Annotated in this window: 88 protein-coding genes, 1 tRNA gene, 26 pseudogenes, 1 riboswitch and 1 other annotated feature (1 of these 117 running past the window's edge); of the genes and pseudogenes, 19 read left to right on the forward strand and 96 right to left on the reverse strand. The window is 47.2% G+C overall.

From position 1 onward, the window contains the following. Window positions 1-130: 130 nt before the first annotated feature. From D368_RS14110 to sdhC, 12 genes and pseudogenes are all read right to left on the reverse strand, one after another. Window positions 131-204, reverse strand: a tRNA-Arg gene (locus D368_RS14110). Window positions 205-316: 112 nt separating this feature from the next. Further along, window positions 317-826 carry a YfcE family phosphodiesterase gene (locus D368_RS14115; RefSeq protein ID WP_071391537.1) on the reverse strand — a complete coding sequence of 170 codons (510 nt, stop codon included), beginning with the start codon at window positions 824-826 and terminating at the stop codon, window positions 317-319. A gap of 15 nt (window positions 827-841) precedes the next feature. After that, the gene (locus tag D368_RS14120; protein ID WP_101562325.1) at window positions 842-1,438 is read right to left on the reverse strand and encodes an XTP/dITP diphosphatase; all 597 of its coding nucleotides are present in this window, start codon (window positions 1,436-1,438) and stop codon (window positions 842-844) included. Between the two features lie 11 nt (window positions 1,439-1,449). Continuing rightward, entirely contained in the window at window positions 1,450-2,187 is a 738-nt protein-coding gene (gene rph / locus D368_RS14125; RefSeq protein ID WP_003152583.1) for a ribonuclease PH, read from the reverse strand. Window positions 2,188-2,295: 108 nt separating this feature from the next. Beyond that, window positions 2,296-3,380: pseudogene (locus D368_RS14130) on the reverse strand (GerMN domain-containing protein). A gap of 106 nt (window positions 3,381-3,486) precedes the next feature. Next, window positions 3,487-4,305, reverse strand: a complete 819-nt coding sequence (racE, locus tag D368_RS14135) for a glutamate racemase (protein WP_012118125.1) — start codon at window positions 4,303-4,305, stop codon at window positions 3,487-3,489. A gap of 7 nt (window positions 4,306-4,312) precedes the next feature. Beyond that, on the reverse strand, window positions 4,313-4,753 hold the full coding sequence (locus D368_RS14140; RefSeq protein ID WP_003152580.1) for a MarR family winged helix-turn-helix transcriptional regulator: 441 nt from the start codon (window positions 4,751-4,753) through the stop codon (window positions 4,313-4,315). Window positions 4,754-4,938: 185 nt separating this feature from the next. Next, window positions 4,939-5,163: a spore germination transcription factor GerE gene (gerE, locus tag D368_RS14145; protein ID WP_003152579.1), complete on the reverse strand. Its 225-nt coding sequence runs from the start codon at window positions 5,161-5,163 to the stop codon at window positions 4,939-4,941. A 120-nt stretch (window positions 5,164-5,283) separates the two neighbouring features. Then, window positions 5,284-5,721 (reverse strand): acyl-CoA thioesterase, encoded by a 438-nt coding sequence (locus D368_RS14150; protein WP_003152577.1) that lies wholly within the window; start codon window positions 5,719-5,721, stop codon window positions 5,284-5,286. A 58-nt stretch (window positions 5,722-5,779) separates the two neighbouring features. Further along, complete coding sequence (sdhB, locus tag D368_RS14155) at window positions 5,780-6,538, reverse strand: succinate dehydrogenase iron-sulfur subunit (RefSeq protein WP_003152575.1); 759 nt, start codon at window positions 6,536-6,538, stop codon at window positions 5,780-5,782. Between the two features lie 2 nt (window positions 6,539-6,540). Further along, entirely contained in the window at window positions 6,541-8,301 is a 1,761-nt protein-coding gene (gene sdhA / locus D368_RS14160) for a succinate dehydrogenase flavoprotein subunit (RefSeq protein WP_003152573.1), read from the reverse strand. Between the two features lie 33 nt (window positions 8,302-8,334). Next, a complete protein-coding gene (sdhC, locus tag D368_RS14165) occupies window positions 8,335-8,943 on the reverse strand; it encodes a succinate dehydrogenase cytochrome B558 (RefSeq protein WP_003152571.1) in 609 nt (202 codons plus the stop codon). A 296-nt stretch (window positions 8,944-9,239) separates the two neighbouring features. On the opposite strand from sdhC, the gene D368_RS14170 reads away from it, so the two are divergent. Then, complete coding sequence (locus D368_RS14170; RefSeq protein ID WP_128574916.1) at window positions 9,240-9,686, forward strand: YslB family protein; 447 nt, start codon at window positions 9,240-9,242, stop codon at window positions 9,684-9,686. 45 nt (window positions 9,687-9,731) lie between these two features. Here D368_RS14170 and D368_RS14175 read toward each other — a convergent pair whose 3' ends face one another. From D368_RS14175 to D368_RS14220, 9 genes and pseudogenes are all read right to left on the reverse strand, one after another. Further along, window positions 9,732-10,961, reverse strand: a complete 1,230-nt coding sequence (locus D368_RS14175; protein ID WP_017418306.1) for an aspartate kinase — start codon at window positions 10,959-10,961, stop codon at window positions 9,732-9,734. A gap of 125 nt (window positions 10,962-11,086) precedes the next feature. Beyond that, a riboswitch (Lysine riboswitch) is annotated at window positions 11,087-11,266 on the reverse strand. Window positions 11,267-11,327: 61 nt separating this feature from the next. Beyond that, window positions 11,328-13,100: an excinuclease ABC subunit UvrC gene (gene uvrC, locus D368_RS14185; RefSeq protein WP_071391533.1), complete on the reverse strand. Its 1,773-nt coding sequence runs from the start codon at window positions 13,098-13,100 to the stop codon at window positions 11,328-11,330. Between the two features lie 143 nt (window positions 13,101-13,243). Then, the gene (gene trxA / locus D368_RS14190; protein ID WP_003152560.1) at window positions 13,244-13,558 is read right to left on the reverse strand and encodes a thioredoxin; all 315 of its coding nucleotides are present in this window, start codon (window positions 13,556-13,558) and stop codon (window positions 13,244-13,246) included. 152 nt (window positions 13,559-13,710) lie between these two features. After that, entirely contained in the window at window positions 13,711-15,201 is a 1,491-nt protein-coding gene (locus tag D368_RS14195) for an alpha-N-arabinofuranosidase (protein WP_128574917.1), read from the reverse strand. Between the two features lie 208 nt (window positions 15,202-15,409). After that, window positions 15,410-16,387, reverse strand: coding sequence for an electron transfer flavoprotein subunit alpha/FixB family protein (locus D368_RS14200; RefSeq protein WP_017418309.1), 978 nt, complete (start codon window positions 16,385-16,387; stop codon window positions 15,410-15,412). 31 nt (window positions 16,388-16,418) lie between these two features. Further along, a pseudogene (locus tag D368_RS14205) lies at window positions 16,419-17,191 on the reverse strand (electron transfer flavoprotein subunit beta/FixA family protein). A gap of 13 nt (window positions 17,192-17,204) precedes the next feature. Then, window positions 17,205-17,984 carry an enoyl-CoA hydratase gene (locus D368_RS14210; RefSeq protein ID WP_102421648.1) on the reverse strand — a complete coding sequence of 260 codons (780 nt, stop codon included), beginning with the start codon at window positions 17,982-17,984 and terminating at the stop codon, window positions 17,205-17,207. A gap of 13 nt (window positions 17,985-17,997) precedes the next feature. After that, complete coding sequence (gene fadR, locus D368_RS14215) at window positions 17,998-18,582, reverse strand: fatty acid metabolism transcriptional regulator FadR (RefSeq protein ID WP_014470798.1); 585 nt, start codon at window positions 18,580-18,582, stop codon at window positions 17,998-18,000. 88 nt (window positions 18,583-18,670) lie between these two features. Next, window positions 18,671-20,360, reverse strand: a pseudogene (locus tag D368_RS14220) (AMP-binding protein). Window positions 20,361-20,465: 105 nt separating this feature from the next. Here D368_RS14220 and D368_RS14225 point away from each other — a divergent pair. Continuing rightward, window positions 20,466-21,143: a DUF2711 family protein gene (locus D368_RS14225; protein WP_101562328.1), complete on the forward strand. Its 678-nt coding sequence runs from the start codon at window positions 20,466-20,468 to the stop codon at window positions 21,141-21,143. Window positions 21,144-21,282: 139 nt separating this feature from the next. Here the strand turns inward: D368_RS14225 and D368_RS14230 are convergent, their stop codons facing one another. The 5 genes and pseudogenes from D368_RS14230 to zapA form a co-directional block, all read right to left on the reverse strand. Further along, window positions 21,283-21,687, reverse strand: a complete 405-nt coding sequence (locus tag D368_RS14230; RefSeq protein WP_003152541.1) for a DUF350 domain-containing protein — start codon at window positions 21,685-21,687, stop codon at window positions 21,283-21,285. A 16-nt stretch (window positions 21,688-21,703) separates the two neighbouring features. Further along, window positions 21,704-24,056 (reverse strand): annotated as a pseudogene (locus D368_RS14235) (endonuclease MutS2). A 20-nt stretch (window positions 24,057-24,076) separates the two neighbouring features. After that, the gene (gene polX, locus D368_RS14240) at window positions 24,077-25,789 is read right to left on the reverse strand and encodes a DNA polymerase/3'-5' exonuclease PolX (protein WP_128574918.1); all 1,713 of its coding nucleotides are present in this window, start codon (window positions 25,787-25,789) and stop codon (window positions 24,077-24,079) included. A 105-nt stretch (window positions 25,790-25,894) separates the two neighbouring features. Beyond that, complete coding sequence (locus tag D368_RS14245) at window positions 25,895-26,428, reverse strand: CvpA family protein (RefSeq protein ID WP_003152534.1); 534 nt, start codon at window positions 26,426-26,428, stop codon at window positions 25,895-25,897. Window positions 26,429-26,435: 7 nt separating this feature from the next. Then, window positions 26,436-26,657, reverse strand: a complete 222-nt coding sequence (gene zapA / locus D368_RS14250; protein ID WP_486129268.1) for a cell division protein ZapA — start codon at window positions 26,655-26,657, stop codon at window positions 26,436-26,438. A gap of 168 nt (window positions 26,658-26,825) precedes the next feature. On the opposite strand from zapA, the gene rnhC reads away from it, so the two are divergent. After that, window positions 26,826-27,767: a ribonuclease HIII gene (gene rnhC, locus D368_RS14255; protein ID WP_029973351.1), complete on the forward strand. Its 942-nt coding sequence runs from the start codon at window positions 26,826-26,828 to the stop codon at window positions 27,765-27,767. A 37-nt stretch (window positions 27,768-27,804) separates the two neighbouring features. Here the strand turns inward: rnhC and pheT are convergent. The 3 genes and pseudogenes from pheT to D368_RS14270 form a co-directional block, all read right to left on the reverse strand. Continuing rightward, window positions 27,805-30,218, reverse strand: a pseudogene (pheT, locus tag D368_RS14260) (phenylalanine--tRNA ligase subunit beta). A 13-nt stretch (window positions 30,219-30,231) separates the two neighbouring features. Then, window positions 30,232-31,266: a phenylalanine--tRNA ligase subunit alpha gene (pheS, locus tag D368_RS14265; RefSeq protein WP_003152530.1), complete on the reverse strand. Its 1,035-nt coding sequence runs from the start codon at window positions 31,264-31,266 to the stop codon at window positions 30,232-30,234. A 361-nt stretch (window positions 31,267-31,627) separates the two neighbouring features. Beyond that, window positions 31,628-32,374, reverse strand: a complete 747-nt coding sequence (locus D368_RS14270; protein ID WP_128574919.1) for a TrmH family RNA methyltransferase — start codon at window positions 32,372-32,374, stop codon at window positions 31,628-31,630. Window positions 32,375-32,494: 120 nt separating this feature from the next. Between D368_RS14270 and sspI the strand changes: the two are divergent. The 4 pseudogenes from sspI (at window position 32,495) to D368_RS14290 (ending at window position 36,689) form a co-directional block, all read left to right on the forward strand. Beyond that, window positions 32,495-32,709: pseudogene (gene sspI, locus D368_RS14275) on the forward strand (small acid-soluble spore protein SspI). Window positions 32,710-32,769: 60 nt separating this feature from the next. Continuing rightward, a pseudogene (locus D368_RS14280) lies at window positions 32,770-33,854 on the forward strand (CdaR family transcriptional regulator). A 99-nt stretch (window positions 33,855-33,953) separates the two neighbouring features. Further along, a pseudogene (gene glcD / locus D368_RS14285) lies at window positions 33,954-35,365 on the forward strand (glycolate oxidase subunit GlcD). Then, window positions 35,362-36,689: pseudogene (locus D368_RS14290) on the forward strand ((Fe-S)-binding protein). The pseudogenes glcD and D368_RS14290 overlap by 4 nt, the downstream one beginning before the upstream one ends. A gap of 69 nt (window positions 36,690-36,758) precedes the next feature. On the opposite strand, the pseudogene cstA reads toward D368_RS14290, so the two are convergent. From cstA to D368_RS14350, 12 genes and pseudogenes are all read right to left on the reverse strand, one after another. Further along, window positions 36,759-38,556: pseudogene (cstA, locus tag D368_RS14295) on the reverse strand (carbon starvation protein CstA). Between the two features lie 110 nt (window positions 38,557-38,666). Further along, window positions 38,667-40,166, reverse strand: a complete 1,500-nt coding sequence (arfA, locus tag D368_RS14300; protein ID WP_071391524.1) for an arabinosylfuranosidase ArfA — start codon at window positions 40,164-40,166, stop codon at window positions 38,667-38,669. A gap of 18 nt (window positions 40,167-40,184) precedes the next feature. Beyond that, entirely contained in the window at window positions 40,185-41,012 is an 828-nt protein-coding gene (araQ, locus tag D368_RS14305) for an arabinooligosaccharides ABC transporter permease AraQ (RefSeq protein ID WP_007612991.1), read from the reverse strand. 18 nt (window positions 41,013-41,030) lie between these two features. Further along, window positions 41,031-41,972 carry an arabinooligosaccharides ABC transporter permease AraP gene (araP, locus tag D368_RS14310; protein WP_031379155.1) on the reverse strand — a complete coding sequence of 314 codons (942 nt, stop codon included), beginning with the start codon at window positions 41,970-41,972 and terminating at the stop codon, window positions 41,031-41,033. A gap of 41 nt (window positions 41,973-42,013) precedes the next feature. Further along, window positions 42,014-43,276, reverse strand: a complete 1,263-nt coding sequence (gene araN, locus D368_RS14315) for an arabinooligosaccharides ABC transporter substrate-binding protein AraN (RefSeq protein WP_128574936.1) — start codon at window positions 43,274-43,276, stop codon at window positions 42,014-42,016. Window positions 43,277-43,339: 63 nt separating this feature from the next. Next, window positions 43,340-44,524: a sn-glycerol-1-phosphate dehydrogenase gene (locus tag D368_RS14320; RefSeq protein WP_128574920.1), complete on the reverse strand. Its 1,185-nt coding sequence runs from the start codon at window positions 44,522-44,524 to the stop codon at window positions 43,340-43,342. Further along, window positions 44,521-45,327: a sugar-phosphatase AraL gene (gene araL / locus D368_RS14325; protein ID WP_486129269.1), complete on the reverse strand. Its 807-nt coding sequence runs from the start codon at window positions 45,325-45,327 to the stop codon at window positions 44,521-44,523. The genes D368_RS14320 and araL overlap by 4 nt, the downstream gene beginning before the upstream one ends. Further along, a complete protein-coding gene (araD, locus tag D368_RS14330) occupies window positions 45,305-45,994 on the reverse strand; it encodes an L-ribulose-5-phosphate 4-epimerase (protein WP_003152509.1) in 690 nt (229 codons plus the stop codon). Before araD ends, araL begins: the two co-directional genes overlap by 23 nt. Continuing rightward, window positions 45,987-47,672, reverse strand: a complete 1,686-nt coding sequence (gene araB, locus D368_RS14335) for a ribulokinase (protein ID WP_128574922.1) — start codon at window positions 47,670-47,672, stop codon at window positions 45,987-45,989. The genes araD and araB overlap by 8 nt, the downstream gene beginning before the upstream one ends. Window position 47,673: 1 nt before the next feature. Next, window positions 47,674-49,167, reverse strand: coding sequence for an L-arabinose isomerase (araA, locus tag D368_RS14340; RefSeq protein WP_128574923.1), 1,494 nt, complete (start codon window positions 49,165-49,167; stop codon window positions 47,674-47,676). Window positions 49,168-49,351: 184 nt separating this feature from the next. Then, on the reverse strand, window positions 49,352-50,317 hold the full coding sequence (abnA, locus tag D368_RS14345; protein WP_128574924.1) for an arabinan endo-1,5-alpha-L-arabinosidase AbnA: 966 nt from the start codon (window positions 50,315-50,317) through the stop codon (window positions 49,352-49,354). Between the two features lie 138 nt (window positions 50,318-50,455). Next, window positions 50,456-51,541 carry a M42 family metallopeptidase gene (locus D368_RS14350; protein WP_007408096.1) on the reverse strand — a complete coding sequence of 362 codons (1,086 nt, stop codon included), beginning with the start codon at window positions 51,539-51,541 and terminating at the stop codon, window positions 50,456-50,458. 182 nt (window positions 51,542-51,723) lie between these two features. On the opposite strand from D368_RS14350, the gene D368_RS14355 reads away from it, so the two are divergent. Further along, window positions 51,724-52,116: a hypothetical protein gene (locus D368_RS14355; RefSeq protein WP_003152498.1), complete on the forward strand. Its 393-nt coding sequence runs from the start codon at window positions 51,724-51,726 to the stop codon at window positions 52,114-52,116. Between the two features lie 30 nt (window positions 52,117-52,146). On the opposite strand, the pseudogene D368_RS14360 reads toward D368_RS14355, so the two are convergent. The 8 genes and pseudogenes from D368_RS14360 to D368_RS14395 form a co-directional block, all read right to left on the reverse strand. Beyond that, window positions 52,147-52,395 (reverse strand): annotated as a pseudogene (locus D368_RS14360) (DUF1294 domain-containing protein); the annotation flags it as partial. Between the two features lie 57 nt (window positions 52,396-52,452). Next, entirely contained in the window at window positions 52,453-52,812 is a 360-nt protein-coding gene (rplT, locus tag D368_RS14365) for a 50S ribosomal protein L20 (protein ID WP_003152495.1), read from the reverse strand. A 31-nt stretch (window positions 52,813-52,843) separates the two neighbouring features. Continuing rightward, entirely contained in the window at window positions 52,844-53,044 is a 201-nt protein-coding gene (gene rpmI / locus D368_RS14370) for a 50S ribosomal protein L35 (protein WP_003152493.1), read from the reverse strand. 12 nt (window positions 53,045-53,056) lie between these two features. Continuing rightward, window positions 53,057-53,578, reverse strand: a complete 522-nt coding sequence (gene infC / locus D368_RS14375) for a translation initiation factor IF-3 (protein WP_071543361.1) — start codon at window positions 53,576-53,578, stop codon at window positions 53,057-53,059. 58 nt (window positions 53,579-53,636) lie between these two features. After that, window positions 53,637-53,767, reverse strand: a sequence feature (ribosomal protein L20 leader region). Between the two features lie 181 nt (window positions 53,768-53,948). Further along, window positions 53,949-54,631: pseudogene (gene lrgB / locus D368_RS14380) on the reverse strand (antiholin-like protein LrgB). Window positions 54,632-54,643: 12 nt separating this feature from the next. Beyond that, window positions 54,644-55,082 (reverse strand): annotated as a pseudogene (lrgA, locus tag D368_RS14385) (antiholin-like murein hydrolase modulator LrgA). A gap of 129 nt (window positions 55,083-55,211) precedes the next feature. After that, the gene (locus tag D368_RS14390) at window positions 55,212-55,946 is read right to left on the reverse strand and encodes a LytR/AlgR family response regulator transcription factor (RefSeq protein WP_058906272.1); all 735 of its coding nucleotides are present in this window, start codon (window positions 55,944-55,946) and stop codon (window positions 55,212-55,214) included. Further along, window positions 55,924-57,704: pseudogene (locus tag D368_RS14395) on the reverse strand (LytS/YhcK type 5TM receptor domain-containing protein). The gene D368_RS14390 and the pseudogene D368_RS14395 overlap by 23 nt, the downstream one beginning before the upstream one ends. A gap of 184 nt (window positions 57,705-57,888) precedes the next feature. On the opposite strand from D368_RS14395, the gene D368_RS14400 reads away from it, so the two are divergent. Next, window positions 57,889-58,683, forward strand: a complete 795-nt coding sequence (locus D368_RS14400; protein ID WP_128574925.1) for an HAD family hydrolase — start codon at window positions 57,889-57,891, stop codon at window positions 58,681-58,683. Window positions 58,684-58,736: 53 nt separating this feature from the next. Here the strand turns inward: D368_RS14400 and thrS are convergent, their stop codons facing one another. The 9 genes and pseudogenes from thrS to D368_RS14450 all read right to left on the reverse strand — a co-directional run bounded on the left by thrS (window position 58,737) and on the right by D368_RS14450 (window position 68,063). Beyond that, window positions 58,737-60,668: a threonine--tRNA ligase gene (gene thrS, locus D368_RS14405; RefSeq protein ID WP_101563115.1), complete on the reverse strand. Its 1,932-nt coding sequence runs from the start codon at window positions 60,666-60,668 to the stop codon at window positions 58,737-58,739. Window positions 60,669-61,077: 409 nt separating this feature from the next. Continuing rightward, window positions 61,078-61,905 (reverse strand): annotated as a pseudogene (ytxC, locus tag D368_RS14415) (putative sporulation protein YtxC). A gap of 65 nt (window positions 61,906-61,970) precedes the next feature. Next, the gene (locus D368_RS14420; protein WP_070082726.1) at window positions 61,971-62,612 is read right to left on the reverse strand and encodes a TVP38/TMEM64 family protein; all 642 of its coding nucleotides are present in this window, start codon (window positions 62,610-62,612) and stop codon (window positions 61,971-61,973) included. A 31-nt stretch (window positions 62,613-62,643) separates the two neighbouring features. Continuing rightward, complete coding sequence (gene dnaI / locus D368_RS14425; RefSeq protein WP_101562333.1) at window positions 62,644-63,579, reverse strand: primosomal protein DnaI; 936 nt, start codon at window positions 63,577-63,579, stop codon at window positions 62,644-62,646. A 24-nt stretch (window positions 63,580-63,603) separates the two neighbouring features. Next, window positions 63,604-65,012, reverse strand: a pseudogene (gene dnaB, locus D368_RS14430) (replicative helicase loading/DNA remodeling protein DnaB). A gap of 111 nt (window positions 65,013-65,123) precedes the next feature. Further along, the gene (gene nrdR / locus D368_RS14435; protein WP_003152473.1) at window positions 65,124-65,582 is read right to left on the reverse strand and encodes a transcriptional regulator NrdR; all 459 of its coding nucleotides are present in this window, start codon (window positions 65,580-65,582) and stop codon (window positions 65,124-65,126) included. 247 nt (window positions 65,583-65,829) lie between these two features. Continuing rightward, complete coding sequence (speD, locus tag D368_RS14440; protein ID WP_003152471.1) at window positions 65,830-66,210, reverse strand: adenosylmethionine decarboxylase; 381 nt, start codon at window positions 66,208-66,210, stop codon at window positions 65,830-65,832. 237 nt (window positions 66,211-66,447) lie between these two features. Continuing rightward, complete coding sequence (locus D368_RS14445) at window positions 66,448-67,470, reverse strand: glyceraldehyde-3-phosphate dehydrogenase (protein ID WP_063174674.1); 1,023 nt, start codon at window positions 67,468-67,470, stop codon at window positions 66,448-66,450. A 206-nt stretch (window positions 67,471-67,676) separates the two neighbouring features. Continuing rightward, window positions 67,677-68,063, reverse strand: coding sequence for a winged helix-turn-helix transcriptional regulator (locus D368_RS14450; protein ID WP_003152469.1), 387 nt, complete (start codon window positions 68,061-68,063; stop codon window positions 67,677-67,679). 183 nt (window positions 68,064-68,246) lie between these two features. On the opposite strand from D368_RS14450, the gene D368_RS14455 reads away from it, so the two are divergent. Next, window positions 68,247-69,446, forward strand: a complete 1,200-nt coding sequence (locus D368_RS14455; protein ID WP_128574926.1) for an MFS transporter — start codon at window positions 68,247-68,249, stop codon at window positions 69,444-69,446. Window positions 69,447-69,504: 58 nt separating this feature from the next. Continuing rightward, window positions 69,505-70,347: an aldo/keto reductase gene (locus D368_RS14460; protein ID WP_003152464.1), complete on the forward strand. Its 843-nt coding sequence runs from the start codon at window positions 69,505-69,507 to the stop codon at window positions 70,345-70,347. A gap of 38 nt (window positions 70,348-70,385) precedes the next feature. Here the strand turns inward: D368_RS14460 and coaE are convergent. The 11 genes and pseudogenes from coaE to D368_RS14510 all read right to left on the reverse strand — a co-directional run bounded on the left by coaE (window position 70,386) and on the right by D368_RS14510 (window position 83,405). Continuing rightward, window positions 70,386-70,978: pseudogene (gene coaE / locus D368_RS14465) on the reverse strand (dephospho-CoA kinase). Window positions 70,979-70,993: 15 nt separating this feature from the next. Then, a complete protein-coding gene (gene ytaF, locus D368_RS14470; protein WP_071391517.1) occupies window positions 70,994-71,626 on the reverse strand; it encodes a sporulation membrane protein YtaF in 633 nt (210 codons plus the stop codon). 136 nt (window positions 71,627-71,762) lie between these two features. Beyond that, window positions 71,763-72,592, reverse strand: a pseudogene (mutM, locus tag D368_RS14475) (DNA-formamidopyrimidine glycosylase). Between the two features lie 23 nt (window positions 72,593-72,615). Beyond that, window positions 72,616-75,254, reverse strand: a pseudogene (polA, locus tag D368_RS14480) (DNA polymerase I). 246 nt (window positions 75,255-75,500) lie between these two features. Beyond that, window positions 75,501-77,240 (reverse strand): two-component system histidine kinase PnpS, encoded by a 1,740-nt coding sequence (gene pnpS, locus D368_RS14485; protein ID WP_101562335.1) that lies wholly within the window; start codon window positions 77,238-77,240, stop codon window positions 75,501-75,503. Continuing rightward, window positions 77,233-77,988: a response regulator transcription factor gene (locus D368_RS14490; protein ID WP_128574927.1), complete on the reverse strand. Its 756-nt coding sequence runs from the start codon at window positions 77,986-77,988 to the stop codon at window positions 77,233-77,235. Before D368_RS14490 ends, pnpS begins: the two co-directional genes overlap by 8 nt. 177 nt (window positions 77,989-78,165) lie before the next feature. Further along, window positions 78,166-79,104 (reverse strand): malate dehydrogenase, encoded by a 939-nt coding sequence (gene mdh, locus D368_RS14495; protein ID WP_003152455.1) that lies wholly within the window; start codon window positions 79,102-79,104, stop codon window positions 78,166-78,168. Between the two features lie 45 nt (window positions 79,105-79,149). Continuing rightward, a pseudogene (gene icd / locus D368_RS14500) lies at window positions 79,150-80,420 on the reverse strand (NADP-dependent isocitrate dehydrogenase). A 160-nt stretch (window positions 80,421-80,580) separates the two neighbouring features. Beyond that, window positions 80,581-81,697: pseudogene (gene citZ / locus D368_RS14505) on the reverse strand (citrate synthase). Between the two features lie 446 nt (window positions 81,698-82,143). Continuing rightward, window positions 82,144-82,299 (reverse strand): PhrK family phosphatase-inhibitory pheromone, encoded by a 156-nt coding sequence (locus D368_RS20240; RefSeq protein ID WP_486129270.1) that lies wholly within the window; start codon window positions 82,297-82,299, stop codon window positions 82,144-82,146. Beyond that, entirely contained in the window at window positions 82,293-83,405 is a 1,113-nt protein-coding gene (locus D368_RS14510; protein WP_071391512.1) for a response regulator aspartate phosphatase, read from the reverse strand. The genes D368_RS20240 and D368_RS14510 overlap by 7 nt, the downstream gene beginning before the upstream one ends. Window positions 83,406-83,693: 288 nt before the next feature. Between D368_RS14510 and D368_RS14515 the strand changes: the two genes are divergently transcribed. Both D368_RS14515 and D368_RS20245 read left to right on the forward strand, forming a co-directional pair. After that, the gene (locus tag D368_RS14515; protein WP_071391511.1) at window positions 83,694-84,218 is read left to right on the forward strand and encodes a hypothetical protein; all 525 of its coding nucleotides are present in this window, start codon (window positions 83,694-83,696) and stop codon (window positions 84,216-84,218) included. Between the two features lie 13 nt (window positions 84,219-84,231). Then, entirely contained in the window at window positions 84,232-84,819 is a 588-nt protein-coding gene (locus D368_RS20245) for a hypothetical protein (RefSeq protein WP_486129266.1), read from the forward strand. Between the two features lie 639 nt (window positions 84,820-85,458). Here the strand turns inward: D368_RS20245 and D368_RS14525 are convergent. From D368_RS14525 to D368_RS14540, 4 genes and pseudogenes are all read right to left on the reverse strand, one after another. Continuing rightward, the gene (locus D368_RS14525) at window positions 85,459-85,878 is read right to left on the reverse strand and encodes a hypothetical protein (protein ID WP_071391509.1); all 420 of its coding nucleotides are present in this window, start codon (window positions 85,876-85,878) and stop codon (window positions 85,459-85,461) included. A gap of 344 nt (window positions 85,879-86,222) precedes the next feature. After that, window positions 86,223-86,633, reverse strand: a complete 411-nt coding sequence (locus tag D368_RS14530; RefSeq protein WP_071391508.1) for a YjdF family protein — start codon at window positions 86,631-86,633, stop codon at window positions 86,223-86,225. A gap of 162 nt (window positions 86,634-86,795) precedes the next feature. Continuing rightward, window positions 86,796-86,932 (reverse strand): annotated as a pseudogene (locus D368_RS14535) (peptidoglycan-binding domain-containing protein); the annotation flags it as partial. Window positions 86,933-87,055: 123 nt separating this feature from the next. Further along, window positions 87,056-87,520 (reverse strand): DUF441 domain-containing protein, encoded by a 465-nt coding sequence (locus tag D368_RS14540; protein WP_003152447.1) that lies wholly within the window; start codon window positions 87,518-87,520, stop codon window positions 87,056-87,058. A 95-nt stretch (window positions 87,521-87,615) separates the two neighbouring features. Between D368_RS14540 and ytvI the strand changes: the two genes are divergently transcribed. Then, window positions 87,616-88,731, forward strand: coding sequence for a sporulation integral membrane protein YtvI (gene ytvI, locus D368_RS14545; protein ID WP_003152446.1), 1,116 nt, complete (start codon window positions 87,616-87,618; stop codon window positions 88,729-88,731). A 31-nt stretch (window positions 88,732-88,762) separates the two neighbouring features. On the opposite strand, the gene D368_RS14550 is transcribed toward ytvI, so the two are convergent. The 7 genes and pseudogenes from D368_RS14550 to dnaE form a co-directional block, all read right to left on the reverse strand. Continuing rightward, window positions 88,763-89,146 (reverse strand): FxsA family protein, encoded by a 384-nt coding sequence (locus D368_RS14550; protein WP_012118168.1) that lies wholly within the window; start codon window positions 89,144-89,146, stop codon window positions 88,763-88,765. A gap of 110 nt (window positions 89,147-89,256) precedes the next feature. After that, window positions 89,257-91,035: a pyruvate kinase gene (gene pyk / locus D368_RS14555; RefSeq protein WP_128574928.1), complete on the reverse strand. Its 1,779-nt coding sequence runs from the start codon at window positions 91,033-91,035 to the stop codon at window positions 89,257-89,259. Between the two features lie 17 nt (window positions 91,036-91,052). Beyond that, on the reverse strand, window positions 91,053-92,012 hold the full coding sequence (gene pfkA, locus D368_RS14560) for a 6-phosphofructokinase (protein ID WP_003152443.1): 960 nt from the start codon (window positions 92,010-92,012) through the stop codon (window positions 91,053-91,055). 190 nt (window positions 92,013-92,202) lie between these two features. Further along, window positions 92,203-93,179: pseudogene (gene accA / locus D368_RS14565) on the reverse strand (acetyl-CoA carboxylase carboxyl transferase subunit alpha). Further along, window positions 93,164-94,036: an acetyl-CoA carboxylase, carboxyltransferase subunit beta gene (accD, locus tag D368_RS14570; RefSeq protein WP_128574929.1), complete on the reverse strand. Its 873-nt coding sequence runs from the start codon at window positions 94,034-94,036 to the stop codon at window positions 93,164-93,166. Before accD ends, accA begins: the two are co-directional and overlap by 16 nt. A gap of 326 nt (window positions 94,037-94,362) precedes the next feature. Beyond that, window positions 94,363-95,595 (reverse strand): NADP-dependent malic enzyme, encoded by a 1,233-nt coding sequence (ystJ, locus tag D368_RS14575; protein WP_007613079.1) that lies wholly within the window; start codon window positions 95,593-95,595, stop codon window positions 94,363-94,365. Window positions 95,596-95,734: 139 nt separating this feature from the next. Beyond that, entirely contained in the window at window positions 95,735-99,073 is a 3,339-nt protein-coding gene (dnaE, locus tag D368_RS14580) for a DNA polymerase III subunit alpha (protein ID WP_101562337.1), read from the reverse strand. A gap of 142 nt (window positions 99,074-99,215) precedes the next feature. On the opposite strand from dnaE, the gene ytrH reads away from it, so the two are divergent. The 3 genes and pseudogenes from ytrH (at window position 99,216) to D368_RS14595 (ending at window position 100,353) form a co-directional block, all read left to right on the forward strand. Further along, a complete protein-coding gene (gene ytrH / locus D368_RS14585) occupies window positions 99,216-99,557 on the forward strand; it encodes a sporulation membrane protein YtrH (protein ID WP_003152438.1) in 342 nt (113 codons plus the stop codon). Beyond that, window positions 99,554-100,056 (forward strand): annotated as a pseudogene (ytrI, locus tag D368_RS14590) (sporulation membrane protein YtrI). Before ytrH ends, ytrI begins: the two are co-directional and overlap by 4 nt. A 105-nt stretch (window positions 100,057-100,161) precedes the next feature. Further along, on the forward strand, window positions 100,162-100,353 hold the full coding sequence (locus D368_RS14595) for a YtzJ family protein (protein ID WP_003152436.1): 192 nt from the start codon (window positions 100,162-100,164) through the stop codon (window positions 100,351-100,353). 17 nt (window positions 100,354-100,370) lie between these two features. Here the strand turns inward: D368_RS14595 and D368_RS14600 are convergent, their stop codons facing one another. Beyond that, the gene (locus D368_RS14600; RefSeq protein WP_003152435.1) at window positions 100,371-101,312 is read right to left on the reverse strand and encodes a DHH family phosphoesterase; all 942 of its coding nucleotides are present in this window, start codon (window positions 101,310-101,312) and stop codon (window positions 100,371-100,373) included. A gap of 116 nt (window positions 101,313-101,428) precedes the next feature. On the opposite strand from D368_RS14600, the gene D368_RS14605 reads away from it, so the two are divergent. Next, on the forward strand, window positions 101,429-101,731 hold the full coding sequence (locus D368_RS14605) for a YtpI family protein (protein WP_003152434.1): 303 nt from the start codon (window positions 101,429-101,431) through the stop codon (window positions 101,729-101,731). A gap of 28 nt (window positions 101,732-101,759) precedes the next feature. On the opposite strand, the gene D368_RS14610 is transcribed toward D368_RS14605, so the two are convergent. From D368_RS14610 to sppA, 14 genes and pseudogenes are all read right to left on the reverse strand, one after another. Then, window positions 101,760-103,076: a CBS domain-containing protein gene (locus D368_RS14610; RefSeq protein ID WP_003152433.1), complete on the reverse strand. Its 1,317-nt coding sequence runs from the start codon at window positions 103,074-103,076 to the stop codon at window positions 101,760-101,762. A gap of 139 nt (window positions 103,077-103,215) precedes the next feature. Beyond that, window positions 103,216-103,902, reverse strand: a complete 687-nt coding sequence (locus tag D368_RS14615) for a metal-dependent hydrolase (protein ID WP_003152432.1) — start codon at window positions 103,900-103,902, stop codon at window positions 103,216-103,218. 60 nt (window positions 103,903-103,962) lie between these two features. Next, window positions 103,963-104,730, reverse strand: a complete 768-nt coding sequence (locus D368_RS14620) for an SDR family oxidoreductase (RefSeq protein WP_017418355.1) — start codon at window positions 104,728-104,730, stop codon at window positions 103,963-103,965. 136 nt (window positions 104,731-104,866) lie between these two features. After that, entirely contained in the window at window positions 104,867-104,995 is a 129-nt protein-coding gene (locus D368_RS20250; RefSeq protein WP_003152430.1) for a hypothetical protein, read from the reverse strand. A gap of 74 nt (window positions 104,996-105,069) precedes the next feature. After that, window positions 105,070-106,445: pseudogene (gene argH / locus D368_RS14625) on the reverse strand (argininosuccinate lyase). Next, window positions 106,442-107,653, reverse strand: coding sequence for an argininosuccinate synthase (locus tag D368_RS14630; protein ID WP_003152428.1), 1,212 nt, complete (start codon window positions 107,651-107,653; stop codon window positions 106,442-106,444). The pseudogene argH and the gene D368_RS14630 overlap by 4 nt, the downstream one beginning before the upstream one ends. 150 nt (window positions 107,654-107,803) lie before the next feature. After that, a complete protein-coding gene (locus D368_RS14635) occupies window positions 107,804-108,316 on the reverse strand; it encodes a MogA/MoaB family molybdenum cofactor biosynthesis protein (RefSeq protein WP_101562338.1) in 513 nt (170 codons plus the stop codon). Between the two features lie 99 nt (window positions 108,317-108,415). Further along, complete coding sequence (locus D368_RS14640; RefSeq protein ID WP_101562339.1) at window positions 108,416-109,603, reverse strand: acetate kinase; 1,188 nt, start codon at window positions 109,601-109,603, stop codon at window positions 108,416-108,418. 292 nt (window positions 109,604-109,895) lie between these two features. After that, window positions 109,896-110,900, reverse strand: coding sequence for a class I SAM-dependent methyltransferase (locus D368_RS14645; RefSeq protein WP_128574930.1), 1,005 nt, complete (start codon window positions 110,898-110,900; stop codon window positions 109,896-109,898). Window positions 110,901-110,961: 61 nt separating this feature from the next. Beyond that, window positions 110,962-111,465 (reverse strand): thiol peroxidase, encoded by a 504-nt coding sequence (gene tpx / locus D368_RS14650; protein WP_007613091.1) that lies wholly within the window; start codon window positions 111,463-111,465, stop codon window positions 110,962-110,964. A gap of 115 nt (window positions 111,466-111,580) precedes the next feature. Next, window positions 111,581-112,021 (reverse strand): GerW family sporulation protein, encoded by a 441-nt coding sequence (ytfJ, locus tag D368_RS14655; RefSeq protein ID WP_003152423.1) that lies wholly within the window; start codon window positions 112,019-112,021, stop codon window positions 111,581-111,583. A gap of 12 nt (window positions 112,022-112,033) precedes the next feature. Further along, window positions 112,034-112,723 carry a DUF2953 domain-containing protein gene (locus tag D368_RS14660; RefSeq protein ID WP_015417997.1) on the reverse strand — a complete coding sequence of 230 codons (690 nt, stop codon included), beginning with the start codon at window positions 112,721-112,723 and terminating at the stop codon, window positions 112,034-112,036. A 76-nt stretch (window positions 112,724-112,799) separates the two neighbouring features. Continuing rightward, window positions 112,800-113,291 carry an RDD family protein gene (locus tag D368_RS14665; RefSeq protein ID WP_007408048.1) on the reverse strand — a complete coding sequence of 164 codons (492 nt, stop codon included), beginning with the start codon at window positions 113,289-113,291 and terminating at the stop codon, window positions 112,800-112,802. A gap of 13 nt (window positions 113,292-113,304) precedes the next feature. Then, window positions 113,305-114,311: pseudogene (gene sppA / locus D368_RS14670) on the reverse strand (signal peptide peptidase SppA). 180 nt (window positions 114,312-114,491) lie between these two features. Between sppA and D368_RS14675 the strand changes: the two are divergent. Continuing rightward, entirely contained in the window at window positions 114,492-115,298 is an 807-nt protein-coding gene (locus tag D368_RS14675; RefSeq protein WP_015240378.1) for an NAD kinase, read from the forward strand. 15 nt (window positions 115,299-115,313) lie between these two features. On the opposite strand, the gene D368_RS14680 is transcribed toward D368_RS14675, so the two are convergent. Next, a protein-coding gene (locus D368_RS14680; protein ID WP_064115658.1) for an amidohydrolase crosses the window boundary here: on the reverse strand, window positions 115,314-115,343 show its final stretch. It continues 1,566 nt past the right edge of the window; only the last 30 of its 1,596 coding nucleotides appear in the window; its start codon lies beyond the right edge, outside the window; its stop codon occupies window positions 115,314-115,316.

Here is a 115,343-nt window from a genome sequence, read left to right on the forward strand (position 1 = left end):
AGCTACTGGGACATGAAACAAATATCTGCTGATTATTTTACCATGATATCAGCGAATTGACAATATAGTCATCCGATAAAAGGCCAGCGGCATCAGTTTTCACTCTGATGTCACCAGCTCTTTTTTTGTACGTCCCAGGAGAGATTCGAACTCCCGACCGACGGCTTAGAAGGCCGTTGCTCTATCCAGCTGAGCTACTGGGACAGCTTTTGCTTTATGTATCAGCGACAAGATTTATTATATACAGGTTCAAATCATAAGTCAATATTTTTTAAAAACTTTTGATGGGGAAGAATGAAATCTCCCCCATCACTTGTTAAAAACTGATTGTATTCCCCAAGTCCTTCAATTCCCGACCCGTTTCATCGTAAAATGTCACGGCGCCTTCTCTTTCTGTAAGAGTAAGAATGGCATAGCTTTTCACATTGCGGACTCTCGGAAGACGGATGCTGCCCGGATTAATCAAAAGCTTGCCCCGAAGCACTTCACTCCCGGCAATATGTGAATGGCCGAAGCAGACGATATCCGCCCCAAGCTCTTCCGCCCGGTAAAAAACAGTTAAAAGTGACTGTTTAATGCCGTGAAGATGCCCGTGAACAGCCAGAATTTTCTTTGAGCCGGAGTCCAGAAGGAGTTCATCCTGAAACCCGCCGCCAAAGTCGCAATTGCCTTTTACCGTGTGATACGGCGTGAGCGCCGGATGTGCGGCGTCAAGCTCTGAATCACCGCAATGAATCATCAGATCCGCTTCGTCTTCGTGCCGCTTTGCAATCGTCTCCAGCTCGTTTTCAAGGCCGTGACTGTCACTTATTATCAGCACTTTCATTGCATACGCTCCCCCTTATGAATCAAGCAGCTTTGACAGTTTCTTGAGCGCCTCAGCCCTGTGGCTGATTTTGTTTTTCTCAGCGCTTGTCAGCTGGGCCATGGTTTTATCTTTATCTTTCACAATAAAAATGGGATCATAGCCGAACCCGTTATCTCCCTCAGGTCCTTCTGCAATATACCCTTCAACATGACCTTCGACCGTTTTTGTTTCCTGCCCCGGAATGCTGACGGCAAGGGCGCAGCGGAAACGGGCCGTGCGCTGCTCTTTTTCGATGCCTTTTAATTCTGACAGCACCTTGTCCATATTCGCCTTATCATCTTTTGCTTCTCCGGCATAACGGGCTGAATAAACGCCCGGTCTGCCTCCAAGGTTGTCCACTGATAAACCGGAGTCGTCTGCAATGACCATTTTGTTGACGGCTTTTGCCACGGCTTCCGCTTTTAAGATGGCGTTTTCTTCAAAGGTATGTCCGGTTTCCTCAATTTCTTCCGTAAATCCGATTTCCGCCAAAGAAGAGACGCTGTAGCCTTTCGGTTCGAGTATTTCCTTGAATTCTTTCACTTTTCCCTGATTGTGTGTCGCAATAATGGCTTCTTTCACGCTGATCAGGCCTCTCTTTCTTATTTCAGTTCAGGCAATGTTTCTCCGAGCACTTCTTTTTGCTTTTGAATAAGCGTCTGGATTCCTTTTTCGGCAAGGCTTAACAGTCCGTTTAAATCTTCACGGGAGAATGTGGCTTCTTCGCCCGTCCCTTGAAGCTCTACAAAACGTCCGCTTCCCGTCATGATGATATTCATGTCGACTTCAGCAGCCGAATCCTCTTCATAATTCAGATCCAAAAGAAGGCCTTCTTCTTTATCCATCCCGACAGAAATGGCCGCGAGATAATCTGTCACAGGAGAGGTTTTGATAACGCCGCTTTTTACGAGTTTGCCGGTCGCAATGGCCATTGCCAAGAATGCGCCCGTAATGGAAGCCGTTCTTGTTCCGCCGTCAGCTTGAATGACGTCACAGTCGATCCAGATCGTCCGTTCGCCGAGCTTCTCCAAATCAACGACGGCCCGGAGCGCGCGCCCGATCAGCCGCTGAATTTCCATCGTTCTGCCGGAGACCTTTCCTTTTGAAGATTCTCTTATCGTTCTTTGATTCGTCGCGCGGGGAAGCATGCTGTATTCCGCTGTGATCCAGCCTTTTCCTCCGCCGCGTAAAAATGGCGGCACCCGGTCTTCCACAGATGCATTACAGATGACCTTTGTATTTCCCGCTGTAATTAAAACAGAGCCTTCCGGGTGAGTGATAAAATCCAAATCAAATGTGATAGGGCGCAGCTCATCGTGCTGTCTTCCGTCGTGTCTCATATTTTACCTCCGATTATATGTACATAAACCTTTTGTTCCGGATTGTGAATAAAGAAAGAGGCAGCCGGAACGCTAACCTCTTTTTACTAGTATATCAAAAATCGCAAATTAAAAACTACCCGTATTCACTTGTGCCGGCCTCGAAACAGGTTTTGAAAGGGATTCTCCTTTTTCATTCACCAGTTCTGATTTTCCGTTTACTTTTATAGAAACACTTTTAATCGACGGCTGTTCGGTTAACGTGAGAACGATGCTGTCCAGTACGCCCGATGACACCATTTTTGTTTTTCGTCGGCGCTTCCGTAAATAGAGCTGTTAAAGTCCAGTGTAACCTGGCCGTCTTTCACTTTCGGCTTGCTGAGAAGCTTAACATCGTTATTAAAGTCCGTCAAAAGCCCGCTTGCTTTGCCCGGTCCGTCGGTGAGCTGTTCAACGGCAGCGGTGATGTCATTTGTTTCCGAATTGTCAATCCGCTTTGTAACAGGCACGTAGTATTCGCTTGTCTCTGTTTCCGCCAGATAATATACAGTCAGCGGATGGGTGTCTGTCAGATCATTCACTCCGGCCGTTTCAATATTAATCCCGTCTTTTCTGCTTAAGTCGCCCGTAATCGGCGTGCCGCCCACAGGCATTTCTTTCAATTCGTGCCCGTTGATTCTGATTTTGACTTTATCTATTGAGCTGAATTGGGTAAGCGTCCATGTAATCGATTGCAGGATTTTTTGTTCGTCTTCTTTTTTATAGTTTTTAAATTCCTTCGAAAAATCAGCGACGGCAGTTCCATCTTTTTTAATATCGACATTTACCGTCGTATCCGCAGGGAGCACCGCTCTGAAGCCGTTCGGCAGGATTTCTGATACAGGCCCTCCCTGAACCAAGTACTCAAGGGCCTGCTTTGCGGTTCCCTCACTGTTCGGAAGAGGCAGTGTCTGTGCTGCGACATAGCCGTTTTTATCAATCAGATACAGCTCTCGCATGACTGTATTGGCCGGCTGGTCGGCTTTAGAAGTGCCGTTTTTCTCTGACTGCTTTGGTTTTGCCTGAATTCCCGCTTCATCCTTTACATATGAAATGTCTTGAGGCGGGTCAATTTCCCCGGCTGTTTTATCGGATTGAAACAAACCGCATCCAGATAACACAAAAGCCGAAGTAAGACATGTTGCAGCAATGACTGCAGGTCCTTTTTTCAGCATACTTTTCCCTCCTAAGGCTGTTTGTACTATGATGTATACGAGCCCTGTCCGGGAAATAGACCGGGAAGCGCAAAAAAAACCCGCTGTAAACAGCGGGTTTTTTGATTTATTTTCTGACCGGCTCTTGAAGGGAGATGCACTCGACATGGCCGATTTCGTGGCCGAACCAGTCTTCGGCAATTTTTGCGAAGCCGTTCCGCTCTCCCGTTGTAAGAAATTGATGCTCCGGTGCATGTTTCGATTGGTTTAACAAACCTTTATAAGACAAGATGGTGCTCACTTCTCTCGCCGTCTCGTCTCCGGAGGAAATGATTTTCACATGCTCTCCCATATAATTCTGAATCGGGTCTTTTAAAATCGGATAATGCGTACATCCTAAAATCAAGGTGTCAATTGATGTACCTTTTAAAGGCTCAAGCGATGCTTCAACCGCTTCCTCCGCTGATTCCTGAAGAAACCGTCCGCTTTCCACAAACGGCACGAGCAGCGGACAAGCCGTGTTCTCAACTTGAAGTTCTGCGTTTAACCCGAGCAGCGCCTGCTCATATGCTCTGCTTTTAATGGTATTGACCGTGCCGATGACGCCGATATGCTGGTTTTTCGTGACCTTTATCGCCGTTCTCGCACCCGGCTGAATGACGCCGACAACCGGAATATCCGTTTTGCGCTGAATATCCTCCAAGGCAATGGCCGTGGCCGTATTACAGGCGATCACGAGCATTTTGATATGGTGATTTTCCAGCAGGTAATCGGTCATTTCCCACGTGTATTGAAGAACTTCTTCTTCAGGACGCGGGCCGTACGGGCAGCGTTTTGTATCTCCCACATAGATGATATTTTCCTTCGGTAGCTGTCTCATGATTTCCTTAGCAACGGTTAACCCGCCAACCCCGGAATCAATGACTCCTATCGGCTGTTCCAACAAAATCGCCTCATTTTCTTTTCATTTCATGCTGCAGTTTCAATAATGATTTTTCGAAAGCGGCTGTTTCTTCTTCGGAAAATGTCGCAAACATATCCCGCAAATAAGCCTGTCTTTTCAAAATCACTTCTTGGATAATGCGCTCTCCTTCAGCGAGAAGATGAATTCTGACGACCCGTCTGTCAGCCGGGTCTTTGACCCGCTCGACAAGCTTATTTTTTTCCATGCGGTCTATCAGATCCGTCGTCGTGCTGCAAGCCAAATACATTTTGCCTGATAATTCGCCTATTGTCATATCCCCCAATTCATAAAGCCATTGAAGGCCCACGAATTGCGGCGGTGTAATTGCATATTGGTTAAGGATTTCTCTTCCTTTTTGTTTAATGATCGCAGCGATATGGCGGAGTGATTTTTCGATATCCGCAACATGCTCTACAGATTTTGATGTCATTTGTCCATCCCTCACTCAAGGATCTTTCTGGGCTATGCGCTCCGTGTCTATTTTCCTTCTTTTTTTAAGAAAATGCAAGACTGACGGAGAAAAGGAAAAACCGGGATTTTCACCGCATGCCCATCAGCCCGGGCGCCAACGCAAATAACCGGCTCCTTCTCGTAAAGAAGGAAAACCGGCAAGAATCAGAGCTCTAGCTCACCCATTCTAAGAAGCTCGACAACAGCTTGCGAACGCCCTTTCACACCTAACTTCTGCATGGCATTTGAAATGTGATTCCGTACAGTTTTTTCACTGATAAATAGCTCGCTTGCAATTTCCTTTGTTGTCTTGTCTTGAACGAGCAATTCGAATACTTCTCTTTCTCTTTTGGTCAGCAGCGGCTTTGATTGAAAATCTTTCTCCTTCAAGTATTGTAACCCTCCTTGCTAAGGTGAGAGCGAATCTGAAACGAATGGGTTTATATAGTCAAGATATCATATGTAAAGGGCGCTTCGGAGGTGACGTCTCTTAGAGAAATAGTTATCCGTTCAGGCGAGCAGAATGCCTTTCTCCCGCTCCGTCCAGCTGACCGCTTTGCCGCTTTTCTTCGACACTTGAACCATAACGACGGAACCTGTAAAGCACGGCAGGCCCGACTCATTTTCTCCAAGGTAATGAAGGGTGACGGACGCATTTCCGGCAGCGCTTGCTTTCACATAAATCCGCAGATTTTCATACGGCATCACCTGACGCATATAGTCGCACTGCTGGCTTGCGACGACCGTCATCGTTTCCGAGTTTTGCGCCGTCATGCCCCGCTGTTTAAAATAAGCGATCCGTGCTTCTTCAAAATAGATGAAAGGGGTTACATTATTCATATGGCCGAACATATCCGTTTCTGAAAAACGAACCGATACTTCAGTAAAGAAAGAAAACGACTGTCTCCATTCTTCAAACGGGATATCAATATATTGCGGTTGTTTCATCACCTTCAGCTCCTTATAAAAAACCTCTCCCGTGCGGAAGAGGCTCTTTTTCTCTTTCTTATACTCTGTCGCTTCCGAAGAAATTACGGAATGCTTGTAAATTGGTATCTCTGTTCAAAGCAGCGATTGAAGTCGTAAGCGGAATGCCTTTCGGGCAGGATTGAACACAGTTTTGTGAATTCCCGCAATCTCCGAGGCCGCCGTCTGTCATTAAAGCTTCTAAACGTTCTGCTTTGTTCATCGCGCCCGTCGGATGGGCGTTAAACAGACGCACTTGCGACATCGGGGCAGGCCCCATGAATTTCGACTTGCTGTTGACGTTCGGGCAGGCTTCGAGGCAGACGCCGCATGTCATGCATTTAGACAATTCATATGCCCACTGGCGGCGTTTTTCCGGCATTCTCGGCCCCGGCCCCAAATCGTAAGTTCCGTCAATCGGCACCCATGCTTTCACTTTTTTCAGTGAATCAAACATTCTGCTGCGGTCAACCTGAAGGTCACGGACAACCGGGAATGTTTTCATCGGCTTCAGACGGATCGGCTGTTCCAGCTTATCAATCAGCGCAGTACATGACTGGCGCGGTCTTCCGTTGATGACCATGGAGCAGGCGCCGCATACTTCTTCAAGACAGTTCATGTCCCATGCGACCGGAGTGGTTTTCTCTCCTTTTGCATTCACGGGATTTCTGCGGATTTCCATCAGGGCGGAAATCACGTTCAGATTCGGGCGGTAATTGATTTCGAATTCTTCATCGTATGGCGCGCTTTCGGGCGTATCCTGGCGTGTAATGATAAACCGTATCTTTTTCTCACTCATGATTATTTCGCCACCTTCTTCTTCGAGTAGTCGCGTTTACGGGGCGCAATCAGTGATACATCGACATCCTGATATTCAAATTCCGGAGCTTCAAACGGACCGGCATGTTTAGCCATCGTCGTTTTGAGCCACTCATCGTCATTTCTTTCAGGGAAATCCGGTTTATAGTGCGCTCCCCGGCTTTCATTTCGGTTATATGCGCCGAGCGTGATGACTCTGGCAAGCTGAAGCATATTGGAGAACTGGCGGGTGAACATCGCTCCTTGGTTGCTCCATTTTGTCGTATCGTTGATATTGATTTTCTTAAAGCGTTCCATCAGCTCTTGGATTTTGTCATCCGTTTTCAAAAGCTTGTCGTTGTGGCGGACCACCGTGACGTTGGCCGTCATCCATTCTCCGAGCTCACGGTGAAGCACGTAGGCATTTTCGTCGCCGTCCATCTTCATGATATCGGCCCATTTTTCTTCTTCTTTTTTCACATAGGAATCAAATAATGAAGAAGACAGGTCTTCCGCTGATGTTTCAAGTCCGGAAACATATTTCACCGCATTCGGTCCGGCCACCATTCCTCCGTAGATGGCGGAAAGCAGAGAGTTCGCCCCTAAACGGTTTCCTCCGTGCATTGAATAATCACATTCACCCGCTGCGAACAGTCCGCGGATGCTTGTCATCTGATCATAATCAACCCACAGTCCGCCCATTGAATAGTGAACGGCAGGGAAAATTTTCATCGGAAGCTTGCGCGGATCATCGCCCATGAATTTTTCATAGATTTCGATAATGCCGCCCAGCTTAACGTCAAGCTCTTTCGGATCTTTGTGCGACAGATCGAGATACACCATGTTTTCTCCGTTGATGCCGAGTTTCTGATTCACGCACACGTCAAAGATTTCACGTGTCGCAATATCCCGCGGCACGAGGTTTCCGTAAGCCGGATATTTTTCCTCGAGGAAGTACCAAGGTTTTCCGTCTTTGTACGTCCAGACTCTTCCGCCCTCGCCGCGCGCCGATTCACTCATCAGACGCAGTTTATCGTCCCCCGGGATTGCTGTCGGGTGAATTTGGATAAATTCGCCGTTTGCATAATAAGCGCCCTGCTGATAGACGATTGATGCGGCAGATCCCGTGTTGATCATGCTGTTTGTTGATTTTCCGAATACGATTCCGGGTCCTCCCGTCGCCATAATAACGGCGTCAGAACGGAATGACTCGATTTGCATATTGGTCAGATTTTGGGCTACGATACCGCGGCACGTGCGCTCATCGTCAAGAACGGCGCCGAGGAATTCCCAGCCTTCGTATTTTGTGACGAGACCCGCCACTTCATATCTGCGCACCTGCTCGTCCAGTGCGTAAAGAAGCTGCTGACCCGTCGTCGCTCCCGCGTATGCGGTTCTGTGATGCTGTGTACCCCCGAAACGGCGGAAGTCCAAGAGCCCTTCCGGCGTTCTGTTAAACATAACCCCCATGCGGTCCAATAAGTGGATAATGGACGGCGCCGCTTCACACATCGCTTTTACAGGAGGCTGGTTTGCCAAAAAGTCGCCTCCGTATACCGTGTCATCAAAATGCTCAAACGGAGAGTCTCCTTCCCCTTTTGTGTTGACAGCTCCGTTTATCCCGCCCTGCGCGCAGACCGAGTGAGAGCGTTTGACAGGAACGATGGAAAACAATTTCACGGCCGTGCCTGATTCAGCTGCTTTAATTGTCGCCATGAGGCCGGCTAGACCCCCGCCGACTACGATAATGCTTGATTGACTCATGATAGCCCCTCTCCCTCTAGTAATCTAGTTCTCTTACACAAACGCAAAAATCGCTTTTAAACCTACGTATGAAAGCGCTAAAAATATAATCAGCGTCACGTAAGTCGAAATTCTTTGAGAACGCGGCGTAACCGTGATCCCCCATGTGACCGCAAAAGACCATAAGCCGTTTGAAAAGTGGAAAATGACCGATAAAACGCCTACAATGTAAAAACCGAGCATAAACGGCGAGCTCAGAATATTCGCCATCATATCGAAGTTGACTTCAGCGCCCATCTGCGCGGCAATCCGCGTCTGCCACACATGCCAGCTGACGAAAATAAGGGTGAGAATACCAGTGACACGCTGAAGCACAAACATCCAGTTTCTGAAATAACTGTAGTGGCCAGCGTTGTTTTTCGCAGTAAATGCTATGTACACACCGTAAACCGCATGATAAATTAAAGGTAAGAAAATAATAAAAATTTCTAACGCATACCTGAACGGCAGACTGTCCATAAAGCCGGCCGCCTTGTTAAACGCATCCGCTCCCCTTGCGGCAAATTGGTTGACGACTAAATGCTGGATCAAAAAGATGCCGACCGGAATAACACCGAGCAAGGAATGCAATCTTCGAAAATAAAACTCTCTGTTCCCAGACATTACTTTACCCCCTGTTTGATTTAAGTGCGAAATGTACTAAAATCTCTGCCCCCACTTCGTTTCAATTGTAAGCACTTTATTAAAATTTATTGACAATTTCATTTTACTCCTCCCTCAAAAGGGCGTCAAGAAAACGTGTACATAAATTATAATTTTCGGAATTGATTATCTGGAGGGAAAATTTTATTTTCCTGCGATATCTTTCTCACTTTTTTTCACGGGTTTTATAGGATCATCCTGTAATCCTCCCCCCTGTTTAAGCTATAATAAACGAAGGAGAGAGGGGAATACATAATATGAAGAATAATTATGAAGCAACTTTAGAACCTTTAACTGAACTCGACGTCAGCGCATACGGCTACGAATTAATCCGGGAAATCGTGCTTCCGGATATCCTCGGCCCGGATCATTCATCGATGATGTATTGGGCGGGAAAACGCCTCGCCCGCAAATTTCCTCTTCAATCGTGGGAAGAAATCCCCGCCTTTTTTGAAAAAGCCGGCTGGGGAACTTTGACAAACGCAGGATCAAAAAAACAAGAATTGGAATTTGAACTGGAAGGACCGCTCGTGTCCAACAGGCTCAAACATCAGAAAGAGCCTTGTTTCCAGCTTGAAGCCGGTTTTATAGCCGAACAGATTCAATTGATGAACGATCAGATTGCAGAATCTTATGAACAGGTAAAAAAGAGAGCGGATAAAGTCGTCCTGACCGTAAAATGGGATATGAAGGACCCTGTATAATTGAAAAAGGCGGTGACTCCAAGTCCCGCCTTTTTGCCTGCCCGTTTATACGGCAGACGGCTGTTTAGAAAGCTCAAACGCGTCATGAAGCGCTTCGACCGCTTTCACCATATCATTTTCGCTGACAACCGCTGATACTTTTATTTCGGATGTGCTTACCATTTTGACTTGTACATTTTTTTCCGCCAGTACGGCAAACATGTCCGCGGCGACGCCGGGATTTGAAACCATGCCCGACCCGACAATGGAGACTTTCGCCAGTTTTCTTTCGGTTTCAATTTTTTCATAGTCAAGCGCGTTTTTATATTCTTCAAGCACGGCGACCGTTTGCGCGGCATCTTCCGTTTTCACTGAGAAAGAAATATCCGCTTCCCCATCGTCCGACTGTGTCTGAATAATGATGTCAACGTTGATGTTTCGTTTTGCCAGCGCGGTGAAGATTGTTGAAAGTGTTGTCAGTCCGCTTGCAAGGCCCGTAACGGACACCCTTGTGATCTGGTCTTCAAATGCAATTCCTCTGACGATTAAATTCTGCTCCATTGATGATTCCTCCTCAATTAATGTTCCGGCTTCATGTTCCGTGCTTGACCGCACTTCTAAAGGCACTTGGTAGTTTTTCGCGAACTCAACCGCCCGCGGGTGAAGAACACCCGCTCCTAGATTTGCAAGCTCCAGCATTTCATCATAAGAAATCCCCGCCAGTTTTCTCGCTGACCGGACATACCGCGGATCTGTCGTAAATACGCCCGGAACATCTGTATAAATGTCGCATTTATCCGCATCCAGCGCTGCTGCAAGAGCGACCGCCGTCGTATCGGAACCGCCCCGTCCGAGCGTCGTGATGCCGCCGTCTTCCGTTACGCCCTGAAAACCGGCAACGACTGTAATTTTGCCTTCTGCAAGCTGCGAACGAATCGCCGTGATATCAATATCCGTAATTCTCGCATTGCCGTGAACGGCTTCCGTGCGGACACCCGCCTGCCAGCCCGTATAAGAGACGGCGTCATATCCTTTTTCCTGAAGCGCCATGGCCAAAAGCGAAATCGTGACCTGCTCCCCCGTAGACAAAAGCATATCCATCTCGCGTCTGCTTGGTTCAGATGTGATTTCAGCCGCGAGGTTAACGAGCGCGTCGGTTGATTTTCCCATTGCCGAAACGACGACTACGACATCATGGCCTTTTTGCTTTTCAGCAATGGCGCGATTTGCGGCATTTTGAATTTTTTCGGCAGAGCCGACGGAAGTGCCTCCGAATTTTTGTACGATAAGACCCATACTAGACCACCCTTTACATTTTGGTTCGTGCGGGTGAGGAGAAAAGAGCGTTTTGTCCACAATAAAAAAAGCAATGAGAGGAATAGCTCTCATTGCTTTTTCATATCAGTACGATTGATTATGAACAACGAGATAGCCCTCCAAGAAAATGAATTCTTGACAGCCTTACATTTATTTAATGCAAGGCCAGCAAATCACACCGATGGGATGTGATACACTTCGGCGACGCTCCCCTTTCAGCCTTTTTCGCAGAATCCATCATTCTCCAAAGGCTTACTATTGAAGTTCGCACCTCTATCTTCACCATATAACACGATCTTATGAAATTAGTTCACATTCTAGCAGATTTTTCAGGAAAGCACAATACTATTTTTTTAATTTTTCAAACAGCAGCTGGGCCGCCGCGGCCGGGACACCGGCTTTTTTGATATCGTCAAGGCTTGCTTCCTTCATCTTTTTGACAGATCCGAAATGTTTTAAGAGCATTTTTTTGCGTTTTTCGCCGATTCCGGGGATATCATCCAGAACGGATTGAAAGACGCTTTTTCCCCGGATCTGTCTGTGAAAGCTGATCGCAAAACGGTGAACTTCGTCCTGAATGCGCTGAAGCAGGTAAAACTCTTGGCTGTTCCGCTCAAGAAACACCGGTTCAAGCGGGTCGCCGATCAACAGGTTCGATGTCCGGTGTTTATCATCTTTCGCCAATCCCGCTACCGGGACATCAAGGCCGAGCTCATTCTCGAGCACGTCGCGCGCCGCGTTAATCTGCCCTTTTCCGCCGTCAATGATGATTAAATCCGGCAGCGGAAGGTTTTCGCGGAGCACCCTCGTGTATCTTCTTCTGACGACTTCCCTCATTGAGCCGTAATCATCAGGCCCTGTTACGGTTTTAATTTTATATTTGCGGTATTCCTTTTTATTCGGTTTTCCGTCTATAAAGACAATCATGGCCGATACGGGGTTTGTGCCTTGAATATTGGAGTTGTCAAACGCTTCAATCCGATGCGGCGTGTAAATATTCAGTGCGTCGCCAAGCCGTTCGGCTGCACCGATTGACCGTTCCTCATCCCGCTCGATTAACGAGAATTTTTCCCGCAGGGCGATTTTCGCATTTTTGTGCGCAAGCAAAAGCAGCTCTTTTTTCGGTCCTTTTTTCGGCTGATGCACGGCGGTTTCCAACAGCTCGCTGATCATGTCCCTGTCAACGCTGTCAGGCACCAGAATTTCCTTAGGCAGAAAGTGATTGTTTTTGGAATAGAACTGGCCGATGAAGGTCAGAAACTCTTCATCCGCTTCCTGATACATCGGAAACATGCTGACATCGCGTTCGATCAGTTTTCCTTGGCGTATAAAAAAGACTTGGACGCACATCCAGCCTTTATCGTAGGCATATGCAAACACATCGCGGTCCAGAAGGTCATTCATGGTCATTTTCTGCTTCTCCATCGTCGATTCAATGTGAGCAAGCTGGTCGCGGAATTCTTTAGCCCGTTCAAATTCAAGCTTTTCGGCGGCTTCTGCCATTTTCGCTTCAAGCTCTTTTTTGATTTCGTTATGCCCTCCCTTTAAAAAACGGGTGATGTCTTCAACAATCTCCCGGTTTGTCTCCTCAGATATATCCTTTACACATGGGGCGAGGCATTGTCCGAGATGATAATAAAGACAGACGCGGTCCGGAAGCTTTGAGCATTTCCTGAGCGGGTAAAGGCGGTCCAGCAGTTTTTTCGTTTCCCGCGCCGCCTGCACATTCGGATACGGGCCGAAATAGCGTCCTTTGTCTTTTTTGACATTCCGGGTGACAATCAGCCGAGGATGGCGTTCATGGGTGATTTTAATAAAAGGATAGGTTTTATCATCTTTCAGCATGACATTGTATTTCGGATCGTATTTTTTAATCAGATTCATTTCCAAAATAAGCGCTTCAAGATTGGAGGAAGTCACGATATATTCAAAGTCCTCAATCTCCGTCACAAGCCGTTGGGTTTTTGCGTCGTGAGAACCGGTGAAATAAGACCGCACCCTGTTTTTCAAGACTTTCGCTTTCCCCACGTAGATGACTGTTTTTTGACGGTCTTTCATTAAATAACAGCCCGGCTGATCGGGAAGGAGGGCCAGCTTTTCTTTCAGTTGTTTATTCATACGTTACCCTTCCTTACATTCATTTCTCGTGTCCATTCAGTGTATCACGAACATTTGTTTTTCTCCATTCTCAGCTTTTGGAAGATCAAAAAAAGGCGATTCCCTTTCAAAGGAATCGCCCTGCCGTAACGGAAGCTTTCGGCTTACAGATGTTTGTTTACAAGCTCTTCAAGAGCTTCTTTCGGTTTGAAGCCGACAGATGTTTCAACGACTTCTCCGTCTTTTAGCACGAGAAGTGTCGGGATGCTCATGACGCCGTATTTACCGGCAGTTTCTTGGTTTTCATCCACGTCGATTTTGACGATTTTCAATTTGTCTCCCATTTCTTGATCAAGCTCTTCAAGAACGGGCGCGATCATTTTACAAGGTCCGCACCAAGGAGCCCAGAAATCAGCCAATACGACACCTTCACTTGTTTCAGCTGAGAACGATTGATCAGTTGCTTTTACGATAGCCATTTGTTATTCCTCCAATTGTCAAATGATGATTTTTAGTATAGCATCTCCCATTCGTTCATGCTAATTTAATGCTTATATTATTTTCTCCCGAACCCGCCGGAAATAATCTTATTTATACAGTGTATTATAACCGGGCGGCGGGCGTTCAAAACTTAAGATGGACCTGCAGGCAGCGTGATTAATACAATCGCCATCGGAGGAAGCTCCGCCTCAAGTTTTCCTCCCTTTTGAGCAAACCCGGAAAACGGCTTCGGTTTGACGTTTTCCGGACTGCTGAATGTATTGCGGGCATTCATTTTTTCCGCGTGCAGAATCGTTCCCGAAGGCGTCCCTGTCTTTTTCATGCCCCGCAGTTCAATCTTCACGTCAGCTTTGTGCAGATGATCGATATTGCAAATGCTGATATGTATGTCTCCGTTTTGCTGTTTGGACGCTGAAATGCTGACTTGCGGGAGCCGGCCGTCATTCCATTCGTACCCGGCTGCATTTGTTTCTGCCGCCAAAAGAGATGCGTCCTGGTGCACCTTAAACATATCGAACACATGATACGTCGGCGTCAACAGCATTTCTTTCCCTTCTGTCAGGATCATTGCCTGAAGCACGTTGACGGTTTGCGCGATATTGGCCATCTGTACGCGGTCTGCGTGCTGATGAAAAATGTGAAAATGCGAGGCGGCGACAAGGGCGTCGCGGATCGTATTCTGCTGATACAGAAAGCCCGGATTCGTGCCCGGCTCAGGATCAAGCCACGTGCCCCATTCATCAATGATCAGCCCGACTCTTTTTTCGGGATCGTACTGATCCATGATGGCGCTGTGCCTTGTGATCAATTCATCCATATGCGCCGCTTTTTTCATCGTGATGAACCATTCATCTTCCGTAAACTCCGTCGCTGATCCTTTCCCCTTCCAGAAGTCGCCCGGTATTGTGTAATAATGCAGGCTCAGCCCGTCCATGAGATCCGCGGCTTTTTTCATTAAAATTTCAGTCCAGCGGTAATCGTCGACATTCGCGCCGCCGGCAATTTTATAGATTTCATTACCGCTGTAATTGCGGACATAGGTTTGAAAGTTTCGGTAAAGGTCGGCATAATACTCAGGATGCATGTTTCCGCCGCAGCCCCAGTTCTCATTTCCTATTCCGAAATATTTCAGCTTCCACGGTTTTTCCCGCCCGTTTTCTTTTCTCCAGTCGGACATCGGGGTGCCTGCTTCAAACGTCATGTATTCAATCCAATCAGCCATTTCTTTAACCGTTCCGCTGCCGACGTTTCCGGCGATGTACGGTTCGCATCCGAGCAGTTCACAAAGCATCATAAACTCGTGCGTGCCGAATTCATTGGAATCAATCGTCCCGCCCCAATGGGTATTCAGCATGGTTTTGCGTTTCCCTACGCCGTTCGCCCAATGGTATTCATCAGCAAAACAGCCGCCCGGCCATCTGAGGACGGGAATCTGAAGCTGCTTGAGGGCGGCGGCGACATCCGTCCTGACCCCTCCGGTATTCGGAATATCGGAATCTTTTCCGACCCAGATGCCCTCATATATGCCTCTTCCCAGGTGTTCCGCGAAATGTCCGTATATGTTTTTATTAATGGTTCCCCGTGTGATATCAGTTTGAATGACTGCCGTATTGTGAGACAAACTTGATCATTCCTTCCCCTTAATAAGAATGAAAGCACTACAGCCGATCTATCTGGGATGTATGCTGACTGGATAAGTTTGTAAGCGCTTTACAAAAGCTTATTACATTGGTTCGTACATGTCAATCTATTGTTTTATCAATATGTAATTTGTACGAATCAATTAACGCAAACCAAAACCCTCTGACAAATAAGCCAGAGGGTTTTGATTATGAATGAATATTGGCATTTTTAAATTCCTGGGTCAGAAGCGGAACCACTTCGAACAAATCGCCGACAATTCCGTAGTCCGCTATTTTAAATATTTCCGCTTCCGGGTCTTTGTTAATGGCAACGATGACCTTACTGTTTGACATGCCCGCCAAATGCTGAATCGCTCCGGAAATGCCGCAGGCGATATACAAATCCGGCGTGACGACTTTTCCCGTCTGGCCGATTTGAAGAGAATAGTCGCAGTAGTCCGCGTCACACGCGCCGCGCGAAGCGCCCACGGCTGCTCCGAGCACCTCGGCAAGTTCTTTTAACGGTTCAAATCCATCTTTGCTTTTTACACCGCGGCCGCCTGCTACGATAATTTTCGCTTCTGATAAATCCACGCCGTCCGCCGTTTTTTTGACTACTTCTTCAATGACCGTCCGCAAATCTGCCGGAGGCGCCGCAAGCTCTTCAATATCACCCGTCCGGTTTGCGTCTTTTTCTAATGCCTGAATATTATTCGGACGAATTGTCGCCAGAATGAAAGGATCAGTTGAAATCACCTGTTCAAAGGCTTTCCCGGAATAGATCGGTCTTGTAAAAACGATGTTGTCTCCGGTAACGCTTACATCCGTGCTGTCTGAAATCAGCCCCGTTTCAAACCGGGCCGCAAGCTTAGGTGACAAATCTTTTCCCATAGAAGTGTGGCCGAAAATGACCGCATCAGGCTTTTCATTTTCGATCAAATCCCCGAGAACCGCGGCATATCCGTCCGCCGTATACTGAGAAAGCCCCGGCGAATCGGCCGTAAATACTTTGTCGGCGCCGTACTGAATGAGTTCTGATGCTGCATCAGCCGCGCCCTTTCCCATCAGCACGCCGATGACATCTCCTCCGCCGGAAATGGTTTTGCCTGCGGCTATGGCTTCAAAGGTGACGTTCCGTAAGGCGCCGTCACGAATTTCTCCGAGTACGATCACTTTTTTTCCCATTCTGACATCCCCCAGTTTCTTTAATATCAGTTTATACGACTTTGGCTTCTTTTCTCAGCAGTGATACAAGCTCCTTCGCCTGCTCAGCGGCTTCTCCTTCGATCAGTCTGCCCGCTTCTTTTTGCGGCGGCAGAAAACGTTCGATCGTTTTGAGCTTCGGTGCGGCATCATCTTCATCAATGCCGAGATCATCGAGCTCAAGTTCTTCCAGCGGTTTTTCTTCGCCTTCATAATGCCCGGAAGCGACGGATAGCGCGGCTCGTTTAAGCCTTGCTGTGCCGTGATGACTAAAGGAAGTGAGGTTTTAATGATTTCGGTATCCCCTTCGTTGTCTTTCTCTGCCACAGCTTCATCGCCGCTGATTGTCAGTTTTGTAATCGTTGTGACGCAAGGAATGTTCAGCAGTTCGGCAAGCCTTGGAGCCACTTGGCCGGAACCGCCGTCAATCGCGACATTTCCGCCGAGAATCAGATCATATTCCCGGTCCTTGAAATAATGATATAAGATAGTTGAAATGGAGTATTGGTCAGGATCGCTCAGATCATCTTCAATATTGATTAACACCGCCTGGTCACAGCCCATCGCAAGGGCGGTTCTCAGTTCTTTCTCCGCATCTTCTCCGCCGACGGTTACGGCGGTCACGGTTCCGCCGTGCTCTTCCTTCAGCTGAATGGCTTCTTCAATGGCGTATTCATCATACGGATTAATGATAAATTCGGCCCCGTCCTCCTGAATCTTTCCTGCTTCAATGACGATTTTCTCTTCTGTGTCAAACGTCCGTTTCATCAGTACAAATAGATTCATATTCTTATCCCCTTTATCTTCGCCCACCGAATTGAGGCTTTCTTTTTTCGAGAAATGCCTGAATGCCTTCTTTTGCGTCATCTGATGCAAATGCTTCCCCAAAGCGCTTTGCTTCAAGCTTTAAGCCGCCGTCATAAGAATAGACCTTGTTTGAATAAAGGAGCTCAAGCAGAGAAGCCATCGACTGCGGGCTTTTTTCCGCAAACTTGCCCGCGAGCATTTTCGCTTTTTGCAGCAGCTCTTCTTCATGTTCGGCGCCTATCGTGACAAGACCGAGGCTGAGCGCTTCTTCTCCGGTTACAGGTTCTGAAGTGCCGATCATTTCAAGCGCTTTCGCCGTACCGACGTACCGGGGAAGCCGCTGCGTCCCGGCAAAGCCCGGAATAATGCCGAGATTCAGCTCGGGCAGGCCGAGCTTTGCATCTAATGTAGCGATTCTGATATGGCAGGCCATGGCAAGCTCAAGGCCGCCGCCGAGCGCAGCGCCGTGAATCGCCGCGATAACGGGCTTCGGAAACCCTTCAATTCTTTCCATCAGCTGCTGGCCTTTATCCGCCATGGCAGAAGATTGCTCAAGATTTTCAAGCGACGTAAATTCCTTTATATCGGCGCCCGCCGAGAAAAATTTCCCCTCTCCGCGAATGATGATGCTTCTGACGCTGTCATCTGTTTCACAGCGGTCGAACAGACCGGACAACTCATCTAAAACCGCACCGGACAGCGCGTTGGCCGGCTGATGATTAATGGTGATCACCGCAACAGATTGTTCTACCGCCATCGAAAGGCTGTTCATCCGTCAACCCCCTTTAGTTTTGATGAATCCCTGACACCAACAGCTCCAATACCTTGTCTGACAAATCCGGAAGATCATATTTCTGATCGTTCATCACCCATGTTGTCACTGTTTCATCTATCGTCCCGAATATCATCTGCCGGGCGAGGCGGACGTCGAGATTATCTTTCCATTCGCCCGACTCGATTCCTTCGGTCAAAATGGTGTCCAGCATGTTTAAATAACCTTTTAAAATATCATTGATTTTCAGGCGCAGCTTGATATTCGACTGTCTGAGCTCAAGCTGGGTCACAATCGCGAGGTGGCGGTCATTGCCGAGCAGTGTGAAATGCTGCTTAATAACGAGAGCGAGTTTTTCTTTTGCCGTCGTTTTTTCTTTCACTTCTTCTTCCATGCGTTCAATGAACTGGCCCATCTTTTCTTTAAAAAGAGAAATGAGTATATCCTCTTTGTTTTTGAAATATAAATAGATGGTGCCGTCCGCAACGCCGGCCTGCTTGGCGATTTTGGACACCTGTGATTGGTGATAGCCGTTTTCCGCTATGACTTCTACTGCTGCATCAATAATCTGCATATACTTTGGCCGTTTTTGGTTCAATGTCATCGTTCCTTCCTTCAATAAATGAATGACTATTCATTCATAACTTCATAATAAAAAGGAATCCGGATTTTGTCAAGTTTTTCTTTTAAGGCACCTTGTTTTCATGGGAAGCATCTTCCTCTTCGACTAAACGCCTTCTTAATATTTTTCCGACGGCCGTTTTCGGAAGCTCTTTTCTGAATTCGTACAGCTTCGGGACTTTGTACGGCGCAAGCCGCTCTCTTGCAAACGCATCAAGCTCATCGGGATCTGCCTCAGCGCCTTTTTTTCAAAACGATAAATGCTTTCACCGTTTCCCCCCTGTAGGAATCAGGAATGCCCGCTACGACGATTTCCTGAACAGCTTCATGCTCATAAAGCGCCTCTTCCACCTCCCGGGGGTAGATGTTGTATCCGCCGGCAATGATGATGTCTTTTTTCCTGTCGGCGATGTAGAAAAATCCTTCCTCATCCATATATCCCATATCTCCGGTAAACAGCCAGCCGTCTCTGATGACACGCGCCGTCTCCTCCTGCTTATTCCAGTATCCTTTCATGACCTGAGGGCCTTTTACGATCAGCTCGCCGTGTTCATACGGCTCCGCAAGCCCGCTTTTTTCTTCTGAATATATTCCGGCGTCGGTATTGGGCCAGGGACAGCCGATGCTGCCGGGTTTATTTTTTCCCCAGATGAAGTTTGAATGGGTAACCGGTGATGCCTCGGATAATCCGTAGCCTTCCACAAGCTTTCCTCCGGTCACTTTTTCAAATTTCTGTTTGACCTCAACGGGCAGCGCCGCTGAACCGCTCGGACAGCTTACAATGGAGGACAAATCATACTTATCCAGCTCCGGGTGATGCAGCAGCCCGATGTAAATCGTCGGCGCCCCGGGGAAAACCGTCGGCTTCAGCCTGTCGATTGTTTTCAGGGTATCAAGAGGATTGAATTTGGGAAGAAGGATCATTTCACATCCCTGCATAATGGAAAAATTGAGCACGGCGGTCAATCCGTACACATGAAAAAAAGGCACGATGCCGAGCACCTTTTCGGCTCCCTTTTTCATTTTATACATCCAGGCGGCGCACATTTCTGTATTGGCCTGAATGTTTCGGTGTGTGAGCATGACGCCTTTCGGATAGCCGGTTGTTCCGCCCGTGTATTGAAGCACGGCGATGTCATGCGCAGAGTCAATATCAAATGGCTCTGCTTCCTCCGCTTTTTCGTCTTTTAAAATATCCGCTAATTTGTGAATTTGTTCGCAGCCATCGTAATCAATATGCACCTGTTGTTTTTGCGTGAGCGTATAAAGCATTTTTTTCGGAAACGGCAAAAAGTCTTTTATACTTGTTGTAATAATGCGTCCGACCAGTGATAACGTTTTCATTTTTATCACTTTCGGAAACAGCATATCGAGGGTGATGATCACGCGCGGCGCACTGTCTTTCAGCTGATACTCAAGCTCGTGTTCCGTGTAGAGAGGATTGGTCTGAACGACAATGCCGCCGGCAAACAATACGCCGTAAAAAGCGATGACCGACTGCGGACAATTGGGCAGCATAATGGCGGCTCTGTCACCTTTTTTCAGACCTGTTTTGCGTAAAAAAGCGGCTAGCTTTAATGAATCTGTGAGAACGTCTTGGAATGTGAGTTTTTTTCCGAGAAAATAAATCGCGGTATGGTTTGGGAATTGAGCTGCGGAGTTTGTCAGATTGGATGGCAGGGTTTGATCGGTAAATTCAAGCTCATGCGGAATCTCTTCGGGATATTGAGAAAGCCATGGCTTTTCAGACTGCATAATACCTCTCCCTTCTGTTTTCCTATACGCTATTATTATAGCAGAAGGGTGATTGGAATGGGAAAGCGTTTCATGTGAAATTTCGAGTTTCAGGAGGTGTTGAGTTTGCTGGAAACGCTGCATTTTGAAGAGGGAGTTCCTATCCTGCGCCAGCTGCCGAAGCCGTTTACGTCGGCCGCCTTTTTGCTCCATCCCTTTGTCCGGATGCCGGATGGGCGGGAAGAGCAAAAGCGCAAACGGCCTTATGAACATATGTATCCGAGTGATGAGGAGATCATCGCGATGGGCAGGCCCGTTTCCTGGCAAACCGTCATGACCGTTTGCGGCCTGCGTTCTGAAAAAGAAACGGCGCTTGCGCTTATGACTGCTGTCACGGCATTGCGGGAGGAAAATGCACATCCTGAATCCGCCGAGCGGTTAAATCGGCTCCATCATCCCGATCTGTACTTGCCGAGCGATGATGTCACTTCGCCATTTTTGATTCCGGGACTTTTGGATGTGTTCCGTTCAAAAGGCATAAAGCGCTGCACTTATTATGAGCCGTTCGAAGAGAAAGGCATATTTTTACTCAATCAAACGGCGGCTTCGGATGTATGCGGACTGCTGCAGGCTGACATGATTATTGCCGATGTAAAGCGGCGCTCCGCTTTTATGAGCATATATGATTCTTTTACGACACTCTTTCTTATGGAAGATCAAGACATGCGGTCTGTCGTCCGCGCCATGAATTGGGAAGCCGTCATTTGCTCTGATACGGCCTGCATAAACTGGTATTCTCAATAAAAAAAGGCCGCCGATTTGAGTTCGGCAGCCTTTTTTCAGTATTAAGATGTCATGACCAGATAAATAAGTCCGATGAACAGAAAAATCCCCGCTGCCGACAGCAGCACTTTCGCAAGCTTCTCCATTTTTCCCCGTCCCCTTAAATCCCGGCGGCCACCACAAATGACAGGCCGACTGAGATGACAAATGAAATAAAGCCGACAGCTCTGTTATCTTTTTCAATTTCTTTATCAATTTTAAACCGGGGCGTCAGAAATTCAAAGATAAAATAGCTGATTAAAAGCATAATAAATCCGTATACGCCCCAGCCGATCATTTGCAAAAGCGAATTATGCTGGGCGATGCTGTGCTGAAAGACATTTGCGATACCGAGAATTTTCCCTCCGGTCGCCATTGCCACCGCAAGATTGCCTTTTTGGATTTCCACCCAGTTTTTATAGGATGTCACCAATTCAAACACGGTCAGAAAAATGACGAGACACAAGACGGCCACACTGTAATAAGCCGCGATTTCAACAAGCTCATTTTCCCAAAAAGCATTCATGACGTTTTCTCCCTTTTTATTTTAGTTCGACAATCGTTACGCCTGATCCTCCTTCTCCCGCTTCCCCGAACCGCGAGCTTTTCACGCTGCGGTGGTTTTTCAGAAGATCCTGCACCCCTTTTCGGAGGGCGCCCGTGCCTTTTCCGTGAATGATGGACACTCTCGGATAGCCGGCAAGCACCGCGTCATCTAAATATTTTTCGACGCGGCTGAGGGCGTTTTCGTAACGCTCTCCCCTGAGGTCAAGTTCAAGGGATACGTGATAATCCTTCCCTTTTACGGCGGTGATTGCTTTTCTTTTTCGGTTCAGGAGCCGATTTGAGAAACTCGAGATCTTTTTCCTTCACCTTCATTTTGAGGATGCCGATTTGGACGTTCCATTCTTTCTCGCCGGTTTTTCAAGCAGCGCCCCTTTTTGTCCGAATGTGAGCACCTTTACTTCGTCGCCCGGCTTCAGCTCGCGTTTTTTCTCTATTTTTCTTTCCGGCTGCTTTGATTTTTCAAAAGCCGGCATCGCGTCTCCGAGACGTTTTTTGGCGTCAATCAGCTCGTGTTCCTTAAAGGATCTGTGTTCTTGCTTGATGGACCTGAGCTCGCGGATAATCTGTTCGGCTTCATTTGCGGCGGCTTCCAGTTTTTCCGCAGCTTTCCGCTCGGCTTCTTCCATCATTTTATCTTTTTGGGCATTCAGCTCAATGATTTGCTGCTGAAGCTCTTTGTGCAGTTTTTCTGCTTCTTTTCTGAGTGATTCGGTTTCAGAAAGCTCTTCATCCGCTCTTTTTTTGCTTTTTTCAAGCGATGCAATCATCAAATCGACTTCGTTATGTTCGGCGGTCATTTCTGACTTCGCCTGGCCGATGATATGCTCCGGAAGCCCAAGGCGTCTTGAGATTTCAAATGCGTTGCTTCGGCCAGGCACTCCGATCAGAAGCTTGTAGGTAGGCGAAAGCGTTTCAATGTCAAATTCAACGCTGGCATTCATGACGCCTTGTCTGTTATATCCGTATGCTTTCAGTTCCGGATAATGGGTTGTCGCAAGCACTCTGGCGTTTGTCCGGTGAACTTCGTCAAGGATGCTCATGGCAAGCGCCGCCCCTTCCTGCGGATCTGTTCCGGCACCGAGTTCATCGAACAGCACAAGACTGTTTTCAGACACGTCTTTTAAAATATTGACGATATTGACCATGTGGGATGAGAACGTACTCAGACTTTGTTCGATCGACTGTTCATCGCCGATATCGGCAAACACATTGTCAAATACGGCTGCTTCCGATCCCTCGTCAGCCGGTATGTGCAATCCTGCCTGCGCCATTATCGTCAGCAGCCCGAGTGTTTTTAACGTAACGGTTTTACCGCCCGTATTCGGTCCCGTGATGACGATCGTTGAATAATCTCCGCCCAGTTCAATATCGTTGGCCACGACTTGATCTTGGGGCAGCAGCGGATGGCGCGCTTTTTTCAGACGGATAAAGCCGTCTCCGTTCATGAATGGTTTTGTCGCCTTCATTGCTTTTGCGTATCTCGCTTTGGCGAAAATGAAATCCAGTGTCTGCAGCACTTCCACATTTTGAGCGATTTCTTGTGTGTGTTCAGCGGTATGCTCCGTCAGCATCCGGAGAATCCGTTCGATTTCCTGTTTTCTTTACTTTCGCCTGCTGAAGCGAGTTGTTCATATCTACGATCGCCTGCGGTTCAATAAACAGTGTCGCACCGGATGAAGATGTATCGTGGACAATTCCGCCGTAGCTTGATCTGTACTCCTGTTTGACCGGGATGACAAAGCGGTCATTCCGAATCGTAACGATGGTGTCAGACAGCATTTTAGAAGCGGAAGATGAACGCAGCATCGATTCAAGCCGGTCTCTGACTCTTGATTCAAGCGTCCTGAGCTGTGTGCGGATTCCCCTTAAAGCGGGAGACGCATGATCAAGCACTTCACCATGGTCATCAATGCAGGAGTTAATCTCCCTTTCCAAATCGCCTAATGTAATCAGCTCTTCTGCATGGGCCTGTATCAGCGGAATGCCGACGCCGTCTTCTGTCATTTGGCTGATAAAATGCTTCATTTGTTTAACGGCATACAGCAGCCCGGACAATTCGGTGAATTCTGCCGGCGTCAGCACACTGCCGATTTCCGCCCGCCGTAAAGCGGATCTTATGTCGGTCAGGCCGCCGAACGGAGCATGGCCTCTCAAGCGCATGATTGCGGATGCTTCTTCGACTTCATCCAGCTGTTTTTGGATGTCTGCGAGATCCGTCAAAGGTTTCAGCTGCAGAAGCTTCTCCCGGCCGAGCGATGAGGCGGCATGTGCGGTAATCTGTTCTTTTACTTTATGAAATTCAAGTGATGATAACACTTTTTGCTGCACGGTTTTATGGTCCTCCTTACTTAATCATTGCGCGTCAGAAATGCTTTGACCTCATGTAGCGGCCGGGCGTTTAACACATGTTTTGTCTCCGTCCAGCCTTTGCGCGCAGCGGTCACGCCCGTTTTCATATCATCGAGCATCTCGATATTATGGGCATCGGTATTAATGACCAAAGTCACACCTTTTTCATTTGCTTTGATCAGATGCTCAGTCCGTAAATCGAGGCGCGCGGGGTTTGCATTCAGTTCAAGCGCCGTATTTGTTTTGGCGGCGAGTTCAATCAGCTTATCGATGTCGACTTCATAGCCGGCCCGTCTGCCGATCAGGCGTCCCGTCGGGTGGGCGATAATGTCCACGTGCTTATTCGTCAGCGCCTGTTCAAGCCGTTTCATAATGACATGCTCCGGCTGGCTGAAACTTGAATGAATAGATGCGATGACAAGATCCATTTCAGACAGAACACTGTCATCATAATCAAGCGAACCGTCGGGGAGAATGTCCATTTCTACGCCTTTAAAAATATGAAAATGTTCAAATTCAGCGTTTAACGCGTCAATTTCTTCCGCCTGTTTTTTGAGCCGTTCGGCCGTTAACCCGTTGGCTACCTTTAAATATTGGGAATGGTCGGTGATCGCCATGTACTGGTAGCCTTTTGCCATACATGCTTCTGCCATTTCTCTGATGGAAAAAGCGCCGTCACTCCAGGCTGAGTGCAAGTGGAGATCGCCTTTTATCGCTTTATGCTCCACAAGGTCCGTTTCTTCCCGGTACGTGTCGACCTCCTGCCCCCTTTCTCTGAGCTCAGGAGGAATAAACGGCAGACCGAAGTGGGCGTAAAACGCTTCTTCACTCGGGAACGTTTTGACGTCTCCCGTTTCTATGGTTTCTACTCCGTATTCACTGATCCGTTCACCGCGCTCTTTCGCCAGCTGGCGCATTTTAATGTTGTGGTCTTTAGAACCGGTAAAATGATGCAGTGTGGTGGCAAACTGTTCCTCTGTCACTAGCCGGAAATCCACACTCGTCTCATATTCAAAGGTCAGGATGACTGATACCTTTGTATCCCCGCCCGCTATCACGTCTTTTACGTTCGGGAGGGAAAGAAGCTGTTCTCTGACAGCCTCCGGATGATCTGTAGCGATAATGTAATCCAGATCTTTTACGGTTTCCCGCGCTCTTCTGAGACTGCCGGCCCGGGAATATTTCTGAATATCCGTCAGCCGGGCCAAATGTTCTTCAATGACTGAAGCAATGCTGAGCGCATAGCCGATCGGAAACCGTTCCGGCTGTTTTCCGGCTTCTCCGAGAGCCTGAAGGATTTTCTCCTCCGTTTTTTTGCCGAAACCGGCGAGCCCCTGTACTTTTTGCTGCTCGCATGCTTCTTTCAGCGATTCCGCGTCATGAACACCCAGTTCCTGGTACAGCTTGGCGATTTTTTTGCCGCCGAGGCCCGGAAGCTTCAAAAGAGGAACCAAGCCTTCCGGGACTTCTTTCTGCAATTGGAGAAGCGTGCCGGACACACCTTCCTGCATATATTCACGAATGACGCCGTAGGTGCCTTTTCCGATTCCGGATAAAGACATCATGTCGTCGATTTCCGACAGGCTGCGGTCATCCTGCTCAAGCGCCGCTGCCGCTTTTCGGAAGGCTGATATTTTAAACGGGTTGTCCCCTTTCAGTTCCATATAGACCGCAATCGTTTCAAGCAGCCTGATGATATCTTTTTTATGCATACTGTTAACCCCCAGTCGTTTCCTGCTTTTCATCATACAAATTTTTCTCCTCCGGCACAACTGACGCAGAGCTTGAAAAAAACTTCTCCGGTCAAGAGAAGTTTTTTATGCCCCGTACTGGGCCCACAGTTCTTGCAGGAGCCCTGACAGATACGGCGTATGATGTGTGATGATATTTGCAAGCGTCGATTGTGCGAGCATATCCTGAAGCGCGCTTACCGGCAGTACGGATGCGACGTATAACAGGATAAACGCAAATAAATAGACTTCCAGAAACCCAAGCACCCCGCCCAGCAGTTTGTTGATCTGTTTAATGACCGGAATGCCGGCGATGATATTAAGCGCCGCTCCGATAATCCGGAGCAGAATCTTTGCGATGATAAACAAAATGACAAACGCGATCGCGTTGTAATAAGCCGTCTCCACGTTTCCTTTAATAAAAGACAGAGCCGCCTGCCCGCCGGAAAAATCAGGCGCGGGTATAAAACTCAGATGCGGGGCCAGGTTTTTGTAAAAAAGCGCCGCAAACGCAATCGAGAGGATGAAGCTCGTTAAATATATAAATTGGAGGATAAACCCTCTTTTTAATCCAAGCAATGTGCCCATTAAGAGCAGAACTAAGATGATGATATCTATCATATGGTGTTCATTCCTTTTCTTTAAGCTGCCGCTCCAATATTTCATATTTTTCTTGCAGTTTCATATAATCATGCACGACATTGACCGCAGTCAATACAGCGAGCTTATTTATATCAAGATATGGATTTTTCTCGTTGATTTCTCTCATTTTATCATCAACCATTCCGGCCACATGGCGCATGTGCGCTTTGCTTTCTTCCCCGATAATGGTGAAGTGCTGGCCGTAAATGTTTACTGTCGTTTTGGTTTTTTGCCGTCAGACAACGTTTCTCCTCCATTCCGCGAGAATCCTAGTTCCTATCATACCACGATTATCGTTTGAATGGAAAGACGAGCCTCGGGCTGTTATGATACACTGGTATATACAGTGAAAAGTGCCAAAAAAGGAGATTATATCGTGTCCCATTCTGTTATAAAAGTATCCGCTTCCGCTATGGAACAAATGAAACAATCCTATGCCGGCTCCCTAACTGCCGCCGTTCCGCAGGGCGCCGTCTTCCAGGCCAAGCCTCCGGGCTGTACCATTACAGCCTACCGCTCGGGCAAGGTTCTCTTTCAAGGAAAAAACGCCGGCACAGAAGCGGCCCGCTGGGGAACGGCTGAGGCACCGAAAGCAAAGAAAACCGTCAAAAAAGCGGCCGATCCGCTTTACGCTCCCCCGGCGGGCATTGCCTCCATGTCAGTGATCGGCTCTGATGAAGTCGGAACAGGCGATTACTTCGGGCCGATAACGGTTGCCTGCGCTTACGCAGACAAAACAAAGCTTTCTTTAATGAAAGAACTCGGTGTGAAGGATTCGAAGGATTTAAAAGATCCGCAGATTATTGAAATCGCCAAACTGTTAATTAAAACCATTCCTTACAGCCTGCTTGTGTTAAAAAACGAAAAATATAATCAGATGCAGGAAAAAGGCATGAGCCAAGGAAAAATGAAGGCGCTCCTTCATAATCAGGCGATTTCCAATCTGCTGAGAAAAATGAACGGCGTTAAACCGGAAGCGATTCTGATTGACCAATTCGCAGAGCCCGGCATTTATTTTAAGCATCTTTCCGGACGGGATATCGTAAAAGAAAAAACGTTTTTCAGCACGAAAGCGGAAAGCATACATCTTTCTGTCGCCGCAGCCTCTATCATTGCGCGATATTCTTTCTTAATTGAAATGGATAAGCTTTCCCGTGAGGCTGGGATGACGATTCCAAAGGGCGCGGGGCCGCACGTCGATGAAGCTGCCGCCAAGCTGATCATCAATAAGGGAGAAGGTGCGCTCAGAACGTTCACCAAACTTCATTTTGCCAATACGCAAAAAGCGAAACGCCTTGTAGAACGGAAACGGTCATAATTAAAAAAGCTTGCAGAATGATCTGCAAGCTTTTTCTTTATCCTCTTAATACCGCCTGATACGTTTCTTCCAGCGCTTTCAGCACGTTTTCATGTACTTTTGTCACTTCTTCTTCTGTCAATGTTTGTTCAGGGTTAACATATTGGAGCGAGAAGGCGACGGATTTTTTGCCCTCTTCCATATGCTCACCTTCGTACACATCAAATACGGTGACTTCTTTCAGCAGCGCGCCGCCGGCTTCTTTGATCACGGCTTCGAGCTGTCCGCTTGTAACGGTTTTATCTGCCACAAGCGCAATGTCGCGCGTGACGGACGGGTACTTCGGAATCGGCGTATACACGACAGGTTCTGTTTCCTCGGTCAGAAGCGCGTGCAGATCAAGCTCGAACACATACGTTTCTTTGATATCCAGCTCTTTTTCCATTGCCGGATGCACCTGGCCGATAAATCCGGCAAGCGAACCGTTCAATAGAATGTTTGCCGTCCGGCCGGGATGCATGTTTTTGCGTTCAGACTGGACAAATTCAACCCGGTCTGACACATTCAATTGATGCAGCAGGCCTTCAACGATTCCTTTGGCGACGAAGAAATCAACCGGCTTTTTCTCACCCTGCCATAAATTTTTGCGCCACAATCCGGTTACAGCTCCGGCAACCCGTTCTTTTTCAACCGGTTTTGTGTTTTCTTCTTTCGTCAGAAATACAGAACCCGTTTCATATAAAGCAACGGAATCAGTCTGTCTGGCCAGATTGTATGAAACGGCTTCAAGAAGATTCGGCACGAGGCTGTGTCTGAGAATGCTTCTTTCTTCGCTCATCGGCAGAGCAAGCATCGTGTTGAATGATTTTTCGATCGCAAAAGCGGCCGCTTTTTTATCATTCGTTAATGAATAAGTGGTCGCTTGTGAAAGACCCGCTCCTTCAAGGAAACGTCTCACTTTCCGGCGTTTTGCCTGATACGGTGTCAAGCCGCCTGTCGTGCCGGCCGTTTCCGGAAGCGTGGACGGAATATTGTCATACCCGTACAATCTCGCCGCTTCTTCAATCAGGTCTTCTTCTATTCTAATATCTCCGCGGCGGGACGGCACTGTTACGACGAGAACGTCTTCAGCTTCACCGACTGCAAACCCGAGGCGCTTGTAAATGCTGATGATTTCTTCTTTAGCGATTGCCATGCCAAGCACGGCGTTCACTTTTTCAACAGACACGTGAATGTTGTTTGCTTCGATTTTCAGATGGTTTTCTTCAACCGTGCCTGAGAGCACTTCTCCGCCGGCATATGCCTGAATGAGACTGCAGGCCCGTTCAGCCGCCAGCAAAACGCGGGCCGGATCAATGCCTTTTTCATATCTGGCGCTCGCTTCGCTTCTCAGTCCGAGGTCTCTCGATGCTTTGCGGACGGTCTGTCCGTCGAAATAAGCGGCTTCCAGTAAAATCGCAGTGGTGTCTTCACGGACTTCAGACTCAGCTCCGCCCATGACTCCCGCAACGGCTTGCGCTTTTTTCCGTTTGTGATGACCAAATGGCTGCTTGACAGCTTGCGCTCTTGTTCATCCAGCGTCACGATGGTTTCGTTTTCCGCCGCTTTTCTGACGACGACCTCTTTTGAACCGAACCGGTCGTAATCGAAAGCGTGAAGCGGCTGTCCGTACTCAAGGAGGACGAAGTTTGTAATGTCCACGACGTTATTATGCGGGCGGATGCCTGCATTCATCAGCTTCGTCTGCATCCAAAGCGGTGACGGGCCGATTTTGACGTTTTTAATGATTTTTGCGGCATAATGCGGATTGGCCTGCGTATCTTCAATCTTGACGGAAACAGCATCCGCCGCTTTTTCTGCCGCTTTTTCATATGAAGCCTCCGGAAGCTTTACCTCTGCGCCGAGGATAGCCGCAACTTCATAAGCCACGCCAAGCATGTTCATCGCGTCGGCGCGGTTCGGCGTTAAGCCCAATTCTAAAATCGCATCATCAAGCTGAAGGGCCGCCATTGCGTCAGCTCCCGTTTCAGCATCATTCGGAAAAACGAAAATGCCTTCCGCATATTCTTTCGCCACGAGCTTGCTTTCAATGCCGAGCTCCTGAAGGGAACAGATCATGCCGTGAGACGCTTCGCCGCGCAGCTTGGCTTTTTTAATTTTGAAATTGCCGGGAAGCACGGCTCCGACCGTTGCAACGGCAACCTTTTGTCCTTTATCAACATTCGGGGCGCCGCAGATAATCTGAACGGGTTCCTCCGCACCGATATCAACAAGGCATTTGTTGAGTTTGTCGGCATTCGGGTGCTGTTCACGCTCAAGCACGTGTCCGATGACAACGCCTTTTACGCCTTCCCCTTTATACTCAATACCCTCAACTTCAATACCGGCTCTTGTAATTTTTTCTGCAAGCACGGCCGGGTCGATTCCCTGCAAGTCAACGTAATCTTCTAACCATTTATATGAAACAAACATGTGTATCCTCCTCTTACGCCTGTTTAAACTGCGAAATGAATCTGACATCATTGGTATAGAAATGGCGGATATCTTCAATGCCGTATTTCAGCATCGCGATACGTTCCACACCCATTCCGAAAGCGAAGCCCTGGTATTCCTCAGGATTGAAACCAGCCATCTTCAGCACGTTCGGGTGAACCATGCCGGCGCCGAGAATTTCGATCCAGCCTGTTTTTTTGCAGACGGAGCAGCCTTGGCCGCCGCACTTAAAGCAGGTTACATCCACCTCGACAGAAGGCTCTGTGAATGGGAAGAAGCTCGGACGGAGCCTGATTTCACGGTCTTGGCCGAACATTTTTTTGGCAACCAATTCAAGCGTGCCTTTCAGGTCGCTCATGCTGATTTTGCGGTCCACGACGAGACCCTCGATCTGCATGAACTGATGGGAATGTGTCGCGTCATCGTTGTCGCGGCGATACACTTTACCGGGACAAATGATTTTGACGGGGCCTTTTCCTTTATGCTTTTCCATCGTTCGCGTCTGCACCGGTGACGTCTGCGTTCTCATCAGCATTTCTTCTGTAATGTAAAAGCTGTCCTGCATGTCGCGGGCCGGATGTTCCTTCGGCAGGTTCAGCGCCTCAAAGTTGTAATAATCCGTTTCCACTTCAGGGCCTTCTTCGACGGTATATCCCATGCCGATAAATAAATCTTCAATTTCTTCAATAACGACCGTCAGCGGATGGCGCCCGCCGATGTTTACCTGACTGCCCGGCAATGTGACGTCAATCGTCTGGCTGCTGAGTTTTTTATTCATCTCTTCTTGTTCAAGCTGTTCATTTTTCGCCGTAATGGCTGCTGCAATTCGCTCTCTCACTTCATTGGCGAGCGCTCCCATTTTCGGGCGCTCTTCGGCGGACAGTTTGCCCATGCCGCGGAGAACTTCTGTAATCGGCCCTTTTTTTCCGAGATATTGCACCCGAATGTCGTTAACTTCTTTTAATGAACCCGCCGCTTCTACTTTTTCTGCAGCTTCCAGTTCAAGCTGTTTAAGCTTCTCTTCCATCATGCATCCTCCTTTTATGTAAACCAAACCGTTCTATGCCTTTTTCAGAAAACAAAAAAACCCGCCCCTTGAGAGAAGGGACGAGTTGTGGCCGCGGTACCACCCTTTTTAAGGCAGACTTCATCTGCCGACAGCTTCATTGACATAACGGAAACGATCGTTCCGGTTCACCTTTACGCGCGTTTGGCGCGGTCCCGGTGACAACTCGAGAGGTGAAAATCAATTTCTGTGCTGCGATAAAAATGCTCTCAGTCAGCGGCATTTTCTCCCTGGAAGGCAGCGTATGCAAAAATTGACGTCCTCTGTCACGGTTTTTACATTATTGCTATCTATTATAGTGAAATCCAAGGTTTTTCGCAACCTATCCTCTGAGATGATAAACGAGGATGGCGGCCGCTACCGCCACATTCAGCGATTCCGCCTTTCCGTACAGCGGAACGTACAGGTTGAGATCGGTTTTTTGCAGAAGGCCTGCGTCCACTCCCGCCCCCTCGTTCCCGACGATTAACGCGAACGATTCTTCAGGCTTCACGCTTTGATAAGCGGCACCGTTTTCAAGCGCCGTGCCGTAGATCGCGACGCCTTGTGATTTCAGCTCAGCGGTAAACTCATCAAGCGGACGTTTCAAAATGGGAATATGAAAATGAGATCCCTGTGCTGAACGCAGCGTTTTTCCGTTGTACGGGTCTGCCGTTCCCTCACCAAGGACAACGGCGTCGATCCCCGCCGCATCTGCCGTTCTGATCATTGTTCCTAAATTCCCCGGGTCCTGCACGGCATCAATCAGAAGCAGCCGTTTCAGCTGATCAGGCTGCTTATCCGGCATATGGCAGACCGCGGCGATCCGCTGAGGCGTTTCCGTTTCCGTCACGGCTGAAAACGCGTCTTCGCTCAGCACGTAGCACGGAATGCTCATGTCCAGATCGGCCGGGATGGCGCTCTCATCGTTTACGAGAATTTCTTTTACCGTTCCCTTTGATTTGAGCGCTTCTTCTGCCAGATGCTCTCCTTCTATCAGAAATGTATTCGTTTTAAGTCTCTCTTTTTTTGTGTGAAGTTTTTTCCAGTCCTTCACTTTTTGGTTTTTTGCAGAGTCGATTCGTTTCACTTTATGTCTGTGCTCTCCTTTTTTCATGCATGTTGTTATTATATCTCAAGAACAGCACATAATAAACCGCGTGCGCGGTAAGAATATGCGTATCACATTCAGGAAAAAGGAGCGGTTGTAATGGATCTTAATTTACGCAACGCCGTTATTGCCAATGTAACCGGCAATAACCAGGATCAGCTGGAGCATACTATCGTTGATGCCATCCAAAGCGGTGAAGAAAAAATGCTTCCGGGCCTCGGCGTCTTATTCGAAGTTCTTTGGCAGCATGCGTCAGACTCAGAAAAAATGAAATGCTCAAAACACTTGAAGGCGGATTAAAACCTGCGCAATAAGCATGAACCGGGTGATGGCACACCCGGTTTTTTTGTATAATAATGGCGAGGGGGATCGCCATGCAGTTACAGCCGGAACTGGCAAAGAAATTGATTGCCGAAGTCAAACATATGTACACCCGCGAAGTGATTATTGCCGATACAAAAGGGATGATCATCGCGGGCACCAACGAGGCGCGCGCCGGATGGTTTCATGAAGGCGCACTGATCTGCGCCCGCGAAAAACGGAATGTCATCATTACGAAAGAAGATGAAAAACGGCTCCAGGGCGTAAAAGCAGGACTGAACCTCCCCGTTTTTCAGGCCATGAGGTGATCGGAGTGTTCGGTCTGACAGGAGACCCTGACGATATCCTGCCTTTCGGAGAATTGCTCAGGAAAATGACGGAGCTGTTTATTAAAGAAACGCGCCATATGGAAGAAGCGCAGTGGCGTGCGAGAATGCTTGAATCCTTTATGGTTGATTGGCTGCAGCTGAAAGAATGGTCTCCGGGCTTTTTAGAAAAAGCAAAGCTCATCGGCGCAGACCTTCACGCATACCGCCGGATCATACTCATTCAAGGACGTTATGAGCAATATAAAGCGGAGGAGCTCGGGCGGCTCTGGCAGAACGAATGCCCTGAAGACCTGTTTGTCCGCTGGGGAAATGAACGCATTCTCATTAATCATGAAGCAAATTCGGCTTCCAAAACACAGCTCATCAAAAAGATCGGCGCCGTTTTCGGGCAGCCTGTCACCGCCGGCATCGGACGGATCGTTCCGGGAGAGCGCCTCGCGGAATCATACGAACAGGCGGATAAAGCACTTTCAGCCGGAATCGGTGACAAGCAGGCCGTCTTTGAAGAAGATTTAAAACTGGATATGTGTATTGCCGATATCGCACCCGGTACGCGGTCGGAATTTTCACGGCGGGTTCTCAAGCATGTACTCGGCCGGGAAGAACTTCTGGATACGCTGCGCGTCTTTTTCGACCGGCAATTATCGTTAAAGCGCACCGCCGACGACATGCATATTCATATCAATACATTGCGCTACCGTCTTTCCAAACTGGAATCACTGACAAATATGAAGCTTGACCATCCCGAAGACATAACGGCTTTTTATTTGGCGCTCCGCTTTTTAGATCAACATACAAAAAGCACGTAATCATATCATCATTTTTCATATGTTTCTCCATAGTGTGCGGAATCGTTTTTCTTTACAATTAAATGAAAACGCTTTTCTTATCAGGGAGGTTGGGAGAACATGATTTCACGAGAGGCAAAAGAAGCGTTCATCCGGACGGTCGGGAAGGAGAATTATGATGATTCGGCGGCGGGGCGTCTAGTGTATTCTTATGATGCGGCTCCTCAGCTGCAAGCCATGCCGGATGCGGTAATCGCCCCCCGCAGCGCGGATGACGTGTCCCGTATATTAACGATTTGCAGCAGGCATGACATTCCGATCGTGCCGAGGGGTTCAGGCACAAACTTATGCGGCGGCACATGTCCGTCTGAAGGCGGGCTTGTGCTTTTATTCAAACATATGAACCGCATTCTTGAAATTGATGAAGAAAATTTGACGGCAACCGTCCAGCCGGGCGTGATTACGCAAGATATGATCCGTGCGGTTGAGCAAAAAGGTTTATTTTATCCGCCTGATCCGAGCAGCATGAAAATATCGACGATCGGCGGGAATATTAATGAAAATTCCGGCGGACTGCGCGGTTTGAAGTACGGCGTCACCCGGGATTATGTCCTCGGCCTTGAAGCCGTCTTGGCTTCAGGCGATATCATCCGCACAGGAGGGAAGCTGACAAAGGATGTCGCCGGTTATGATCTGACCCGGCTTTTCGTCGGATCAGAAGGTACGCTCGGCGTTGTGACGGAAGCGACTTTAAAGCTGGTTCCGAAGCCGGAAACGAAAAAACGCTGCTTGCACTCTATGAACATATTGAAGCGGCTGCGGAATCTGTTTCTGCCATCATCGCTGAAAAAATCATTCCGGCCACACTCGAATTTCTGGATCAGCCGACACTGCAGGTCATTGAAGATTACGCCAAGATCGGGCTTCCGACCGATGCAAAAGCGGTGCTGCTGATCGAACAGGACGGTGACATCGAAACGGTCAGACGAGATATGGAAAAAATCGAAGCCATCTGTAAAAACGGAGCAGCCGTATCCGTCCAAACGGCCGAAACCGAGGAAGAGGCATTCGCGCTTACAGAGGCCAGACGGTCCGCATTATCAGCCCTTGCCCGGCTGAAACCGACGACGATTCTGGAAGATGCCACCGTGCCGAGATCACAAATTGCCAATATGGTCAGAGCCATTAACGAGATTGCAGAAACATACGGCTTGTCCATCTGCACATTCGGCCATGCCGGAGACGGCAACCTTCATCCGACGTGCACCACCGATATCCGAAATACAGAGGAGATGGAACGTGTCGAAAAAGCTTTTGCCGCTATTTTTGAAAAAGCGATTGAGCTGGGCGGGACGATAACGGGTGAACACGGGGTCGGTATCGTAAAAGCGCCGTATTTAGAAATGAAGCTGAAAACAGAAGGCATCACCGCCATGAAAGCGATCAAACAAGCGCTTGATCCCCAAAATCTGCTGAATCCGGGAAAAATATTCGCCAATTCATCAAGGAAACGCGTGGTGGTGATGAAATGACAACGGCTAAAGAGCAGCAACAAATTCAAACAGAATTCAAAACCCGCATGGATGAAGGTGAATTGCTGAACTGTATGCGCTGCGGCTTCTGCCTTCCTTCCTGTCCGACCTATATCGAATCGGGATTTCAAGAATCCCATTCGCCGCGCGGCCGGATCGCCCTGATGAAAGCTGTCACAGACGGACTGATCGAGCCGGATGAAGATGTCGAACGCTCACTTTCGCTGTGTCTCGGATGCCGGGCATGCGAGCCCGTTTGTCCGGCAGGGGTCAATTACGGACAGCTGCTTGAAGAAGCGAGGGATATCATTCATCAAAATAAAAACATAAGCCGGGCGTGCGCCTCTTGCGGAAAGCCGCCTTCACCGGGCTTTTCCCTCATCAAAACCGCATGCAGGCAGCCGTGAATCTTCTCGGAATATACCAAAGATCGGGACTGCAGACAGCCGTCAGAAAAACCGGTATGCTGCGCGTTTTGCCTGAACATCTGCGCACAATGGAACAAGTGCTCCCGCCCGCCCCGAAACGGAAAGACATGAAGGAAAGGCCGCGTTTTCTTCCTGCCGCGGGTCCCGTCCAAAAACGGGCCGCTTTTTTCTCGGGCTGCTTAATGGATACGATGTTTTTAGCGACAAATCATGCGACAACGGCGCTTTTACAGGCGGCCGGGTGTGAAATCGCGGTTCCGGACGGCCAGGCGTGCTGCGGCGCGCTTCACGGGCACAGCGGAGAAAAAGAGATGGGAAAAGAACTGGCCAAGCGGAATATCGCCGCTTTTGAGGCGCTTGGCGCTGATTATATCATTACAAACGCCGGCGGATGCGGCGCCTTTCTTCAGGAATATCCTCATTTACTGAAAGATGAACCTGGATGGGCGGAACGTGCCGAACAATTTGTCCGGAAGCTCAAAGATTTTTCATCCGTACTGGTTGATCTGAAGTTCCATCAAAAAAACCTGCGGGCGCAGTCTCCTCATATCGTCACATATCAGGACTCCTGCCATCTCCGCAATGTGATGCATACGTCAGAGGAACCGCGAACGCTTTTGAAAAGCATTAAAGGGGCGGAGTACAGAGAAATGGAAAAGGCCGACAGCTGCTGCGGGTCGGCGGGAATTTATAATATAACAGAGTCAGAGATGTCTATGAAAATATTAGACAGCAAGATGAAAGCCGCCGGAAAAACGGAGGCGGCCGTCATCGTGACAGCCAATCCCGGATGCCTTCTGCAAATGCAGCTCGGCATTTTACGCGAAGGATTAACAGACCGTGTCCGCGCGGTTCATTTGGCGGATTACCTTTTGGAAGCGGCGGATTTGTCATAAGATGAAAGCAGAGAGACCGATCGGCTCTCTGCTTTTTTATGATGCTGCAATGTTCGGACGGCCGCGGATTTATCCGGGTATTGAAGCTTCCAGTCTGGCACTCGGATCACGCCATACATTCGCCCATTTTTTCACAGCCGCAATGATAATCACAAGCCCGAGAATGAGCATGATAATGGATAAAACGCCATTCAGCACGTTGTATCCCGCCGCTTCGGGGTTCAAATACACATACCGCACCATCCAATAACCCGCATAGTTGACGGTCACGTACAAATAAGCGAGAGGAATCAGGCATGTCAGCATATAGCGCCGCTTATCCGCTATTTTCAATACGACGGTCGCACCGATGATTAAGCCGACAGATGCCATAAGCTGATTGGATACGCCGAACAGCGCCCAAATGGAACTGATGTCGCCCGAATACAGAAGATAGCCCCACAGCAGGCAGGCGAGCGCGCTTGAGAAAATCGAGCCCGGCAGCCAGTCTGTTTTTTTCAGCGGCTTATAGACCTCTCCGAAAAACTCTTGAATCAAGTACCGGGCGACACGGGTTCCCGCATCAATCGCCGTTAAAATAAACACCGCTTCAAACATAATGACGAATTGAAAAAAGTATGAAGCCAAATGACTGAAAAACGGAATCTCCGTAAAGATATATGTCATTCCGACGGCAAGCGTAACAGCGCCGCCCGTCCTTCCTTCCAGACTGAGCCCGATTTCTTTGCTCAATTCAGGCAGATGGACGACATTCATCCCGAGGGCGCGGAATATTTCAGGCGTGCTGTTAATAGCAAAATAGTCGGCGGGCTCAAGAGCGGCAGCTGCAATGAGCGCCATAATTCCGACGAGACATTCCACAAGCATCGCTCCGAAAGCAACCGGTTTTATATCACTCCATTTATCCAGCATTTTCGGCGTTGTGCCGGAACCGACAAATGCATGAAAGCCCGAAATGGCGCCGCAGGCAATCGTTATTGAAATAAACGGCCAGACAGGACCCGCGATCACCGGCCCTCCGCCTTGAATAAACTCCGTTACGGCCGGGAATTTAATGGCGGGATTGACGAAAAAGACGCCTGCGATCAAAGCGGCAAAAACCCCGATTTTCATAAAACTGCTTAAATAGTCACGCGGAGCCAGCAACAGCCAAACCGGAAGCGCCGCGGCGAAAAAACGCATAGACGGGAAGCGCCACTGCAAGCGTTTTCGCATCCAGTGTCAGCATGTCCCCGAGAGCCGTTGTCTGCAGCCGCGGCCCGATGACAACACCGGCCATTAACAAAAGAAACCCGACTGTTGATGCGAGTTTGAGATTGCCCGTTTTTTTATAGTAGAGGCCGACCCCCATCGCGATCGGAATCGTAATCCCCACCGCAAACGTTCCCCACGGGTTTTTCTCAAGCGCGTGCAGCACAACCATGGACAGCCCCGCCATCGTGATCGTAATGATAAACAGCATCGAAAGACCGGTGCAAAAGCCCGCCACCGGGCCGAGCTCTTCTTTGGCGACTTCAGAAAGCGTTTTCCCGTTTTTCCGCATTGATGCAAACAATACGACAATATCGTGCACGGCTCCCCCGATCACCGCCCCGATTAACAGCCATAAAAGCCCGGGCAGATAGCCGAACTGAGCTGCCAGAATCGGTCCCACAAGCGGGCCGGCAGCGGCGATTGCCGCGAAGTGGTGGCCGAATGATACCCACTTATTCGTCGGCACATAATCTTTCCCATCCTCAAGCACATGGGCCGGAGTCGGTGTCTGATCATTGATTTTTAATACTTTGACCATCATAAAGGTACCGTAAAGCCGATAGGCGATCGCCAAAATACATATAGACGCTATGACGATTGTAATCGCATTCATTTAATCCCAGCCCCTTTTCTCTTTTTCTAAATATTATCACAATTATCAGATAACAGGAGATGATTTTTGCGTAAAAAAAGCCGGCAGCGGCAGCCCGGCTTTTCGGAACATTATTTTCCTGATAAACGGATGACATTCCAGGACAGCGGAGTAAAATGTGATGTTATCCCTTCAGCGTTTGCCGAAGACGTTCCGTTGGAGTGAGGAATGACTTCTTTTCTGTTTTTTTGATTGGTCGCTTTCATATCCTGATGCTCCAGCACGATATGCTCAATGATGCGGTAATCTTCAAACCCTCTCAGTTTGATCTCCGTTTCCATCAGTTCCTTGCTTTTGTTGACGGCAAAAATGGTCAGTGCTTCATCCTCTTCATGGTAAACGGCCGCGGCATCAACATACGGCACATCCGTAAAGTCCGCCGAGTCGTATTTCGGGGAGGTGATCAGCAGCTTCATTGAAGCCCCTCTCCCGTAGACTGAGGCGTGCATGTAAGGGTAAAAGATCGGCTGCCTCCATGCTTCTCCGCCCTTTTCAGTCATGATAGGCGCAATCACGTTGACAAGCTGGGCGAGACAGGCGATCTTTAGTCTGTCCGCATGCTGCAGCATCGTAATCAGCAGTGAACCGATCAACAGCGCATCTTCAAAATTGTAGATGTCTTCGAGAATCGGCCGGGCCGTAATCCATGGCTCCACTTTTTTATCCGCTTCATTTGAGTGATACCACACATTCCATTCATCTAAAGAAAGGTGAATCGTTTTTTTGCTGCGTTTTTTCGCTTTCATATAATCACATACGGCTGTGACGGATTTAATAAAATGGTCTAAATCCATAGACTTCGCCAAATAGTTCTCAAGATCATTTTCATGGTTGCCGTAATACGTATGCAGTGAAATGTAATCCACATGCTCGTACGTATGCTCAAGCACCTCGGCCTCCCACTCGATGAAGGACGGCATGCCGCTGTTTGAGCTTCCGCAAGCCACCAATTCGATCGTCGGGTCCGTCCATTTCATCACCTTTGCTGTTTCAGCGGCGAGCCGTCCGTATTCATGCGCCGTTTTATGACCGATCTGCCAAGGGCCGTCCATCTCATTTCCTAAGCACCATGTTTTGATGCCGTAAGGTTTTTCATATCCGTGCGATTTTCGTAAGTCGCTCCAGTATGACCCTTCAGGATGGTTGCAGTATTCGACGAGGTTCCGGGCGGCATCGATCCCTCTCGTCCCGAGATTGACCGCCATATTCACTTCGGCGTTCACTTTTTTCGCCCACGTTAAAAATTCATTCGTCCCCACTTCGTTCGTTTCTGTCGTCTGCCATGCCAAATCAAGCCTCCGCGGGCGGTTCTTCACCGGCCCGACGCCGTCCTCCCAATTGTAGCCTGAGAGAAAATTCCCTCCCGGATAGCGGATGAACGGCACTTGCAATTCCTTGATTAACTCCTGCACGTCTGTTCTGAAACCGTCCTTGTCGGCTTTTGGGTGCCCGGGCTCATAAATGCCTTCATACACCGCCCGGCCCATATGTTCTATAAATGATCCGTACATCCGTTTGTCCACTTCACCGATGATATATTCTTTATCTGCTGTAATCCCCGCTTTTTTCATTACATTTCCTCCCTCTCTCTATCCCTTCACTCCGCCTACTGTGAGGCCGGAAATGAAGTATTTTTGGAAAAACAAGAATATGATGATCACCGGCAGTATCGCAAAAACGGACCCGGAAATCAGCATGTCATAGTTGTTGCCGTACGGACTCAGCAGCCCTGAAAGTCCGATTGGAAGCGTAAACATTTCTTTCGACCGAAGCACGATCAGCGGCCATAAAAAGTTATTCCAGCTGTTTAAAGATTGAAGAATGATCATTGCTCCGAATGCCGGTTTCATGAGCGGCGCCATAATTCTGAAAAAAATGCCGAATTCGGTGCAGCCGTCCATTCTCGCTGAATCAAGCAGATCCTTCGGCAGTCCGAGCGCATATTGCCGGAAAAAGAACACGGCGACAGGCGACACAATAAACGGCAGAATCACCCCCGTATAAGAATCGATCAAATGAAGACCCACCGTCAATTTGAACAACGGAAGCATCATCACTTCAAGAGGCACCATCATAATGATCAGCACAAGAACGAAAATAATATTTCTGCCTTTAAACTCGTAGACACCGAGTCCGTAGCCGATCAAAGAGGAAAAAAACAGCGTGAGAACCGTGGTGAGGACGCCGAGCAGCAGGCTGTTAAAAAACCATTTGAAATAAATGCTCCCCCCGTTGAACAAATAGGTGTAGTTATCAAGGCTCATCACATCCGGATCAAGACGCAGATTCAGCCCGATGCGCATCAGCTCAGATGACGGCTTTAAAGAACCGAGCAATAGACAGATCATCGGAAAGATATACAGCAGGCTCAGCATGATAAAAAACAAGGTAAACGCGACTCTGTACACGGAAAACATGTGATTGTTACGCAACGCTTATCCCTCCCCTTTAAACGAACCGGACAGTTTCAGTGAAACAAGGCTGACTAGTAAGATGACAAGCAAAAGCACAATTCCGATTGCGGCCCCGTACCCCATTTCGTTGTATGCAAGCCCCTGCTGATATAAATAACCGACAAGCGTGAGGCCGATATTGCCCGGGGAATTATTCTGCCAAAGCACATAGCTTTCCTCAAACATTCTGAAACCGCCGATAATACTGATCGTTAACACATAAACGGACACCGGCTTTAAAAATGGAAGGGTGATATGCCGGAACTTTTTCCACGTACTTGCCCCGTCAATTTCAGCCGCCTCATACAATTCTTTCGGCACGTTTTGCAATCCGGCCAGAAAGTAAAGAATGTTAATGCCCATCCACCTCCATGACGCAAGCAGCACCATTAAAAACATGCCGGTACCTTTGTTGTTGAGCCAGTTTTGGGGTGATGCGCCAAGCTTCATCATCAGCTCGTTTGCAAGCGACGTATTCATTTCTCCGAACATCAGCCGGAAAATAATCCCCGCTACGATCGTCGATGTTAAAGCCGGTACAAACAGAGCCGATTTAAACACATTTCTGAACCTGACGAGCTTCGAATTCAGAATCACCGCCAAAAGAAGCGGCACCGGAATCAGCACGATCAGCGTCCAGAAAGTATATTCCAATGTGTTAAATAATGCCGTATAAAAGGTTGGATTAAGAAGAGCGGTATAATTGGAAAACCCGACAAATGTCATTTCTCCCGGCAGTATCCGCTGAAAGCTCATGATAAACACGCTGATGATCGGATACAAAAAGAAAACGAGAAACGAAATGATAAATGGCGCCGTAAAAAGATAAGGCGCCGCTTTTTTTGAATACAGCACATTGCGCCGGCGCGGCTTCTTCCGGACTGCAGAAACGGTTTGCGCTGTCTCTGTCTTTACAGGTCTCATAAAAGCTCCCCCGCTTTCACTGTTAAATAGGGCGGCTTCTCCTATTTTTCCAATTGCTCTGCCGCCTCGTCCAAGGCTTCCTCAGGTGTTTTTTCCTGCGTCTTCAGCGCATCGAACAGCACCTGTCTGACAACGAGATCAGCCGCTTTAGAGAAGTCTTCATGCAGATAAATCGGATTGATCTCATCTTTTATTTCAAGAAGCGAGGAAAAAATTGACGTACCGTTCCGGAAGAAATCCGTGTACTTGTTTTTCTCCTTCAATTCTTTTGAATCCCACACGTCCCAGCGGAGCGGGTCAAAGCCGAGCACCGTCCACAGCTTTATGTTCCCTTCCTTTGAACCTTTCGCAAATCCGAGAAATTCTTTCGCGAGCTCCAGATGTTCAGCCTGCTTCGGCACGACGGTGGCTGTTCCGCCTAAACCCGCTGATCTGTCACCGCCTTCTTTCCAGGCCGGCATAGGGTAAATCGCCATTTTTCCTTTTAAATCAGGCATATAATCGATAAACCGTCCCATGTACCAAATGGGCATCAGCACGGAGGCTGCCCCGCCCTGATTCATAAAACCGTAGTATTCTTCGCTGTGATGGCCGCCGCCGGGAGCCGGCAGAAGGGTTTTATCATTTACCATGTCTTTTACATCATTCAGTGTATCTGTATTCGTCTTGCTGTTCAGAATCAATTTTCCGTTTTTGCTGTAGTAGCCTGACCCTTGCTGCGAAATCATGGATAGGAATGTGGCGGAGTCGTTTGTTTCAACCGTTCCCATCGGTTTCCCAGCGGCTTCACGCACTTTTTTCCCTGCCCGCCGGTAATCTTCCCATGTCTTAATGGAGGCGGGATCAACGCCCGCTTTTTTCATGATATCCATGTTGTAAAACATGACGGTCGTCCCCACATGTGTATCAAGGCCGTACAATTTTCCGTTTTTGCTGTATAAGGCCAGACGCGCTTCCACAAACTTATCGCGGTCTTTTTCAATCAGCGGCGTCAGATCGGCAAGCGGGATATCCTTCCCCTTCAGAAAGTTCGAGAACCGGCTTAATTCCACGTCGGCTATATCGGGAAGCCCCTCACCCGCGATCAGCGAAACCGATAAATTATCATGCATTTGTCCATAAGGATAAACAACGGTATTCAGCTTGATTTTGCGATCCGGATACTTCTGATTCCATTCTTTGACCATTTCCTGATAAAACTGTTCGTGCAGACCGTTAAACGTCCAAAACGTCAGCTCCGTTTCTCCCGGCCGGCCGGCAGTCCGTTCTTGTGAACAGCCGGCGGTAAACAAGAAGAGCATCATCAGCACCAAACATACAGCGGTTGTTTTTTCATGTCATTACCCCTTCCACTTTAGGCCGTGCGGCTATTGATGCAAATGATGTGCAAAGAGCGCTGCATTTTCATTTATGATGGTTAAACCGGTATAACGGTCTCGCAGTGTGTGCGCATGCTTAAGCGCATCGCTGACAAGGTCCTTTTTTACACCGATCTCATCGAAACAGGCGGGACCTCCCGCAGATGCGAGCCACCCGGCAATTGTTTTGCCGTCGGGAAGCCCTTCATATGCGGACTGAATCGCCTCGCGAAAGTGCGGCGGCAGTTCAGCAAGCTTTTCGTGACAAGCCAGTTCTTTGTAAATATCACTCAGCACCGCGCACGCACAGCCGACCTTCGCACCGTGGAGAATCGGAGGCTGTTTTGCCTTCAGCATTTCCATCTCAATCCAATGCGAGATGTGATGCTCTCCTCCTGAGGCGGGGCGGGAGTGGTCAAGCGCAAGCATGACAAGACCCGAAACGATCAGCGCTTCCATCAGAACCTGAATGCCGGCCTCCGTTCCCATGGCAATGTCAGCGCGGTGATCAATGCACTGCCAAAGCGCGTCTTTCACAAGCTTCGCCCCGGCTTCTGAGTACGGCTCACCCGCAAGACTGCGGGAAATCTCCCAATCTGCCAGCGATGTTATTTTGCCGAGCATGTCTCCGAAGCCCGCAGCTGTCATTGAACGGGGCGCATCTTTTAATACATTCGTATCGGCAAATAAGGCGATGGGCGCTTTCGTTTGGATCGTCGTTTTGATTCCATTTAATATGAGCGGCGCTCCCGCCGATGTAAAACCGTCGACTGACGGAGCGGTGGGGAATGAGATAAACGGCAAACCGCGCTGATAAGCGGCAAACCGCGTAATGTCGTGAATCGTTCCTGAACCAGCCGCAATGATGACATCCGTCTCTTCCGCGAGATTGATCAGCGTATAGACCAATGTCCTCTCATCAGCCGCGGCGGCCCCGGCTTCATGCTCCGGAATGATGACTTTTGATGCTTTGATTCCGCCTGCCCTTAATTCGTCCGCAAGCAGACGTCCCGCCGCCTCGTACGTGTTCCGGTCACAGACGAGGACCGGATGATTCCAGCATTTTTTTTGCAGAAATCTGAGAAGCTCTTCTTTTGCATTCGCCCCGATCACGATATCTTCTATTTGAATCGGTGAGCAGCTGGCCCCTTCCTTGTTAAACTCGGATTGAATGTCCTCAGGAGAACGTTTCATAAAAGGATTCCCTCCTTCGCTAATTCTGTCAGGTCTTTAATAGAATCAAGGACGATGTCAGGTTCATATAGACGGGGCTCCCCAAGTTTGGCCGACCCCGTCAGAACCAATATGCTTTTCATTCCGTACAGTCTGCCCATTGCGATATCAGATTCGAGGCTGTCTCCGATAATGGCGCATTCCTCAGGGGGAAGTCCGAGCGCTTCACATGCCGCCTCAGCCATCAGCCAAGACGGTTTGCCGATGACAAGCTCCGTTTTTGCTCCGGCGGATGCTTCAATGGCCCCGATCATTCCCGCGACGTCCATGGCATGGCCGCCTTCATTCGGAAAGGAGCGGTCCCGGTTCGTGGTGATGATGCGCGCGCCGGAGGAAGCCGCCTTAAAAGCGAGATTCAGATCCTCATAGGTGACGGTTTCATGCAGGGAGATGACAAGCCAGTCTGCCGCCTGCGGGTTTTGCGCCAGGGCGACACCCGCTAAAGCGAGTTCATCAGTCAGCCCTTTTTCCCCTAACACCCACGCCTTTGACAAAGGATAATGCTTCTTTAAAAATGATGCCGTCACACTGGAGGACAGCACGATGCTCCGTTCATCCGTGCGGATACCGGCACCCAGCAGTTTCTTTCGGCACATTGCTCTTGATAGATTGCCGCGGTTGCTTAAAAAGACAACGGCTTTGCCCAGTGACTGAAGGGTATGAACGGCTTCTTTTGCGCCGTCAATCAGCTCCCGCCCCCTGAATACGGTTCCGTCTAAATCAATCAGAAACCCGGCTGCGTCAAGTTTGGCCATAATAAGCATTCGCCCCGTGTTTTCTGTAAAAATGCTTATCATGCAGCACTCTGTCGATCGGACTGAGCTGTTTGTTCAGCATAAGCGAATGGTAGGCCATTTCCGCTACCGTTTCGAGCACAACGGCGTTATGCAGGGCATTCAGCGCGTCCGTTCCCCAGCAGAACGGGCCGTGGCTGTGGACGAGGACACCCGGGTTTTGTTCATATGGTTCGTTTTGAAAGGTTTCGGCTATAACTTTGCCTGTATGATATTCGTAATCTTTCACAATTTCTTCTTCATACATTTCCCTCGTGCAGGGTATAGCGCTTTCAAAGTAATCCGCGTGAGTCGTTCCGAGAGCGGGTATGTCTCTTCCGGACTGCGCCCAGCTCGTCGCCCAGCGGGAGTGCGTATGAACGATTCCGCCGATAGCCGGAAACGCTTTATACAGATAAAGATGGGTCGGCGTGTCAGAAGACGGTTTCAGCGAGCCTTCGAGAATGTCTCCGTCCTCATTCAGGACGACCAGTTTGTCAGCGGTCAGCTCACTGTAATCGACACCGCTCGGTTTAATGACGATTCTCCCGCTCTCTCTGTCAATGCCGCTGACATTCCCCCATGTAAACGTGACAAGGTTATGTTCCTCAAGCTTCAGATTGGCGGCGAGCACTTCTTCTTTTAACGCTTCAAGCATGGCGGCTCCCTCCTTTCGCAAAATCACGGTTTTTAATGGCTTTCAGGCGTTTCATGACATTGTTTTCTTTGCCGAAGTAGTGTACGAGCTCTTTATATTCAGCATATAAGCTGTCATAAATCTCAACTCTTTCCCGGTTCGGGGCATAAAAGCCGTCTTTTAATTTCCCCATATGCGCACATGCTTCAGCAATATTGGAGAAACCCCCGTTTTCCCGTCCCGCGGCGAGCGCTCCGAAAATCGCGGAGCCGAGTGCAGGCGCCTGCGGAGACCCGGATAATTGAATGTCCATATTTGTGACGTCTGCATAAATCTGCATGACAAACGGATTTTTTTCGGCGATTCCTCCGGCTGCGTAAAGCTCCTCGACCGGAACGCCGTTTTCCCGAAACGTTTCGATAATCATCCTCGTTCCGAACGCCGTCGCTTCAACCAATGCCCTGTAGATTTCTTCCGGCTTCGTGTGCAGCGTCATGCCGAGCATCATGCCCGTCAAATCGGCGTCCACCAAGGTTGACCGGTTTCCGTTCCACCAGTCAAGCGCGAGAAGGCCGCTTTCCCCCGGAACAAGTTCAGCTGCTTTTTTGCTGAGCAGCTCGTGGATGTCTATTTGTTTATCCTCAGCTTCCTTCTCATAGTCTCTCGGAACGCACGTTTTGACGAACCATTCAAAGTGGTCGCCGACACAGGACTGCCCCGCTTCATATCCCGCATATCCGGGCAAGATGCCGTTATTGACGACCCCGCACATACCGGGGACGATATGTTCTTCCTCGCCGAGCAGCACATGGCAGGTAGACGTTCCCATGATCATCAGCATTTTCCCCGGCTCTGTAATACCGACCGCGGGCACTGACACGTGAGCGTCGACATTGGCGACGGCAACGGCCGTCCCCGGCAGAAGCCCGGTCAGCTCCGCCATTTTTTCGGTCAAACCTCCTGCTTTTTCCCCGACTGAATAAATCGCGCCGCTTAATTTATCCTTTGTAATCGTTTTCATTAATGGGTTGAGCTTTTCGAAAAAATGATCCGGCGGATACCCCGTCTCCTCATTCCAGATTGCTTTGTAGCCGGCCGTGCAGTTGCTTCGCTTCAATGAACCGCACAATTGATAGACGATCCAGTCTGCCGCTTCCACAATCCGATCTGCCGCCTTGTATATATGCGGCGCTTCTTCCGCGATTTGCATGATTTTCGGGATCATCCATTCAGAAGAAATTTTACCGCCGTATCTTTTAAGGAATGTTTCTTTTGTGTCTTCGGCAATCGTGTTCAAACGGTCTGCATGTTTTTGAGCCGCATGATGCTTCCACAGCTTCACATAACTGTGGGGCTCCCGTTCAAATTCCGGCAGCATACAAAGCGGCTGCCCCGCGCCGTCTATCGGCAAAATCGTGCAGGCGGTAAAATCAATTCCTATGCCGATCACGTCTTTTGGATCAGCGCCCGCCTGCTCAAGCAGATTCGGAATCGCCGTTTCCAGAACTTCGATATAATCGGCAGGATGCTGAAGCGCCCAGTCCCGAGGGAGTTTTTCACCCGTCTTCGGCAGCGTGCGGTCGATGACGGCATGAGTGTATTCTTTTACCGCAGACGCGATTTCTTCGCCCGTGCGGACATTGACAAGCACCGCCCGGCCGGACAATGTGCCGAAATCAACACCAATCGTATACGCCATATCAATTCCCTCCCAGCCGGTATAATACGTCATTCCATTTCAGCTCTTTTTTCAGCTCATGTATTTCGGTATTGCGGGAAATAAAGATGCTTTCAATGCCTGCCATCTCAGCCCAGTCAAGCATCTGTTCAGCCGTAAGCCGGAAAGACATACAGGTATGGTGGGCGCCCCCCGCCAAAATCCATGCTTCCGCAGCTGTTTTCAGTGATGGCTCCGGCTTCCACAGCACCCGCGCCACAGGGAGATTCGGCATATCATGATCAATTTCCCTGCCTTCCGCTTCATTCAGAATGAGACGGAATCGCCCGCCGATATCAATGATGCTGGCGATGATGGCTGAACCGCCGATTCCGTTAAAGACCAGCCGGGCCGGATCTTCCTTCCCTCCGATTGAGAGAGGATGGACTTCGATTTTCGGCTGATCAAGAGCGATCGTCGGACATACTTCAAGCATATGTGATCCGAGAATCATCGCATGACCCGGTTCAAAATGGTACGTATAATCTTCCATGAAGGAGGTTTGTTCTCCGTCCGCCATTATTTTCATCATTCGCACAAGGGCAGCCGTTTTCCAATCGCCTTCGCCGGCAAATCCGTACCCTTTTTCCATGAGACGCTGAACGGCAAGACCCGGAAGCTGCTTCATTCCGTGCAAAACTTCAAAGGAGGTCGAAAACGCTGTATATTCGCCCCGTTCGAGAAAGGCCGTTAATCCGAGTTCAATTTTCGCCTGTTCTTTAATGGAAGCAACTTTTGCTTCATCCCGCTTCGTTTCGTCGCTGATGACATACAATTTGTCGTATTCCTCATAAAGCGCCTCAATTTCTGCGTCAGTGACGTTGTTCATCACCTCGGTAAGATCGCCGATTCCGTACCCGTCAACCTGCCAGCCGAATTGGATGTGGGCGCCGACTTTGTCTCCGTCAGTAACCGCCACATTCCGCATATTGTCGCCGAACCGGGCTACTTTAATATTCCTGCTTTCATTCCAAGCGGCAGCCGTGTTCATCCATTGCGAAATGTCATGTTTGACTTCCTCATCATCCCAATAGCCTGCGATGACTTTTCTCGTCTGCCCCATTCTTGACTGGATATATCCGTATTCCCGGTCTCCGTGAGCGGATTGGTTGCTGTTCATAAAGTCCATATCAATCGTTTCCCACGGGATGTCGCGGTGATATTGGGTATGCAGATGAAGCATCGGCTTTTGAAAAGCGGAAAGACCTTCAATCCACATTTTCGCAGGGGAAAATGTATGCATCCATGTCACGACCCCGGCACAGTTTTCTTGATACTGCGCTTCCCGCAAAACCTCTCTGATCGTTTCAGATGACGTGACAACCGGTTTATGCCTGATCTTGTATCTTGATGACACCCCGCTGAGACCATCACATATTCCCTTTGCGTGTTTATCGACAAGCTGCAGCGTTTCCTCTCCGTATAAGTGCTGGCTTCCCGTTACAAACCAAAATTCATATTCTTTGTTCTGAAGCACATTCATTTCCCCTTCCCATCAAAATAAAGCGCTTGCATTTTTAAATAAATATACGTACGAATATAAATAATAAAACTTTTATTCTTTTATTTGTACGAACAACTTCATTATAGTTAAGGAGGAATCAAACTGTCAATCTTTTATTGCAAGTAAAAAAGCCGGACACACATGCCCGGCTGATCAATTAATAGGAAGGCCAGCCTGAACTCCAATCGATATCATTGATGAGCATCTTCGGAATTCCGCTGTTTTCGGCATCATACGCATGACGCACTAAAATATTCCCGTTCACAATGTCCTGACCGCCCGGGCCTTTCCAGCGGTCATTGCCGGAATCAAGAATCGTCCCTCCGCCTTCAGACATGCTTTTCCCGCTTTTATCGAGATATGGGCCGGTGATGCTTTTGGATCTTCCATAAGCGATTTTGTACGTACTATTCACGCCTGAACAGCATTTATCAAACGACACCATTAAGTAATAGTAGCCGTTCTGGTAGGTGATGGCCGGCGCTTCCAAAGCTCCGCCGTTATTCGGCCTGGCAGCGATGGAATAAAGTGATCCCGTCGGTTTCATTGTATTTTTATCAAGCTTTGTCAGCTTAATGCCGCTCCAAAAAGAACCGAAGGCAAGCCAAGGGTTTCCGTCTTTATCAATTGTCAGCTCCGGATCAATTGCATTGTAGTTATTGGCGCTTGTCGAACGGATGACAAGCCCTTCGTCCTTCCAGTTTCCCGAACTGAGGCTTGTAGATGATGCAAGACCGATCGCGGAGGTATTTTTGCCGAATGAAGAAACGGCATAATACAGCCAATACTTTCCGTTAAAATATTGAACATCGGGGGCCCATTGATTCAGCCCGTAATTCGGCACATAATTGCCCCACCATGACAGCGGGGAAGTAAAGATTGATTTCTGAACGGTCCATACGCCGCCGCTGCCCGCCTTTAAGACGCGAAGCCCCCTCTCCCCTTCCAAACCGGTTCCGAAAGCGTACCACGTGTTTCCTTCCTTCGCGATTGTCGGATCATGAAGCAATTCATTTGATGCCCCCCAAAACGCGGCAGATGCCGGAGATGAAGACATCAGAAGCAGACCGGCTGTAACGGCTGCGCATGAAAAGCGGATCATGCGTCTGAATCTGTTTTTCATTTGTAAACCTCCCTTTTTAAAGCGCTTTCAAAAACATGTTGTCAGATTTTTCTATGTCTTCTCTTATTGTAGACGCACGGCTCATATTTGTACAGACAAAAAAAGAATCTGCTTAAAAAAGCAGATTCTTCCGTATCTTTATTGATAAGTAATACGGTCAACCGTTTCCCGGTCTAATTTTTTAATCACTTCTGTGATCAATTTTACCGTATTCTCATAATCATCCCGATGCAAAATAGCGGCATGAGTGTGAATGTAGCGCGTCGCGATCGTAATGGACAGCGCCGGCACTCCGTTTGCGGTTAAATGAATGGAACCTGAATCCGTGCCCCCTCCGGCAATGGAATCGAATTGATACGGAATTCCCGCTTCTTCCGCCGTGTTCACGACAAGGTCGCGCAGCCCTTTGTGAGATACCATTGACGCGTCATACAGAATAATTTGCGGCCCTTCACCGATTTTGCTTTGCGCCTCTTTCTCAGAAATTCCCGGTGTATCTCCGGCAATTCCGACATCCACACCGAACGCGATATCAGGCTGGATCGTATGTGCCGCTGTTTTCGCCCCGCGCAGCCCGACTTCTTCTTGAACCGTTCCGACCCCGTATACTTCATTCGGGTGATCACTGTTTTTCAGATTTTTTAATACATCGATGGCAATCGCACAGCCGATACGGTTGTCCCATGCTTTCGCCAATAAATGCTTTTCATTGTTCATCACTGTAAATTCAAAATACGGCACAATCTGGTCACCCGGAAGAACGCCCCATTCCATTGCTTCTTCACGGCTGGACGCCCCGATATCGATGAACATCTCTTTAATATCGGCGGCTTTTTTTCTGGCGTCAGGAGGCAGAATGTGAGGCGGTTTCGAACCGATGATCCCCGTGATGTCCCCTTTTTTTGTCACGACGGTGACGCGCTGGGCCAGCATGACCTGAGACCACCAGCCGCCGACGGTTTGAAAGCGGAGAAAGCCTTTATCAGTGATTTGCGTCACCATAAAACCGACTTCGTCTAAATGCCCTGAGATCATGATTTTCGGACCGTTTTCTTTGCCGGTTTTTTTGGCGATTAAACTTCCCAGCCGGTCTGTTGTGACATCATCGGCAAATGGTTCTATGTATGATTTCATCACTTGTCTTACTTCTCTCTCATTTCCCGGTATCCCTTTTGCATCCGTTAACGCTTTCAGCATGGTGAGCGTTTCATCTAATTTTGTCATCAATAAACCTCCTTTTTTTCACTACCCTTCTTATTATACAAAACCAATGCTGAAGCATACGATTAATTCGCCTGAAAAACGGGTAAATGTTTTTATCTATTTCTTTAAAAAAATGAAACTTTTTGTTTTGTTTTTCGTATTACATCAGATCATGACAAAGGTGAGGAGGTGCCTTCACACATATGGCCATTACAGTATTGAGGATTGTCTTGCTTGCACTTCTTATTTATTTTATTTACATGTGCGTCAAATTTTACGCAAACCCGAAAAGAAGGCTCAGACTGGCGCAATCAAAAGAGAATTTTTATTTTATTGACGAACAGAAAAACACGCGAAAAAATCTCCAGCTTACTTATAAAGGAGTGCTCTTTGAAGGAGAAAAGCATATCCCTTCCAAAGATCATCCGCTGTTTATCCATACGATATTTGTATGGACCGAAAATCCGGAAAAGCTGAACCGCTTTTCTGCAGGTGATTTTGAAGAAGTCGAAAAAAAGGTATTGGAGCGGTACCCGAATTGCAAGATTGATTGGGACCAGCCCATCAAAAAAGCGAAAAAAGCAGGCGAGCGATAAGCTCTCCTGCTTTTTATTTTTATACATCAAATACATGAGCACAAGGGCGGCTTCAGTGAGAAAAAGCAGCGGCACCCCGTATAAAAAGGATTTGTGCTTCGTCTTATGCCTGAAGGTGCGCATGCCGATCCATACGCCGAGTGAGCCGAACATGGCGGCTGTGAGCCATATTCGTTTCTCTGATATTCTCCACCTGTGCGCCTTTGCTCTTCTTTTATCAGCGCCCATGATCCAAAAGCCGTATCCGTTTATCAATACGGCGTAAATGAAGAGAGCCATTGATTGTCACCCTTTACGTAAAAAAACCGCTCCCGGAAAGAGAGCGGCTTTTTCAACTTACTTGTCTAACTGAGCTTTAGCAGCATCAGCAAGCTGATTGAAAGCAGTAAGATCGTTTACAGCAAGATCAGCAAGCATTTTGCGGTTTACTTCGATGCCTGAAAGCTTAAGACCGTGCATTAAACGGCTGTAAGAAAGACCGTTCATACGTGCAGCAGCGTTGATACGAGTGATCCAAAGCTTACGGAAATCACGTTTTTTCTGACGGCGGTCACGGAATGCATAGTTTCCTGATTTCATGACCTGCTGGTTTGCTACTTTGTATAATGTATGTTTTGAACCGAAATAACCTTTTGCTAATTTAAGAACCTTTTTACGACGCTTACGTGTAACAGTTCCGCCTTTTACTCTTGGCATTAGATTTCCCTCCTAATTGTTCCTTGTCCGATTACTTGATGTTGGCAAGCTGTTGTTTGATGCGTTTGAAGTCTCCTGCGCTCACAATAGCACCCTTGCGAAGCTTACGCTTTTGCTTTTGGGATTTGTTGGCGAATAAGTGACTTGTGTATGCATGAGAACGTTTTAACTTCCCAGAACCTGTCTTTTTAAAACGTTTAGCAGATCCGCGGTGAGTTTTCATTTTTGGCATGGGATTTCCTCCTTATTGCTTTTCGTTTTTCGGCGCGAGCATTAAGAACATGCTGCGGCCGTCCATTTTTGGTTTTGTTTCGACTGTCGCAACTTCCGCACATGCTTCAGAGAAACGGTCCAATACGCGCTGGCCGATTTCTTTATGAGTGATTGCGCGCCCTTTAAAGCGGATAGAAGCTTTCACTTTATCGCCTTTTTCAAGGAATTTAATCGCATTGCGCAATTTCGTGTTAAAGTCATGCTCATCGATCGTCGGACTTAATCTAACTTCTTTTAAGTTAATGATTTTTTGATTTTTGCGTGCTTCTTTGTCCTTTTTCTGCTGCTCGAATCGGAACTTACCGTAGTCCATGATGCGGCAGACAGGCGGTTTTGCATTTGCTGCAACTAACACAAGGTCAAGATTTGCGCGGCCGGCGATTTCAAGTGCTTCCTGACGGGACTTGATGCCGAGCTGATCGCCATTTTGTCCGATCAGACGAACTTCACGTGCACGGATACCCTCATTAACCAATTGATCTTTGCTAATAATGAGCCACCTCCATAGTTTCTTCGAATTGATTCACAACGCTTTTTGACTGCATTCTGCAGGCAAACAAAAAGTGCGGGCATGACAACACACCCACACTACGAACATCTGCATAAATAAAAATGTACGGTCAACCTGCCAACTACATGAATGTGTCAATCAGGTGAGAAGCGGGTGCCTCTGCTTGTGATTTATATTCAATTCAATAACTATTCTACACAATACCGGATCATTAGTCAAGAATGACTTCTCCGGATCAACTTTTTCATTTTAACACGATGCCGGGGTGAGCGCAAGGAAAAATGTGAAATTTCGTTATATGCCGCCCGCGGGCGTGCCAACACAATAAAAAACCCGGGTCTATAACCCGGGTTTATCCTCCGATGAGCTGAACGAATACCGGAATGACCAGCACCGTCACCACTCCCACGACGACAACCGCGATACTTGCCATTGCCGCTTCTACTTCCCCCATCTCAATACCGACCGCAACACCGAGTGCGTGTCCTGATGTGCCGAGAGCCAGTCCTTTAGAGATTGGGTGCTTTACTTTAAACAGTTTTAAGAATAAAGCGCCAAGAGCATAGACGATAACGGCGTTGAAAATGACGGCGAAAGCGGTGATATCGGTGATGCCGCCGATCCCTTTTGACAGCGGAAGGGCAATTGCCGTTGTCGCCGCCTGCGGAAGCATGCTTTTCATAACGGCCGCGTCAAGATGAATGCCTTTTGCGATCAAATAGACAATCGTGACTGAGCAGATAGAGCCGACAATGATAGAAGACATGATCTGCCACCAGTATTTTTTCAGTTTGTCACGCTGTTTGTATAAAGGGATGGCAAAAGCGATCGTCGCGGGCTCCAGGAAGAATTTAATAATGTCTCCCCCGCTTTTATAATCTTCATATGAAAAACCGCCGAGCTTCAGAAAAAGGATTCCAAGCACCATCGCGACAAACAGCGGGGTGAAGAGGAAAAAGCCTCTCGTTTTTTAAATAAATACGTGCCGATGCCAAAGGCCGCAAGTGAAACGACAATACCGAAATATGGACTCATCCGATTTCCCTCCTAATGCTGCACAAGTTCTTTTTCCTGATTGGAACGGCGCACCGTTTGTTTTTCAGGAGCAGTCTTCTGACGTTTTTGGCTGACAGACAAGATCAGCTGAGAAAAAAAGGCCTGTCGCCCCTAACAGAATGATGGTGGCGAGTAAGATGACGAGTGCGATCTGCACGCCGTACTGCTGCATGACGCCAAGTGAATTCATCACGGAGATGCCCGACGGGACAAATAAAAATCCGATCAGTGACGTTAATGATGTTCCCAGCGTTTCTACTTGTTCAAGCTTAATCACTTTCAGGCATAAGAGGACAAATAATAACACCAAACCTACTACGGAAGCGGGTATAGGAATGGGAACAATCGCTGCAATCCCATTAGATATGAGCATAATTACGGCAAAAATAAATGCTTGTGTCAGAAATCCGTACACTTTTTTCGCACTCATTTTCTTCACCTCTTTCTCTTTGTTAGGTCCATTATAAAAGAGAAATCGCTTTTTAAAGCGCTTTCATAACAAACGGCTGAATATTCATTCTGAAATGCAAAAAACGGCTGCTGAAATGCAAAAGCCGCCTCATATAATATGAAGCAGCTTTTTTAAGTCCTTGGCGTATGTACGGCTGACGGGAATTTTAGAGCCGTCTTTTAAGATCAGATTGTAAGTCGAATTAAACCACGGATGAATTTCCGTAATATGCTCCGTATTCACGATGAACGCGCGGTGCACTCTCAAGAAACCCGTATCAGGCAGTTTTTTCTCAATGACCGCCAAAGTTTCATGAACGGAATAAGACGCGGCAAACGTTTTGACGGAAACGTGTCCGTCCTCCATGCCGGCGTAAATAATGTCCTTCGTATCTAAAATGACAATAGATTCACCGGCTGATACAGCCAGTTTATGCGCTCCGGCTGCGGACGGCTGCTCCGAGACGGCTCCTGCCCTGTCCAGCTTCACTCTTTTAAACTTTCTGATCGTCTGGCGCACTCTTTCTTCATCAAAAGGCTTCGTTAAATAATCGAGCGCGTCGACTTCAAAAGCTTTTAAAGCAAATTGGTCATACGCCGTCGCAAAAACGACGGCCGGCGGATTTTTCATGTTTTTCAGCCGTTTGGCAATGTCAAATCCGTTTTCTCCTGACAAATCAACGTCCAAAAACAGCAGATCCGGTTTTTGATCCATCATACTGTCAAAAGCGGATTCAATATTTTCAGCTTCGTTTATGTCACTTACTTCATTCGTCCGTTTCAGCAAATAAGCTAATTCATCTCTTGCCAGCATTTCATCATCAACGATTAACACCTTCAGCATGTTCTTCTCCTTTAGTCATCAGTTTCAAAGGCAGCTCAAATGATACGTCCGTACCTTTGCCGGCCTCACTTTCCAATCGCAGGGCTGCTTGTGGGCCGAACAGCCCGATCAGCCGCTGATTTAAATTGTAAAGCGCGGTTCCCGTCCCTTCTTTAGACGGGAGCGGACGGTTTCCGAGCACGGACAGCAATTCCGGATCAATTCCCCGCCCGTTATCTCCAACCCGCATTAAAACCGACTGACCGGCGGATACCACGCTGACATTGACTGCACAGCTGTCCTGCTTTCTTGAAAATGCATGACGAAGCGCATTTTCGACGAGAATCTGCAGCACAAAAGGAGGAATTTCGATGTCCTCCAAACCGCGTTCGATTTCAAGACTGATTTTATATTTCCCGGGAAAACGGGCCTGCTCCAATGATAAATACGCCTGCAGATGGTTCAGTTCTTTAGAAAGCGGGATGAGCAGCTGCCTTGCTCCCTGCAGATTGGAACGGAAATAGACGCTGAGCTGCAGCAGAAGCTTTCGGGTTTTTTCCACATCCGTACGGCAAAGTGCAGAAATCGTATTGATCGCATTAAACAGAAAATGCGGATTGACCTGTGCTTGAAGCGCCTTTATTTCTGCGTCTTTCAGCAATTTGCTCTGCAGTTCCGCCTCGCCGAGTTCAAGCTGAGTGGAAAACAGCATGGCGAGTCCTTCTGCAAGCTCTTCTTCAACCCGGCTTAAACCTGACGGGCTTTTAAAGTACATTTTCAGCGTCCCGATCGTTTTGCCGTTTGACGTCAGCGGCAATACAATCGCCGCATGCAGCGGACAGGGATCGTGCGTGCATTCAATTTCTTCCTTTGATGTCGCTTTCATAATATGACCCGTTTTAATGACGCGTTTTGACAATCCGGTGATCAGGCTTTCAGACGGAATATGATGGTCGGCACCCGCGCCGACGTGCGCCAAAATCTTTTCGTTATCCGTAAGCGATACCGCGTCCGTTCCTGTTTGCCTGTGAATGATGGCGGCGACGCTTTTGCATGAGCTTTCATTCAGCCCCTGGCGGAAAAACGGAAGCGTCTGATCGGCAATCATCAGCACCCTATGGGTTTCAAGGGCTCTCGCCCGTTCTTCCTTCCGGATAATCGACTGAATGATCGAAAGAAAATAAAAGTCCCTGACCCGTTTACCAATATCATCGGGATGCCGATGATGCTCACAAGCGTCCAAGCATCAGAAAACGGCTTGGCCATCAAGAGGATGAGCAGCATTTGCAGCGATTCCATTCCGAGTCCGACAAGCGCGGCCACACGCGGTGTCGGCATCGCATAGCGTTTTCTGAAATACCGTCCGATCCAGCCGGACAAAATGCCCGCTAAAACGGATGAGACGGCACAGCTGACTGCGGTCGCGCCGCCGAGTGATAAACGATGCAGGCCGGCCAGTATGCCGACGCCGATTCCCACATACGGGCCGCCTAAGAGTCCGCCGATTTCAACGCCCATAATTCTTGTATTGGCAATTGAACCGGACGGATTAATTTGAAACACCCAGTCATTATTCATGATTGTATTCCGCTGAATTTCTATTCCCGTATAGTTGCTGATGATACTGAACAGCGAGAAAATTGAAATCAGCACCGCTTTGCCTTTATAGCTCTCAGGCTGCTGGAGCGCCTGTCTGAACAATCTGGTATGAGCCAGAACAAATCCCAATATGACGATAATTCCGACTCTTTCCAGCATCATGATGATCAAATGCAGCATACTTTTCACCTGTTCTTTCAAATTGTATTTTATCACGTTTTAGAGCCTGAGACAGAATCTGACACAAACCTGCCTGTTTTTTTCAAATCATCTGAAAACATCTTTCACAGTCTATGTATCTATTGTAGAATAAACGGGAGCCTTGCGGCAGAGAGTTTCAGAATATAACAAAGAGGAGAAGATCATGAAAGCCGTATTTTTTGATTTGGACGATACACTGTTATGGGATGAAAAAAGCGTCAGAACAACATTCAGGGAAACATGTTTACAAGCGGAAAAAAAATATGGCCTTGACCCGCATACATTTGAAGAGGCGGTTCGGAAAGCGGCACGGGAATTGTATATGTCATACGAAACCTATCCTTATACGGTCATGATCGGCATTAATCCGTTTGAAGGATTGTGGGCGAATTTTTCCGAGCCGGTCAGCGAAGGATTTAAACAGCTGAATCGGATTGCGCCGGAATACAGACGAAACGCCTGGACGAACGGCTTAAAAAGCGTCGGTATAGACGATGCGGCTTACGGCGAATATTTGGCGGAGTTTTTCGCGGCGGAACGCAGACAGCGTCCGTATGTGTATGATGAAACGTTTGCGGTGCTTGATAAGCTGAAAGGTGTTTATGAATTGCTTCTGCTGACAAACGGCGATCCCAGCCTGCAGAAAGAAAAACTCGCCGGCGTTCCTGAGCTCGCGCCTTATTTTAATGAAATCGTCATCTCAGGCGCTTTCGGAAAAGGGAAACCCGATGCCTCCATATTCGAACATTGCCTCGGCCTCCTGAACCTGAAAAAAGAAGACGCCATGATGGTCGGAGATAACCTCAATACTGATATATTGGGAGCGAAACGGGCAGGCATTACGACAGTCTGGATAAACCGGACGCAAAAGAAAAATGATACGGACATTGCGCCTGATTACGTGATCAGCGATCTTCACGAGCTGTTTGCGATTATAGAGAAACAAAAAGAAAGATAATTTTATACGCTAAAAAACCCCATTCTGAATGAACGGGGTTTTTGTATTTCCGGTTATTTTTTCGCTTCGGCTACAGCCTTTTTCACAAAATCGTCTAATGAGACGGTTTCTGATTTCTGCTCGCCGTATTTCCGGACGTTTACCGCGCCGTTTTCCGCTTCTTGGTCACCGACCACAAGCATGTACGGGATTTTTTGCATTTGCGCTTCACGGATTTTATAGCCGATTTTTTCGTCCCGGCTGTCAAGCTCGACACGCAGGCCTTCGCGCTGCAGGCGCTCCTGCACTTTTTTCGCATAGTCAAGATGCACGGACGGTGATACAGGAATGACTTGGAATTGCACCGGCGCAAGCCATGTCGGAAGGGCGCCTTTGTGCTCTTCAATTAAGAAAGCAACGAAACGCTCCATCGTTGACACGACGCCGCGGTGAATAACGACAGGGCGGTGCTGTTTGCCGTCTTCTCCGACGTAAGTGAGATCAAAGCGTTCCGGAAGAAGGAAGTCAAGCTGTACAGTTGACAATGTCTCTTCTTTGCCGATCGCCGTTTTCACCTGCACGTCAAGCTTAGGGCCGTAAAACGCCGCTTCGCCTTCCGCTTCATAATAGTCGTGCCCCATCTCATCCATTGCCGCCTTCAGCATGGATTGCGCTTTGTTCCACATCTCATCATCATCAAAATATTTTTCCGTATCTTCAGGATTGCGGTAAGACAGGCGGAATGTGTAATCATTCAGGCCGAAGTCTTCGTATACGTCTTGAATCAAACGGACCGTGCGGATGAATTCTTCTTTAATCTGATCAGGGCGGACGAAAATGTGCGCGTCATTTAACGTCATGCCGCGTACGCGCTGAAGACCTGAAAGCGCCCCGGACATTTCATAACGATGCATCGTTCCGAGCTCTGCAATCCGGATCGGAAGCTCGCGGTAGCTGTGAATGTCCTGCTTGTAAATCATCATATGGTGAGGACAGTTCATCGGCCGGAGCACGAGTGTTTCATTGTCCATTTCCATCGGCGGGAACATTGTATCCTGATAATGATCCCAGTGCCCTGATGTTTCGTACAGGTCTTTGCTTCCGAGGACAGGCGTATAGACGTGCTCATAACCGAGGCTCAGCTCTTTATCCACAATGTAGCGCTCGATCACGCGGCGGATGGTCGCGCCTTTCGGCAGCCAGAGCGGCAGACCTTGTCCGACTTTTTGAGAGTTGGCAAACAATTTTAATTCTTTGCCCAGTTTTCGGTGGTCACGCTCTTTCGCTTCTTCAAGCATGCGCAAATGCTCTTTTAAGTCATTCTTTTTAAAGAAAGCCGTGCCGTAAATGCGCTGAAGCATTTGGTTTTTGCTGTCGCCGCGCCAGTATGCGCCCGCAAGGCTCAGCAGCTTAAATTCTTTAATTTTGCCTGTAGACGGCACGTGCACGCCGCGGCACAGGTCAAAAAATTCGCCCTGCTCATAAATAGAGACCGTTTCGTCTTCTGGAATCGCATCCAGCAGTTCAAGCTTCAGATTATCGCCGATTTCCGCAAACATGGCTTTTGCTTCATCACGGCTCACTTCTTTTCGGATGATCGGCAGATTTTCACCGATGATGCGTTTCATTTCTTTTTCAATCTTCGGAAGGTCATCCGGCGTCAGCGCCTGCTCCATTTCAACGTCATAATAGAACCCGTTTTCAATGACGGGGCCGACTCCGAATTTCACATCTTTATAAATGCGTTTAATCGCCTGGGCCAATAAATGCGCAGTGCTGTGCCGCATGATGTTCAAACCTTCTTCTGTGCCTTCTGTAATGATTTCTACGGCACCGTCCTCTTGAATCGGCGTTCTTAAATCAATTTCCTGTCCGTTCAGTTTTCCGGCTAAAGACTTTTTCTTTAATCCCGGACTGATGGATGCCGCGATATCTTCTGTTGTTGTTCCTTTCGGAAATTCCTTTACCGCTCCGTCCGGAAATGTGATGTTGATCATATCTGACATCTTCGTCACTCCTTTTTTTATGCAAATCAAAAACCCCGCCCCCTATGAAAGGGACGAGGTTAAATAAACGGAATCGTGGTTCCACCCTTTTTTCCGCGCGGCCGATTGTTTCGGCACCTGCGGCTCTAAACTCTGTAACGGGAGTTCCCGTCAGCTATTACTGGCGCTTATTCCGGCGTTCACAGCTGAAGTTCAAAGGCGGTAAAGACAATGATCCATTGCTGGAAAGCTTTCAGCCTGGGCTCTCCTCTCTTATAAAGCCGGTATCAATGCTTCATGTCCTTATCAATACGTGTAGCAATCATTAATCTTTTATGTATTATAAAATGTCTGTGAGAAAAATGCAACTCGGTTTTCCGTCTGATTTCGCACAGACAGCCCTGCCGCTTACGCAAGGCCGTCCGAGCGGCTATCCTTCCGTCTTCTCGGCTGCAAACGCGCCCAGCGGAAAAAGGCGCACCCTCTCCTGAAACACGTTTTGAATCGTTCTGGACATCATATGTTCCGGTTTGTCCGTATACAGTTCTACCGTCTCAGGCGCAATGGAGATCAGCGGCGCAAGGAGATGGGAATCTATATACATCGGGTGCTCCCGCACAAACCGTCTGTCTATGTATTTTTCTGTTCCCGTTCTGACACATAGCGCAGCTCCCACAGCGTAAAAGCCCGGTCATGTACGATGCGGACTTTCTTCATCCGCGGCGGATTGGATGTCACATAATCTCTCAGAGACTGGATAAAGTTTTGATATTCCTGTTCCATCCGGTATTCATCTATCGCAGCCTCCGCGTATTCTCTGAGCCTCTCATAATACCTGCCGAGCCGGAACGTCTGAAACGAACGCACGGAAAAACACCCGCATCAAGTGAAATCGTCCGGAGCGCATCTGAAATAAACTGTGTGCGCGGCTCTTTCTTCGGCTCAAACGGGTGATCCTCAAGCTCTCCTTCCATAATGCTGTGTGCAAGCTGAAGGATTTGCTGCTGTTCATCCTGATCGGTGAAGCAGTATGCGTCCTCAATAAGCGAAAGCATATGCTCGTCTTCTTTGCATTCCAAAAAAACCTGACAAGTATCGGCTCAATAAAGCGCTGAACGCAAAAAGCCGTTTCAGACCTTGCGATTCCGACTTTTTTTATGCCTTCACGGACAATAAAATGTCTCCGGTCGTCCGATTGCTGAATGAGATGTAAAAAAGCGGCGGTATCGTGGTCATCTTCAAAGATCACTTCAAGCATATTTGTCCCCCCTTACGGCATCTGTTACAAGTATATGGGGGATGTTTTTAAAATAGACGTAAAGGTTAGCTTTCACCGCCGAACAAATGACGCACCTTCTTTTTAAATATAACGGGAAGCGATAAAAATACGACGTAAAGACAGATCACGCAGAGTACGGTCAGCACATTGCCGGACATAAAGCTCGCGCCGAGCACATTCAGGACGATCGTCCCCGGAATGATGCCCGCTGCGGTCGCCAAAAAATACGTTACCGGCCTGACTTTCGATAGGCCTGCGGCATAGCTGATCACATCAAAGTTAACAGGCAGAATGCGCAAGATAAAAATATAAAAGAAGCCATTGGTTTTCATCTGCTTTTGAATGGCTTCCATTTTTCCATGACGGCTTTTCTCATTAAAGGCAAACAGCCCCGCCGCAAAAAAAGACGCGGCGGCAGCGCCCATTGAGCCCGCCAGCGTATACATGGTGCCGAAAAACGGGCCGAACGCCAATCCTCCGGCGACGGAAACGATTGATACGGGAAACAGCACAAAAGGCCTGACGATGGAAATTCCGATAAACACAAGCGGCGCAAAAACACCGAACGATAACACCCACAGCCGGATCTCCTTAGGCGACAGATTCAGATATTTTCGATTTGCCCACAGCAAAAGACCCGCTCCCGCCGCAGCCGCAGCCCAAGTGACAGCCTTCTTATTCCTCATTCCCTCAAATCCTTCCCATTGGACGCCGGCATCATGAACGGCGGCGGTTTTCCCCGCCAAGACGGACAGGCGAAGCCAAATATAAAATCCGCTCCATCAGTCTTGCCGCTTTTACTTCTTCCTTTTCTCCCCGCTGTGAATACGTAAAATGATGCTTCAGCTCGTCTGGTGAAAAATTAGACGAGAAGAAAGTGGGAAGCTGCTGGCTCATTCTGTGCTGAAGCACGGTGCCGATGACTTCATCCCTGACCCAGCTTGTCATTGATTCCGCTCCGATGTCATCAAGCATCAGTACGGGCGTCGTTTTCACCATATTCAGTTTCGCCTCCAACGACTGATCCTGGAGCGAGTTTTTCAGCTCTCTGACAAATTCGGGAACATATACGATCATTGATGAATACTCTTTTTCCGCCAGTTCGTTGGCAATGGCGGCTAAAATAAATGTCTTTCCGATTCCGAATTTTCCGTACAGATACAGGCCTTTGCCTTTTCCCGTTTCATTATAGCTCTTCAGAAAATCCGTCACATGCTGGAAAATGCCGAGTCTGCTCGGATCGGTAATGTCGATCTGCTGAAACGTCGCGCCGAGAAGATCCTGCTGGATATACATGCTCTTCATCAGGGACTTTTGCCTTTTCTGGCGGTCGAGCTTTCTCTTTTCCGGACATTCGTAATATTCAATATCAATGGAACGCCCGTTGATCACAAGCTTCGGATGGTAGCCTTCAAGCAGGCTGTTCGTCCGGCTGTCTTTCGAACAGAAGGCGCACTGTTTGCTTTGCTGAACGAATTCGTACAGTTTATTTAACCCTCTGTCAATCATGCTTTGATTGATTACATCTTTCTGTTCCTTCAAAAAAGCCTGGACGTCTTCGTCGGCCATGACTTGCTGCTGCATTCGTTCCAGGCGTTTTTGAAAGTCAGGTCTTTTCGTCACGCCTTCTAAGGATCGGCTGATCGGTTCCATTCAATATCACCCCGCTTCTCTGTCTCAATAGGCAGAGTATTTTTTCAGTTTTTTCATTTCTTCCATCATTTTTTCTTCTGTTCTTCAAGATCCTGTGCGGAAAGAGCCGGCTGTTCTTGTTTCTTCCCGGTTTCTTCTTCTTTCATCCAATCAGGGCGCTTTTCTTCCCGGACGGTTTTTTTGCCGCGCGCCGCGCCGTTTGTTTTGCCGTCCGCCCAATCAAGATATTGCCTGTGCTCTTCGATTGCGAGCTTCATTGCTTCCCGTACCGTTTTAACTTTCTTTCTGGCCCAGTGGGCGGCGATTTTTTGGATATAGTTTTTGGACAGCTTCATATCCGTTTTCAGCATGACATAATAAATCAGCACATTGGTGACGCCGGGCTCAAGCTTTTGTTCGAACATAATATCGGCGATGATCTGCAGGTCGGCTTTTGACGGCTCGGTCCCGTCCGCAATGTCCTGAAGAAGCTTTCTCGGTGATATGGTCTCAAGTTGTGCGATGAGTTCGCCGTTCAATGAATCGTCCTTTTCCGTCCGGTTTTCTCTCAAGGTGACAGGCTGTGTTTTATCAATCAGTTCCGGAAGCTTGCCGCTTCTTTCAATTTGGTACCAGTCGCTGGCCGCTTTCCTCAGCGCTTCGGCCGTTATCGTATCCTGTTCATTAATTGCGGTCATGACGACGTGCTGCATGGAGATAGGATCTATTCCGTATAAATATGAAAGCTTTTTAATGCTCTCCCGCACATCCTGTGTGATTGATTTGCGCGGTATCATCGTTTCTGATAACCCCGCCAAAAACAGCTCAAAATCAAACACTTCCTCCGTCACCGTATAGGAAGGCGCTTGTCCGACAGACGCCGTCTCATAGTCCTCGGGGAGCTTCATCGCCTCTTCCATATCAGGCGTCATTTTCCATTCACTCGGCTGAAAAGAGGCAAAAGCGTGATTAAACGGACGGGTAATTTCCCTTGCGCCCGCGCCGACGGAAGGGTGCGTGTAAAATTGTCTCAGCTGCTGGTATTTCGTTTTACCGACTCTGTTATAAAGAAAGACATTCAGCATGCCGTCTTCAAAAAAATCATTCGGCCTGAGCGGGGGCAGCAGCTCATAAATAAACATCCGCTCTTTTTGCTCGGACTCCCGGATATACACTTTCAGCAGCCCGATTCCTTCAAGCTTTCCCTGTTCATGATGAATCTTTTTTAAATTTGACTGCATCATGCCCATCAGCTGCCTGTGCGTGGATTCCGCTCCCCACAAGCGGTTCTGCTCCAGCTCCCCCCATAAGGTCATATAAAGGGAGAATGCAAAAGAACCGATCAGCGGCTGGTACAGATGTGTCAAAACCTGTCTGTCGACATCCTGAAGAAGCGAACGGCTTTTGACCGTATAAGGATCTACAGGCAATACGTCATTCCAATAGTCAGCCATGATTCTCAAACCTTCCGATATGTTTCTACTCTCATTTTACACCGTTTCTGCGATCTATCAAATGCCAATTTTGCTCATGAGAAAAGAGCCAGACACAATCTCTTAGCTCTCTCAGCGTTCTTTCTTTATTAAATCTTTCAATTCATCGATAAACACGTTTATATCCTTAAACTGCCGGTAGACGGAGGCAAAGCGGACATAAGACACCTCATCGATTTTCGCCAGGCGGTCCATTACCATTTCTCCGACAAGTTCGCTTTTGACTTCAGATACGCCTTGGTTTCTCAGCTCTTTTTCAATGTCAAAGCACATGTCTTCCAATGTTTTTAAAGGAACGGGCCTTTTTTCACAAGCTTTAATTAACCCGCGCAGCATTTTTTCACGGCTGAATTCTTCCCGGACGCCTTCTTTTTTCACGACGATCAGAGGCATCTCTTCAAACTTCTCAAATGTAGTGAAGCGGTAATGGCAGGCTTCGCATTCCCGCCTTCTGCGGATTGATTTCCCTTCGTCCGCAGGCCGTGAATCAAGTACGCGGGAACCGTTATGCTGGCATGAAGGACATTTCAAATTGGATCAGCTCCCATCTGTTTCGTTGCTGTAATGCGGTTCGCAAGCTTCCGGTAAATGCCCGCCAACGTTTCTAGGATGAGCCTATTTGTTGGGAGAGCCGATAGACCGGCCTTATCTTTTCTATTTTACAAAAAAATGCTTAAAGAAAAAGCAATGCTGTTTTTTTACATTAGAAAAGGAGCATCAGCTTCAAAGCGCGTAATGGCTTTTTCAGCTTAGCTCCCTTGTGTTTGCGTTTTGAAAATTACAGTACTTTCGCTTGTGCCTGTTTAATCTGTACAGGCCCCATTCCTCTCGGTATTTCAATGTTTTCTCTTGTATCTGCATGTAATGCGTCCGCAATGTAATCCGCAGCCACATTAGGATCCAGGTCTCCACAAGTATAAACATCAATGCTTGCATATCCGTGTTCAGGAAAACTGTGAATCGTTAAATGTGACTCAGAGATAATAACGACTCCGCTTACGCCTTGCGGTGCAAATTTGTGAAATGCGACCTCGCGCACCTCAGCTCCTGATTTCAAAGCAGCATTTACAAACGTTTTTTCAATAAAATCCATGTCATTGAGCTTATCAAAATCGCATCCCCACAGCTCGGAGATGACGTGACGCCCCATTGTTTCCATAATCATGGACCCCCCTTAACAAGAATTAAAAAAGTGAATTTCCGAGAACTGACCCGGCCATTTACCACGGGGGAAAGTTAGTCCGGAGAGGTCCTAACCCTTTAAGTAATTCCGAAGCAGTCACGAGCAAGAAGTTCACGAAAGATAGTATACTGTGTTTAAGTTTATTTTGCAAGGTGTGTTTTTTGCGAATATGCCGTTAAGGGTTTTTTCTAACAAATGTCCATGATCTTTAGTCTACACAGCTGACGGGTGTTTCATTCGCGCGGCGACGTGACGGATAAGATCAACGACCCGGCAGGAATATCCCCATTCATTGTCATACCAGGCGAGCACCTTTACTTTTCGGTCTTCCATCACCATCGTTGTCAGTCCGTCGATGATCGCAGAGTGTGAATTCGTATTATAATCCGAAGAAACGAGCGGCTCATCCGAATAATCAAGAATTCCGTACATCGACGTTTTTGCGGCTCTTTGGAAAGCGGCGTTCACTTGCTCGGCAGACACATCTGTTTTCAGATCGCAGACAAGGTCCACTAATGACACATTCGGAACGGGAACACGCAAAGCAAGACCGTGAAGTTTTCCTTTCAAATGAGGCAGCACGAGCGACAGCGCTTTGGCGGCGCCTGTAGAAGTCGGAATGATGGACTCTCCGCACGCTCTAGCCCTCCGCAGATCTTTATGCGGATTGTCGATATTTTTTTGATCATTCGTGTAAGCGTGAACAGTCGTCATCAGGCCGCTTTCAATCCCGAATTCCTGATCAAGCACTTTGACGACCGGCGCAAGGCAGTTTGTCGTGCAGGATGCATTTGAAATAATGACATGTTCATCGGGGTTGAACTGCTCTTCATTTACTCCCATGACAATGGTAACGTCTTCATTTTTGCCCGGAGCCGTTAAAATGACTTTTTTCGCCCCTGCTTCAATATGGCTCATCGCTTTTTCTTTTGAATTAAATTTCCCCGTTGCTTCTACAACGATGTCTATTCCGCATTCTTTCCACGGAAGCTCTCTCGGGTCCCGGCGATTGAACAGCATAATATGTTTTCCGTTGACAATCAGGCTGTCGTCAGCGGTCTCAACTTCTTGATCGTATTTGCCGTGAATTGTGTCATACTTTATCAAATGAGCAAGCGTTTCCGGGGGATAGCTTGCATTAATGGCTGTTATTTGAATTTGATCATCTTCCATTGCTTTTCTGAACACCATTCTTCCGATTCTTCCAAACCCGTTGATTGCTACTTTTACCTTCATGCTCAGGTCACCCCTTTTTAATATGCCACTCTAATTTACCTTTATTTATATATAGTATAACACATTAAAAGAAATCCGCCAGTACAACTTGATAAAAATCCACCCTTATACCGATCAATATGTTGTTCAATCGGTTTTTTGCATATAAAATGATCTTTCTTCCATAAAAAAAGCAGGATCAGCGTCTCAGGCTGCCTGCTTTTTTCTTATATTTGTCCCGGTTCTTTAAATTTGTCATTTAAAATGCTGTCCTCTAACACGGAAGACACCTCGCCGTACCGTTTAGCAATATGCATCGCGCCCCAGTCACACAGCGCATTTAAAATTCTTTCCAGACTGTGCCCGTATTCACTCAGCTCGTATTCCACTTTCGGCGGCACCTGATTGTACACGATCCGGTTGATGACGCCGTCAGCTTCCAGCTCCCGCAATTGCTGTGTCAGCATCTTCTGGGTGATGTCCGGCATAAGCCGCTTCAATTCGCTTGTCCGTTTTTTCCCGCGCATGAGGTGGCAGAGGATCACACACTTCCATTTTCCGCCGATCACTTCAAGCGCCGCCTCTACGGATATATTGTATTTTTTCTTCAGCAACGGTAATTCCTCCTCATCTATAGGAACTAAAAAGTGCCTATGGCACTTAAAAGTACGTTCTTTTCAATGACACTTCTATCAATCATAATGACATTTGCCGGCTGAAAAGGAATGTACTCTTATACTTATATCGTTTACCCGGCATCATTTCAACCATACATTATCGTTCAAGGAGGAAAATAGATGTCTTCACATCGCCAAAGCTATTTACCAGCGCTGCTGGCATTAGCCGTCAGCGCTTTTGCGATCGGCACAACCGAATTTATCAGCGTCGGACTGCTGCCGCTTATATCTCAAGATCTGCATATACCTGTGACAACGGCGGGACTTACCGTTTCCATGTATGCTCTGGGCGTGACATTCGGCGCGCCGGTTTTAACGTCTCTTACATCCGGCATGTCGCGGAAAACGCTGCTGCTCTGGGTAATGTTGATTTTTATCGCCGGAAATACACTCGCAGCGAGCGCTTCCTCAATCGGCGTCTTACTGGCGGCACGGGTCATTTCGGCTTTTTCCCACGGCATTTTCATGTCAATCGGGGCAACGATCGCCGCCAATATCGTGCCGGAGCATAAAAGAGCAAGCGCGATTTCCATTATGTTCACGGGGCTGACGGTGGCTACGGTGACCGGCGTTCCGTTCGGCACCTATCTCGGCCAGCAATTCGGATGGAGGATTGCCTTTGCCGTCATTGTGGCGGTAGGAATCATCGCATTCCTCACAAACGCGCTTCTCGTTCCGTCACATTTGCGAAAAGGGACGAAAACCGCATTTTCCGAGCAGGTCAAACTCATCACAAACGGCCGGTTATTGCTTTTATTTATTATTACGGCGTTAGGCTACGGCGGAACGTTTGTCGTGTTTACGTATTTATCTCCGCTTCTTCAGGAGGTAACCGGTTTTCAGAAAGAAACCGTCGCGGCCATCCTGCTCATTTACGGAATTGCGATTGCCATCGGAAACATGATTGGCGGCCGTTTATCAAACCGGAATCCGCTGAAAGCCTTGTTTTATATGTTCATTGTCCAGGCTGCTGTGCTGTTTGTCCTGACTTTTACCGCACCGTTTAAAACAGCCGGGCTGATCACCATTATTTTCATGGGGCTGTTGGCGTTTATGAATGTGCCGGGCCTTCAGGTATATGTCGTGATGCTGAGTGAACGTTTTGCGCCAAGCGCCGTTGATACAGCATCAGCCTTAAATATCGCGGCATTTAATGCCGGAATCGCGATCGGCTCGTTTGCCGGCGGAATCATTACAGACTCAATCGGAATCATTCATACCGCTTGGATCGGGGCGCTGATGGTGCTCAGCGCGGTCGTATTAACCGGATGGAGCCGGAAGCTTGAAAAGCGGGATCGCACTGCCATTGAAAGGAGGTGAGTTTTTCTTCAGCGCATTTTGATTTTTTCAACAGACAAATAATAGGAGGAATATACACATGACAACACATTTACAAGCAAAAGCAACATTGCATAACGGAGTAGAGATGCCTTGGTTCGGCATCGGAGTTTTCAAAGTAGAGGAAGGCGCGGAACTCGTCAACGCGGTGAAAACGGCATTGGTGCACGGCTATCGCAGCGTTGATACCGCCGCGATTTACGGAAATGAAGAAGGTGTCGGCGAAGGCATCCGCCAAGGGTTGCAAGAAGCGGGATTAAAACGTGAAGACATTTTTGTCACGTCAAAAGTATGGAATGCCGATTTAGGATATGAAGAAACGTTAAAAGCGTTTGACACAAGCTTAGAAAAACTCGGTTTAGATTATTTAGATTTATATTTGATCCATTGGCCTGTCGAAGGAAAGTACATCGATGCGTGGCGGGCGCTCGAAACCCTCTACCGGGATGGACGCATTAAGGCGATCGGGGTCAGCAATTTCCAAATTCACCATCTGAAACATCTCATGAAAGAAACGGAAATCAAGCCGATGATCAACCAGGTGGAGTACCACCCGCGCCTGACACAGAAAGAACTGCTTGCTTTCTGCACTGAACAAGGCATTCAGCTTGAAGCGTGGTCGCCATTGATGCAAGGGCAGCTGCTTGATCACCCCGTCTTACAGGAGATCGCTGAGAAATACGGCAAATCAGCCGCTCAAGTGATTTTGCGCTGGGATTTGCAAAACGGTGTCATCACCATTCCGAAATCAACTAAAAAACACCGTATTGAAGAAAATGCAAATGTCTTTGATTTCGAACTGTCAGCTGACGATATGAAGCGGATTGATGATCTGAACGAAAATCTCCGTGTCGGTCCGGACCCTGACAATTTTGATTTTTAACCAGAAAAACACCGTTCGGCTTTCCGAACGGTCTTTGTTTATGCCCAGCCGCTCAATACTTCCTCAAGCTGGTGCTTTGTATATTCAAGACTGCCGCTGTTATCAATGACGGCGTCAGCTTTTTTTGCTTTGTCCGCTAAAGGCATTTGCGACGTTATCCGGCTCATCGCTTCTTCTTCTGTCAGGGAATTCCGCTCCATCAGCCGTTTAAGCTGAATGTCTGCCGGTACGGTGACGACGAGCACCTTGCCGACAAGATAATCAAGCCCGCTTTCATACAAAAGCGGTATATCCAAAACGACGAACTGCTCTTTTCTCGCAACGGCTTCATCCCGCTGTTTCAGCATTTCCGCACGCACTGCCGGATGAACGATCTGATTCAGTTTCAGACGCTTCTGTTCGTCAGTGAAAACGATAGAACCGAGTTTTTTTCTGTCAATATCGCCATTTTCCAGCAGGATGTCTTTTCCGAATGCTTCCACAATTTGTCCGTAAGCCGGCATTCCTTTTTCCACCGCCTGTTTCGCGATGACATCCGCATCAATGACTGTTATTTTTTGTCGATCAGCATACGCGCTACCGTGCTTTTGCCGCTTGCGATGCCTCCCGTTAAACCGATGACCAAGCTCAAAAAGCCCACTCCTTCTTACATTTTCCAAATCCCGATGATAATCAGCAGGACTCCCGGCAAAAATGTCATTTTATCTATCCAATCCCATCTTGAGAGCAAATGCCCAGCGTTTATGCCGAGTGAAACAAACAGCGAGCTCATCACCCCGACAGTCACGCTCATCATAACCGGAGAAAAGCCGAGAATGGCCGCTCCCAGCCCGGCGCCAAACGCGTCAATGGATAAGGCGATACCGAGCAGAAGCGCCTCGACTCCGTTAATGGTTCCGGATCGATCAATATCGGCGCTGGTCGGTTTTTTCAAAATATGAATGACGATGCCGAGCGATTTCACTTCAAGATTAAGCAGCGTTTTTTCATGCAATAAGTAATCCGGCTCTTTAGCCGGTTTAAAAAATTGCCAGATGACCCATGCCCCGATTCCGATTAAGATCAGCCCGCCCAGTTTCTCCGTGACGGATACGGGAAAAATCTTTGTCAGAAAATGGCCGATCAGCATGGATATAAACATCACAGAGGCTGAACAGCAGGCGATCACGGCAATCGCTTTGAACGGGATTTTCATTTTTCTCAAACCGTACGTAAACCCGACTGAAAAACTGTCCAAGCTGACAGCAAAAGCCAAAAGCAGCAAAGAAACAATCTCCATATCCGTTTCTCCCTTTCTCTTGATCGGCAATTGTGGCATATGCCTATTGGGTGAATCACAATATATATATGGAGAAAGGTCATCAACTGTGTTAGAAAAAAGTCATTCTGCTGCCGCCTGCTTGAACAGCTTCAGTTTATGATTTTTTTTGGCAGCGGGCGCAAAAATGCGTCCCCCTTCCGCCGACCACGATTTTAGAAATCATCGTGCCGCACGTTTTGCACGGTTCATCCTTTTTGCCGTATACGTAATGTTTGAGCTGAAACATTCCGATTTCCCCTTGAGAATTGATATAAGACCGGACGGTGCTCCCGCCCGCGTCAATCGCTTCCTGAAGGGTGTCTTTAATTTCTGTATGAAGCGTTTTTATCTGCCCGTCAGACAGGCTGTTCGCTTTTGTCTCAGGGTGAATCCGCGCCCGGAATAAAGCTTCATCGACATAAATATTGCCGAGGCCGACGACCGCTTTTTGGTCGAGCAGGGCGGTTTTCACCGCGCGGTTCGTTTTTGCAAGTCGCTCTTTTAAATAAGCGGCGGTAAATGCTTCATCATCTGGTTCGGGCCCGAGCTGTGAAAGCGGTAATGCATTCCGTTCCTCTCCCGGCGCAAACAAATGCATCGTGCCGAATTTCCGGACATCCCGGTAGCGGAGCTGTGTTCCGTCCGTCATGTGAAACACGACGTGCACATGTTTATCGTCAGGCTCATCGGCCTGATGAAGACCGTATTTCCCCTCCATCCGCAGGTGGGACACCATGACATAATGATCCAGATGGAAAAGCAAAAACTTTCCCCTTCTTCCGATGGATCGGATCGTTTCTCCTGCAATTTGCCGCGCGAATTCCTCCGGCTCGGCGGGTTTTTTATGATATTCGGCCATCTGATATCCGCCGATTCAATCGTTTTCCCCTTCACAAGACCGGTCAGAGTGCGCCGGACCGTTTCAACTTCTGGTAATTCCGGCACAATCATCACTTCCTTTTTTCTGTTTATTTTGCATCGTACCAGGACGGCCCTGAAGCATAATCAGCCTTCAGCGGCACGTCTAATGCCAAAGCATGCTCCATCACTTCAGGAACCAGCTTTTCTAATATTTCAATTTCTTCCTTAGGCGCTTCAAAAATCAATTCATCGTGCACCTGAAGCAGCAGTCGCGCCTTCAGGTTTTTCTCTTTCAGCTCAGCTGCCATGTCAATCATGGCTTTTTTAATAATATCGGCGGCGCTTCCCTGAATCGGCGTATTCATGGCCGTCCGTTCCGCAAAGCTCCGCAGGTTGAAGTTGCGGCTGGTCAGCTCAGGGATATAGCGGCGGCGCTGCATAAGTGTCGTCACATATCCTTTTTGTTTCGCTTCCTGCACCGATTCTTCCATATATGCCTTGACACCCGGGAAGCTCTCCAAATAGCGGTCAATAAAAGCGCCCGCTTCTTTCCGGGTGATGCCGAGGTTTTGCGACAGCCCGTAATCACTGATGCCGTAAACGATCCCGAAATTGACGGCCTTTGCCTGGCGGCGCATCGCTTGTGTCACTTCATCTTCACTGACATGAAACACGTCCATGGCGGTTTTTGTGTGAATGTCCATGTCATTCGTAAATGCTTCGATCAGATTTTCATCTTTTGAAATATGCGCAAGCACCCTTAATTCAATTTGTGAATAATCAGCGGCGAAAATAAGCCAGTCCGGTTCGGACGGTACGAAAGCCTGACGGATTTTCCGCCCTTCCTCCAGCCGGATCGGAATATTTTGCAGGTTCGGATCCGTTGAGCTCAGGCGTCCGGTTTGCGTCAATGCCTGATTGAATCGTGTATGCACCTTATGAGAATCCTTGCGCGTGACTTTCAGCAGCCCTTCAATATAAGTCGATTGGAGTTTGCCGATTTGTCTGTATTGCAGAATGTACACGACGATATCATGTTTGTCGGCGAGCTTCTCAAGCACATCAGCTGAAGTGGAATAGCCTGTTTTGTTTTCTTTACTGGCGGCAGGCCGAGTTTTTCAAACAGAATGACGCCGAGCTGTTTTGGTGAATTGATGTTAAACGGCTCACCGGCGATGTCATGGATTTTTTCTTCATATTCTTTCAGTTTTGCCTTGAGCTCTTCTCCCATTCGCTTCAGTCTTTCAACATCCACTTTGACGCCCATTGATTCCATTTCTCCGAGAATTAGCGCAAGCGGGAGTTCAAGATCTTGATAAAGTTCAAGCTGATTATTTTCTTCCAAAGCGTCAAGCAGTTTGTCACGGAGGCTGTTAACGGCAGACGCTTTCCGCGCGAGATGATCGGCAAGCTCTTTTTCAGCCGGAACGGCGCGTTTTGCGCCTTTTCCGTATACCGCTTCATCTTTTGAAACGATATTCAGCCCGTATTCTTTCGCTACGCTCGCGACATCGTCGTACGAATTGCCCGGGTTTATAATATAGGCAGCAAGAAGCGCGTCAAATTCCGTTCCCTTCAGCTCAATTCCCTGCCAGCGCAAAGCGACGACGGAACGTTTGCTGTCGAACACCCATTTTTTCATTGATTCATCTTCAGCCCAAGATTTAAAAGCTTCAGACTGAATGGCGATTTCTTTCGGAATATAATAAAGACCTGTTTCATTCACGATGGCAAAGCCGAGGATCGGTTCTTCGTGATAGTTATCACCGATTTGTTCGACGACCAAAGCGGACGGCGAAACGAGCATATCTTCGGTGATTTCTTCTGCCGTTTCGACATTGATGTCTTCAAAATTTTCTTCCGCCGTTTCCCCGCTTTCTTCTCCGAGCCGCTCAAGAAGCGTATTAAAACCGAGGTCTTTAAAAATGGCAACAACTTGTTCACGGTCAAACCCTTGGTAATCTAAATCTTCGGGCTTGACTTCAATCGGCGCATTTGTCATAATCGTCGCCAGCTCTTTGCTCATCAGGGCTTGTTCCTTATATTCTTCAAGCTTTTCTTTTAATTTTTTTCCGCTGACTTCATCAATGGAATCAAGCAGTTTCTCAACCGAATGGAACTGCTTTAAGAGCTTAATCGCGGTTTTTTCTCCGACGCCGGGGACGCCCGGTATGTTATCGGATGAATCCCCCATTAATCCCTTCATATCAATGATCTGCAAAGGGGTCAGACCGTACTTTTCCTGCACGTGCTCCGGCGTGTAATCTTCTACGTCGGTAATGCCTTTTCTCGTAATGGCAACGGTCGTTTTCCCGGTTGCAAGCTGGGTTAAGTCCTTGTCCCCCGAAACGACCTTCACTTCGAAGCCGTCTTTTTCAGCAGATACGGCAAGCGTGCCGATAATATCGTCCGCTTCATATTCAGGAAGCTCGTAGCGGCTGATGTTGTAGGCATCAAGGAGCTCGCGGATGAACGGCATCTGTTCTGAAAGCTCCGGCGGCGTTTTTTGTCTTCCGCCTTTATATTCTTTAAACGTGCTGTGGCGGAAAGTGGTTTTTCCCGCATCAAAAGCCACCAGCATATGGGTCGGTTTTTCATCTTCCAGCATTTTCATTAAAATCATCGCAAACCCGTATACGGCATTTGTATGAATGCCTTTTTCATTGCTTAAAAGCGGCAATGCAAAAAACGCCCGGTACGCCAGACTGTTTCCGTCGACAAGCACTAATTTTTTTCGTTCCGTCATTCAATATCCTCCTAAGAGCAAAAGCTCGTCATTCCTCTGTTTTTTAATCTCACAGCTTCTCTTATTTTAACAAAGTTCAATTTGAAAGGAAAATGAGCGGACCCCGTGAAAACGCAAAAAAGGACGGGAACAAGAAAACGCGTTCCCGCCGTCAAAATTGGCTCCTTGGATGAAGGGGTTCTGTTATATCCTAACAAGATAGGTTTAACAGGTCATGAAGAAATTGTTAATCCTTTGTAAAGCTGATCACGCTGCCGGCGGCCGCTTCAGCGTCACAGTGAACACAGTTCCCTGTCCCGGCTCGCTTGTGACCTCGATTTTACCTTCATGGGCTTCTATTAAGTGCTTCACGATGGCGAGGCCGAGTCCGGTTCCTCCCGAGTTGCGGCTTCTGTCTTTATCCACGCGGTAGAATCTCTCAAATATCCGCGGGATCTCTTCCTTCTGAATGCCGATTCCCGTATCGGACACTTTGATATCGACAACGGTTTCTTTCACATGTACCGAAATTCCCACCGTCCCTTTTTCAGGCGTGTAGGTCAGGGCGTTGTTCGCCAGATTCAAAAATACCTGCTTCAGCCTGTGCGCATCACCCGTCACAAAAATCGGCTCTTCCGGGAGATCGAGCTGAAAGCTGATGCCTTTTTCCTCAGCCTTATGCTGCAAAAGCGCCTCAATTTCATGCAGAATTTTTGCAGCATCAAAGGACTCTACGCGCATCGTAAAGTTTTGCTGCTCCATCTTGGATAAATCCAATAAATCCTGCACGAGAGATTGGAGCCGCTCACTTTCTTTCAGAATGATAGACAGAAAGTCTGAAAGCGCCTTTTCGTCTTTCATCGCTCCGTCTAACAGTGTTTCCGTAAATCCTTTAATTGAGGTGATCGGTGTTTTCAGTTCATGGGAGACATTGGCGACGAAGTCCTTTCTCATCTGCTCCAATTTTTTAATTTCCGTCATATCGTGAAAAACGAGGACGATGCCCTTCCATTCATCGTCAGGGCCCATGATCGGAACGCCGTCAACTTCAAAGTAGCGCCGCTCAATGTTGATGGGAAGTCTGAGCAGCTGGCATTTTTTCGTCTCCGTCATAAAAATGTCTTCGACAAGCCGAATGATCTCCTCATGTTCAAACGCATCGTGGTAAAGGCGCCGAAGCAGACGTTCAGGCTTTGTATGAAACTGCTTCGTGTATGACCGGTTCACGAGATTGATAAAACCTCTCCCGTCTATTAAAATCAAACCGGATCCGATATTTTCAATGACAGTTAACAGACGATCGCGCTGCATATCCTGCGTTCTTGTCATTTCCATTAAATCGACCGCCAGGCTGTTCATCGCACGCCCGAGACGGTCCGACCGCCTTGCGTAACCGCTGTAGGAGCGGGCGTCATAATTCCCCTTGGACAGCTCCGTCGCCACCTTTGTCGCGGCGTCGATTGATTTTTTGTAACGGGACGTCATGTTTGTATAAAAGAAAACGATAATGATAAAAGCGGTACAAAGACTTGCTGCCAGCATGCCCCACATTTCTCCGGTAACGCTTGAACCGCCGTTGATCTCCGAGGAAACGAGTACATACCCCGCAATTTTCCCTGCGTCATTTTTTACAGCAGTGCCGCGGATGACTTTGCTTTTCGACTGTACGGCTTCCTCGCTTTTATTGTGAGAAATGAACTCCTTTACGGCTGAATCATCAGCACGACTGCCGGAATGATATACGGCGTCACCCTTCTCGTTGAGCACGGAGACGTTTATACCGAGGGTGCGGCCGGCGTCACGGATTACCGTTTCATTGCTTTTATTGCCGATTCGGCCGGTGTCAAGAAGGCCCGCTATGTATACCGATTCCTTTTTCAGCTGATCCGCCGTTCTTTCTTCAGCGGATGAAGAAATAAGCTGCTGTAAAAAAAGACCGAGAACACTGAAAACCAATATGATACATACAACGAGTAAAGCGAACAGACGCACACGGACTTTATTCATTCATTTTTGGCTCCTCCAGTTTATACCCCAAACCTCTGATTGTTTTAATATAGATGGGTTTTTTGGTATTTGATTCGATTTTGTCGCGCAGATGGCTGATATGAACGTCAACAATCCGGGTATCCCCGGCAAAATCATAGTTCCAGACCGCGCTCAGCAGAAGATCTCTCGTCAGCACTCTTCCCTTGTGTTTTCCCAAATACAGAAGCAGTTCAAATTCTTTAGGCGTCAATTCCAGCTGTTCTGACTTAAAATACGCTTCGTAATGCTCAGGAAGAATTTTCAGCTCGCCGATGAGGATCTGCCCGTCCTTTTCCTCTGCTCTGCCTTGTGACAGCGATGAAATGTCAGCCCTTCTTAAAATGGCTTTCACCCGCGCAGTGACTTCCCGCGGACTGAACGGCTTTGTCATGTAATCATCCGCTCCGAGCTCCAGTCCCAGCACCTTATCAAATTCCTCATCTTTTGCTGTCAGCATCAAGATCGGGACCATCATTTTCTGCTGTCTGAGCTGTTTACAGACATCGATTCCGTCCACTTTCGGCAGCATGACATCCAGTACGATTAAATCCGGATTTTCATTCTCTGCCAGCTCCAGAGCCTCTTCGCCGTCTGATGCGGTTATGACATCATAGCCGGACCGTTCCAGATTATACTGTAAAAGAGTAACGATAGATTGTTCATCATCTACAACTAAAATTTTTTGTTCATGCTGCGCCCTCCGCTGTCTATTTTCCCCGACATCCAATTTTCTCTATTTTATGTGCTGCATATCACTTTATGATTTCATTTTATCCAATACTGCCCGTTCAGACAATTCGCCTTTTTGATCATTTTCAGAGAAAGGATCGCTCAGGGAAAAAGAAAACGCTTTCATTAATTGTAAAAAGAGGAAGGCTTCTGATTCGGAAGCCTTCCCTTTTTCTTATGACAATACTTTCATCACGTTTTTGACAGATTCAACTGATTTACTCAGCTGCGCTTTTTCATAGTCTGTCAGTTCAAGCTCGATGATTTGCTCTAGGCCGTTTCCTCCGATAATCGTCGGTACGCCTAAGTAAATGCCTTCATGACCGTATTCGCCTTCTAAGTAAGCGATGGTCGGAAGCACGCGGCGCTGATCTTTCAAAATGGCTTCTACCATTTCAGTCAATGATGCAGCAGGCGCGTAGTAGGCGCTTCCGTTTCCGAGAAGGTTGACGATTTCCCCGCCGCCTTTTCTTGTGCGTTCTACAATCGCATCAAGACGGTCTTTCGGGATAAGCGTTTCAAGCGGAATGCCGCCCGCATAGGAATAACGGACGAGAGGAACCATGTCGTCACCGTGTCCGCCAAGAACAAAACCGGTCACATCTTTTACAGACAGGTTTAATTCTTCAGCAACGAATGTTCTGAATCGCGCAGTGTCAAGCACTCCGGATTGTCCGATGACGCGTTCTTTCGGGAAGCCTGATTCTTTGTACACCGCATATGTCATCGCATCAACAGGGTTTGTCAATACAACGATAATGCAGTCAGGAGAATATTTCACGATCTCACGTGTGACGCTTCTCATGATTTTTTCGTTTGTAGATACGAGATCATCACGGCTCATGCCTGGTTTTCTCGCAATTCCGGCTGTGATGACGACGATATCAGAACCGGCTGTGTCCTCGTAGTTGGACGTGCCTGTGATTTTCGCGTCAAATCCTTGAACCGGACTTGCTTCGAGCATGTCTAGCGCTTTTCCTTTTGTCGGGTTTTCTAATTGCGGAATATCAACGAGCACAACGTCCGCAAGCTCTTTTTGAGCTGTAAGAAAGGCTGTTGTCGCTCCCGTAAATCCTGCTCCGATAACAGAAACTTTACTGCGTGTTTTTCCCATGATTCTCTTCTCCTTTTTTGGCTTCATTAGAAGTCTGCTTTAGGTTCAGTCCATGTTTTTGATGAGCTCTTCACCGAACTCTGAACATTTCACTTCAGTTGCACCGTCCATTAATCTAGCAAAATCGTACGTTACTACTTTTGAAGCAATCGTTTTTTCCATAGATTTAATGATCAAGTCAGCAGCCTCATTCCAGTTCAGGTGTTCAAGAAGAAGCACTCCTGAAAGGATGACGGATGACGGGTTGACTTTGTCAAGGCCGGCATATTTAGGCGCCGTTCCGTGAGTCGCTTCGAAAATCGCATGCCCTGTTTCATAGTTGATGTTCGCTCCAGGCGCGATCCCGATTCCGCCTACCTGAGCGGCAAGCGCATCAGAGATATAGTCTCCGTTTAAGTTCATTGTCGCCACGACGTCGAATTCGCTCGGACGGGTTAAGATCTGCTGAAGGAAAATATCAGCGATGCTGTCTTTGACGATGATTTTCCCTGCCGCTTCCGCTTCGCTCTGCGCTTTATCAGCCGCTTCTTTTCCGTCTTTTTCGACAATGCGGTCATATTCAGCCCAAGTGAATACTTTATCTCCGTATTCTCTTTCGGCAAGCTCGTAGCCCCAGTTTTTAAATGCCCCTTCAGTGAACTTCATGATGTTTCCTTTGTGGACAAGCGTGACAGACTTACGGCCGTTTTCGATCGCATACTCAATGGCAGCTCTGACTAAGCGGCTTGTGCCTTCTTCAGAAACAGGCTTGATCCCGATTCCTGACGTTTCAGGGAAACGGATTTTGTTAACGCCCATTTCATTTTGCAGGAAGCTGATCAGCTTTTCAACTTCTTCAGAACCTTTCGCATACTCAATTCCGGCGTAAATATCTTCCGTATTCTCGCGGAAAATGACCATATCCGTATCTTCAGGACGTTTGACCGGAGAAGGCACTCCAGTGAAATATCTGACAGGGCGCAGGCACGTAAACAAATCAAGCTCCTGTCTCAGCGCCACGTTCAGTGAACGGATACCGCCGCCGACCGGTGTCGTCAGAGGACCTTTGATAGCAATGAAGTACTCTCTGATGTCTTCCAGCGTTTCGGCAGGAAGCCACTCACCTGTTTTATTATAAGCCTTTTCACCGGCATAAACTTCTTTCCACGTGATTTTTTCTCGCCTTTATATGCTTTTTCAACAGCGGCTTCCAATACTTTAGAAGCGGCGTTCCAAATATCAGGGCCTGTGCCGTCGCCTTCAATAAACGGGATAATCGGATTATTTGGTACGTTTAATACTCCATTAGAGACTGTAATTTTTTCACCTTGTGACACAATATTACCTCCCAGTATGTAATTCATATTTAGAAAACATTTTATTTTTCTTGTATAAAAAACAAAATGACTTTTCTCAAGATTCTATCAAAATTGTAAACCAATCCGGGCTTGATTAACAAGAGGCTAACGACATGAAAATCACCAGCCTCCCGTTTGATCAGGCTCTTTCATCAATCGGAACAAAAGTCTGCTTATCCGGGCCCGTGTAATCAGCGCGCGGGCGGATGAGGCGGTTGTTATCGTACTGTTCAAGAATATGGGCGATCCATCCTGACATTCTGCTGATCGCAAAGATCGGCGTGAACAGATCGTGATCAATGCCGAGACTGTGGTATACAGATGCGGAATAGAAATCAACGTTAGGCGGAAGTTTTTTCTCCGACGTCACGATTTCTTCGACACGGATTGACATCTCGTACCATTTGCTTTCACCCGTCAGATTCGTCAGGCGTTTGCTCATTTCTTTTAAGTGTTTGGCGCGCGGGTCTCCATGCTTATACACACGGTGTCCGAAGCCCATTACTTTTCCTTTTCTCCATTTTGCTGCGGATATAAGGCTCGGCGTTTTCCACTTCGCCGATTTCTGTCAGCATTTTCATGACGGCTTCATTGGCTCCGCCGTGAAGCGGTCCTTTTAAAGCGCCGATGGCGGCAGTGATGCCTGAGTAAATATCAGATAAGGTGGCGACACATACTCTCGCCGTAAATGTTGATGCGTTCAGCTCATGATCCGCATGAAGAATGAGCGCTTTGTTAAACGCTTCCACTTCGATCGGAGAAGGCTCTTCACCGTTTAAGGTGTAAAGGAAGTTCTCCGCGATTCCGTACTCTTCCTTCGGTTCAACAGGATCAAGTCCTTTGCGGATTCTTGAGAAAGCGGCGACAATGCCCGGCACTTTCGCCTGCAGACGGATGGCTTTTCTGTAGTTCGCTTCCGGATTCATGACATCGGCTTCACTGTCAGTCAGACCGAGTAATGAAATCGCCGTCCGGAGCGCAGCCATTGGATGTACGTTATTGAGGGGATAGGATTTGAAGTGCTCAATGATTTCTTGTGGAACGGCAGCTTCTTTCGCAAGCTGTTTTTTCAGTTCAGCAAGTTCCGTTTTATTCGGCAGGCGCAGATGCCACAGCAAATAAATGATTTCTTCAAAACTTGCATTCTCTGTCAAGTCGTCAATATCGTACCCTACATATGTAAGGGTATCGTCGATAATAGAGCTTACAGATGATGTTGTTGCTACAACCCCTTCAAGACCGCGTGTTGCTGTCATATTCAACCTCTCCTTTTCAATCAAAATTCCCCTTTAAAGAGTATATAAAACATACGGCTTACTTAAAATGAGTCATGCAAACAATCCCTTTCCCCTTTAAGAAAATGCTTACATTTCACTGGTTGCGGTTACATAACCGGTATGCTTATAGAGGAACATAACAAATTCTTATAAGCTTATTTAAGTTTAAGCCTATTCTTATTATAAACAATAATCTGATTAATTTGTAGACTTTTAACTAAAAATGTTTTAAAAGCCCTATATATCAAGGCTTGGCGTTGATAAATTTAATCGCTTGCTTTCAGATGCTTTGTAAAACCATGTATTCTCATGTTTTCAATTGGGGGAGTTTTAGGGGAGTATAAAAGGACAACGCACCACTACCCGGGTTATTCACAAATGAACGCCAGAAAGAGCGCAAAAAAAAGCCCTGTCCGGGGCTTTTTTTATGTGCCTACTGGCCGCTCTGCTAATTTTAGAGTACCCACCGGGCGCTCTGTTATTTTAACATCTGATGATTCTTGATTAATCTTGACTGCAGCTAAACCACTTAACGCAACGAAGGTGAGAGCTGCACAAAGAATAATTTTTTCAATTACAATCCCTCCAGGTGCCTCATTTTCTTCTCGGCTAAAATAGCATGTCTAGAAAATTCAAGCGCCTCTTTATAGAGTCCATGCTTCTCACAGTGTTCTGAAATAACCAAAGAAAGATCAAAGACGCTATCAAGGTCATTTACTTCATATAAGTAAGAAATACCACCTCGACAAGTTTCAATGCTTTTCCTCTGATCCTGCTGCAGAAGTCCGTAAATAATATTTATTTTAGCCTCATACACCTTATTCTCTTTTCGTTCAAAATATTCCTTTGTCTTTTTATAATAATATGGAATTTTATTTACATCCCCTATTTTATAAAGCTCTTTCAGAAACATATACAGGGAATTTATATAATAAACCGAGTCCCTCCACTCTTTATTTCTGATGGCTTTTTTCAAGGCATTTATACAGTCTTGGGAACGGTTTGCTGCAGAATATGTAATACTTAAATTATGGTGTATTAAAGCGGTGAAAAGTGAATCGTAAAGAACTCTCGAAATTCTGATTGCTTCTAAATAACTTTCCTCTGCTTTTTCGTAAAGTCCTAAATCAGTGTAGTTTTGGCCAACAATCATAAGAGACGTGGCAAGTTTTCGTTTATAGCCTTCATTTTCTCTATAAATTTGTAGCGCATCATTGATATAATTCAGAGAAATTAGACTCTGCCGCAGCATCATATACATAGATGCCACTTTCGAATAAAATTCAGCCCGCTCTATACAATCGGGTATATCTTTCAATTTTTTCTCTGCTATTTTGAACAAAGTAATTGCTTTCTCAAAATTTCTTTTGTGCGACTCATATAACGCTTCAAATAGAAAGAAATAATATTCAATCATATGATCTGTTTTTTTTATTTCATCAGCGTGGTTTTCATTAAAATATGAATGGGACGGCAGCTCTTCCCCTTTCACCTGAAACAACAGCATTTTATGTCTTTCTTCTAACAAAGAATAATACATCAAAACTTCCTGATCCTCTTCCATTTCATCAAACAATGGTTTGATCTTTTCAAAATATCTCTCAGCAGACTCAGTGTCTTGTTGTTTTATCGCGATATACCAATCATTTAATATATTTGCAACACATTCAGAAGCCAGTTTACTCATCAATAAACCCCTCTTTCTACAAATATTCTAAATTTTCTCAAACAATATTCTAGCATATCTTTAACAAAAAATGTAATTAATAGGAGTTTTTTTTCGACATCACGCAATTTCCCGTTTCGATATCACGCAATTTTTAAAAAAAGGCTATTTACCCACTTTTTCAGAACGGTATTATAGCGGACTATTTCTCTCTATTGTCGAATCTACAGATGTTTTTACCCATTCATAAAAAAATGCAGACCTGTATAATTGGCGCTGTAACAAAATAACAAAAAAGGAGATGTTGAGATGAAAAAATTTGTTTTACCTTTCCTGGCTACCTTTACTTTAGCTTCCGGATCATTGTTTTCTTATCAAGACACCGCCTCTGCTGCATCTATTAAGACCGATGAAGAATGGATTACAATTGAAGACAGTACGGAAAGCTCTGGCTCTATTCTTCAGACAGCAACCGAAAGCCCGTATACTGTAATGGCGTCAAAACCTGATTATAAGACCAATTGGAATTTAAAAAAGCGCAGACAGGGACTGGACTTTTTCGCATGCAATTACGCCATGTTGACAAAGGCCAGTGCCAAAATGAGAATAAATACAATCGAGGCAAAATCACGATTGTACTATAATAACGGCGCGCTTTCAAAAAGCAAAACTGACACAAATAGTAATTCAAACTATGCCGGGGCGGAAGCTGTGGGAACAGTAACCGGGGGATATGGATGTAAAGGGAAAGCATATGGTAACTCCAAATACGTAAGGAAAAAATATAAAACTGTAACGCATCAGAAAAAATGGAACATAAAAGACGTTCTTTAAAATATAAATGAGAATGAAAAAGATTCTTTTAATTTGTGTTCCCTTCGTAATTTTGGCAGTTGCCGCATCCCTTTACTTTTTTAACAAAGATCAAAACAAACAGACTTCTGCAGTTACAGATGATGAAAAGTACAATGATGAACAAGAAGATGTGACCGGCCCCGGCACTGACACCGTTTCATACGGTTTATATGAAGAGGACGGGCAAATTTTAGACTCTTTGGATATTGGAAAGAAAAACGGGAAGGGATACAAAAAAGTATTATCTTTTAGTCATTATTTTAATGACAAAAGAACATATGGATTGGTTATCCTCTCAGACTTCAAGACAATTCCTTTCAAAGCAAATGGCGGAGGGTACAAAAAATCCTATACATTCAAAATGGATAAAGATTCAGTGAAAAAAATCAAGTTGGAATTTGAGCCGCCGCCTAATTTCAGCGAGTTAAGTTTCATTGTTATTCCTGAGCCTGATTACAAACAAGAAAGCAATAACCTTGATATTGCATCAGGTTTACAAGAAAACTTTACTCTCCGTTACATCAGGAAAAGCCGGGATGAAAAAGAAGACCTAAAACCCCAAAAACAGCTGATGAATTAACGGGCGAACAGGTATTTTTAACATCAAATAAAACCGGAAATAAAATCCTATTTAAATCAAAAAGCAACCAAAAAACATACTTGCAAATTTTCAATTCACATGATACGAATCTTGATTATGCCTTAGTCGCCTTGTCAGGGACAGAACAAAGGTCAGTTAATGGGAAACCTGTTTCATTTACCAGGGTTAAAGAGAATGCCACAAATATATATGAAATTGACATGCCGAAAGTTGAGGATAAAGAAAACTATCAAATTGTCCTATTTCCAACTCCATACAAGACAAGTACAATGTATGAAGGTCTAAACAATACAAGTGATTCGACATTCAGGACGGTAATAACACCTTAGGGGGTATGGACTTGTGTGGATTATAATTTTTCTGCTTGTCATTTTGATTGGTTTCACGGGGAATATTGTTTCGTTGTTGAGAGCGCAAAAACAGGCTAATCAAAGAATTATTCAACTATTAGAAGAAAAGAAAAAGTAATCCCCCAAAACGGGGGATTTTTTCATTTCAATAATGTTTTCAGTTTCGCTTTTGTTTCCGGCCCGTAAATTCGCATCTGCTCTGTTTATTCGTGATAGACAGGAACCTTTTTACCAAAAGAGGACATCCTATGTAGAGTATCCTGTTTTATCAATTTTGCCTTGTGGAGTTGTTATGCTTTAAATGCAGGAATGTAACTGCTGAATTTCTGTCCCTTGAACCAGAACCCAAAAGGAAGGGGTCTACTCTGAAAGTCAATGTATCGGTTCCTGAAATCTTGCCTTTTTTACCCAGAAGCTTTGAATGAGGGATAATTATGAACTTCACTATATACCTGCCTTCTTTTTCTTCGAATAATTTAACGCCTCCTTTAATGGTAACAGAGAGTGTGTCATCCTTATAGAATTCACGGGCACTGTCTAATATATTTTTACAGAAAAGCTCATGCATAAAAACACCAAATAGCTCCTGAGAAACTTTTGGGTTCTGGCCGTGTTCTTGTTTAGCAGCAGCCACTGTGATAGAGCTTAACGAAAAACATAAGATCACCAATACAATTATTTTTTTCATAATAATCATCTCCCTTCACTTTAACATTTGCATTCCTTTATTTTTTATTACATCTTGAATATCTAATAACTTCGAAAAGTCTTCTCCCTTCATAAAAGAGAGAGCTTATTATTACTTCAGCTAAGACAAGATTTTCGCTTTTGTACTCAGCCCTGAATATCTTCATCAAACCGTTCATCAATTGAATCTGACTCATTTACTGATGTAAGTGAATTTAAATAAATTGCAGAAAAACCCTCCTCATCTCGAGAAGGGCTCGATTTCTGCTTCTTTTTCTAAATCAGTCCGAAGAAAAACGGATGCCGCTCACCTTTTTAATCGGAGGGCTTCATAGCGTTCTCCAACTATTTGCCCCTATGCTTTTCTTTTGCTTTTTGTTTTCTGATTAAATATTTTTGTTCCTTTATTTCTTCTCTTTGTTTTCTATTCAGTTGTTTTTTCTTTTCTTTTCTTGCTTCAAGCTCCTGTTTTATCGCTTTTTGCGCCTTAGTTGATATCCCGATATTTTTCATCTCTTTAGAAGCTTGCCGTTGTAATCTTTTTGGGTTTAACTTCTTAGATTTTGCTTTAACACAAACCCCTGCTTGTTCAGTACGGGAGAGAGTCTGTAAAAGTTGATTATGAACAAAATGCATGATTTCTGAATCCTTGGGCTCTTGTCCAAACAAATGACGAACTGCTCTTAATTTCCCATTATTCACAACTTCAATGACTCCTACCCAAAACTGACCATCGTAGTAAACCGTTAATTTCATAACGATTCCCTCCTCCTAAATTTACTGAAGAATGATGGACATCCCGAGGAGGGGAAGGTTACTGACATTTTAAATAATGCATCCGGACTACCAACCGAATTGTGTTTTTTCATTCTCATTATAAATTTAACAAACTTTCAAATTGAAGGAAAGGGTCTCCGCTTATTTTAACAACACTTCAAGTTTTGATTTGGTTCAAGTGCATAAATTCCATCAGCTTTTAATCCATTCATCAATTGGAACCGCCTTACTGCATCCGCTGTCATCGCACAATATGCGCCGGCGATTCCGAAGTTCTTTGTTACATGGTAAGCCACTTCATTCCTCGGAATAATGCAAATGGCATTTGTCTGAACTACAAAATGCGCTGCAAACTCTTATTTTCACCCGCAAAAAAAGCAGCTTTACGCCGCTTTTTTACTTTATGAAGTGAATATTTTAACGATTTGCATGGCCAAATAGGCGATTCCGGCGCCGATTAACGGGCCGACGGCGACGCCTCCGAAAAGCGCGACGGCAAGTATCGTGCCGATGACCAGCGCCGTTGTAATATGAGGGTCGTTTTCCAATAAGGTGAGACCGTTTTTGGCGATTAAGGCAACCGCGATCCCGGCACCGAGAGCGATCCACGCATAATATGATTTCATCGCTTCTCCGAGCTGTTTAAAACCGATATCACCTGTGGCAATCGGCACTAAAACGGCGATTGTAATGACGGTGACCCCCCAGTTGATGCCTTTTGACTGAATAACCGGAAATAGTTTCTGATCAAGACCGACAGCTTTTATCACAATGAGAAAGCCGACGGCAAAAAGCAATGACTGATTTTTGGCTACCAATGCGATGGCCAGCAATAATAGTAAAAATAAATTCGCCTGTGTAAACATCCTGAAAGCACCCTCTTTCATCATATCTGTAATCATATCCTTTTTTGACGAATAAACTAATGTAATAGGACGTGCCGACCGAGAGGAGGATCGATGTGAATCCGCACTATGCAACTGTTTTTTTCCGCGCGCTGTTTGTACTCGCTGCGGCCGGCGGCGCTTTAGCGGCCGGTTACGCCTCATTTCCGTTAACTTATCCGTTTCTGATCGCCCTTATTCTGTCATCAGCGATCATTCCCGTAGTTGACTGGCTGGACAAACTGACGGGGCTGCCCCGGTCAGTCAATACAGTCATTGTCCTGGTCTTCTTTTTGCTTATTCTTCTCGGCGCGGCAACATTTCTCGTTGCGGAAATCATTTCGGGAACGGCCTATCTGGCCAAAACACTCCCTCCCCATATCAGCGCCTTTATGACGTATTGCGAAGAGCTGTTCACTTCCCGCATTCAGCCATTGTATCACGAGCTGACTGTCTTATTTAATGGGCTGGAAACCAATCAGCAGGCTTCCATCGTGACGCATATTCAGACCCTCGGTGATACAGCCGCTAAAAATGCGGGGCTCATGCTTTCACATCTTTTGGAGCTGGTGCCGAAATGGATTGCCTTCCTTCCCAATACAGCTGCCGTCTTCATTTTCGCAATGCTGGCGACTTTTTTTATGACAAAGGACTGGCATAAGCTGAAGGCGCTGCTTTATTCCATTTTTCCGGAACGGGTTTCGGCAAACGCCAAGGCCGTATCGGGAGAGCTGAAAAAAGCGATGGCAGGTTTCATTAAGGCGCAAGCCGTGCTCATACTTTTCACGATGATCATTGTCTTTATCGGACTTTTTCTTTTAGGGATTGAGCATGCGGCAACCATCGCCTTTTTTATCGGCCTGGTTGATCTGCTCCCGTATCTCGGCGCCGGGTCGGTCTTTGTTCCCTGGATTATGTATTTGGCCATTGCCGGTCAGCTTCCTCAAGCGATCGGTCTCGGTGTTTTATATATTGTGGTTCTCATTCAGCGCCAGCTGACGGAGCCGAAAATTTTAAGCAAGTCAATCGGACTTGATCCGCTTGCGACCTTAATCGCCCTGTTTGCCGGCTTTAAATTGTTCGGAATTTTAGGACTGGCTGCGGGGCCCGCGCTGCTCGTTTTCATTCAGGCCTTTATCACAACGGGCGCTTTAAAAGAAATATGGGCCTATATTACTGTTCAATCCAAATAAAAACAGCAGCCCTGTAAGAAGGCTGCCGTTTTTATTTGATAATGATCCGCTTGTTTTTTGACATTCCTCTCAGCCATTTGAACAAAAGCGGCTTCATGCGGTTCCGAGTGAACGGAATCAGAAGACAGGCCCCTGCAATATCGGACAGAAAACCCGGAAGCATCAAAAGCAGGCCTCCGAAAAAGACGCATATTCCGTCAAGAAGCGCTTCCCCCGGCATTTTGCCGTGCTGCAGGTCGCGCATCACCCGATGATACACATCGGTTCCCTGTCTTTTTGCCACCAAAGCGCCTAACACGCCTGTCAAAATGATGAGAAGGAAGGTCGGAAAAATACCGAGCCATTTTCCCGCCAGCAGAAACAAACCGATTTCAATTGCCGGACACACGATAAACAGTAAGAATAACACTCTCATTTTTCTGCCCTCCTGCCCTTCTAAAAGCGCGTCACCGCCCGCATGGGAATAGGAAAATCAACCTAAAGACAAAAGAGAAGGGAGAACCCCCCTCTCTTTTTTAAAGCTGTTTAAAGAACGCTTGCGCGGCCTTCATACACAGCGCCGCGGGCAGCGTCAACTGTGATAACCTGTCCTTCTGTTAAAACTGAAGTTGCGTTCTCAAGGCCGACGATAACCGGAATGCCCAAGCTTAAACCGACAACGGCTGCATGGCTTGTCAGACCGCCTTCTTCAGTGATGAGCGCTGATGCTTTTTCAAGTGAAGCGATCATGTCGCGGTCAGTGCTTGAAGCAACCAATACTGCGCCGTCTGTCATTTTTTGTTCAGCTTCTTTCGCATTTTTTGCAACAACGACCGGACCGAATGCAGATTTGCGTCCGATGCCTTGTCCTTTCGCGATAATGCTGCCGACAGTGTGGACTTTCATCAGATTCGTCGTGCCTGATTCACCGACAGAACCTGCTGTAATGACAATTAGATCACCGCGTTTCACGATGCCGCTGTCAAGTGATTTTTGAACCGCGTCTTCAAGCATTTCATCGGTAGAATTCGCGTTTTGGCCGCTTGACGGGAATACACCGAATACAAGGCCGAGTTTGCGTGATACAGACTCATTAACCGTAACGGCTACAATCGGAGCCTGCGGACGGTATTTCGCGATCATACGCGCCGTATGGCCGCTTTCTGTAGGCGTCACGATAGCTGCCGCACTCAGATTGATCGCCGTGTGCGCAACTGATTGGCCGATCGCATCGGTAATCGTCATACCGACCTGATCTCTGCGTTTAGACAGAATTTCTTTGTAGTTCAGAGATTCTTCCGTGCGTGTGGCGATGTTAAACATTGTTTGAACCGCCTCAACAGGATATTGTCCCGCTGCCGTCTCACCGGAAAGCATGATCGCATCTGTGCCGTCGAAAATGGCGTTGGCAACGTCACTTGCTTCAGCACGTGTCGGACGAGGGTTGCGCTGCATGCTGTCAAGCATTTGTGTCGCAGTAATAACCGGTTTGCCGAGCGCGTTGCATTTTTTGATCATTTCTTTTTGCACGAGCGGCACTTCTTCAGCCGGAATCTCTACGCCTAGGTCTCCGCGCGCTACCATTAAGCCGTCAGATACTTCCAGGATCGCATCCAGGTTGTCCACGCCTTCCTGGTTCTCGATCTTAGGAATGATTTGAATGTCAGACGCGTTATGCTCTTCAAGCAGTTCGCGGATTTCCAGGACATCCGTAGAACGGCGTACAAATGACGCAGCGATGAAATCAACGCCTTGCTCGATACCGAATACGATGTCTTTGGCGTCTTTTTCAGTAATTCCGGGAAGGTTGACGCTGACGCCGGGAACGTTTACGCCTTTTTTATTTTTCAGCGTGCCGCTGTTTAAGATTTTTGTTTTGATTTCGTGTTTTTCCGGATTTGATTCCAGCACTTCCAATCCGATTAAACCGTCATCCAGCAGGATGATAGACCCTGCTGACACGTCGTCTGCCAGGCCTTCATAAGAAACTGAGAATTTTTCAAGCGTTCCCAGCACCTGTTTCGTAGAAACGATAATTTCATTTCCCGCCTGAAGCTCAAGCGCGCCGTTTTCCATATCGTGCGTGCGGATTTCCGGACCTTTCGTATCGAGGAGAATCCCCACGTTTTTGCCGAGCTTTTTGCTGGCTTCTCTGATGTTTTTGATTCTTGCGCCGTGCTCTTCGAAATCACCGTGTGAAAAATTCAGACGAGCAACGTTCATACCCGCTTCCATCAATTTTGTCAGCATTTCTACACTTTCACTGGCCGGACCGATTGTACAAACGATTTTTGTTTTTTCAACTCGTTCACTTCCTTCTGAAATCTTCAGCTTCTTCCGCCTTAAATAGACAGTTCTTTTGAAAGCTGATACATGTTTGGTTCAACAGTATGTTTTGATTCTAAAATTTCTATAATATCATGGTCTACAAGCTTGTTGTTTTGTATACCTACGCAGCGTCCGCCTTTTCCTTTAAGCAGAAGCTCAACCGCGTAAGCGCCGAGGCGGCTTGCAAGAACCCGGTCAGAAGCGCTTGGAGATCCGCCGCGCTGGATGTGCCCTAAAACGGATACCCGTGTTTCAAGGTTCGTTTCTTCTTCGATGCGTTTTCCGAATTCAACCCCGCTGCCTACCCCTTCTGCAACGATGATGATACTGTGTTTTTTGCCGCGGTCGTGCCCTCTCTTCAAACGGCCGATAATTTCCTCCATATCGTAGTCCGCTTCAGGAATTAAAATTGATTCCGCTCCGCCTGCAAGACCTGCCCATAAAGCAATGTCGCCCGCATGGCGCCCCATCACTTCAATAACGTATGTACGCTCATGAGACGTAGCGGTGTCACGGATTTTATCAATCGCATCAATTACGGTGTTTAACGCCGTATCAAATCCGATCGTAAAATCAGTTCCCGGGATGTCATTATCTATCGTACCCGGTACACCTACACACGGAAACCCGTGTTCCGTTAATTTTTTCGCACCCATGTATGAACCGTCTCCGCCGATGACGACAAGACCTTCAATGCCGAGTTTCTTTAAATTTTCGATTCCTTTTTCACGGCCTTCAACTGTTTTGAATTCAGGACATCTGGCCGTATACAGCTTTGTTCCGCCGCGGTGGATGATGTCACCGACCGAACCCAGCTCCAGTTTTTCTATTTTTCCGCTGATTAATCCTGAATAACCGTTATAAATTCCGTACACTTCGACGTCGTGGTAGATAGCTTTCCGCACAACCGCGCGCACCGCAGCGTTCATACCCGGGGAATCCCCGCCGCTCGTTAGTACTCCTATACGCTTCATTTCCTATTCACCTCAGCAACATATATATGTTAAACATATCATGATCATTGCCCTAAAACAATGAAAAGGGACGCCTGAGCTCCCATGAAACCTTACCTATTATACAATTAAATAAATTGTTTTTAAATAAAATTTAAGGAATATCACAAAAATCACAAAAATAAACGTGAGCCATAGGCTTCACGTCTATTCAGTTTACCCCGATATATTGATCCTCAACCGAAACTTTCCCGATTGCTTTATATTTTTCATAGCGCTGTGAGATCAACTCTTCGGCGTTCAATCGAAGAAGAGATTTTAACGTTTCTTTAAGAATACCGTCAATGTAGCCCGCCTGCTGCTTGATATCATGGTGAGCTCCGCCCTTCACTTCTTTAATCATATCATCAATAATTCCTAATTCTAATAAATCGGGCGCAGTAATCTTCATGGTTTCGGCCGCTTTTTCGCAAGGCTGGAATCTTTCCACAAAATGGACGCGGCTCCTTCAGGAGAAATAACGGAATACGTCGAGTTCTCAAGCATCAGCATGCGGTTGCCCACACCTAACGCAAGCGCGCCTCCGCTGCCGCCTTCCCCGATGACGATACAAACGACAGGCACTGTCAGGCCGGCCATCTCGAACAGGTTCTTGGCGATGGCTTCACTTTGTCCCCGTTCCTCCGCCGCTTTACCCGGGTACGCTCCCTTCGTGTCGATGAAGCAGATAATCGGGCGGTTGAACTTATCCGCCTGCTTCATGAGACGAAGCGCTTTGCGGTAGCCCTCAGGGTGAGGCATCCCGAAATTGCGGACAAGGTTTTCTTTCGTGTCTTTTCCGCGCTGATGTCCGATGACGGTGACCGGCATGCCGTGATATTTGGCGACTCCGCCGACAATCGCAGCATCATCTCCGTATGTTCTGTCTCCGTGGCACTCAAAAAAGTCGGTAAACAGGTATTGAATGTAATCAAGCGTCGTCGGCCGGTCGGGAAGGCGTGCGATCTGCACTCTGTCCCACGGCTTCAGATTTTTATAAATCTCATCCTGGAGCTTGCTGAGCCGGTCTTCAAGCCTTGCGATTTCAGCGCTTAAATCCATCTCCGAATCTTGGGTGAATTTTTTCAGTTCGGCGATTTTCGTCTGCAGTTCAATCACCGGTTTTTCAAATTCTAATCTTGCAGCCACTCATGCTCACCTCCTGTTTGGTGCATGTCCAGCAGAAATGCGAGTTTGTCTTTCATGTCGTTTCGGTGGATCACCGCATCAAGCTGGCCGTGCTTTAATAAAAATTCCGCCGTCTGGAAATCTTCCGGCAGTTTTTCCCCGATCGTCTGTTCAATAATACGTCTTCCGGCAAATCCGATCAAGGCGCCCGGTTCAGCGAAATTATAATCACCGAGAGACGCGAAACTGGCCGATACGCCGCCTGTCGTCGGATGGGTCATGACAGAAATAATCAGTCCCTGCTCCTCACTGAACAGTTTTAATGCAGAGCTTGTCTTTGCCATTTGCATAAGACTTAAGACCCCCTCCTGCATACGTGCGCCGCCGGAAGCGGTAAAGATGATAAACGGGACTTTTTCCTCTTTTGCTTTTTCAATTGCAAGCGTGATTTTTTCGCCGACAACCGAACCCATGCTGCCCATTCGGAATGTTGAATCCATGATCGCGATCACGGCAGGGAAACCGCTGATGGTTCCTTTTCCGGTAACCACCGCTTCATTCAGCGATGTTTTCTCACGGTCTTTTTCGATTTTTTCTAAGTATTCCGGGAAACCGAGCGGGTTTTCAGATATCATTCCCTGGTTGAATTCTTCGAATGAATCTTCATCCAGGAGGCTTTCAATGCGCTGCTTTGCATTCATCGGGAAATGGTGCCCGCAGTTCATGCAGACGCGCAGGTTTTTATCTAACTCTTTTGTGAGCATGATTTTTTTACATTTGGGGCACTTTGTCATAATGCCTTCCGGAACATCATGTTTTGCCTGCTCAGACGGCACGGAAGCATTATTTTTCTTTTTTGTGAATATATCCTTTAACAAATGATTACCTCCCTTTTGTGAAGGGTTCTCTTCACTGCATGTCTTCCGATTAGATAGACTTAATAATAACTTTACCGAAACTATTGTACTTTTTTTGTCAAACGGTGTCATCCTCCATTCGACATTTTTTGCTGCAAAACAGACGGAAACGGACGGATTTCATACCGTCAAAAGCGTTGTTCAGCCTTATCTGTCAGCGTTTTCAAAAGAAATAAGGATTCTGCTGAAATTTTTTTAAGACCTGCCCTTAAAAAAATGCCGGCAGTCCGTATATTGAACAGCAGCGCGTTGTTTTTCCAACGCGCTGCCATTTCATTTTTGTGTTATTATTCACCGATGACTGTGAGCTGTCTTGTTTTTTCAGCCACTTCTTCAGGATCGACCGTAATTCTGGCGACGCCCGTTTCCATCGCTGCTTTCGCAACAGCTTTCGCAACGGCAGGAGCCACGCGTTTGTCAAATGGAGCCGGGATGACATAATCAGCGCTTAATTCTTCCTCTGAAACAAGGGAAGCAATCGCTTCAACCGCAGCAATTTTCATTTCTTCGTTGATGTGAGTCGCGCGAACGTCAAGCGCCCCGCGGAAAATTCCTGGGAATGCCAGTACGTTGTTAACCTGGTTCGGGAAATCAGAACGGCCTGTTCCGATTACGCTAGCGCCGGCTGCGCGCGCGTCTTCAGGCATGATTTCCGGATTCGGGTTGGCCATTGCGAAGATAATCGGATCTTTTGCCATGCTCTCCACCATTTCTTTCGTCAGCGCGCCTTCAACTGATACGCCGATAAAGACGTCTGCATCTTTAATGACATCCTGCAGCGAACCGTCGTTGCGGTCTTGGTTTGTAAACTTGGCCACTTCGTTTTTCACCGCGTTCATGCCGGCCGGACGCCCTTCGTAAATCGCTCCTTTAGAGTCGCACATCACGATGTCGCGTACGCCGAAATGGTAAAGAAGCTTAATGATCGCGATGCCTGCCGCTCCCGCTCCGTTTGCCACAACTTTAATGGATGACATGGATTTTCCTGATAATTTCAGCGCGTTTACAAGTCCGGCAACGGTTACGATGGCAGTGCCGTGCTGATCATCGTGGAAAACCGGAATGTTTGTTTCTTTTTTCAGGCGCTCTTCGATAATGAAGCAGTTCGGCGCCGCAATATCTTCAAGGTTGACACCGCCGAATGTCGGTGCAAGCAGCTTCACAGTGTCAATGATTTTGTCCACATCGTTTGTGTCAAGCGCGATCGGGAATGCATCCACGCCCGCGAAACTTTTGAACAGCACCGCTTTCCCTTCCATGACCGGAAGTGAAGCTTCAGGCCCGATATTACCGAGACCGAGAACGGCTGATCCGTCTGTTACGACTGCTACCATGTTCCCCTTCATTGTATAATCATATACTTTATTTTTATCGTCATAAATCTCTTTACAAGGCTCAGCTACTCCGGGAGAGTAGGCAAGGCTTAAGTCGTCCGCGTTTCTGACTTCTACCTTTGCTTTTGATTCCAGCTTTCCTTGATTTACTTTGTGTAAATGTAACGCTTCTTCTCTTAATGACATTCTAAACACTCCTTTTAAGTACTTTGTTACATATTCTGCCGCATAGACTGGTACAATCGCTGGAGGTGAAAAATTTCAGAATCTTTAAATAAGATAGCACAATTGTTTCAATTGTATAACAAAACGATTATTGTTACCACTATTTTAACACGACGTTTTCACGGCCCAGCAGCTCTTTTAAACGGTATAACGCCTGATGGTCCGCCTGAATATGAAAAGTATCCGGCAGCCTGATCGTCTGCTTGTCTTTTTCATAATATAGATAAACGCCGGTTTCCCCTTTATGCTCCAGTAAAATACGCTTCATCTTTTCCAAAAACTCCTGATTGTGCCGGCTGCCTTCGATTTTGATGTAAACAGACGGCGCTCTGTCTGCCTCGGTCTGCTCAAGAAGAGAGGCGGATGACATGATGAATTGTGTCTTCTCCTGACGCTCTTCCATTTTTCCGGCGGCGAATAAAAGCGCGCCTTCTTTTAACAGCGGAGACAGCCTTCTATATTGGTCAGGAAACACGACGGCTTCCATTTCTCCCGTTTCATCGCTTAATGTGAGAAACGCCATATGCTGACCTGTCTTTGTCCGAATCGTTTTGATGCCCGCGAGCAAAGCGCCGATTGACAGCTGTCCCTTCGGCATCTGCCGCGCTGCTGTGATCGCTTGCGCCCCCCGTTTGTTCAGGAGATCCCTGAAAGCAGACAAAGGATGGCTTGAGAAATAAACACCGAGAGCTTCTTTTTCGAACCGAAGCTTGTCCACGAGCGGAAATTCCTCAGCCTCTACATATTTTGGCTTAATGGAGAACGATTCTTCCAAAAACAATCCCATTTGGTCATCGTCTGCACGAAAAAGTTCAGCGTGCTCTAAAGCCACATCAACGGAAGCCAGCAAGGCGGCGCGATTTTGATTGAATTCGTCCATGGCGCCAGAAAATATAAGGGCTTCGATGGTTTTCCGATTCACGCTTTTTGCAGGTACGCGAAAGCAGAAATCGAAAAGATCCTCGAACAGTTTATGTGTTCTTGCTTTATAAATATCTTTCACTGCCGAGACGCCTACGTTTTTAACGGCCCGCAAACTGTATCTGACGGCTCCGTTTTCCGGCGCAAACGGAAAACCGCTTTTGTTTATTGACGGCGGAAGGACTTGAATCCCGCTCCCCTTCGCTTCATGCAGATATTGCGATATTTTGTCCTCATTGCCGATGACGCTCGTCAACAGCCCGCACATAAAATATAACGGATAATGCGCCTTTAAATAGGCGAGCTGATAGCCGATCATGCTGTATGCGACAGCATGGCTTCTGTTGAATCCGTAGTTAGCGAATTTTACAATCAGATCGTAGACCTCGTTTGCAGTGACTACAGAATACTCCTTTTTTAAGCACCCTTCAACAAAATGGCTTCGCTCTCTGTCCAGAATGTCCTTTTGCTTTTTGCTGACAGCCCGTCTGAGCAGATCCGCTTCACCTAATGAAAACCCTGCCATGCGCGAGGCGATCATCATTATCTGCTCTTGATAGACGATGACGCCGTAAGTGTCACTGAGAATATTTCTTACGTCCTCGTGCGGCACTTCCACACGCGCGCGGCCGTGCTTCCGATCGATAAATAACGGAATATTTTCCATCGGTCCCGGCCTGTAAAGCGCGTTAACCGCGACAATGTCTTCCAGTCTTGACGGCTTCAGGCGCTTCAGCACGTTTCTCATCCCTGATGATTCCAGCTGAAAAATGCCCGTCGTATCACCGTTTGACAATAGCGAGAATGTTTTTTCATCCTGATAAGAAATCTCGGAAAAATCAATTTTCGTATTCGTCTCTTTTTCAATCATCGTTTTAATGGATTCAATAAGCGTCAGGTTGCGCAAACCTAAAAAGTCCATTTTCAAAAGACCGAGATCTTCCAGGTGATCCATCGCATACTGCGTTAAATACACGCCGTCATGCCCTTCTTGAAGAGGGACAACTTCCGAAAGCGGCTCTTTACTGAGAACGACCCCGGCCGCGTGTGTTGACGTGTGTCTCGGAAGACCTTCGATTTTCCTTGCGATCTGAAACACTTTATGAAGAACGGAGGATTCGGACAGCCGCCTGTTCAGCTGAGCGGACTGCCGCCTCGCCTCCTCAAGCGTCATTCCCGGTTTTGACGGAATCAGGCGGGCAAGCTGGTCGGCTTCTTTCGGGCTGATTCCGAACACTCTCCCGGTATCCCTTAACGCCGCCTTTGCGGCCAATGTCCCGAAGGTGATAATCTGGGCGACGTGCATGGCCCCGTACTTATTTTGCACATACTGAATGACCTCATCCCTTCTCGTATCAGGGAAATCGATATCAATATCCGGCATGCTGATCCGCTCGGGATTAAGAAATCTCTCAAACAGCAGAGAATGTTTAAGCGGGTCCACGTCGGTAATGAAAAGCGAGTAAGCGACAAGCGAGCCTGCCGCGGACCCCCTTCCCGGGCCTGTCACAATGCCCTTTTCATGCGCGTACTTCATAAAGTCCCATACGATGAGAAAATAATCACTGAATTTCATGCGCCTGATGACGTCCAGCTCATATTCAAGCCGGCGGACAGCCCGCTCATCAGGAGTGCCGAAACGGAGACGCAGCCCCTCGTGACAGACTTCCTCCAAATAGTCATCGGCTGATTTGCCGTCCGGCGCCGGAAAAGACGGAAGCTGTGTCTGTCCGAGGCTGACATCGACCCGGCATTGCCGGGCGATACGGGCGGCTGCTTCAATCGCTTCCGGATGCCGCGTGTAAAGCTCTGCCATTTCTTCAGGCGCCCTCAAGTATAAGTCCGGCAGATTCCCGCTCTGATCCTCCCATTTCTCTCCGGCTTTAATAGCGCACAGACAGCGGTACGCATCTTGATCTTCTTTCTTGATATAGCGGACATCCCCCGCAGCGCAGACAGCGATTTCCGTCTCGGCTGACAGGCGGAGAATCTCTTCTGATAACGTCTCATGTCCTTTAAACGGCTGGTACCCTAAATAAAAACGGCCGTCTCCGAACAGCTCCCGGAATCCTTCGGCAGCCCGGACCGCTTCTTCAAACTTCCCGGCTTGAAGCAGGCTTTCAATGTACCCGTTTTCACCGGGCGTAATGGCGATCAGCCCCTCATGATAGCTCTTCATCCATTTTCGCTTCATGCCGCCCTTGGCCATGGATTGCAGCGCACTTGAGATTTTCACCAGGTTCTGATAACCGGTGTTTGTCTCCGCTAAAAGAATGAGCGGGTGTGCTTCAAGCTCCGTATCGTCCGTGTATATAGAAGCCGTCAGACCGATAATGGGCTTAATTCCGTTTGATTTGCATGCTTTATAAAACTCAATGGCGCCGTACATCACATTTTCGTCCGTCAGCGCCAATGATGAATATCCGAGTTCCTTCGCTTGTGTAACAAGCTCTTTTACAGAAGCGGCGCTGTTTAACAGGCTGTAGCCGCTATGTACTTGCAGGTGAACAAAAGACAATGCCGCCACTCCTTTCCCATACGTTCATTTTGCCTTTCTACATTATAAGACGGGTTTTCTTAAGAAACAAATGTTCTTTTTTGACTCATCATCATACTTGTCCGTTTCGCTCAATATGATAGAAAAGTGAGGTGGTGTATATATGGATCAGGAAGCCGGCTTTATGGCGAATTTCATCAGCAGTTATTTTATCGCTCTCGGTGTGTTGCTCGGCGGCGCGCTGATCGGCGGCCTCGGAGCTTATTTATCAGGCGAGCCTCCGCTGACGGCGATCACAAAATTAGCGAACAGGCTGAAGATCTGGGCGCTTGTCGCGGCCATCGGGGGAACATTTGACGCGGTATACAGTTTCGAGCGGGGGCTGTTTGAAGGCAACACGCGCGACATCTTCAAACAGCTTCTTTTAATTATTTCAGCAATGGGCGGCGCGCAGACCGGCTGGCTGATTATTTCATGGCTGACCCAGGAGAATATGTCATCATGAGAATTCCAGAGTATTATAAAAAACCGGGATGGCAGCGTTTTTTTGCGGGAATGATGTGCGGAGCCATCGTCAGCTGGCTGTTCTTTCTGTTTACATACGGAACGTTTCAGGAAGAACAGGTGACGTTAATTGAAAAGCAGCGGGAGCACGCGCGGGATTTAAAAACCAAATCTCCATCTATCAGAAAGATCTTCATAAATTAAATGAGGATAATAAGCAAAGACTTCTCATCCAAAGTGTTGATGTGAAGCTGATTAATTGGGAAAAATACAGAATTGCCCAGCCTGACAAGATGAAATTTGAGGAGCAGGTGAAAGATAATATTTCTGAAGTCATCACAAAGGATATTGAAAGCGTGTATAAAACAAAGGAACTTTTAAAACGGACGATCGAAAACAAAATATACACCATAAATGAGAAGGAATTTAAAGCTGAAGTAAAGGAACTGACGATTTATACGAGATTGTCTGTCGAAATTCATATTTCTTTTGCGACGTAATTATGTCATTTTTAAAAATTTTCCATAGATCTGTCGCTTTTTTCTCCGCTTTTTTATAAACTGTAGATGAGACATTTTCAACGATTCTGAAGGGAGGAAGGGAAAATGGAGGTTTTTAGTGAACGCCGCTTGGCAAAAGATCATGCAGCCCGAATCAGACAAGGCTATTCCGCATATGCAGAAACAGACACACTCGCTTCCCTCATAAAAAAAGAACTCCAAATCTGTAATCTCCGCGTCTACGAAGACCTGACTGAATTCGGCTGCTGGTTCATCCCCGTGACAGATGAACACTAAGAAAGAGGGTCTCCCCTCTACTTGTGTTCGTTACATACCTCTTCCAGATCAGCAAGAATCTGATCGGTTTCATCCCAGCTGAAGATGGATGCGCCGGCCGCAAGCGGATGTCCGCCTCCATTGTATTTCCGGGCAATTCCGTTGATGACCGGACCTTTTGAACGGAACCGGACTCTGATTTGATCGTCTTCTTCTACGAAAAACACCCAAGCGCGGATACCCGAAATATTTCCGAGTGTTCCGACAAGCTGCGACGCTTCAGAAGCGGTGGTTCCATATGTCTCCAATATGTCTTTTTTAATGAAAACGGAAGCGACGCCGTTTTCAGACAGTGACACATTTTGATAAATAAAGCCGTTAAGCTTCACCACATTTAACTTTGTTTCATACAATTGATTGAACAGCTCTGACGATGAAAATGGGAACTCAATGAGCTCTCCCGCGTATTTTAATGTCTTTTTTGTGGTGTTCGGGAACAAGAAGCGCCCCGTATCACCGACGATACCCGCGTAGATCAGCTCAGCTGCTTTCGTATTCAGTTTCCAGCCGTGCTGCTTTCCTTCCAGGTACAGCTCATAGATCATTTCGCTTACGGAGCTTGCATTCGTATCGACCCATAACAGATCGCCATACGGATCTTCATTTGGATGGTGGTCTATTTTCATGAGCTTTGCGCCGGAATGGTAGCGCTGATCGTCGACCCTGCCTTGGTTTGCGGTGTCGCACACGATGACTAGAGCATCTTTATAGGTTTCGTCATCCACCTCATCGAGGGAATATAAAAAAGACAAGGACGGTTCAGGCTGTCCGACGGCAAAAATATTTTTTTCGGGATACGTTTCCCGCAGGATTTCCGTAAGGCCGCACTGCGAACCGTAGGCGTCCGGGTCAGGCCTCACATGTCTATGTAAGATAATGGTGTCATATAATGATATGGTTCTGATCAGTTCGGATTTCATCGTTTTCTCCTTTTCGTTTTTATTCATTTAATCATACTCTTTATCCATGGAAAAGGAAAATCTTTCAGCAACGGTATAAACGGTTTTGCAAACTCATATAATGGAGGATTTCATTTATGCTGGTTTTTGTTTTTCTCATCGGGCTTTCTGCCTGCTTTTACGTGTATTACAAAGTAAAAGGAATCCAGACGAAACGGGCGCTGGAGAAGGAATGTTTTTCGGCTAAATCAAGTATGGCATTAGGCGCGCTGGTGCTTTTGTACGGAGTAAACCAAATGATTCTGTTCCACTCCGTTCTGACCCTGGTCATCGGCGGCGTCTTCATTTTAATCGGAGCAGGCAGCGCATGGGCCGGGTATAAAGCCTATAAGCATTATGAGCCCATCCATGCAAAGGAAGCGGAGAGGGACCACGCATAATGAATGCCAAGGGACCCGGGTGTGTCCCTTAACTTCTCTCCATCAGCTGCACCATGAGCATCGCTTTTGAAACGATGCCGCTTTGGCTTGACACTTCCACTTCCATTTTCCCGAATTTCCGGCCCGCCTCTAAAATGCGCGGTTTTACTTCAATGACCGACTCCATCTGTACGGGCTTCAGGAAGAAAATCGTAATGCTTTCAATGACCAGCTCGCCGCGTTTGCGGGAGCGTAAAAATCGGCTGGCGGCCTGGGTTAAAATCGTGGTAAACACCCCGTAAGAAATCGTGCCGAGCTGATTGGTCATTTGCGGCGTGACTTCATATTGATAAACGGCCGGCGTTTTGTTATCTTCCTCTTCTTTAAATCCCCTTGAAACAATATCATCCAGCTTTTCCCCGACCTGAGGCTGCTTTTGAACCATTTGAAGCGCTTTTAAGACATCCTGGCGGCTGATCATTCCGATCAGTTTGTGATGCCCGTCTGTCACCGGAAGCACTTCAATTCCTTCCCAAACCATCATTTGAGCCGCTGAGGCGACAGATGTTTTCCCGATCACCGTGACAGGGTTTTTGGTCATTACTTTTTCAATGGGAACTGACCGGTCATGCCCCGCGATATCTTTCGGCGTGAGGATTCCGTGGATTTTCATCTGCTGATCGATAACCGGAAAGCGGCCGTGTCCGGTTTCATAGTTCTTTTCGTACCATTTCTCCAGTTTATCCTTAGGGAACAGCGTCACTGTCCGATCTGCGGGCGTCAAAATATCTTCCACGAGCACAATCTCTTTTTTTATGAGCTGATCATAGATCGCCCGGTTGATCATCGCGGCGACCGTAAAGGTATCGTAGCTCGTGGAGAGAATCGGAAGCTCAAGCATATCGGCCAGCTCGATAATGCTGTCATCGGTATTAAACCCTCCTGTTACCAAAACGGCCGCGCCTGCTTCAAGCGCCTGGCGGTGGGCGTTGATTCGGTTCCCGACGATTAACAGGTTCCCCGCGGCCGTATAACGCATCATCGCGTCAAGCTCCATCGCCCCGATCACAAACTTATTCAACGTTTTATGCAGACCGGCTTTTCCGCCGAGCACCTGGCCGTCTATCACATTGACGACCTCGGCGTATGTCAGCTTTTCAATATTTTCTTTTTTCTTCTGTTCAATCCGGATGGTCCCCACACGTTCAATAGTGGAAACGAATCCTTTGTTTTCGGCTTCCTTAATGGCTCTGTAAGCCGTTCCTTCACTGACTTTCATTTCTTTCGCAATTCTTCTGACCGAAATTTTTTCACCGACAGGAAGCGAATCTATGTATGATAGGATTTGTTCATGCTTTGTTGCCAAGCGTTTCACCTCTAAGGACAGTCTTCTGCTTTTATTATAAGGGTACGGGGGATTCATTCGCAATGAGACGCCCGAAAAAAGGCGGCATCACAAAAAAGACCTTCTGAATGCTTGATTCAGAAGGTCTTCGACACATATGTCAGGCAAGCTCAATGGTCTCACCGACCGCCATGACTTTGCCGACGCCTCCGGGCAGACTTTCTGCGAAAGCGTCAGGGTCCTGTTCAATGACGGGGAATGTATTGTAATGAACGGGGACGACCTGTTTCGCTCTCAGCCATTCAGCCGCGAGTTTCGCATCTTCAGGCCCCATGGTGAAGTTATCACCGATCGGCAGAAACGCCAGGTCAATGTGATTCAGTTCCCCGATCAGTTTCATATCTGAGAACAGCGCCGTATCGCCGGCGTGGAAAATTGTTTTGCCGTCAATCGTTAATAAAATCCCGGCCGGCATCCCGGTGTATGTGATGGTTTTGTTTTCTTCATCAGTGACCGCCGATCCGTGGAACGCCTGTGTCAGTTTTACTTTGCCGAAATCAAATTGGTGCGCCCCGCCGATATGCATCGGGTGGACCTTTAACCCTTTAAAGCCGAGATAAACGGCCAGCTCGTTCGGCGCAATGACGAGCGCATCGTTTTGTTTGGCGATCTGCTCTGTATCTCCGACATGGTCATTGTGTCCGTGAGTAAGCAGGATGACATCCGCTTTCACTTCTTCCGGTTTCAAATTTGTCAGACTGTTTCCGGTCAGAAACGGATCAAAAATAATGTTATGGGTTTTCGTTTCCACTTGAATGACAGAATGTCCGTGATAAGTCACTTTCATCGTTTTCACCTCATAAAAAATTAATATTTATCAAGTTCCCTTTTTGACAAACGAAAAAACTTACAGGGATTGATGCCTGTTAATCACATTCAGCCCGCCTGTTGCTTCAATGACCGTTCCGGTTACAAGATCGGAATCTTCTTCACATAAAAAGGCGATGATTCTCGCAATGTCCTCTCCGGTTCCGGACCTGCCGATCGGCGTCTTTTCTTTGCCGATTTTCCGTCTTGCTTCCTCTATAGACGCTTCTTTCATATCTCCTACAATATCGCCCGGGCAGACCATATTGGCTGTAATGCCTGATTCGGCTTCTTCAATCGCAATGGTTTTCGTTAACGAAGCCAATCCGACTTTAGCCGCTCCGAAAGCGGAACGGTGAAGCCAGCCGGGGGCATGGTCCGCTCCTTGAAAACCGTATGTAATAATCCGGCCGAACCGCTGCTGTCTCATGACCGGGATAACCGCTTTAAACAGATGGAAAACGGCGCTTAAATTCCCTTCAAGCATGTCATACCATTCGTCATCGGAGTAATCGGCAAGCTTTTTGCGCTCAAATATGTACGGCCCGGCATTGTTAATCAGTATGTCAATCCTTCCAAACCGCTGAAGGGCTGCATCGGCGATCCGCATGAGATCTTCTTTCCGGGTTACATCGCCCTTAACGAATTGCAATCTGTCATGGCACCCGGGATAATCCGCCTTCAGACAAGCGACCGCTTCTTCGTCCTGTCTGTAATTCACTGTGACAGAAAATCCTTTTTCCAGAAGCATTTCAGTCACTTTTCGGCCCAATCCCTTTGTACCGGCAGTGATTAGAGCATGTCGCACATTGAATACCCTCCCCAGGCAACGTAGCCGCTTCAATAAGATCAAGACGTTTCTCCCTCTACTTTACTATAAACAAACGGCAATATCACTTTTTTGCACTTCGTCTGCACGAAAAAAAGCCGTCTTTACAGACAGCTTAATTTTCTGAAGGAGCAGAGGCTTCCTCCATGCCGACATAACCGCTTTGGTATGCCTCTGAGATGAGCCTGGCCGTTTCTTCACTTTCTTTTTCATCATAGATGTAACGGTCTTGTTCTTTGCGCATTCCTTCTACCTCCCATCTTTTATAGATGTAGGGTGTCTGATATGATGGGAAAATATGAAGGAAATTTCAGCAAATTAAATGCCGGCGCAGGCTTTTGCTTTTACGAGCGCCTGTTCTACCTGCTGAAAACCCGTTCCGCCGGCGCTCATTCTTTTTTCAACCGCATGATGCGGATCTAGCACTGTATAGATATCTTCTTCAAAGAGACTGCTGGCTTGAAGGAATTCTTCAAATGCCATATCACTCAAATAGATTCCTTTTTCAATACAGCTGTACACAAGCTTGCCGACCACTTCATGCGCTTCTCTGAACGGCATGCCTTTTTTAGCTAAATAATCGGCAAGTTCCGTCGCGTTTGAAAAATCTTGTTTTGTCGCTTGTTTCATGATGTCTTTGTTTACTTTCATCGTTTCAATCATGCCCGTGAAAATCTGAAGGCTTCCTTCTACGGTTTTCACCGTGTCAAACATGCCCTCTTTATCTTCCTGCAGGTCTTTATTGTAAGCGAGCGGGAGCCCTTTCATAATCGTGAAAAGACCCATCATATCGCCGTATACGCGTCCGGTTTTACCGCGGATCAGCTCCGCCATGTCGGGGTTTTTCTTCTGCGGCATCATGCTGCTTCCCGTCGCGTACGTATCATCCAGTTCAATGAATCTGAATTCCTGCGAGCACCATAGAATGATTTCTTCTGATAAACGTGAAAGGTGCATCATCAGCATGCTGCTGCCGCTTAAAAACTCGAGAATAAAATCTCTGTCACTGACTCCGTCAAGACTGTTCTCATAAATGGAGTCAAAACCGAGCAGCTCCGCCGAATAGTTACGGTCTATCGGAAACGTAGTTCCGGCAAGCGCCCCGCATCCGAGCGGCGATATGTTAATCCGCTTCATAGCATCCCGAAAACGCTCTTTATCCCGTTCAAGCATCCAAAAATAAGCAAGCAGATGGTGGGCGAAAGAAATCGGCTGAGCCCGCTGCAAATGGGTGTACCCCGGCAGAATGGTCTCGACATTGGCCTCCGCTTTTTCGATCAGCGCTTTTTGGAATTGTTCAATCAGCACGATGATATGCGAGACATGATCTTTCAAATACAAATGCATGTCGGTCGCCACCTGGTCATTCCGGCTTCTGCCGGTATGGAGCTTGCCGCCTAGCGGTCCGATTTCTTCGATCAGCATTTTTTCAATATTCAAATGGATATCTTCATAATCAACAGAGAATTCAAGCGTTCCTTCCTCTGCTTTTTGCAGGAGGGTCTGCAGCCCCTGTCGGATGGCGCCTTCTTCTTCTTCCGTCAGAATGCCGCATTTTTTCAGCATTGCCGCATGAGCGAGAGACCCTGTAATGTCCTCTTTGACTAAGTTTTGGTCGAATGTGATGGATGCGCCGAACTCATCGACCCACTTTTCCGGTGTTTTTGAAAACGGCCTCCCCAAAGCTTCTTCATGCTTCAATCTGCTCCTTCTTTTTCACAATGCTGTTTACTTTTGTCGGCAGTCCCCAAAGCTCGATAAAGCCGATTGCCGCATGATGGTCAAACGCATCGTCTTTTGTATATGTCGCAAGTTTTTCATCGTAGAGTGAATATTCCGACTTACGTCCTTCTACAATGGCATGGCCTTTAAACAGCTTGACTCGCACAACGCCGGTGACGTGCTTTTGGGTTTCTTTCAGGAATGCAAGCAGCGCGTCTTTTAACGGCGAGAACCATAAACCGTTATAGATGATTTCAGACAGTTTTTGTTCAATTGCCGGTTTGAAATGGGCCACTTCTTTCACTAAAGTCAGATCCTCAAGCTCTTTGTGAGCCGTAATTAAAGTCATGGCGCCCGGGCACTCATAAACTTCACGGGACTTAATGCCGACCAGGCGGTTTTCTACATGGTCAATCCGGCCGATGCCGTGTTTTCCGGCAGTCTCGTTCAGCTTGAGAATTAAATCAGCGAGCGGGTAGGTTACGCCGTCGATTGAAACCGGAACACCGGCTTCAAATGCGATTTCGATGATTTCCGGAACGTCCGGCGTGTTTTCAAGAGATGCTGTCAGGTCATATGCCCCTTCAGGCGGCGCCGCCCACGGGTCTTCTAATATACCGCATTCATTGGCGCGTCCCCATAGGTTCTGGTCGATGGAATACGGGCTGTCAAGATTGATCGGAATCGGTATGCCGCGGCTTGCAGCGTATTCAATTTCTTCTTCACGCGACCATTGCCACTCACGGACCGGAGCAATGACCTCCAGATCAGGATTTAATGATTTAATGGATACCTCGAAACGAACCTGATCGTTGCCTTTTCCCGTGCAGCCGTGCGCTACGGCCACCGCGTTTTCCTTTTCCGCCACTTCAACGAGTTTTTTCGCGATTAACGGACGGGATAGTGCAGATACGAGCGGATACTTGCCTTCATACATTGTATGGGCCTGCATAGAAATGAGCGCGTACTCCCGGGCGAATTCTTCTTTCGCATCAATCACATACGAATTTACGGCGCCTACTTCCAGCGCTTTTTGCTGAACGAATGCCAAATCCTTTCCTTCCCCAACATCTAAGCAGCAGGCAACAACATCGTATCCCTGTTCTTGCAGCCATTTTATCGCTACAGAAGTATCAAGACCTCCTGAGTATGCCAATACAACCTTTTTTTGTTCTGCCATGTTAAAAGCTCCCTTTGTATAAAAATTAGTTTTAATTAATAAAAATACATTTTGTATGTATACACTGTAACAAGTAAATTCTGTTTTTTCAAGCCTTTTATAAAAAAACCCCACCCAATTTTTTGAGCGGAGCAAAGCCTTTTTATACATTTATAAATCTTTTCGGATTTCCCGGAGCATATGAGGCAGTTCAGGAATAATCAGTTTACTCATTGCAAGCTTTACGGCGCCTGAGGAGCCGGGCGTGCAGAAGACTGCGGTATTTCGGATCACACCCGCTGACGCTCTGGACAAAATGGCGGCGGAACCGATGTCCTCCGTATAGCTCAGCATGCGGAACAGCTCGCCGAATCCCGGGAGTTCTTTTGAAAACAGCGGCGTGACCGCTTCAATTGTGACATCCCTTTCGGCAATGCCCGTCCCTCCGTTTAACAGCACCGCATCTGTATATTCATCCATACAGCCGGATAAAACGGCTTTCTGCAATTCATCTTTTTCATCTTTTACAATGTCATAAGCGACCGTTTCAAATCCTGCTTCTCTGATGAAATCCATCATGACGCGCCCGCTTTTGTCGGTTTCTTTCGTTCTCGTGTCGCTGACTGTAATCACCTTGCAGCGCACGGCTGACGGGGCTTCTTGTTTATGTTCATGCACACTCATTGCTTCACCTCATCGTTTATGTATTAAACATATCGTAACGTTTGACTCTGGGGCATTCAATAAAAAAGCACACCCTAAAGGATGTGCTTTTTTCGATCATTACTGTGCAAGGCGGACAACGTCGCGTGCGATCATGACCTCTTCATCAGTCGGAATGATGATGACTTTGACAGGAGAGTGAGGGTAGCTGATAAACGCTTCCTCGCCGCGCACGTTGTTCAGCGCAGGATCCCAATATACACCCATGAATTCTAAGCCGCGAAGCACGCGTTCTCTGACTTCAACGCTGTTTTCACCGATACCCGCAGTGAAAATAATCGCGTCAACGCCGCTCATTCTCGCAGCGTAAGAACCGATGTATTTATGGATTCTGCTTGCAAACACTTCAAGAGCCGTTTCCGCTCTTTCGTTTCCTTCTTTTGAAGCTTCTACGATATCGCGAAGGTCGCTGGAGAAACCGGATATGCCAAGCAGTCCGCTCTTTTTATTTAACGTATTTAATACTTCATCTGCCGTCTGATCCGTTTTTTCCATAATGTACGGGATCAATGCAGGGTCGATGTTTCCTGAACGTGTTCCCATCGCAACACCCGCAAGCGGTGTGAAGCCCATTGACGTATCAATGGATTTTCCGCCTTCTACGGCCGCAATACTTGCGCCGTTACCGAGGTGGCAGGAAATCAGACGCAAATCTTCAAGCGGGCGGCCGAGAAGCTCAGCGGCGCGCTGTGTCACGTATTTATGAGAAGTGCCGTGGAAACCGTATTTGCGGATGCCGTATTTCTCGTAGTATTCGTACGGAAGGCTGTACAGGTAAGATTGCTCAGGCATCGTTTGGTGGAACGCCGAATCAAATACTGCAACCGCAGGTACATCCGGAAGCACTTCTTTAAAGGCTTTAATGCCGACGATGTGAGCCGGGTTGTGAAGCGGCGCAAGTTCTGAAATCTCTTCAATCTCACGGATTGTTTCATCCGTAAGCAAAACAGAATCGCTGAATCTTTCTCCGCCGTGAACCACACGGTGGCCGATTCCGTCAATTTCATTTAAATCCTTTATAATACCGAATTCAGTCAGCTTGTGAAGCAGCATCTTCACCGCAACCGCATGATCCGGAATATCTGTCACTTCTGTATTTTTTTCGCCGTTAACAGAGATAGTGAAAACGCTGTCGGCGATACCGATCCGTTCTACTAAACCTTTTGTTAGCACCTTTTCTGAAGGCATTTCGAATAACTGAAATTTTAAAGATGAGCTTCCTGCGTTAATTGCAATAATTTTAGACATAAATGACGCTCCTATCAAAATTCTTCTTCGTTTGTTCGTTCTTTTTTCCCAGACCATAACTGCGGTCCAAAAAATATCTGACTTTTCCATTTAAACATTGTCAACCCAGCATTTCAAGTCAACATCCACATTGGTACCGCTTACAACACGAAGTCGATATTTTCTGATAAATCTCATTTGTGCCAAATAGACGGCACGGCCTTACGGAATATTATTTTCTTTCCTTAATTTGTGTTTTCGCCCTGATTTCCATTCATTTTAAAAAGCGAAAAGCAGCGCGGGATTTTGCGTCTCACACTGCTTTTTCGTCATTATTTTCTTTTTGAATCCATTGATCCAATTTTGCCATCATCTCCCGCATCGCCTGCTGGTTCGCAAAAGAAGGAAGATTCGCCAAAAGCGCTTGTTTCGGCGGCTTTGTGTCTTCGCCTTTTTTCTGCAAGATTAAAATGCTCTTTGCCTGCGCTTCGTCTTTAAACATCGTAGCCGGCAGCTGGAGAAGGGCGTTGATATACACTTTTTCCGCAAAAAACCGCTTCAGTTTATCGCTTTGCGCGCTGTCAAACAGATGGTTCGGAATCATAAAAAATAAGTATCCGCCCGGTTTTGTATGTTTGACGCTCTGCTCAATAAATAAGTGGTGAGCAAATGAGTGGCCTTCATCCGCTTTCAGCTCAAACGCTTCAGCGCCTTCGTCATTCGGATAGTAGCCGACCGGCAAATCGCAGATAACCGCATCGGCCGGTTCGATAAATAACGGCTGAAGACTGTCCTGGCAGAACAGCTCCATTTCTTTTTCCTGCAGATTCGCCTGAGCATAAGCGATCTTCAGAAGGACATCGTCGATTTCAATGCCGAAGCTTTTTGCCGCTTTGTCAGAAAGCTGGTTTGCCGCGGTCAGCAGAAGATTTCCGGTGCCGCAGGCGGGGTCCAGCAATGTCAGGCCTTTTCGGCCGCCCGTAAATTTATTCACGAGGTAACTGATGAAAAGGCCGATCGTATCAGGCGTCATCTGTCTGTTCGGATGGGACTTATCTTTCAGTCCTTTTAAAATGGCGAGCTGGAACGCCTTGCGGATCCATTCATGCTCCCATTTTCTGAAGTCTGCTTTCGCAAGCAGGCTTTTAAGCTCGCCGGTGTGCTTTTCCTGAAGCGGAAGCTGGTCGGCCGTTTCAAGAAAATACATCTCTCCCGCCTCCGCAAGCCCCTCAATATAAGAAATCTCAAGGCCTTCTGCTATCACTTGGGCGGCTTCATCTAAAAGTTCATAAATCTGACCGACATGGTCGTGTTGCATGCTGTTTCCTCCTTGCCATGAAAAGAGCTCCGCGGCAGCACCCGGAGCTCTTTTTCTCTCTTTACTTGATTAACGCTTTTGCAGCTTCGATAGGCTTTTCATAATTCGGGTGGTTTGTCGCTTCGCTTACGTATTCCGCGTAAACGACTTTTCCGTCCTGATCAAGGACGAATACGGAACGTGCCAAAAGACGAAGTTCTTTGATGTGAACACCGAATGCTTCACCAAATGACATCTCTTTATGATCCGATAATGTTTCCACTTTATCAATTCCGTTCGCTCCGCACCAGCGCGCTTGTGCAAACGGAAGGTCGGCGCTGATTGTATAAACGTTCACATCACCGAGTTTTGCGGCTTCTTCGTTGAAGCGGCGTGTCTGCGCGTCACATACGCCTGTGTCAATGGAAGGAATAACGGATATGATCGTTACTTTCCCTTTCATATCTGCTAATGTCTTCTCTTCTAATCCGTTTGTCAAAACCGTGAAGTCAGGAGCTTGGTCACCCGGTTTCACTTCTTGTCCGATCAGCGTCACGGCTCCGCCTTTAAATGTAATTTCAGCCATTCTGATTCCTCCCTTTATCTATGTATAGCTCTATCATAGTCGAGTTTTATGCAAACTGCAAAGGTTATGCCGCATCGTAAAAAAAGCTAACTGCGGGCGGCAGTTAACTTTTCTGTTATAAATCGATATCCGTTCTTTTTTGGTTCCGGCCTTTTTCATTCTTTTTAAACATATGCTGGATGCGTTCAATCGTTTGAGGCGCGGAGTCTAACAGTTTATCAATCAGATGGGTGTTTTCGTCTAAATGAAGCATACGCACGCCGTTTGTTCCGACAATCAGAAACGCAATCGGCGTAATGGATACTCCGCCGCCGCTTCCGCCGCCGAACGGGAGCTTCTGCTCTTTTCTTTCATCATCATCGGTTCTTTTTTCAGCCGGCTTTCCTCCAAACTCGCTTCCGCCCGCCGCAAATCCGAATCCGACCTTTGAAACCGTTAAGATTACGCTGCCGTCAGGCGTTTCAACAGGATCGCCGATGATTGTATTCACGTCAATCATTTCTTTTAAATTTTCCATAGCGGTTTTCATTAAACCTTGAATGGGATGGTCTGCCATATGCGCTCCTCCTTAAACTGATGAATCATTCTTTGAAGCAACCGGAACCGGCTGTTTCTTTCGTATGATAGAAAGTCCGTTCCGCCCGTATTTGAGCAATTTGAAAGCTGCACCTATAAGATGTCCAAAACGAAAAAAGAATATACACTGCAAATGCGTCTTGGATGCAGGCACTTGAAAAGACGGAATGACTTCGCACACCGGTTTATGTATGAAACGCAGATGATCATACAGCATCGCCGTCAGGCCTCCCTTTACGGCCCACAATCCGCCGGCGGCGATTCCCGTAACGGCGGCGTCCTTTATTCCGATAACCGTCACCCATTCGAACTTCGTAACACGGACTCCCGCAAGAAATGAAGCGGCGATTTGGCGCATCTGAAAGACTTGGTGCAGAATCATTTCTATTCTGTGAATGCTCTGTTTGACATCTTCATATGTGATTTTTTTCTTCTCTTTTTTCTGACCTTTCATTTCTGATTTTGTGTCCTGTTTGACATCAATTGACGCGTCTTCGCTGTTTACTTTAATGACGGGCAGCGTTTTTTTAATACGGATCAGCCCGTATAAGGCCGAGAGTTTAAACGTCAGTTTGTCGTTATCTTTATCGTGAAGATATTCGAAAGTCAGATGGATTTTCATCCTCATGAGCAGCCAGGCCAAAATGAGAATGAGAATAACAGCTGCTGCGGCATATCCCATAAGCTTCACTTCCTTAGCAGCATTATCGCCAAAACCAAAAAAATAAACCCGGACGTTTATTCCGGGTTTACTGCTTTTATTTGCGGTACAGCGCTTCGTGAATTACCGTTGTGTCGGCGATCAGATCATGAATGCCCTGCTTTTTGGGCGTAAACGCAATGACGATATAGAGAATCCAGATTTTATCGATATAACGCCCCACCGCTTCTCTGAAAATGACGGTGCTCCAAGTCAGCGGCTTTCCGGGCGTCAAAGAAGTGACCTTTAACCCGAAGACCATCTTGCCGAGTGTCTGATGAAACCATTTCGTCATGAACACAAAATAGGCGAGGTAGACGATCAGGGTTGTGACGGAATAAGCTGAGATTGTAAACATTCCGCTTGTTGCCGGGAGCTTCATCAGCGTGAAAATCGGTGAAACGATGAGATGGTTAAGTCCCCAGACCACCAGCCAATCAAGAAGAAACGCCCAAAACCTGATCCAAAAGCCCGCATATGCCTGCTCGGGCGCCCTCTGTTGTTCGGCTTCCTCTTCTTTGCCGTGAAAGCCTTCGTAAGTCGCGTCCATTCTTTCTTCCCCCCTACTTTGCATAGAGATACATCATCCGCGGCGAACCGGATTGCGAAATGAGTTCTTTCATATTCAGAAAATCAATTTCGCTTTTAAACATTTTCGCTGCGCTCATGGAAAAGAGCGAGCCTAATCCGAATCCTTCCTCGTATGTGATGACTGAAGCGTTTTTCATATTTTTATGGTCCTTTTTCATCGCGCTGATCGTATCATCGTAAAAACCGAGCTCATCAACGAGGCCGATTTTTTTCGCTTGTCTGCCGTCGTAAACACGGCCGTCGGCAATTTTTTCACATCCGCTTTTGACATGTGCCGGCCTTTTGAAATGACATTGACAAATCCTTCATAAGAATCGTTGACCATTGTCTGCATGATCTTTCTTTCTTCCTTCGTCATATCGCGGGTCGGGGACATGATGTCTTTATGCGCGCCGCTTTTAATGGTTTCAAACTTGATGCCGAGTTCATCGGCGAGCTTGGAATAATTGACGCTTTCCATGATGACGCCCAGTGAACCCGTGAGCGTTTCCGGTGAAGCATAGATTTTATCGGCGGCCGTTGAAATATAGTAGCCTCCCGATGCCGCCATGGAGCCCATGGATACATAAATCGGTTTCTTCGTTTCTTTCTTTAGTTCTTCCAGTTTTTTATGTATTTCCGCGCTTTCGTACACGCCTCCGCCAGGGGAATTGATTTTCAGCACAATTCCTTTGACGCTTTTGTCTTCTTTCGCACGCTCAACCTGTTTTAAAAATGATCTGTGATCATACCCGCCTGAGCTGAGCAGGCCAGCGGACCCGCCGTTATCCTCAATCGTGCCGTCCACTTCAAGCACGGCGATTTTACTGCCGGGGCTGCCCTTATCCAGCGTCACTTCCTCTGTGTCATCTGTCAGTGATGCAAAGTCAGACCCTGTATCTCCGATATTCTTCAGCACCCCGACGGTCACACTTGCAATGACTGATACGCCGAAAATGCCGAGCGCGATGACGAGCGCAATCCATCTTTTTGCATTCATTTGTTCTCCTCCTTTTCTGTCAATATTCGTACGTTTCCCCGTAAAAAAGATTCATTTTTTTCATGAAGCGCTTTCCCTTAACGGATAAACAGGGAACATGTTACACTATTGCCACAGGTATTTTAACACAATACCTGCTGGGAGAAAAACGTAAATATGACAGCAAAGGGGAATGGGGATATGACCGATCTTCGCCGCAATGTTTATTTTTTTCACAAACAAAACAACGAAACAAAAGAACAAGTCAGCTCTTTGAAGCAGCTTGCTGAATCGCACGGTTTTACAGTTGCGGCTCAACCGGAGGATGCCGGAATTATCGCCAGCATCGGCAGCGACGGCTCATTTCTGCAAGCCGTCAGAAAAACCGGATTCCGTGATGACTGCCTGTATGTCGGCATCGCTAAAAAAGGGAAAGCCCATTTGTACTGTGATTTTCACAGCGATGAGCCTGAAAAAATGGCGGCCAGCATGACCGCGGAACAGCTTGAGGTCAGAAAATACCCGCTCATTCACGTAACGGTGGACGGCAGCAATCATTTTCACTGTTTAAACGAGGTTTCCATCCGTTCAAGCATTATTAAAACGTTTGTGATGGATGTGTTAATTGATGATCTTCATTTTGAGACGTTCAGAGGAGACGGGATGATCATTTCCACCCCGACGGGCAGCACTGCCTACAATAAATCTGTTTCAGGCGCCGTTGTTGATCCTTTGATTTCCTGCATGCAGGTATCCGAACTGGCGTCGTTGAACAACAACACATACCGTACACTCGGATCTTCGTTTATTTTAAGCTCAGACCGGAAGCTGACACTGCAGGTGGTGCAAGACGGCAATGAGCATCCGATTATCGGGCTTGATAATGAAGCGCTCAGCACGCGGAATGTCAAAAAGGTTGAGATTACACTATCCGATAAAAAAATCAAAACGGTGAAACTGAAAGACAATTCTTTCTGGGAAAAAGTAAAGCGATCATTTTTATCATAAAAAAGAGGACGGGCATCACTGCCTGTCCTCTTTTTCATATACGAT

The organism is Paenibacillus lentimorbus NRRL B-30488 (genome assembly GCF_000411595.1).
Taxonomy (GTDB): domain Bacteria; phylum Bacillota; class Bacilli; order Bacillales; family Bacillaceae; genus Bacillus; species Bacillus velezensis.

What these genes read in the sequence shown, in the direction of transcription:
- D368_RS14645 (WP_128574930.1), bottom strand. Translation starts at nt 110,900, where the DNA reads ATGCAACACGACCATGTCGGTCAGATTTATGAACTTTTAGATGAAGCC.
- thrS (WP_101563115.1), bottom strand. Translation starts at nt 60,668, where the DNA reads ATGTCAGATATGATCAACATCACATTTCCGGACGGAGCGGTAAAGGAA.
- D368_RS14660 (WP_015417997.1), bottom strand. Translation starts at nt 112,723, where the DNA reads ATGGGATATGCCGCAGCAGCTGTTATTCTCATTCTCATTTTGGCCTGG.
- D368_RS14605 (WP_003152434.1), top strand. Translation starts at nt 101,429, where the DNA reads ATGCTGGTTTTTGTTTTTCTCATCGGGCTTTCTGCCTGCTTTTACGTG.
- speD (WP_003152471.1), bottom strand. Translation starts at nt 66,210, where the DNA reads ATGGAAACAATGGGGCGTCACGTCATCTCCGAGCTGTGGGGATGCGAT.
- D368_RS20250 (WP_003152430.1), bottom strand. Translation starts at nt 104,995, where the DNA reads ATGCGCAAAGAACAAGACCGTTACATCTATGATGAAAAAGAAAGTGAA.
- D368_RS14550 (WP_012118168.1), bottom strand. Translation starts at nt 89,146, where the DNA reads ATGAGAGTGTTATTCTTACTGTTTATCGTGTGTCCGGCAATTGAAATC.
- D368_RS14355 (WP_003152498.1), top strand. Translation starts at nt 51,724, where the DNA reads ATGGCCATTACAGTATTGAGGATTGTCTTGCTTGCACTTCTTATTTAT.
- sdhA (WP_003152573.1), bottom strand. Translation starts at nt 8,301, where the DNA reads ATGAGTCAATCAAGCATTATCGTAGTCGGCGGGGGTCTAGCCGGCCTC.
- D368_RS14640 (WP_101562339.1), bottom strand. Translation starts at nt 109,603, where the DNA reads ATGTCTAAAATTATTGCAATTAACGCAGGAAGCTCATCTTTAAAATTT.
- D368_RS14445 (WP_063174674.1), bottom strand. Translation starts at nt 67,470, where the DNA reads ATGAAGGTAAAAGTAGCAATCAACGGGTTTGGAAGAATCGGAAGAATG.
- D368_RS14675 (WP_015240378.1), top strand. Translation starts at nt 114,492, where the DNA reads ATGACCGATCTTCGCCGCAATGTTTATTTTTTTCACAAACAAAACAAC.
- D368_RS14350 (WP_007408096.1), bottom strand. Translation starts at nt 51,541, where the DNA reads ATGACAAAATTAGATGAAACGCTCACCATGCTGAAAGCGTTAACGGAT.
- D368_RS14525 (WP_071391509.1), bottom strand. Translation starts at nt 85,878, where the DNA reads ATGAAAAAAATAATTGTATTGGTGATCTTATGTTTTTCGTTAAGCTCT.
- rph (WP_003152583.1), bottom strand. Translation starts at nt 2,187, where the DNA reads ATGAGACACGACGGAAGACAGCACGATGAGCTGCGCCCTATCACATTT.
- sdhC (WP_003152571.1), bottom strand. Translation starts at nt 8,943, where the DNA reads ATGTCTGGGAACAGAGAGTTTTATTTTCGAAGATTGCATTCCTTGCTC.
- D368_RS14175 (WP_017418306.1), bottom strand. Translation starts at nt 10,961, where the DNA reads ATGGGTCTTATCGTACAAAAATTCGGAGGCACTTCCGTCGGCTCTGCC.
- ystJ (WP_007613079.1), bottom strand. Translation starts at nt 95,595, where the DNA reads ATGTCATTAAGAGAAGAAGCGTTACATTTACACAAAGTAAATCAAGGA.
- araQ (WP_007612991.1), bottom strand. Translation starts at nt 41,012, where the DNA reads ATGTTTTCCGTGTACAGAGTCGCGTTTACCTTGTTTTTTATCATGCTG.
- tpx (WP_007613091.1), bottom strand. Translation starts at nt 111,465, where the DNA reads ATGGCTGAAATTACATTTAAAGGCGGAGCCGTGACGCTGATCGGACAA.
- araB (WP_128574922.1), bottom strand. Translation starts at nt 47,672, where the DNA reads ATGGCGTATACGATTGGTGTTGATTTCGGCACATTGTCCGGCCGGGCG.
- D368_RS14510 (WP_071391512.1), bottom strand. Translation starts at nt 83,405, where the DNA reads ATGAGTAAACTGGCTTCTGAATGTGTTGCAAATATATTAAATGATTGG.
- D368_RS14630 (WP_003152428.1), bottom strand. Translation starts at nt 107,653, where the DNA reads ATGGCAGAACAAAAAAAGGTTGTATTGGCATACTCAGGAGGTCTTGAT.
- uvrC (WP_071391533.1), bottom strand. Translation starts at nt 13,100, where the DNA reads ATGAATAAACAACTGAAAGAAAAGCTGGCCCTCCTTCCCGATCAGCCG.
- pheS (WP_003152530.1), bottom strand. Translation starts at nt 31,266, where the DNA reads ATGGAAGAGAAGCTTAAACAGCTTGAACTGGAAGCTGCAGAAAAAGTA.
- D368_RS14455 (WP_128574926.1), top strand. Translation starts at nt 68,247, where the DNA reads ATGTCTTCACATCGCCAAAGCTATTTACCAGCGCTGCTGGCATTAGCC.
- pfkA (WP_003152443.1), bottom strand. Translation starts at nt 92,012, where the DNA reads ATGAAGCGTATAGGAGTACTAACGAGCGGCGGGGATTCCCCGGGTATG.
- rplT (WP_003152495.1), bottom strand. Translation starts at nt 52,812, where the DNA reads ATGCCAAGAGTAAAAGGCGGAACTGTTACACGTAAGCGTCGTAAAAAG.
- D368_RS14515 (WP_071391511.1), top strand. Translation starts at nt 83,694, where the DNA reads ATGAAAAAATTTGTTTTACCTTTCCTGGCTACCTTTACTTTAGCTTCC.
- D368_RS14420 (WP_070082726.1), bottom strand. Translation starts at nt 62,612, where the DNA reads ATGAGGAATAAGAAGGCTGTCACTTGGGCTGCGGCTGCGGCGGGAGCG.
- D368_RS14140 (WP_003152580.1), bottom strand. Translation starts at nt 4,753, where the DNA reads ATGACATCAAAATCTGTAGAGCATGTTGCGGATATCGAAAAATCACTC.
- D368_RS14200 (WP_017418309.1), bottom strand. Translation starts at nt 16,387, where the DNA reads ATGGGAAAAAAAGTGATCGTACTCGGAGAAATTCGTGACGGCGCCTTA.
- ytrH (WP_003152438.1), top strand. Translation starts at nt 99,216, where the DNA reads ATGGATCAGGAAGCCGGCTTTATGGCGAATTTCATCAGCAGTTATTTT.
- rpmI (WP_003152493.1), bottom strand. Translation starts at nt 53,044, where the DNA reads ATGCCAAAAATGAAAACTCACCGCGGATCTGCTAAACGTTTTAAAAAG.
- D368_RS14320 (WP_128574920.1), bottom strand. Translation starts at nt 44,524, where the DNA reads ATGAAACGTTCTCCTGAGGACATTCAATCCGAGTTTAACAAGGAAGGG.
- D368_RS14460 (WP_003152464.1), top strand. Translation starts at nt 69,505, where the DNA reads ATGACAACACATTTACAAGCAAAAGCAACATTGCATAACGGAGTAGAG.
- D368_RS14530 (WP_071391508.1), bottom strand. Translation starts at nt 86,633, where the DNA reads ATGAAATTAACGGTTTACTACGATGGTCAGTTTTGGGTAGGAGTCATT.
- D368_RS14230 (WP_003152541.1), bottom strand. Translation starts at nt 21,687, where the DNA reads ATGAATGCTTTTTGGGAAAATGAGCTTGTTGAAATCGCGGCTTATTAC.
- araL (WP_486129269.1), bottom strand. Translation starts at nt 45,327, where the DNA reads ATGCTTATTATGGCCAAACTTGACGCAGCCGGGTTTCTGATTGATTTA.
- araD (WP_003152509.1), bottom strand. Translation starts at nt 45,994, where the DNA reads ATGCTTGAAGCGTTAAAAGAAGAAGTGCTCGCCGCCAATCTGAAGCTT.
- polX (WP_128574918.1), bottom strand. Translation starts at nt 25,789, where the DNA reads ATGCATAAAAAAGATATCATCAGGCTGCTTGAAACGATTGCGGTCTAT.
- arfA (WP_071391524.1), bottom strand. Translation starts at nt 40,166, where the DNA reads ATGAAAAAAGCGGGGATTACAGCAGATAAAGAATATATCATCGGTGAA.
- D368_RS14600 (WP_003152435.1), bottom strand. Translation starts at nt 101,312, where the DNA reads ATGAAATCCGAACTGATCAGAACCATATCATTATATGACACCATTATC.
- ytaF (WP_071391517.1), bottom strand. Translation starts at nt 71,626, where the DNA reads ATGGAGATTGTTTCTTTGCTGCTTTTGGCTTTTGCTGTCAGCTTGGAC.
- abnA (WP_128574924.1), bottom strand. Translation starts at nt 50,317, where the DNA reads ATGAAAAACAGATTCAGACGCATGATCCGCTTTTCATGCGCAGCCGTT.
- araP (WP_031379155.1), bottom strand. Translation starts at nt 41,972, where the DNA reads ATGAGACCTGTAAAGACAGAGACAGCGCAAACCGTTTCTGCAGTCCGG.
- D368_RS14665 (WP_007408048.1), bottom strand. Translation starts at nt 113,291, where the DNA reads ATGGACGCGACTTACGAAGGCTTTCACGGCAAAGAAGAGGAAGCCGAA.
- D368_RS14245 (WP_003152534.1), bottom strand. Translation starts at nt 26,428, where the DNA reads ATGATAGATATCATCATCTTAGTTCTGCTCTTAATGGGCACATTGCTT.
- mdh (WP_003152455.1), bottom strand. Translation starts at nt 79,104, where the DNA reads ATGGGAAAAACACGCAGTAAAGTTTCTGTTATCGGAGCAGGATTTACG.
- D368_RS14635 (WP_101562338.1), bottom strand. Translation starts at nt 108,316, where the DNA reads ATGAGTGTGCATGAACATAAACAAGAAGCCCCGTCAGCCGTGCGCTGC.
- trxA (WP_003152560.1), bottom strand. Translation starts at nt 13,558, where the DNA reads ATGGCTATCGTAAAAGCAACTGATCAATCGTTCTCAGCTGAAACAAGT.
- sdhB (WP_003152575.1), bottom strand. Translation starts at nt 6,538, where the DNA reads ATGAGTGAGAAAAAGATACGGTTTATCATTACACGCCAGGATACGCCC.
- araN (WP_128574936.1), bottom strand. Translation starts at nt 43,276, where the DNA reads ATGATGCTCTTCTTGTTTACCGCCGGCTGTTCACAAGAACGGACTGCC.
- pnpS (WP_101562335.1), bottom strand. Translation starts at nt 77,240, where the DNA reads ATGAATAAAGTCCGTGTGCGTCTGTTCGCTTTACTCGTTGTATGTATC.
- D368_RS14615 (WP_003152432.1), bottom strand. Translation starts at nt 103,902, where the DNA reads ATGAAAGTGACTTATCACGGACATTCTGTCATTCAAGTGGAAACGAAA.
- D368_RS14390 (WP_058906272.1), bottom strand. Translation starts at nt 55,946, where the DNA reads ATGCTGAAGGTGTTAATCGTTGATGATGAAATGCTGGCAAGAGATGAA.
- D368_RS14540 (WP_003152447.1), bottom strand. Translation starts at nt 87,520, where the DNA reads ATGTTTACACAGGCGAATTTATTTTTACTATTATTGCTGGCCATCGCA.
- D368_RS14115 (WP_071391537.1), bottom strand. Translation starts at nt 826, where the DNA reads ATGAAAGTGCTGATAATAAGTGACAGTCACGGCCTTGAAAACGAGCTG.
- D368_RS14150 (WP_003152577.1), bottom strand. Translation starts at nt 5,721, where the DNA reads ATGAAACAACCGCAATATATTGATATCCCGTTTGAAGAATGGAGACAG.
- dnaI (WP_101562333.1), bottom strand. Translation starts at nt 63,579, where the DNA reads ATGGAACCGATCAGCCGATCCTTAGAAGGCGTGACGAAAAGACCTGAC.
- D368_RS14170 (WP_128574916.1), top strand. Translation starts at nt 9,240, where the DNA reads ATGAAGAATAATTATGAAGCAACTTTAGAACCTTTAACTGAACTCGAC.
- D368_RS14595 (WP_003152436.1), top strand. Translation starts at nt 100,162, where the DNA reads ATGGAGGTTTTTAGTGAACGCCGCTTGGCAAAAGATCATGCAGCCCGA.
- ytfJ (WP_003152423.1), bottom strand. Translation starts at nt 112,021, where the DNA reads ATGGCAGACCATCCCATTCAAGGTTTAATGAAAACCGCTATGGAAAAT.
- D368_RS14210 (WP_102421648.1), bottom strand. Translation starts at nt 17,984, where the DNA reads ATGAACAGCCTTTCGATGGCGGTAGAACAATCTGTTGCGGTGATCACC.
- D368_RS14400 (WP_128574925.1), top strand. Translation starts at nt 57,889, where the DNA reads ATGAAAGCCGTATTTTTTGATTTGGACGATACACTGTTATGGGATGAA.
- D368_RS20245 (WP_486129266.1), top strand. Translation starts at nt 84,232, where the DNA reads ATGAAAAAGATTCTTTTAATTTGTGTTCCCTTCGTAATTTTGGCAGTT.